We start from the raw sequence: 112464 nt of genomic DNA, 5'->3' as shown, positions 1-112464 counted from the left end.
TGATGGCGCGGCGCCAGCCGACGACGGGGCGACAGTGGCATGCCGGGAAAAATCTGCTAACAATGCACACGGCACGCGCTGCAGTGGCTACGCCATAATGCGCGGCGATATCAGAGGAGTTATTCATGACCAGCACCGCAAACGCCGCAGAAGGCGAAAAGATTCTCATCGTCGACGACGACCCGGGCCTGAGCAACCTGCTGGACCGTTTCTTCACCAGCAAGGGCTTCCGTGTCCGCAACGTGTCCAACGTCGAACAGATGGACCGCCTGCTGGCCCGTGAAGTGTTCAACCTGGTGGTCCTCGACCTGATGCTGCCGGGCGAGGACGGCCTGTCCGCGTGCCAGCGCCTGCGCGCGTCGAACAACCAGATTCCGATCATCATGCTCACCGCCAAGGGCGATGAGCTCAGCCGCATCAAGGGCCTGGAGCTGGGCGCCGACGACTACCTGGCCAAGCCGTTCAACCCCGACGAACTGGTGGCCCGGGTCAAGGCCGTGCTGCGCCGCCAGTCCCCGAGCGTGCCAGGCGCGCCGGGCAGCGAGGAAGAGACCGTCACCTTCGGCGACTACGAGTTGTCGCTGGCCACCCGCGAACTCAAGCGCGGCGAGGAAACGCACATGCTCACCACCGGTGAGTTCGCCGTGCTCAAGGCCCTGGTCATGCATGCCCGCGAGCCGCTGACCCGCGACAAGCTGATGAACCTGGCCCGCGGTCGCGAGTGGGACGCCCTGGAGCGCTCCATCGATGTGCAGATCTCGCGCCTGCGCCGGATGATCGAGCCCGACCCGTCCAAACCACGCTACATCCAGACCGTATGGGGTGTGGGCTACGTCTTCGTGCCGGACGGAAACGCCGGCAAATGAGCCTGTCGGCTGGTCAGGGTGCAGCAGGGCGACCCATGCGGGTCGCCCTGTTTTCGTCTGTGACGGCCGGCCCTTTCAGCACAGTAGTTGATCGATGAAAACCCCTCTCTGGTTCCCGCAAAGCTTCTTCGCCCGCACCCTCTGGCTGGTGCTGATCGTCGTGTTGTTCTCCAAGGCACTGACGCTCGTGTACCTGCTGATGAACGAAGACGTGCTGGTCGACCGCCAGTACAGCCACGGCGTGGCCCTGACGCTGCGCGCCTACTGGGCCGCGGATGAAGAGAGCCGTGAGCAGATCGCCGAGGCGGCCGGCCTGATCCGCGTGACCGGCGCCGGCGTGCCGGAGGGCGAGCAGCACTGGCCCTACAGCGAGATCTACCAGCGCCAGATGCAGGCCGAACTGGGTGATGACACCGAGGTGCGCCTGCGCATCCACGCGCCGCCCGCCCTGTGGGTCAATGCCCCGAGCCTGGGCCCGGGCTGGCTCAAGGTGCCGCTGTATCCGCACCCGCTGCGTGGGCAGAAGATCTGGAACGTGCTCGGTTGGTTCCTGGCTATCGGCCTGTTGTCCACGGCATCGGCCTGGATCTTCGTGCGTCAGCTCAACCAGCCGCTCAAGCGCCTGGTGTTCGCCGCCCGCCAGCTGGGCCAGGGGCGCAGCGTGCGCCTGCCGATCAGCGACACCCCGAGCGAGATGACCGAGGTGTACCGCGCGTTCAACCAGATGGCCGAGGATGTCGAGCAGGCCGGGCGTGAGCGCGAGCTGATGCTGGCCGGGGTGTCCCATGACCTGCGCACGCCGCTGACCCGGTTGCGCCTTTCGCTGTCGCTGATAGGCAACGACAGCGACCTCAGCGAGGACATGGTCCGCGACATCGAGGACATGGACGCGATCCTCGACCAGTTCCTGGCGTTCATTCGGGACGGGCGCGACGAACCGGTGGAGGAGGTCGACCTCAACGACCTGATCTACGAAGTGGTGGCGCCCTACAACCAGCACAAGGAGCAGGTGCGGCTGTGCCTGGAGCCGATCCCGCCGTTCCCGCTGCGTCGGGTATCGCTCAAGCGCATGCTGGGCAACCTGATCGGCAACGCCCTGCATCACGCTGGCAAGGGCGTCGAGGTGGCGGCCTATGTGTCGGGCGACCAGAGCGCGCCATATGTGGTGCTCAGCGTGCTGGACCGTGGCGCGGGTATCGATGAGTCGGAACTGGAGACTATCTTCAACCCGTTCATCCGTGGCGACCGGGCGCGGGGCGGCAAGGGCACCGGCCTTGGACTGGCGATCGTCAAGCGTATCGCCGCGCAGCATGGCGGCAATGTGGAATTGCGCAACCGCTCTGGCGGTGGCATTGAAGCACGGGTGAGGTTGCCGTTGGGGTTGTTGCTGCCGCGTAACGCCGTGTGACTTCCGGGGCCGCTTTGCGGCCCTTTCGCGACATCCGGCCGCTCTCAGCCCTTGCCTTTGGTCCGCGTCTGATTCGGCCCGCCGTTCTTCTCAAGGTGCTCGATGATCATCCCGGCCACGTCCTTGCCGGTCGTCACCTCGATACCCTCCAGCCCCGGCGATGAGTTCACCTCCATCACCAGCGGCCCGTGATTGGAACGCAGGATATCCACGCCCGCCACGCTCAGGCCCATGACCTTCGCCGCGCGAATCGCGGTCATGCGCTCTTCGGGGGTGATCTTGATCAGGCTGGCCACGCCACCGCGGTGCAGGTTTGAGCGAAATTCGCCCGGCTTGGCCTGGCGCTTCATCGAGGCGATCACCTTGTCGCCCACCACGAAGCAACGGATATCGGCGCCCCCGGCCTCCTTGATGTATTCCTGGACCATAATGTTCTGCTTCAGGCCCATGAACGCCTCGATCACCGACTCGGCGGCCTTGGTGGTCTCGCACAGCACCACGCCGATGCCCTGGGTGCCTTCGAGCACCTTGATCACCAGCGGCGCGCCGTTGACCATCTGGATCAGGTCGGGGATGTCGTCCGGCGAGTGGGCGAAACCGGTGATCGGCAGGCCGATACCGCGCCGAGACAGCAGCTGCAGCGAGCGCAGCTTGTCGCGGGAGCGGGCGATGGCCACCGACTCGTTGAGCGGGTACACGCCCATCATCTCGAACTGGCGCAGCACCGCGCAGCCATAGAAGGTGACCGATGCGCCAATGCGCGGGATCACCGCATCGAACCCCTCCAGCGGCTTGCCGCGATAGTGGATCTGCGGCTTGTGGCTGGCGATGTTCATATAGGCCCGGAGCGTGTCGATCACCACCACTTCGTGGCCCCGCTGGGTACCGGCCTCGACCAGGCGGCGGGTGGAATACAGACGCGGATTGCGCGACAGCACAGCGATCTTCATGCAGCACCTGTGACAGGGGAAAGGGTGGCCGGGAAGGCCGGTTTGTCCTGGACGTACTTCAGGCCTGGGTTGACCACCAACTGGCCATGGATGAGCGCCTTCGAGCCGAGCAGCAGCCGATAGCGCATGCTCTTGCGGCAGGCCAGGGTGAACTCGACTTCCCAGACCCGGTCGCCGAGCGCAAGGGCCGTACGGATCACGTAGCGGATCTGGGCCTGGCCGTTGGAGCTCTTGATGGTCTTCATGGTCACCAGTGGCGCCTCGCAACGCCGGTGGCGCAACTGCACCACCGAGCCCAGGTGCGCGGTGAAGCGCACCCATGGCTGGCCATCGCGCTCGAACGGTTCGACCTCGGTGGCGTGCAGGCTGGAGGTGCTGGCGCCGGTGTCGATCTTGGCGCGCAGGCCGGCGACGCCGAGCTCGGGCAGGGCGACCCACTCGCGCAGGCCGATCACAGTCAGGTGGTCAAATGTCTTCACGAAGCGTGCCCTGGGGATATGGAGGTGAACTGTAATGACGGCACGGATTTTTTGCATCCGTCAGTCACGGTAGTACAGTTCCGTGAAAGACAGAATTCGAGGAAAAACCATGGCACAAAAGCCTGAAGACGATGACAAGGTTCGCCTGGACAAATGGTTGTGGGCGGCGCGCTTCTATAAGACCCGCGCCCTGGCCAAGGCGGCGATCGAAAGCGGCAAGGTGCACTGCCGGGGCGAGCGCTGCAAGCCAGGCAAGGAGCCACGGGTGGGCGACGAGTTCCTGCTGCGCACCGGTTTCGACGAGCGCACCGTGGTGGTCAAGGCGCTGTCGGTGGTGCGGCGCGGGGCACCGGAGGCGCAACTGCTCTACGAGGAGACGGCTGAAAGCGTGAAGCGCCGTGAGCAGGCGGCTGAGATGCGCAAGGCTGGCGCCCTGGGCATGACCACCGACGGGCGACCGAACAAGAAGCAGCGGCGGCAGATTCATCAACTGCATGGCAGCTTCGAATGACAGGGACCGCAAAGCGGCCCCTGTGATCAATCAGGCTGCGCGAACCACGCTCATCCGTCCGACCAGCGGCAGCTTGCCGAGCCAACCGAACAGTGGCGACGTCCACCGCACCAGCGCCGCGCTGGCCGTGGCCGCCAGGGGCGTGTGGCAGCTCCAGCCCAGCGCCAGGACCGCCATCAACAAACCGCCGATGTAGTCGTCCTGCCCCCAATGGGCGCCGGCCACCAGGCGCGGCAGCATGAACAGCAAGGCCAGCGCCCAGATCACCAGGTGCTGCGCCAGGCGGCGGCTGAACAGGCTCATGAACAGCGCCCAGATCAGCAGCACCGAGGCGTGGTCACCCGGGAAGCTCTGGCTGGAGCGGTCCTTCAATTCCCACTTCGCTTCCAGGTGCGGGTAGAAGTCGCTCAGGTGCACGGCGTTGTCGAACACCATCGATGGGCTGTTGTGTTGCCAGCCCATTGCGCTGACCCACTTGGAAAACAGCGCGCGAATCACCACTAAGAGGAGTAGGGTGACCAGGAAGCCGAAAAACGCCTGGCGCACCTGGGTGGCCTTGAATACCCAGTCACCGCGAATCAGCAGCGACAACATGATCAGCCCGACCAGGATGTCGAACGGGCGTAGGCTGCCGACCGCCCAGATCGACCGCCAGATCAGGTTGTCGGCCAGTGGCGCATTGAGGCTGTGGAACAGCCACTCGTCGAAAGTCAGGCACAGGATCTGGCCAACGGGCCACAACCAGAAACACAGTAGTGCGATGGGCAACAGGGTGCAGGCTGCCAACGGTCCCCAAGACCACCTTGCTTGGAACAGTGGTCGATTATCCATAAAATACCTCGATATCCAGCGGGTTATGAGTGCTTTCTGAGCGCTCTGCGACGGACCTTTCAGTCTCCTGTAATTATTTTGTAATCATTTTTAGAAAGCCAGACAACCATGAGCGACTTGCCAGATACCGATTTCACCCAACGCTTCCTGTTCGACGACCGCGATGTGCGCGGCGAGATGGTCGCGCTGGAACGCAGCTACGCCGAGGTGTTGGCCAAGCACGACTACCCGCAGCCGGTAAAGCATCTGCTCGGTGAACTGATGGCGGCTGCCGCGCTGTTGGTCGGCACCCTGAAGTTCGACGGGTTGCTGGTACTCCAGGCGCAGTCCCAGGGCCCGGTGCCGCTGCTGGCCATCGAGTACACCAGCGAGCACGACATCCGTGGCCTGGCGCGCTACGAGGCCGATCAGATCAAGGCGGATGCCGGCCTTGCCGACCTGATGCCGGACGGTCACCTGGTGTTGACCATCATTCCGGTCAACGGCCAGCGTTACCAGGGCACTGTCGAGCTGGACGGCAAGGACCTGTCGGAGTGCTTCACCAATTACTTCGTCATGTCGCAGCAAGTGAACACCTGCATCTCCCTGGCCGCCGATGGCGCCCGCGCCCGTGGCCTGCTGGTGCAGCAGCTGCCGGCCGAGATCCACAAGGACAGCGAGGAGCGCGAGGAAAGCTGGGCCCATGTAAAGGCCCTGGCCAACACCGTGAAGGTCGAGGAACTGCTCGGCCTGGACAACGAAACCGTGCTGCACCGCCTGTACCACGAGGACGCGGTTCGCCTGTTCGATATCCAGCCGCTACGCTTCCGTTGCAGTTGCTCGCGCGAGCGTTCCGGCAACGCCCTGGTCAGCCTCGGCGAGCAGGATGCCAAGGCGCTGGTGGCCGAATGCGGCGGCCGGGTCGAGATCGATTGCCAGTTCTGCAACGAACGCTATCTCTTCGATGCAAGCGATGTGGCGCAATTGTTTGCCGGTGGCGGCACCGAGGCCCCATCAGAAACTCAGCACTGAAACGTTTCACTACAGGATAATCTCCTGTCGAATTGCGCAAAAACGCAGTTCTGACAGGAGGGGCCTACTTTTTTTGGGCGTTTCTGGCATAATCCGGCCACTTTTTTCGCTGTAGTAGTTTTTTCGAGACGACTACAAAACGTTTGGAGCACTCGGCCTCGGGCCGGATGGGGTATCTCATGACGCAAGCCAACAACACCGTGTACACCGACCTGAGCGTCGATGAGCTGGTAAAAGAAGCGCTGTCCCGCGGTGAAGGCGTGCTGGCCGATACTGGCGCGCTGGTGGTGGAAACCGGTCACCGCACCGGCCGTTCGCCGGCTGACCGTTTCATCGTCGAAGAACCTTCCACCCAGGACCAGATTGGCTGGGGCCCGATCAACCGCAAGTTCCCGGCCGACAAGTTCGATGCCCTGTGGGACCGCGTCGAGGCGTTCAACAACGCCCAGGATCACTTCGTTTCCTACGTTCACGTAGGCGCTGCGGCCGAGCACTACCTGCCGGTCAAGATGACCACCCAGACCGCCTGGCAGAACCTGTTCGGCCGTTGCCTGTTCATCAACCCCGAGCAGTACAACCCGGCTGGCCGTGGCGAATGGCAGATCCTCAACGTCGCCAACTTCGAGTGCGTGCCTGAGCGTGACGGCACCAACTCCGATGGCTGCGTGATCATCAACTTCGCCCAGAAGAAGGTGCTGATCGCCGGCATGCGTTACGCCGGTGAAATGAAGAAGGCCATGTTCTCGGTGCAGAACTTCCTGCTGCCGGCCGCCGACGTGCTGCCGATGCACTGCGCCGCCAACATCGGCGAAGCGGGTGACGTCACCCTGTTCTTCGGTCTGTCCGGCACCGGCAAGACCACCCTGTCGGCCGACGAAAGCCGTTACCTGATCGGTGACGACGAGCACGGCTGGGGCGAGGGCGTGGTGTTCAACATCGAAGGTGGTTGCTATGCCAAGTGCATCGACCTCTCCGAGAAGAACGAGCCGGTCATCTGGAAAGCCATCAAGCACGGCGCGGTACTGGAAAACGTCGTGATCGACGCCAACAAGCACGCCGACTACGCCGATGTGAGCCTGACCCAGAACAGCCGTGCCGCCTACCCGCTGGCGCACGTCGAGAAGGTCTCGGCAGAGAACCTGGGCGGCGAGCCGAACGCGGTCATCTTCCTGACCTGCGACCTGACCGGCGTACTGCCTCCGGTGTCGATCCTGAACAACGAGCAGGCGGCCTACCACTTCCTGTCCGGCTACACCGCGCTGGTCGGTTCCACCGAAATGGGTTCGGGCGGCGGCATCAAGTCGACCTTCTCCACCTGCTTCGGCGCACCGTTCTTCCCGCGTCCGGCCGGTGTATACGCCGAACTGCTGATCAAGCGCATCAAGGCGTTCGGTTCGAAGGTCTACCTGGTCAACACCGGCTGGACCGGTGGTGGCTACGGCGTCGGCAAGCGCTTCAGCATCCCGACCACCCGTGGCGTGATCGCCGCCATCCAGAGCGGCGCCCTGGTCGGTGCCGAGACCGAGCACCTGGACATCATCAACCTGGACGTGCCGAAGGCTGTTCCAGGCGTCGAGACCGAGCTGCTCAACCCGCGCAACACCTGGGCTGACAAGGCTGCCTACGACGAAGCCGCCAAGGGCCTGGCCACGCTGTTCACCGAGAACTTCAAGAAGTTCGACGTTTCCGACGCCATCAAGGCCGCTGGTCCGCAGCTGTAAGCTGCAGCCTGTTCGGAAGAAAAGCCGCCCTTCGGGGCGGCTTTTTGGTATCTGAACGGCTGATCTTGGTGCTGTGTCTACTGACGCCATCGCAGGGAAGACCGGAACCTAAAGGATTTACGCACCATTACTGAGGGTTTGTCGGATTGCTGCACCAATACAGCACGGTCAGAATCTGTTTCACTTGCAAGGCCCCCACCAGAAAGCAGATGCCTCATGACCGAATCCCCCCAACGCTCCGCCTTCTCCCATTTCCACCCCATCCTCACCCGTCCGCAGGACAACGACCACAACGGTCATCTCGCCGGCGCCACCGTGCATGCCTTCTTCGAAACCGCCATCCAGGCTTTCCTGGTCGAACAGGCCGAACTGGACCTGCGCGACGGTGAGCTGGCCGGCTTCGTCGTGAGTTCGGCGGCGGACTTCTTCGCCTTGCCGGGCTTTCCCGACGTGCTCGAGGTGGGCCTGGGGGTGATGCGCCTGGCAGGCAGCACCGTGGAGTTCCGCCTGGCGCTGTTCCGCCCGGGCGAGACCGAAGCCTGCGCGGCGGGGAGCGTGGTGCAGGTATTCGTCGAGCGGGCCTCGGGCCGTCCGGTGGCGTTGCCGGAGACGCTGCAGCTGGTCCTCGCCGGGCTGTCGCTCAATCGTTGAGGCGAATGATCCCCTCGCGCACGGCGAACAGCACCAGGCCGGGCACGTCGTGGATCTGCAGGCGGTGCATGATCTGCGAGCGATGGGCCTCGACGGTCTTGATGCTCAGGCCCAGGCCGTCGGCGATGGAGCGGGTGGTCTCGCCACGGGCGATCAGGCGCAGGATCTCCAGCTGGCGGTTGGTCAGCGGCGGTGTCTGCACCTGGCTGACGACGCGCTTGCGGCTGTGTTTCAGGGCCTGGCCGATGACCATTGGCAGCACCGCCGACGACAGGTACTGGCCGCCGCCACGCAGGGTCTGCAGGGCTTGTTCCAGCTCGCTCACCGTGGCGTTCTTGAGCAGGAAGCCATGGGCGCCCAGTTGCAGGCAGCTCATCACATGCTCGAGCTCCGAGCGTGGCGAAAACATCAGCACCCGGCTGGCAGGCGCGCGGATGAACAGCTCCTGCAGGGCCTGCTGGCTGTCCAGCTCGCCGCTCATGTCGAGCACCACGATGTCCGGCTTGAGTTTTTCCGCGAGGCTCACCGCCGTCATGGCATCGCCGGTGTCGCCCACCACGACGAAATCTTTCTTCTGTTCAAGCAGGGCACGCAGGCCGGCGCGGAAGAGCGGCGAGTGATCGGCAAGCAGGATTCGGCAGGGCATGGATAAGGGCCTGTTTCGCAAGGGAAGGGGGGCGGCAGGCCTGCTCGATCCGAAAGCGCACTGCCGCGCGGTTGCGCGATCAGTCCTTGTCTGCCGATGGGCGCGGCAGTGCCTCTTATCATAGGCGTTCGAACACCGACGGCAGTAGTGGACGCAGGGGCAGGCCCAGGGCGTGGACGCTCTCGCTGTGACCGATGATCATCAGGCCACCGGGGCGCAGGTGTGCCAAAAGGCGCTGGAGTACCTCGTTCTTGTACCGTGGCGCCAGGTTCGACAACAGGTTGCGCAACAGGATGACGTCGAAGCTGCCGAGCTGTTCGGGCAGGGGCCGGATCAGGTTGAGCGCTTCGAAACGCACCTGCTCGCGCAGGGCTGCCGAGACACGCAGTCGCCCTGCCATCTCGCCGACCCCGCACAGGCAGTGGCGGGCCAGCCAGCCTTCGGGGAAGTAGCGTGCCTGGGCGATGTCGTAGATGCCGGCAGAGGCGGTTTCCAGCAGTTGCGAGTCGAAGTCGCTCGCCAGCACCTGCCAGTCGGGATGGCGGGCGTTTTCGGCGGCGACCATGGCCAGGCTCCAGGCTTCTTCCCCGGTGGCGCAGGCGGCACTCCACAGGCGTGCCGGGTGGTCGAGTTCGGCCAGCCAGCGGGCCAGGCATTCGAAGTGGCGATGCTCGCGAAAGAAGTAGCTGTCACGGGCGACCAGCAGGCGCAGCAGGTGCTCATGTTCGTCTGCGCCTTGGGGACTGTCGAGCAAGGCGAGGTAACGCTCGAAATCCGCCAGACCCAGGGTCTTCAGGCGTTTGTGCAGGCGCGCCGCGACCAAGGCACGGCGGTCGTCGGCCAGTTGCACCCCGGTGGCCTGCACGACCCGTTGGCGAATCGACGCAAAGCTGGCTTCGCCGAGCAGTGGCGGGCGGCGGCCTGGCATCCTTCAGCCTCTCCTGGCCCGTGGCAGACAGATGGGGGCGGTAATGATCGTGCGCATTCCCTGCGTCCTGTGCTTGATCGAAACGGCGATGATAACTAGTGGCTAGTGGCCTCCATATCGGGGCAGCCCCTAATCCTCTGGCGGGTATGCAAACGAAAAGGCCCTGCCGATGAGGGCAGGGCCTTAGGTTTCAGGCGTAAGCCTGGCGATCAGTCGTGGCGCCAGTGGCGCTTGTGCTTGCGATGGCCATAGTGGTGGCCACGATCGTAGTAGCGGCGATCGTCGTAGTCGCGACGGTAGCGACGCTCGTGGCGTTCGTCTTCGTCGGCCTTGTTGCCCATGTAGTTGCCCAGTGCGCCACCGGCGCCACCACCGGCGGCCGCGCCGATGTAGCTGCCGGTGGTGCCGCCCATGGAGCGACCCACCACGTTGCCGCCTGCTGCACCCAGCGCGCCACCGATGGCGGCCTCGCCGCGCTGGCGCTTGTCGGCGCCCAGCGCACCGCCGGCCGCGCCGCCCAGGCCGGCACCGATGGCGCCGCCGGTGCTACCACCGATGGAGTTGCCCACCACGGAGCCCAGTACCCCACCCAATGCGCCGCCAATGCCGGCTTCGGTGGTGCCGCCTGCCATGGCAACGCCGCTGAGCAGACCAAAAGACAACAACAGAATCGAGGAGTACTTCTTCATCAAGAGAGCCTCAGAGGGATGACGAAGCGGAATTTGAGGCTCGCCGAGGCGGCTGGCAATCGGAATCCGACGAGTAGCACGAGTTGTACACAATTCTCTAAGTTATTGAATTGTGTATGAAACTTTTGCGAATTTCGGCTGTCTGAGCTATTTATGACGAAGCCCTGAACCATTGCGGAACAGGGCTTTTTTGTGGGCAGGTGCTCGGGATCTGCGCTTGCCCCCTAGGAGCGGCCTTGTGTCGCGAAAGGGGTGCGAAGCAGCCCCAGGATTTCAGGGTTCACGCAAAGATCGCCGGGGCCGCTGCGCGGCCCTTTCGCGACACAAGGCCGCTCCTACAGGGATCGCGCCTAGCCCAATCTTGCTCAGATGATGCGCCCGTCGTCCCGCGCCCGTTCCAGCTTGATGGCGATGAACTTCGACGTCGGCGTATGGCTGCCGTCGCCGATGCTCTCCAGCGGTACCAGCGGGTTCACTTCCGGGTAGTAGGCCGCCGCCTGGCCGGCGGGAATGTCGAACGCCAGCAGGGTGAAGCCCTGCACCCGGCGCACATGCTCATCGCCCCACAGCGACACGATGTCGACTTTCTGCCCCGGTTGGAAGCCCAGGCGGATGATGTCGGCTTCGTTGACGAACAGCACGTCGCGCTGGCCGCGCACGCCGCGGTAGCGGTCGTCCATGCCATAGATGGTGGTGTTGTACTGATCGTGCGAACGCATCGATTGCATGATCAGGTCCGGCACCTGGCCGCTGGCGCGCACGCGTTCGTCGAGCAGGCTGTCGGGCAGCAGGTTGGCCTTGAAGTTGGCACGGCCGCTGGCGGTCTTCCACTGGCGGCTGCCGGCGCTGTTGCCCAGGTAGAAGCCGCCGGGCAGGCGCAGGCGTTCATTGAAGTCGGCAAAGCCGGGAATGGTGTCGGCGATCAGGTCGCGGATGCGGTCGTAGTCGGCCACCAACCAGTGCCAGTCCACCGGTTGCTTGCCCAGGGTGGCGGCGGCGATACCGGCGACCACGGCCGGCTCCGAGCGCATCTGCCGCGACAGCGGCTTGAGCTGGCCGTTGGAGGCGTGGACCATGCTGAACGAGTCCTCCACCGTCACCGCCTGCGGGCCTTCGCCCTGCAGGTCGATATCGGTACGGCCCAGGCACGGCAGGATCAGCGCCTGCTTGCCGTGGACCAGGTGGCTGCGGTTGAGCTTGGTGCTGATGTGCACGGTCAACTCGCAATTGCGCAGCGCCTGCGCGGTGCGTTCGGTGTCCGGCGTGGCCTGGGCAAAGTTGCCGCCCAGGCCGATGAACACCTTGGCCCGGCCGTCGAGCATGGCGTGGATCGCCTCGACGGTGTTGTGGCCGTTGTGGCGCGGCACCGGGAAGCCGAAGCGCTTTTCGAGGGCGTCGAGCAGGAACACCGGCGGGCGTTCGTTGATGCCCATGGTGCGGTCGCCCTGCACGTTGCTGTGGCCGCGCACCGGGCACAGGCCGGCGCCCGGCACGCCGAGGTTGCCGCGCAGCAGCATCAGGTTGACGATTTCCTGGATGGTCGGCACCGAATGGCGGTGCTGGGTGATGCCCATGGCCCAGCACATGATCACCCGCTTGCCCTTGCAGTACATGCGCGCCGACAGTTCTATGTCGGCGAGGGTCAGGCCCGATTGCGCCTGAATCTGCTCCCACGAAGTGGCATCGACCACCGCCAGGTACTCGTCCACGCCATGGCCGTGCTCGGCGATGAAGGCGTGGTCGAAGATCGCCGGCTCGTCCTTGGCCTGGGCTTCACGCTCCCACTGCAGCAGGAACTTGGCCATGCCGCGCAGCAGCGCCATGTCGCCGCCCAGGGCCGGGCGGAAGAATGCCGTGTTGGTCGGGCGGTCAGTGTTGGTCAGCATTTCCAGCGGGTTCTGCGGATGCTGGAAGCGCTCCAGGCCACGCTCCTTGAGCGGGTTGACACAGACCACCTGGGCGCCGCGTTTGACTGCGTCACGCAGCGGGTCGAGCATGCGCGGGTGGTTGGTGCCAGGGTTCTGGCCCCAGACGAAGATCGCGTCGGCGTGCTCGAAGTCGTCGTAGGTGACCGTGCCCTTGCCCACGCCGACGCTCTGGCCCAGGGCCACGCCGCTGGCTTCGTGGCACATGTTCGAGCAGTCGGGGAAGTTGTTGGTGCCGTAGGCGCGCACGAACAGCTGGTACAGGTACGCCGCCTCGTTGCTGGCCCGGCCGGAGGTATAGAACTCCGCCTGGTCAGGGCTGGACAGGTTGTTCAGGTGCCGGGCGATCAGGGCGAAGGCCGCGTCCCAGTCGATCGGCCGGTAGCGGTCGGTGACCGGGTCGTAGACCATCGGCTCGGTCAGGCGGCCCTGGTATTCGAGCCAGTAGTCGCTCTGTTCGAGCAGCGCGCTGACGCTGTAGCGGGCGAAGAACGCCGCATCGACGCGGCGCTTGGTGGCCTCCCAGTTGACCGCCTTGGCGCCGTTCTCGCAGAACTTGACCATGCCGCTCTCGGGCGAGTCACCCCAGGCGCAGCCAGGGCAGTCGAAGCCGCCGTTCTGGTTGGTCTTGAGCAGGGCGCGGATGTTCTTCAGGGCGTTGTCGCTGCCCACCCAGGCCTTGGCCACGCTGCGCAGCGCCCCCCAACCGCCGGCGGGGCCGGGGTAGGGCTTGTAGCGAGGGGTGGAGGCGGGGGCGTTGTCTGGCAGTTTTTCGTAGGAGGTCACGGCTGTTGCTACTCCGCCGCTGGGCTGAACACCCGCGGTGCGCTGTGTTTGGGCAGATGGATGAGGTTGAGGTTGTGCTTGCGCGCCCACTGCAGGGCCAGGCCCGTGGGTGCCGAGAGGCTGACCAGGGTCTGGATGCCGGCGCGAAGGACTTTCTGTATCAGCTCCAGGCTGCAGCGGCTGGTGACGATGGCCAGGCCGCCTGCGGTGTCGATGCGTTGGCGCAGCAGGGCGCCGATCAGTTTGTCCAGGGCGTTGTGCCGGCCGATGTCTTCGCGGCACAGCAGCAACTGGCCTTCGCGGTCCATGAACAGCGCGGCGTGTACCGCGCCACAATGCTGGCCAAGGGGTTGGAAGGCATCGATGCGTTGGCGCAAGTCTTTCAACCAGTGCGCGGGCGGCAGCGGCGCGCCGGGCAGAACGTCCAGCTCGGGCAATGCCTGTTCCAGGGCTTCGACGCCGCACAGGCCGCAGCCGCTGGTGCCGGCCAGCTGACGGCGCTGGTTCTTCAGGTTCCAGAAGGCACGGCTGGAGATCTCCAGGTCGGCATACAGCGCCGAACCGCTGCCGGAGAGCTTCACGTCGTAGATTTCCTCGGTACCGGCGACGATCCCGCTGCCCACGCTGAAGCCGACGGCGAAGTCTTCAAGGTCGGTCGGGCTGACCAGCATCACCGCCTGGTTCAGGCCGTTGTAGACGATGGCCAGGGCCACTTCCTCGGCCAGCGGTGTGCTGTCGGGGGCCGTGTCGGTGAGCTGGACGTAGTCGTAGGTGTTGCTGGCGGCGGGCAGGGCAAGAGGCGTGGACGCCGCGCAGACCGGTGGCTTGCTGTTCATCGGGGCGAATACCGGCTGGCAGTTTGACCCCACAAGCCTAGGCCCCTGTGCCGATGGCGTCTAATCGCTAGCGTCTATGTCGTGATAGAGCGCGTCGATTGGTCGCAGCGGAGCGGGATGGGTGATCCTGGCCTAGACTCCTGCTTCCATGGATTCACCATCAAAGGAGCGCCACATGAGCCTGTTCAGTTTCGTGAAGGAAGCCGGCGAGAAGTTGATCGACCTGCTGACGCCGGGCAATGCCAATGCCGAGGAGCAGTTGAAGAAGCACGTCCAGGACGTGGGCCTGGGCAACCCGAACATCTCGGCCACTGTAGAGGGTGACAAGGTCATTCTCAAGGGCGAGGTTGCCAGCCAGGAGGAGAAGGAGAAGATCATCCTGGCGGCTGGCAATATCGCGGGGGTGGCTTCGGTGGATGACCAGATCACCGTGACCGGGCCCATCGCCCAGGCGGCGCGGTTCGTCGAGGTCGAGAAAGGCGATACCTTGAGTGCCATCTCCAAGCGGGTCTATGGTGACGCCAACAAGTACAACAAGATCTTCGAGGCGAACAAGCCGATGCTGAAGGACCCCAACAAGATCTATCCGGGGCAGGTACTGCGTATTCCTGATTGATCACATCTTGGGGCAAGCCCGCTCCCAAGCTGGTGGGCGCGGGCCTATAGCCCCGCCAGCAACGCCCGATAGTCCTCTACGGCGGCAAACTCCTGTGTATCCCTCGGCCCGGCCTGACTGTCAGGCTGGCGTACAGCCAGCAGGTGCCCAACACCAAATCGCCGCGCACTGCGCAGAATCGCCAAAGTGTCATCGATGAACAGGCTGCGCGCCGGTTCAAAACCGATGTCCGCCTGCAAGGCATCCCAGAACTGCGGACTTTCCTTTGGATACCCATAGTCATGCGAGCTGATCAGCCGTTCGAAATACGGCGCCAGTTCCACCCGCTCCAGTTTCAGCGACAGCGAGTCGCGGTGCGCATTGGTGATCATCACCACGCGTTTGCCCGCCTGGCGCACGGCCGCGAGAAAGGTGTCGGCATCCGGCTTGAGGGCGATGAGGTCGGCGATCTCCTGTTTCAGCTCGCGAATCGGCAGGCGCAGTTCGCGGCTCCAGAAATCCAGGCAGTACCAGTTCAGCGTGCCGGCATGCCGCTCGAACAGCGGGTGCAGCTCAAGCTCGGCCATGGCCCGGCTCACGCCATGCAGCTCGGCGTAGCGCTGGGGCAGGTGGTCCAGCCAGAAGCGGTTGTCGTAGTGCAGGTCGAGCAGGGTGCCGTCCATGTCCAGCAGGACGGTATCGATGGCGGACCAGGGAAGAACGGGCATGGGAAATTCTCGATCAGTCGGCTAGCCACGGTATAGTAACCCGTTCACGCCAAGGAGCCGCCCCATGCGCCAGAAACCCACCGTCCTCAGCCGCGAGATCGTCGCCAGCAGCCGCCTGTTCCGGGTCGAAGCCGTGCAGTTGCGCTTTTCCAACGGCACCGAGCGCACCTACGAGCGATTGGTCGGTCGTGGCAACGGTTATGGCGCGGTGATGATCGTGGCCATGCTCGATGCCGAGCACGCGGTGCTGGTCGAGGAATATTGCGGCGGCACCGATGAGTACGAGCTGTCCCTGCCCAAGGGCCTGATCGAGCCGGGCGAGGACGTGCTGGCTGCCGCCGACCGTGAGCTCAAGGAAGAGGCCGGGTTCGGCGCACGCCAGCTGGAGCACCTGACCGAGCTGTCGCTGTCGCCCGGCTACATGAGCCAGAAGATCCAGGTGGTGCTGGCCTCGGACCTGTACGAAGAACGCCTGGAGGGCGACGAGCCCGAGCCGATGCGGGTCGACAAGGTCAACCTGCGTGAGCTTTCGGCGTTGGCCATGCACCCGCAGTTCACCGAAGGTCGGGCGCTGGCGGCGTTGTACCTGGCCCGCGACCTGCTGATCCAGCGTGGGGTATTGAGCGTATGAACGATCGGCAGTTGATGCAGGACGTGGTGGCGCTCGCCCGCTTGGCCGGCGAGGCGATCCTGCCGTTCTGGCGCGCCGATGTGGCGGTGACCAGCAAGGCCGACGATTCGCCGGTGACTGCTGCCGACCTGGCGGCTCATCGGGTGATCGCGGATGGTTTGCAAGCGCTGGCACCGCAGATACCGGTGCTGTCCGAGGAAGACTGCGAGATCCCGCTGGCCACCCGCCAAGGCTGGCAGCGCTGGTGGCTGGTCGACCCGCTGGATGGCACCAAGGAGTTCATCGCCGGGAGCGAGGAGTTCACCGTCAATATCGCGTTGATCGAGAACGGTGAGGTGGTATTCGGGGTGGTGGCGATGCCGACCAATGGCCGCTGCTATTTCGGTGGCCGCGACCTGGCGGCCTGGCGTGTGGAGCGTGAGGGTGTCGCGCAGCCGATCCAGGTGCGCAACGCGCCGGCGCAGGGGGCGAAGTTCACCATCGTCGCCAGCCGCCGGCATTCCAGCCCGCAACAGGAGGCCCTGCTGGCCGGGCTGAGTGGCGCAGTGGGTGAGCTGGAACTGGCCAATATCGGCAGTTCGCTGAAGTTCTGCCTGCTGGCCGAAGGCAGCGCCGACTGTTATCCGCGCTTGGCGCCGACTTCTCAGTGGGATACCGCAGCTGCGCAGGGCGTGCTGGAAGGGGCCGGGGGCGAGGTGATCGGGCTGGATGGGTTGCCGTTCCGCTATCCACCGCGTGAGTCGCTGCTCAATCCGTTCTTCCTGGCATTGCCCCGTGCTGCTCAATGGCGTCAGGCGTTCGTCGAACTGGCGAGTGCGATCAAAGCTTGAGCTCGTCGGCGCCGCTACGCGCCCCCAGTTTTCAACGATGCAGCACGTACTGCCCGCTGAACTTCACCGCAGGCTCGTTACGCCCCTCGTTGCTCACCACCGTCTCCAGTGTCAGCCGCGCCCGCCCGCGACGCTGGTACATCGTCAGGAACCGCTCCCAGGTTTTCTCGTCCGGCGCCGGGCACTGTGCCACCGCTGTGCCGGTCACCGGCAGCGGATAACTGATCTGCCCTTCCTGGATGACGATATGCCCGTCATCGATCCCCAGCTCGCGCAGGCGCAGGTGCAGCCAGCCCCAGCCGACCAGCACCGCGCCGCAGTACAGGCTGCCGCCGAACATGGTGCTCTTGTGGTTGACGTTGGGCGCCAGCGGCAGCTTCAGGCGCAGGCAGTGCTGTTGCCAATCGAGGACTTCCATCCCCATTTCGCGGGTCAACGGAATATCACTGTGCAATACCGATTGCAGGTACTGGCTGTCGGTGCTCATGGACGGTTTTCCTCCTGGTCGTCGTGCCCTCCACCGCCGTCGAAGCTCAGGCCGTGCTTGCGCAGTTTGTCGTGCAGGGTCTTGCGCGGGATGCCGAGGGCTTCGGCGAGGCTGCGCATCGAGTTGTGCGGTTGGCCCAGTTCGGCGGCGATCAGCGAGCGTTCGAACTGCTCGACCTGTTCGCTGAGATTGCCGGTCGGCACGGCCACCTGGATGTCATGAGCCGCCGCGGGCACCTGGCCATCGAGGGCCAGTTCCAGGCCCAAGGCGAAGCGTTCGGCGGCGTTCTGCAGCTCGCGCACGTTGCCCGGCCAGTCGTGGCGCAGGAGCATGGCGCGCTGCGCCGGTTGCAGGCTGTGGGGCGGCAGGCCGTGGCGCTCGCTGGCGGCGTCGGCGAAGTGCTGGAACAGCACGAGGATGTCGTCGCCGCGCTCGCGCAACGCGGGGATGCGCAGCGGCGCGACATTGAGGCGGTAGTACAGGTCGGCGCGGAAGCGGCCCTGGTCGGCGGCCTGGCGCAGGTCTTCCTTGGTCGCGGCGATGATGCGGATATCCAGCGGGATCAGTTGGTTGCCGCCCAGGCGTTCGACCACCCGTTCCTGCAGCAGGCGCAGCAGCTTGACCTGCACGTCCAGGCTCATGCTCTCTATCTCGTCGAGGAACAGCGTGCCGCCGTTGGCGAACTCGAACTTGCCGATCCGGCGTTTCTGCGCGCCGGTGAACGCCCCGGGCTCGTGGCCGAACAGCTCGCTCTCGACCACAGACTCGGCCAGGGCGCCGGCGTTGATCGCCACGAACGGGCCGTCGCGGCGGCTCGACAGGTCGTGCAGGGCACGGGCCACCACCTCCTTGCCGGCGCCGGTCTCACCGAGGATCAACACGTCGGCGCGGGTGCCGGCGAGGGCTCCGATCTGCTCGCGCAGGCGCTGCATGCCCGGCGACTGGCCGACCAGGCGCGTGGCCAATTGCTGGCGGTCGCTCAGGGCCAGGCGCAGGCTGCGGTTATCCAGCACCAGGCGGCGCAGGGCCAGGGCGCGGCGCACGCTGTCGAGCAGGGCGTCGCTGGCGAAGGGCTTTTCGAGGAAGTCGTAGGCCCCGGCGCGCATGGCCTGCACCGCCAGCGGCACATCGCCGTGGCCGGTGATCAGCAGCACCGGCAGTTCGCTGTCGCGGGCATGCAGTTGTTCCAGCAGTTGCAGGCCATCGATGCCGGGCATGCGGATATCGCTGACCACCACTCCCGGCCAGTCTTCCTCGATGCGCCCGGCCAGACCCTGGGCGTCGGCCAGGGCCACCACCTTGAGCCCGGCCAGGTCCAGGGTCTGGCTCAGGGCCTGGCGCAGGTGCGGGTCGTCGTCGACCAGGAGCACCTGGGCGCGGCTGTCGATCAGTGTCTCGGTCATGCCGAGGTGTCCTCCGAAGATTGCAGGTTGGCGCCAGGCTTGGCCACGCGCAGTTTCAGCGTCAGCAGGGCACCGCCTTCCGGGTGGTTGCCCAGCAGCAGCTCACCGCCCAGTGCATGCATCAGGCTTTCGCAGATGGCCAGCCCCAGCCCAAGGCCCTGGGTGCGGGTCTTGGTGGTGAAGAACGGCTCCTTGGCATGCTCCAGGGCCTGGCGGCTGAAACCGGGGCCATTGTCGCGGATGTACAGGTAGACGCAGTCATCCTGGCGTTCGGCACTCAGCCACAGCCGGCGTGGGTTGGCCTTCTCGGTGAGGGCATCGAGGGCGTTGGCCAGCAGGTTGCCCAGCACCTGGCGCAGGCGTGTTTCGCCCGCTTGCACCCACAGAGTGGCTTCCGGCAGGTCGCGCACCAACTCCACGGCCATGGCCCGGCGGCGCTTGGCCAGCAGCGCGAGGGCGTCGTCCAGTGCCGGTTGCAGGGCCACGCTTTCCGGTGCGTGCTGGTCGCGGCGGGCGAAGGCGCGCAGGTGGGCGATGATCGAGGCCATGCGCCCGGTCAGCTCGCCGATCAGCTTGAGGTTGCCGCGTACGTCCTCGGTGCGCTGATGATCGAGGAGGATCTCGGCATTCTCGGCGTAGCTGCGGATGGCCGCCAGCGGCTGGTTGAGCTCGTGGCTGATACTCGCCGACATGGTGCCGAGCACCGACAGCTTGCCGGCCTGGACCAGCTCGTCCTGGGCGCGCACCAGCTCCTGCTGGGCGTTTTCGCGTTCGAGCACCGCGCTCTTGAGCCGGGTGTTGAGGCCTTCGAGGTCGGCGGTACGTTCGATCACGCGGTGCTCCAGTTCCTGGCGGGCACGGGCCTCGAAGTCGATGCGGTCGATGTAGTGGCGGCGGCGCTGCATCACCAGGCCGGCCAGGAGCATGGTCACCAGCAGCGCGCCGCCGCCGATGGCCATGACCGTCTGCACCGAGCGATCGACCAGCAGGCGCGGGGCAAGGATGCTCACCTGCCAGCCGGTTTCCTTGATGTCGCGGGTCTGGATCAGCCAGGCGGCCTGGTCGAGGGTCAGCGGCTGTGGCGCCTGGGTCGGGTAGGGCTGGATGGCGACGATGGCCTGGCGCTCGGCTGCAGTCAGCTCGCGGGTGGCGCGGAACCGCCAGTCCGGGCGCGAGGTCAGCACCACCACGCCGTTCTGGTCGGTCAGCAGCAGTTGTTCCGGGGTGCGGCCCCAGAGGGTCTCGGTGTGGTCGAGGTCGACCTTGACCACCAGCACGCCGATCACCTTGTCGCGGTCGTGCACGGCGGCGGCGAAGAAGTAGCCGCGCTTGGCCGAGGTGGTGCCCTGGCCGAAGAAGCGCCCCAGGTGGCCTTCCATCGCTTCGATGAAGTAGGGGCGGAACGAGAAGTTGCGGCCGACGAAACTGTCCTGCTTGTCCCAGTTGGAGGCGGCCAGGGTGTTGCCGCTGACATCCATCAGGTACATCACCTCGGCGCCGGTCTGCTGGGTGATGTGCTTGAGCAGGCGGTTGGCGTTGGTCACCGCCTCGAGACGAAACGGGTCGGCCAGCACGCCACGCAGCGCCGGCAGGTCACCGAGGATTTGCGGCAGGGTTTCGTAGCGGTGCAGGGTGCCCAGCAGGTTGGCGACGTAGAGGTCGAGGGTCTGGCGGTTCTGCGAAGCCAGCTCGTCCTGGTAGTAGCGCTCGGCCAGGTGGTGCAATGGCCACAGCAGCGGGGCCAGGCACAGCGCCAGCAGGGCCAGGCTGCGCCAGCGTGGGCGGCGGGGAGGCGTGGGTCTTGGGATCATTGCGATAAGGGCGCCAGTAGGGTCTGGCGCAATTATGCGCTACTTGAGGCAGTCGATGAGTGCATCGTGCCAGTGCGGTTGGCTGACCTGCCATTCGCGGGCCAGACGCGAACAGTCCAGGCGTGAGTTGAGGGGGCGTCTTGCTGGTGTCGGGTATTCGCTGGAGGGGATGGGCAGCAGTTCGGCGCAGGGCAGGCCGCGGGCCTTGAGCTGTTCGCCGATGGCCTGGGCGAAGCCGAACCAGGAGGTTTCACCCTGGGCGGTCAGGTGGTAGGTGCCCCAGGCGCCGGCCTGGCCGTTCTGCCAGCGCTCGACCAGTGCACGCGTACTGGCGGCAATGGTGGCTGCCCAGGTCGGGGCGCCGATCTGGTCGTCCACCACTTTCAGTTGAGCGCGTTCCTGAAGCAGGCGCTGCATGGTCAGCAGGAAATTGCGTCCATGATGCGAATAGACCCAGCTGGTGCGCAGGATCAGGTGCTCGCCGGCGACAGCGGTGATGGCCAGTTCACCTGCCAGCTTGCTGCGGCCATAGACACTCAGCGGGCTGGGGGTGTCGTCTTCGTCGTAGGGGGCTGACTTGCTGCCGTCGAAGACATAGTCGGTGGAGTAGTGGATTAGCGGTGCGCCGAGCCGTGCGGCTTCTTCGGCCAGCACCCGGGGTGCTTCGGCGTTGATCGTGTAGGCTTGCCGCGTCTCGCTTTCAGCCTGGTCGACCGCGGTGTAGGCGGCGGCGTTGATGATCAGCGCCGGGGCAATCTGGCGCAGTGTGGCGCGCAGTTGTTCCGGGTGAGCCAGGTCGAGCCCGTCGCGACCGACCCGCCGCACATCGCCCAGGCCGCTCAGTGCGTCCTGAAGTGCCAGTGCGACCTGGCCATGGCTGCCACAGATGAGGATCCTCATGGGAACAGTGGCGCTTCGGCAAACGATGTGGCGGCCTGGTCCTTGGCCGACAGCAATGGTTGCAGGCCGTCCAACTGCCAGTCGATGGCCAGTTGAGGGTCGTCCCAGCGAATGCTCTGCTCGGCGTCGGGGTTGTAGTAGTCGGTGGTCTTGTAGAGCACCTCGGCCGACTCGCCCAGAACCCGGAAGCCATGGGCGAAACCGGGTGGCAGCCACAGCTGGCGGTGGTTGTCGGCGGACAGCCGCACCGCTACCCACTGCCCTAGGGTCGGCGAGCTGCCGCGGATGTCCACCGCAACGTCCAGGATCTCGCCCTGCAGCACGCGGACCAGCTTGCCCTGGGCATTTTGCAACTGGTAGTGCAGGCCGCGCAGCACACCGTGACCTGAGTGGGAGTGGTTGTCCTGGACGAACGGCGTGTCGATGCCGGTTTGCAGGGCGAAGTCGCGGGCGTTGTAGCTTTCGTAGAAGAACCCTCGGCTGTCACCGAACACCTTCGGTTCGATGATCAGGACCTCCGGGAGCGCGGTGGTAATGATGTTCATGGGTACTCTTCGGCCAGCTGGCTCAGGTATTGGCCGTAGCCGGTTTTTTGTAGTTCGCAGGCCTTGGCCAGTACCTGCTCGCGGCTGATCCAGCCCTTCTGGAAAGCGATTTCTTCGAGGCAGGCCACCTTCAGCCCTTGGCGATGTTCGAGGGTCTGCACATACTGCGAGGCCTCAAGCAGGCTGTCGTGGGTGCCGGTGTCGAGCCAGGCGAAGCCACGACCAAAGCGTTCGACGCGCAGGTCGCCGCGAGCCAGGTAGGCATTGTTGATGTCGGTGATCTCCAGTTCGCCGCGGGCTGATGGACGGATGCTCTTGGCGATGTTCACCACGTCGTTGTCATAGAAGTACAGGCCGGTCACGACGTAGCTGGACTTGGGGTGCAGGGGTTTCTCCTCGATCGACAGCGCTCGGCCATCGGCGTCGAACTCAATCACGCCGAAGCGCTCCGGGTCCTTGACCCAATAGCCGAACACGGTGGCGCCCGAGGGCTGTTGCACCGCGCGCTGCAATTGTTCGCTGAAGCCCTGGCCGTGGAAGATGTTGTCACCGAGGATCAGGCACACGGCATCGTCGCCGATGAACGATTCACCGATCAGGAACGCCTGTGCCAGCCCGTCGGGTGAGGGTTGTTCGGCATAGCTGATGCGGATACCGAACTGGCTGCCGTCACCGAACAGCTGGCGGTACTGCGGCAGGTCCTGTGGCGTGGAGATCAGCAGGATGTCGCGGATGCCGGCGAGCATCAGTACCGAAATCGGGTAGTAGATCATCGGCTTGTCGTAGATTGGCAGCAGCTGCTTGGAGACGCCGAGGGTGATGGGGTGCAGGCGGGTACCGGCGCCGCCGGCCAGGACGATACCTTTGGTCATGCGATCAGATCCTTGAGGTCGGCGTTGCCCAGGCGCTGGCCCCGATAGCTGCCGTCCTGGACCTGACGGCACCACTCCAAGTTGTCCAGGTACCACTGCACGGTCTTGCGCAGGCCAGAAGCGAAGGTTTCCTGGGGCGACCAGCCGAGCTCGCGCTCGATCCTGCTGGCATCGATGGCATAGCGCAGGTCATGGCCCGGCCGATCCTGGACGTGGGTGATCAGATCGGCGTAGCGGGTCACTCCGAGCGGATGGACGGGCGCCAACTCTTCCAGCAAGCAGCACAGGGCCTGTACCACGCCGATATTGCTTTGCTCGTTGTGACCGCCGATGGCATAGGTCCGGCCGACTTCACCTGCGGTCACGACCTGGAGCAGGGCGCGCACGTGATCCTCGACATACAGCCAGTCGCGGACCTGCTGTCCATTGCCGTAGACCGCAAGCGGCTTGCCGGCCAGGGCGTTGAGGATGGTCAGCGGGATCAGTTTCTCTGGGAAGTGATATGGACCGTAGTTGTTGGAACAGTTGCTGATCACTGTCGGCAGGCCATAGGTGCGGTGCCAGGCGCGGACCAGGTGATCGGCTGCCGCCTTGCTGGCCGAGTAGGGGGAACTGGGCGCGTATGAGCTGTTTTCATTGAACAGGTCACCGGTGTCCTGCAGATCGCCGAAGACCTCGTCGGTGGAAACGTGATGGAAGCGGAATGCTCCACGGGCGGGCTCGTTCAGCGTGCTCCAGTAGCCTCGGGTGGCTTCCAGCAGGCTGTAGGTACCGACAATGTTGGTCTGGATGAAGTCCGCCGGGCCGTCGATGGAGCGGTCGACATGCGACTCCGCGGCCAGGTGCATGATGGCGTCCGGCTGGAACCTGGCAAGCACGGCGCTGACGCCGGCCTGGTCGGCGATATCGCCCTGGACGAATTCATAGCGGCTGTTGCCGGCGACTCGCAGCAGCGATTGCAAGTTGCCCGCGTAGGTCAACTTGTCGAGGTTGAGCACCTCATGATCGGTGTGATCGATCAGGTGACGAACCAGGGCCGAGCCGATGAAACCGGCGCCGCCGGTGACGAGAATGCGCATGTGCGGGTGCCTGTTTGGAAAGCGTATTGCCAGGAGCGTAGCTTGTTGGCTGGCATCGCTTGTGGCAAGTCGTGAATGCAGGACGGCCTGTCGTCTGTGCAGGGATGCCACTTGCTTATCGGCAGCCGCGATGGCGATATAGGCGACAAAAAACGAGGTTCCCGTCCATGCCCCTGAGTACCCTGATCCAGCGTTCCAGCCAGCCCGGCCCCTCCCTCGGCGAGGCCCATGCTCATGCCTTGTTGCGCTCGCATTACGATCTGCAAGGCAGCCTGCAGGCGCTAGGCAGCCAGCAGGACCTCAATTTTCGCGTGGACAGCGTTCAGGGGCGGTTTGTGCTCAAGGTCTGTCATGGCAGCTATGCGGCGATCGAACTGCAGGCGCAGCATGCGGCCCTGGCGTTTCTGCGTGGGCAAGGCGTGCCGGTGCCTATGGTGCGTCCGGCGAACACGGGTGAGCCGCTGCTGGAACTCGAGATCGATGGCCAACCATTGCGCGCCCGTCTGCTCGATTATATCGATGGTCAGCCTCTGACCCGCCTGGAACACATGCCGGCGCGGGTGATGGCCGAGCTCGGCACGCTCTGCGCCGAGGTCGACAAGGCGCTGGCCGGCTTCGACCATCCGGGGCTCGAGCGTACCCTGCAGTGGGATCCACGGCACGCCTCGGTGCTGATCGAGCACCTGTTGCCGGTGTTGCAGGATGCCCAGCGTCGCGAGCAGGTGGCAAAGGTCGCACGGTTGGCGGCCGCTCGCCTGCAACCGCTGGTCGGGCAATTGCCGGTCCAGGCCGTGCACTTGGACATCACCGACGACAACGTGGTCTGGGCCCGCGACGACCAGCGCCAATGGCAGGTGCAGGGTGTCATCGACTTCGGCGACCTGCTGCGCACTTGGCGTATCGCCGACCTGTCTGTGACCTGCGCGGCACTGCTGCACCACGCCGAGGGCGACCCGTTGCGCATCCTGCCGGCGATCAGCGCCTACCACGCGGCAAACCCGCTGCAGGAAGCGGAACTGCGTGCCCTCTGGCCGCTGGTGCTGAACCGCGCGGCGGTGCTGGTGCTTAGTACCGAGCAGCAACTGGCTGTCGATCCGGACAACCAGTACACCCGCGACAACATCGCCCATGAATGGGAGATATTCGATACTGCCTGCGCCGTACCCGCCGGGCTGATGGAGGCGGCGATCCTGCAGGCGGCGGGCCAGGTACCCGTGACGCCGGACATGAGCGGTTGCGTCGCGTTGCTGCCGAGCCTTGCCGGGCAGCCGGTCGCCCGGGTCGACCTGGGCGTGCTCAGCCCCCTCTGCGAAGCGGGCAACTGGGAGCAACCGGGCTTCGACCAGCGTATGCTCGCCGCCCAGCCGGGCCCTGCGTGCAGCCTCCATGGGCAGTACCGCCTGTCTCAAACCCATATCGATCGGCCTGAAGAGCCGGCCACCTGTGCCCTGGGCGTGGAACTGAACCTGTTGCCCGGCAGCCCGCTGCAAGCTCCCGAGGCCGGTGTCTGGCAACGCATCGGAGATGGCCGCGGTTGCCTGCGGACCGCGCACTGGAGCCTGTGGCTCGCCGGCCTGGAAGAGGCGCCGGCCGATGGCCAGGCGCTGCTCAAGGGGCAGGCGCTGGGTGCGACCTGCGGCTTCCTCAGCGTGCAGCTGTGCCTGGATGCCGATACCCGCCCACCGTTCTTTGCCATGCCGTCCCACGCTGCAGCCTGGCTGGCCTTGTGCCCGTCACCGCGCACCCTGCTGGGCTTTGACTGCGATGCCGAACCACTGGCCGACCCACAGGCCCTGCTGGCCCGACGCGATGCCAGTTTCGCCCGCTCGCAGAAGCATTACTACGCCCAGCCGCCGCACATCGAGCGCGGCTGGCGCAACTACCTGATCGACATGCAGGGCCGTTCGTACCTGGACATGCTCAACAACGTCGCGGTGCTCGGCCATGGCCATCCGCGCATGGTCGCCGAGTCGGCGCGCCAGTGGTCGCTGGTCAACACCAACTCGCGCTTCCACTACGCGGCCATTGCCGAGTTCTCCGAGCGTCTGCTGGAAGTGGCTCCGGAAGGCTTCGACCGGGTATTCCTGGTCAACAGCGGCACCGAAGCCAACGACTTGGCGATCCGCCTGGCCTGGGCCTACAGCGGCGGGCGCGACCTGCTCAGCGTGCTGGAGGCCTACCACGGCTGGTCGGTGGCCACCGACGCGATCTCCACCTCCATCGCCGACAACCCCCAGGCCCTGGAGACCCGCCCGGACTGGGTGCATCCGGTGGAGGCGCCGAACACCTTTCGTGGGCGTTACCGGGGCGCTGACAGTGCCGCCGACTACTTGCGCGATGTCGATGCCAAGCTGGCCGATCTCGACACCCGTGGCCGCCAGCTGGCCGGGATGATCTGCGAGCCGGTGTACGGCAACGCGGGGGGCATCTCGTTGCCGCCGGGCTACCTGCGCGAGGCCTATGCCAAAGTGCGCCAGCGCGGCGGGGTGTGCATCGCCGACGAGGTGCAGGTCGGCTATGGACGCCTGGGCGAGTATTTCTGGGGCTTCGAGGAGCAGGGCGTGGTACCGGACATCATCACCATGGCCAAGGGCATGGGCAACGGCCAGCCGCTGGGCGCGGTGATCACCCGCCGCGAGATCGCCGAGGCGTTGGAGGCCGAGGGCTATTTCTTCTCCTCGGCCGGGGGCAGCCCGGTCAGTTGTCGCATCGGCATGGCGGTGCTGGATGTGATGCGCGACGAAGGACTGTGGGACAACGCCCGTGACGTCGGCCGCCACTTCAAGGCACGCCTGCAGGCGTTGGTCGATAAACATCCGCTAGCCGGCGCCGCCCACGGTTCCGGGTTCTACCTGGGGCTGGAACTGGTGCGCGATCGCCAGACCCTGGAGCCGGCGACCGAGGAGACCATGATCCTGTGCGATCGCCTGCGCGACCTGGGGATCTTCATGCAACCGACCGGCGACTACCTGAACATCCTCAAGATCAAGCCGCCGATGTGCACCACGCGGGCCAGCGTGGACTACTTTGTCGACTGCGTGGAGCGGATTCTGGGTGAAGGCTTATAAAATCGATTCTTATCGATTTTCAATGGCGCCTTATGCGAAAACGGTCTCGTGGCTTGCTTTTAAAGTCGATATTTATCGGATATAAGTGTTCGCCATTGAACAGCCGGGACCGCTTTGCGGTCCTTTCGCGACGCAAGGCCGCTCCTACAGGGATAGCGTTCGACCTGTGGGATCGGCCTTGCGTCGCGAAAGGCGCGCAAAGCGGACCCCGGACCACCGACAGTTGCCATTAGAGGTCATCGATGAAAACGCTCAACTCGACCCCCCGCGCCGACGGTTTCCACATGCCCGCCGAGTGGGCCCCGCAAACCCAGGTGTGGATGGTCTGGCCGGAGCGCCCGGACAACTGGCGCCTGGGTGGCAAGCCGGCGCAGGCCGCGCACGTGACCCTGGCCAAGGCCATTGCCCGATTCGAGCCGGTCACCGTGGCGGTGTCTGCCGGCCAGTACGCGAACGCCCGTCGCCAGCTTGACCTGCCGAACATCCGCGTGGTCGAAATCAGCAACGACGACGCCTGGGTACGCGATACCGGCCCGACCTTCGTCATCAACGACCACGGCGAAGTGCGTGGCGTGGACTGGGGCTTCAACGCCTGGGGCGGCTTCGACGGTGGCCTGTACGCCCCCTGGAACCGCGACGAGGAGCTTGCCGCCAAGGTCATGGAAATGGAGCGTGTGCAGCGCTACCACACCGAGGGCTTCGTGCTCGAGGGCGGTTCGATCCATGTCGACGGCGAAGGCACCCTGATCACCACCGAGGAATGCCTGCTCAACCGCAACCGCAACCCGCACCTGAACCGCGAACAGATCGAGGAGATCCTGCGCGAGCACCTGACGGTGGAGACCATCGTCTGGCTGCCGGACGGCCTGTACAACGACGAGACCGATGGTCACGTCGACAACTTCTGCTGTTACGTCAGCCCCGGCGAAGTGTTACTGGCCTGGACCGATGATTCCAATGACCCCAACTACGCACGCTGCCACGCCGCCTACGAGGTGCTGAAAAACACCCGTGACGCCAAAGGGCGCGAGTTCGTGGTGCACAAGATGCCGATCCCTGGGCCGCTGTATGCCACCCAGGCAGAATGCGACGGCGTCGATCACGTGGTGGGCAGCCAGGAGCGCGATCCTTCGGTACGCCTGGCCGGTTCCTACGTGAACTTCCTGATCGTCAACGGCGGCATCATCGCCCCGAGCTTCGACGACCCGGCCGACGCGCAGGCCAGAGCGATCCTGGCCAAGGTCTTCCCGGATCACGAAGTGGTGATGATCCCGGGGCGTGAGCTGCTGCTTGGCGGTGGCAATATCCATTGCCTGACCCAGCAGCAGCCGGCGCCGGTAAAACGTTGACCGGCCAATGAATGAAAAACCCGTCGAGCGACGGGTTTTTTTATGCTCGCGATAGTCGGTCGGACTGTATGGCACAGCAATTGTATTGATTTTTCCTCGTGCTTCAGACGAATGGGCCTACGCCAATCTGTAACGCGTCTGAAGTAACTTAGCCGCTCACTAGGCCCGGGGAGTACGTGAGGAAATGAACGCAGCAAGTGAGTCGGCTTTGCCCGCAACGGCAGCCTGTCACCAATCGCTCAGAATCCTGGCTCAGTGGTTGAAACGTCATGGAGACAATCGGGTCAGGACGACCGACCCACGACGCCTGCTGGATGGGCGATACCCTCAAGGTCTGATCAGCGAGGAAGAGCTCGAAGCTCTGCTGGCTGTCTGGCATTGATCGGGAAGGAACCCGCCGCAGAAAAAAACGCCACCGCTTTTGCGGTGGCGTTTTCGTTTTGGGGCGCGAATGGCCTGACGGGCGCTGACGATCAGAAACTGTAGGTCCCGGTCACCACCAGGCTGCGCGGATCGCCCACCTGGATCTGCGCCGCGCTCGTGGCCGAGCTGTAGTAGGTCTTGTCGGTGATGTTGCTCAGCGCCGCGCGCACGTCCCAGTCGTGGGTGCGGTAGCCCGCCAGTGCGTCCCAGCGGCCGTAGCCCGGCAGGATCACGGTGTTCTGGTTGTCGGCGTAGCGGTCGCCGACCAGGGTCAGGCCGGTTTCGGCGTACCAGCCAAGCTCCGGTTTCCAGGTCACGAACAGGCTTGCGTTGCGCTTGGCCACGTCGTTGATGCGGTTGCCTTGCTGGCCGTTGTTGTCCTTGACGATGGTCGCGTCCTGCAGGCCGATGCCGCCGCGCACATACCAGTTGCCCACGACGTTGCCGGTGGCGGTCAGCTCGATGCCGCGCGAGCGTTGCAGGCCGCTGAGCTGGATCAGCTCCGGGTTGATCGGGTCGCGGGTACGGCGGTTGTAAAGTTCCAGTTCGTAGATCGCGAGGGTGGTGCTCAGGCGTTCGTCGAACCACTCGCTCTTGACCCCGATCTCCTTCTGCCGGGTCTGCTCCGGGTCGGTCTGGTTGGTGTTGCCGGCAGCGCCTGGGGTGATGCCGATCAGGCCGCCACCGACCGGGGAGTAGGTCTTGCTCCAGGAGGCATAGAAGGAGTGATCTTGCCAGGGCGTGTAGACCACGCCGATGCGTGGACTGAAGCTGTTGTCCTTCTGTTTTTCCGAGAGGTTGCGCAGTTTGTTGGTGGTATCCACCTCGAACTGGTCGAAGCGTACGCCTGCCAGCAGTTGCCACTGGTCGTTGAGGCGGATCTGGTCCTGCAGGTAGATCCCGGTGCTCTCGACATCGGTGTGGTTGTTGCTGGACACCCGCATGGTGCCATTGTGCTGCTGGCGGGCCGTTGCGCCCTGCAGGGGCACCGAAGGCACACCAACGCCCTGGTGCAGCAGCGAGTTGCGGCGCTGTTCGCCCATTTCCAGGCCAACCAGCAGGGTGTGCTCAAGGCCGAAGGTTTCTACATGGCCTTCCAGTTCGACGGTGTTGTACAGGTTGCGGGTGCTCAGGTCCTGTTGCCAGCGCTGGCGGTCCACCAACCCCGTGGCGGGGCGGTAGGCGGTCAGGTAGGTGTTGTCGAAGTCGCTTTCCAGGGTGAACAGGCTGAAGGTGTGGCGCAGTTGCCACTGGTCGTTCAGCTCGTAGTTCAGGCGCGAGCGCAGTGATTCGGCGCGGTCGTTGATGTAGTCGCGCTGGGTGTCGCCGTAGGTGGTCTTGCGGCTGACGTCGGCCGTGCGTCCGGTGAGCGGGTTGCCGGGGATGCCGCGATCGGGGGTGCGGTCATAGCGGCTGTATTCGTACTGCACCAGCCAGTTCAGCTCGGGGGTGATCTGCCAGCTCATGGACGGGGCGAACAGCTGGCGGTGATTGCCGTCGATGCCGTCGCGGAAGCTGTTCTTGTCCTCGTTGCCCAGGTTCAGGCGCAGGCTGAGGGTGTCGCTGGGGTCGGCGCTGAGGTCGGCGTACAGGCTGCGCAGGTCCTGGCTGCCGCCCTGGGCCTCGATGCTCGAGCGGCGGCCGTGCTCCGGCGCCTTGCTCACCCGGTTGACGATGCCGCCCTGGCTGCCACGGCCATAGAGCACCGCCGCCGGGCCCTTGAGCACCTCGACCCGCTCGATGTTGTGCAGGTCGCGGGTGTACTGGCTATCGTCGCGGATGCCGTCCAGGTAGAAGTCGTTGCTGGCGTCGAAGCCGCGGATGCGCAGGCTGTCGAAGCGGGTGTCGGCGCCGCTGCTGACGTTGGGGATACCTTCCAGCGCCTTGCCCAGGTTGCTGCTGCCATAGTCCAGCACGTTGCGGGTCTTCACCGAATCGATGGCCTGCGGCACATAGCGCGCCGGGGTCGAGGTACGGGTCGCGGTGGTCACGTCCTTGACCCGCGGATTGTCCTCTTCGCGGGTGCTGTCGGCGGTCACCGAGGTTTCCGGCAGGGTCGTGGTGGCGGCACTGGCCAGGCCGGCGCTGAACAGCAGCGACAGGCTCAGGGTCAGGGGGGAAAGGCGGCAGGGGGCAGGCATCGAAGGCGTCCAAGGGAAGGAGTGAGAAATTGGGCGCGAATGGTAATGCTTGTTATTTGCTGTTGCATCGACATTTGTAAAGGGTTGTCTTTACAAATGTTTCAAGATATTGCAATTCATTTGGGTGCATTGAGTTTGATAGGGGTGGCCGTGTGGATGTGTCAGGTGACGGGCAGCGGGAGGATGCACGGCCGTATGACGGTTTTCTAGATTTCGCCCGCTTTCCATAAAAGAGACAAATTTGCGCTGACCCAAGGCAGATATGCATGGAAATGCACCAGTCATGACCTTGTTTTTGGTTATATAAACCTGCATTTCACGTTTTTTTGACATGTATAAGCAGGCAGGGCTAGGATTCGGCCTCTACGCCTGCTGGCCATGATCTGGCCATGCGGCTGCAAGGCCCGTTGCAGACCATTGGCGGGCCTTTCGGCTTGGATCCGCATAGCGTCGAACCTACGAAGGGGCGTTGGTTCCTGGCGTTCTAATGCAGAGCGTTTTTGAATACGAAATAAGGAAAACAACATGTTGAAAACCAGGATCAGCCTGGTCGCCCTGGCGATGATCGCCGCGACCCAGGCACAGGCCAATGAGCAGGCCGAAAGCAAGGGCTTCATCGAGGACAGCCACGCCAACGTCCTGCTGCGCAACGCCTTCATCAACCGTGACAAGAAGCACGGCACCAACGACCAGTCCCAGTGGGGCCAGGGCGTCATAGCCAACTTCTCCTCCGGCTTCACCCAGGGCACCGTTGGCGTGGGTGTCGACGCCTTCGGTCTGTACGCCCTGCGCCTGGATGGCGGCAAAGGCCGTAACGGCGGTGGCGGTATCGATTTCTTCAAGCGTGAAAACACGGTCAACGAGCGTGAACGCAGCGATGCTGCCAATGACCTCGCCCGCGCCGGTGCGGCGATCAAATTCCGCGTCTCCAACACCGTGCTCAAGTACGGTGACCAGATGCCGGCCCTGCCGGTCCTGCAGTACGACGATTCGCGCCTTTTGCCAGAAAGCTTCAGCGGGACTTCGATCACCTCCAAAGAGATCAAAGGCCTGGAGCTGAACGCTGGGCGTTTCACCAGCGAAGTGCAAAAGAGCGCCCAAGGTCACGACAGTGGTCGTTTGAAGGCAATCAATGTACTGGGCGGTAGCTACAAGTTCACTGACAACTTCACCGCGTCGCTGTACACCGCCGACAACGAAGACGTGATGAAAAAGCACTACCTGGGCATGAACTACGTCTACCCGATCGCGGCAGACCAGTCCCTGACCTTGGACTTCAATGGCTATAAGTCCAAGCTCGACAAGAAGTTCATCGAAAAATGGGGCATGCGTGAGGGCGATCAGGACAACACTATCTGGAGCCTGGCGGCTACCTATGCGTACGGTCCTCACTCGGTAACCATCGCGCACCAACGCAGTACTGGCGATACCGGCTACAACTACGGCGGTTACCAGCGTGATGGCGGCTTCGGCGATGGTGGTTCGACCATTTACCTGGCCAACTCCTACTGGTCCGACTTCAACGCAGAAGACGAGCGCTCCTGGCAGATCGGCTACGGCCTGGACTTTGGCGCATTCGGCGTCCCTGGCCTGACCTACAAAGTTGCCTACGTGCGTGGTGACAACATCAACACCCACGGCAATGGTGAAGGTAAAGAGCGCGAAATCTTCAACCAGCTGCGTTACGTCGTACAAGAAGGCCCGGCCAAGGACCTGTCGGTCAAGCTGCGTAGCTCCTTCCTGCGTACTTCGCGCAACGTCGCCGACTTCTACATGGATGACGGCAACGAAGTCCGCGTATTCGTCGAGTACCCGATCAGCATCTTCTGATCCTGATCCCGCGTCACCCGCAGCCCCGGCCTATGCCGGGGCTGTTTCTTTCCGGCGCACGTTGACCGCCGCCGCCACCTCGATTTCACCCGTCTGCGGCGCGAAGCTGTCGCTGCGCGCCATCCGCCACATCCGTGCATAGAACTCGCTGTCGATCGCGCCGCTGAGCAGTTCGCCCGGCTTGAGGAAAGTGTGCAACTGCGAAAACAGGCTGATCTCGCTGGCGCTGATACGCCGCGCCAGGTGCTTGGGCTTGAGCTCAGAGGGATGGTCCAGGCCAGCGGCGGCAAGCATCTCGGCCAGGGCATGCAAGGTATTGCGGTGGAAGCTGGCGACCCGCTCGGCCTTCTCCGGCACCACCAGCGCGCGCTGGCGCAGCGGGTCCTGGGTCGCCACCCCGGTGGGGCACTTGTTGGTGTGGCAGCTCTGCGACTGGATGCAGCCGATGGCGAACATGAAGCCCCGCGCCGAGTTCACCCAGTCCGCGCCGATGGCCAGCACACTGGCGATGTCGAAGGCGCTGACCAGCTTGCCCGCCGCACCGATGCGGATGCGCTCGCGCAGGTTCAACCCCACCAGGGTGTTGTGTACGAACATCAGGCCCTCGCGCAGGGGCACGCCCATGTTGTCAGAGAACTCCCGGGGCGCCGCGCCGGTGCCGCCTTCCTTGCCGTCGACGACGATGAAGTCCGGGGTGATGCCGGTGGCCAGCATGGCCTTGGCGATGCCCATGAATTCCCACGGGTGGCCCAGGCAGAACTTGAAACCCACCGGCTTGCCGCCAGACAGCTCGCGCAGCCGGGCGACGAACTGCAGCAACTCCCGTGGCGTGCTGAAGGCACTGTGGGCGGCCGGCGAGATGCAGTCCTCGCCTTCGCGCACGCCCCGGGTGTTGGCGATCTCGGCGCTGACCTTGTGCCCCGGCAGGATCCCGCCATGGCCCGGCTTGGCGCCCTGGCTGAGCTTGATCTCGATCATCTTCACCTGAGGCGAGCGTGCCTGTTCGGCGAAGCGATCGGGGTCGAAGTGGCCGTCTTCGGTACGGCAGCCGAAATAACCGCTGCCGATTTCCCAGATCAGGTCGCCGCCGTGTTCGCGGTGGTAGGGGCTGATGCTGCCCTCACCGGTGTCATGGGCGAAGCGGCCCAGGCGCGCGCCCTTGTTCAACGCGGCGATGGCGTTGGCGCTGAGGGCGCCGAAGCTCATGGCCGAGATATTGAAGATCGACGCCGAGTACGGCTGACGGCACTGCGGGCCGCCGATGCGGATGCGGAACGAGGCCGGGTCGGGCATCGGCACTGGCAGCATCGAATGGCTGATGAACTCGAAGCCTGGTTTATAGGCGTCGTTGAGGGTGCCGAAGGCTTTCTCGGCGCTTTCGTTCTTGGCCCGGGCGTAGACCAGCGAACGCTGGGCGCGGGAGAACGGCAGCTTGTCGTCGTCGCCTTCGATCAGGTACTGGCGGATCTCCGGGCGGACGGTTTCGATCAGGTAGCGGATGTTGCCCAGGATCGGATAGTTGCGGCGCACCGCGTGGTGGCGTTGGCGCAGGTCGTTGAGGCCGACCAGGCTGAGCAGGGCGCTGATGACGGTGAAGGGCCAGAGCCCGTCGTGCTGGGCGAGGAAGGGTAGGCTGGCGAGGGTGAACAGCAGGCACAGGGTCAGGCAGGCGTAGCGGCTGGGGAGTGCGTCTTTCATGGGGCCATCGCAGACAGGGTGACCGGCCTAGGATAGGCAAAGCGCAGCAGCGGAAAACCAGGGCGATTGGTAAAACACTATTACCTGGGGGGGGCCAAAAGCTTGTCGGTTTCGGGCCCATCGCGGGGCAACTCCGCGATGAGGCCCTCGGTGTCACTGTTTGAACACCTGCTTCACCCGGCCGTCGATTTCGCCCTTGTCGCCCTGGCCCGAAGCCTTGGCCTGCGGACCGCCGCCCAGGTTCAGGTCGAGCTTGCCATCGGTATTGATGATCCCGTCCGCCGTTGCATGGATATTGAACTTGGCGCAGCTGATATTGATGGTGCCGTCGGACTTCAATTCGATCACGCTGTCGCCACAGACCAGGCGGATCTGGTCGCCGGCATCCATCACATAGTTGCCGTGCACACTGTCGCGCTTGTCGCCACCGACCAGCAGGATGTCGCGATGGCGCACCGAGCGCAGGCGGTCCTGGCCGATGGTCACGGTCTCGATCATGCCCACGGTCTTGACCCGGCTGATGCCCACCGACAACGTCTGGTTCTGCTCCACCACCGTGTCCATGTTGCGTTCGGCATGCACGTACAACTGCTCGGCGCCCTTCTTGTCCTCCATGCGGATTTCATTGAAGTTGGCCGGGCTGCCGCCCTTGCTCGAACGGCTCTTCATGCCGCTTTGCGTGGCGCTGCCGGGCAGGTCGTAGGGCACCGTCTGCTCGGCGTTGTAGACCCGCCCGGTGATGATCGGTCGGTCGGGGTCGCCTTCGAGAAAACTGACGATCACCTCCTGGCCGATCCGCGGCACCTGGATCGAGCCCCAGTTCTTGCCCGCCGTGGCTTGCGACACGCGGATCCAGCACGAGCTGTTCTCGTTGGACTGATCGTGGCGGTCCCAGTGGAAGTGCACCTTGACCCGGCCATACTGGTCGGTCCAGATCTCCTCGCCGGCAGGGCCGACCACCACGGCCGTCTGCGGGCCCTTGACGATCGGCCGCAGGGTGCTGCCCACCGGGCGGTAGCTTTGCTGGGCGTCGATGCAGCTGAGGTTGCTCTCGAACTGCGCCGCACCGCTGCCGCCACCGCTTTCCAGGCGCTCCTGGTGCACGTAGTAGCGGGCGGCGACGATCAGGTACTCGCGGTTCTGGTCCTGGCGGCTGAAGTTGCTCAGGCTGAACAGATGGCCGCTGCCCAGACCCCGGGCATTGCCGCGCAGCTCGACCCGCTCGTGCAGGCTCTGCAGCGACTCCAGGCGGGTGCGGGCGTAGTGCTCGCCGTCCTGGGTCTGCTCGTAGGCGCCGGGGTAGTCGTACAACGGGTAGTCGCCGGCCTGGTGCGGGCGCGGCATCGCCGAGCGCACGTCGATGCGCGCGCTGGGGCGCTGGAAGTCGTAGTCGTTGAGCTCCAGGGAGCCGGGCTGGACCTCCTGGGCCAGGTGCCAGTCGTTGATATGGTCGCGCTCGCGGTGCTGGCCGTCCGGCGGGTAGTAGGGCACGGTCTCGTAGCCCGGGGCCTTTTGGTGCGCGCCGTAGGCGTCGGCCAGCACCAGCACGTGGCGTTCCTGCTCATGGCGGAAGAAGTAGTAGATGCCTTCTTCCTCCATCAGCCGGCTGACGAAGTCGAAGCTGGTCTCGCGGTACTGCACGCAGTATTCGCGCTCGCGGTAGTTGCGGCTCAGGGCGTCCTCGAAGTCCGAGAAGCCCAGGTCGCGGAACACCTGCTTGATGATCTGGGGCGCGCTCAGGTGCTGGAAGATCCGGCAGTCGCTGGTGCGTGTCAGCAGCCACAGCCACGGACGCAAGGTGACGCGGTAGCTGGCGAACTGGCCCTGGTCCACCGACTGGCTGCAACGGGCGACGATGCCGTGGAAATACCGCGAGCTGCCGACGCTCTGCTGCACGCTCAGGCTCATCGGCTTGCCCAGCAACTGGTTGAGGTCGATGGCCGGGTCGTCGCTGGTCAGCTGCAGCTCGAAGTCGAACAGGCGGCCGAGTTCCTCGCTGCCGCCCATTTCGGCAAGGATCAGCTTGTCCGGCCCCAGGGGGCTGTTGATCTGCGCCAGGCGCGTGAACTGCTTGAACAGCATGGTCGGTCCTGTCAGTCGGCGGCGCCGAAGTCATAGTGCAAGTCGTTGTCACGACGGCTGATGCTGACGCTGGCCAGCGGCTTGCCCTCGAGCAGGCGGGTCAGGAACTCGCGGCTCATGTCCGGCAGCAGGCCGTTGGTGAGGATGGCGTCGATCATGCGGCCTCCGCTTTCGGTCTCGGTGCAGCGCGAGACGATCAGCTCGACCACGCCGTCGTCGTAGGCGAAGCCGACCTTGTGGGTGCCTTCCACGCGCTTGCGGATGCGCTCCAGCTGCAGGCGGGTGATGGCCTTGAGCATGGCGTCGCTGAGTGGGTAGTAGGGGATGGTCACCAGGCGGCCGAGCAGCGCCGGCGGGAAGATCTCCAGCAGCGGCTTGCGCAGCGAGGTGGCCACGGCCTCCGGGTCGGGCAGGGCCTGTGGGTCCTTGCAGATGTTGGCGATCAGCTCGGTGCCAGCGTTGGTGGTGAGCAGGATCAGGGTGTTGCGAAAATCGATCTGGCGGCCTTCTCCGTCTTCCATCACGCCCTTGTCGAACACCTGGAAGAAGATCTCGTGCACGTCGGGGTGGGCTTTCTCCACCTCGTCCAGCAGCACCACGCTGTACGGGCGACGGCGCACCGCCTCGGTCAGCACGCCGCCCTCGCCGTAGCCGACATAGCCGGGTGGGGCGCCCTTGAGGGTGGAGACGGTGTGGGCCTCCTGGAACTCGCTCATGTTGATGGTGATCAGGTTCTGCTCGCCGCCGTACATGGCCTCGGCCAGGGCCAGCGCGGTCTCGGTCTTGCCCACCCCGGAGGTGCCGGCGAGCATGAACACGCCGATGGGCTTGTTCGGGTTGTCGAGGCCGGCGCGGGAGGTCTGGATGCGCTTGGCGATCATCTTCAGCGCGTGGTCCTGGCCGATGATGCGCTTGGCCAGGTGGCTGTCGAGGTTGAGCACGGTCTCGATCTCGTTGCGCGCCATGCGGCCTACCGGGATGCCGGTCCAGTCGGCGACCACCGAGGCCACCGCCTGGTAGTCCACGGTCGGCAGGATCAGCGGGCTCTCGCCTTGCAGCTGGCTCAGACGCTGCTGCAGGTCGACGAGTTTTTCGCGCAGTTCATGGCTGCCCTGCACGTCCACTTCCTGATCGACCACGCCGACCTGTTCACGTAGTTGCGCGCGGGTGGCCAGAAGCTCGTCAACCAGGGCTTTCTCCTCCGCCCAGCGGCTTTCCAGGGCGGCCAGGCGCTCGCGCTCCTCGGCCAGCAGGCTGTCGGCCTGGGCTTGGCGCTGCTCGGTGCTGACGCCGATGGCGGCTTCCCGGGCAATGATCTGCAGTTCCACCTCCAGCGCCTCGATGCGCCGGCGGCTGTCGTCCACCTCGGCCGGCACCGCGTGCAGGCTGATGGCGACGCGGGCGCAGGCGGTGTCGAGCAGGCTCACCGACTTGTCCGGCAGCTGGCGCGCCGGAATATAGCGGTGCGACAGCTTCACGGCGGCTTCCAGCGCTTCGTCGAGGATCTGCACCTGATGGTGCTTCTCCATGGTCGAGGCCACGCCGCGCATCATCAGCAGCGCCTTGGCCTCGCTCGGCTCGTCCACCTGGACCACCTGGAAACGCCGGGTCAAGGCCGGGTCCTTCTCGATATGCTTTTTGTATTCGGCCCAGGTGGTCGCGGCCACGGTGCGCAGGCTGCCACGGGCCAGGGCCGGCTTGAGCAGATTGGCGGCATCACCGGTGCCGGCCGCGCCGCCGGCACCGACCAGGGTATGGGCTTCGTCGATGAACAGGATGATCGGCTTGGGCGAGGCCTGCACGTCTTCGATCACCTGGCGCAGGCGCTGTTCGAACTCGCCTTTCATGCTGGCACCAGCTTGCAGCAGGCCGACGTCCAGGCTGCGCAGTTCGACGTCCTTGAGTGCCGGCGGCACGTCGCCGGCGACGATGCGCAGGGCGAAGCCTTCGACCACGGCGGTCTTGCCGACGCCGGCCTCGCCGGTGAGGATCGGGTTGTTCTGGCGGCGGCGCATGAGGATGTCGACCAGCTGGCGGATCTCCTCGTCACGGCCGACGATGGGGTCGAGCTTGCCGCTGCGGGCCTGCTCGGTGAGGTCGACGGTGAAGCGCTTGAGCGCCTCCTGCTTGCCCATCGCCGCCGGGGCCACGGCGCCGCTGGCCTCGCCCGGCGCGGCGGCGCTGAAGCCGTCGCTGGCGGCCAGGTTGTTTTCCGGCGAGTCGCCGACGTACTCGTCGAAACGCTCGCTCAGCGCCTCGACCTTCAGTTTGGCGAACTCGCTGGACAGCCCCAGCAGCGCATTGCGCAGGCTCGGGGTCTTGAGGATGCCGACCAGCAGGTAGCCGGTGCGCACCTGGCTTTCGCCGAACATCAGGCTACCGTAGACCCAGCCGCGCTCGACGGCTTCCTCGACCTGGGAGGACAGGTCGGTGATCGAGGTCGAGCCCCGTGGCAGGCGGTCCAGGGCATCGGTCAGGTCGCGGGCCAGGCGCGCCGGCTCGACGTTGAACTGGCGGATGATGCGGTGCAGGTCGCTGTCCTGCAGCTGCAGCAGCTGGTGCAGCCAGTGCGCCAGCTCGACATAGGGGTTGCCCCGCAGCTTGCAGAACACCGTGGCGGCCTCGATGGCCTTGTAGGCGACGCTGTTGAGTTTGCCGAACAGCGCGGCGCGGCTGATTTCACCCATGGTCCTGACTCCTTGTGAGGGGCGCGGCGACCGGCTGGTCGGCGTAGTACCGGGCCAGCTTCAGGTCGCGTGCATCGTGCGAGGGGCGGCCGAGCCAGGTGTCGAACCCCAGGCGTTGACCGGCATTGAGTTGCAGCGCGGGCACCTGGCCCTGCGCGAGGATGAGGTTGAGGTCCCAGTCCAGTTCCTGGCCCAGGTACTCGGCGACCCAGGCCGCCAGCTCGATAAACGCCTGCCCGCCGGGGAGCAGCGCGTGGTACTGGTCGAGCGTCAGCGGGCCCAGGCACAGGCGGAACTTGTGCTGGCGGTCCCAGACGTAGCGGCCCAGGCACAGGTCGATGCCCAGGCGGTTGGCGCGCACGCCGAGCTGGCTGCGCTCGGGCAGCTCCAGCCACTGGCCGACGTACTCTTCGAGCTGCACCGGGACGCCGAAATAGCTCGACAGGATGCTGCACAGGCCGTCCGGGTAGCGGGTCTGCGCCGCCAGGTGGCCGGACCAGTGCAGCTTGGCGGTGTCGGCCAGCGGCCCCTGGTCTTGCAGTTCCGGCTGGCCGCGGCCGCTGAGGGCGGCCAGGCGCGCGGCCCAGTAGTCGTCACCGGGGCGGTCGTGGCTGACGGTCGGCCGGGCCTCGGCCCAGGCGCGGTAGAACAGGCTCAGCAAGCGGTGGTGGAAGATGTCGAGGAAGCGTTTGCTGGTCGGGTCGGCGTGGTTGCGCTGGCGTTCGCGCATGTACTCGGTCAGGTGCAGCGGCAACGGGCCGTTGGGGCCGCCGAGGCCGAAGAAGAACTGCTCCAGGCGCGCTGGCTGATCGTCGTTGGCCGTGACCGAGGCCAGCGTCGCCGGGGCGAAGCCGCAGTCCAGGCGCTGCCCCAGGCGCACCGGCTCGTCGGCCAGGCGCAGCGAATGGCCGAAGCGCGGCAGCTCGGGGTTTTCCGCCTCGAGGCGACGCAAGGCCTGGAAGAAGTCGTACTCCCAGGGCTGCGCCTGCATGGCCTGTAGCGTGTTCACAGGGTCGGCCTGCGCCCGGGCTTGGCGTTCCAGCGCATGATCTCGCCACGTTCGCTGGTGCGCAGCACGGTTTCGGTGAAACTGTTGATCGACACGTAGCGGGTCAGGAAGCGCTCGAACACCGCGCCCAGGAGGAACACGCCGGTGCCGCGGAAGGCGTTTTCGTCGAACGTCAGGGTGATCTCCAGGCCGCGGCCGAAGACGATCGGCCCGGGCATCGGCAGGCGCCGGGTGCAGGGCTTGCAACTGACCTCGCGCAGGCCGTCGATCTGCAGTTGCAGGGCACTGTCCTGCTGGTCGCCGTACAGGCGCAGCAGTTCGCGCAGGGCGGCGGCGCCCTGGCCCTGTTCGGCCAGGGACAGGTAGTTCAGCGACAGTTGGCTGATCAGGCGCCAGGCCCGGTTGTCGTGGGCATGGCTGGCCTTCGGTCGGCTGGGGCCGGCCAGGCAGCGCACGGCGGACACCGGGGCGCTGTCGGCCAGGCTGAAGTCGCTGCGGCCGTCGCCGACGTTCATGAACAGCGGCAGGTCGCGGTTGCTGCACAGCGCGCTGATGCCCAGCTGGCGCAGGTCGTGGCGGTACGGTGCCTGGTGGCCGTCGACCAGGCTGACGAAGGTCTCGCTGCCCATGTAGCTGGAGCGCGTGCCGTTGCGTCGCTGCTCGCTGGACAGCACCCGAGGCTCGCGACGGACGATGTAGTAGGCCTGGTCACGGCCGTAGCGCGACGGGTCGCGCACGGCGTAGAACGGCAAAAACGCCTGGTCCGGCCCGGTGCCGTGGCCGGCGACCTGCTGCAGCGAGTGGATCTCGAAATCAGTGGGCCGGGTGCGGTCGGCGATCACATGGTGCTCGTGGACCCGGTCGGTCAGGTGGATGCGGTCGACCCGGCGCGGGAACAGGTTGATCGCCGGGGTGCAGAACGGCACGAACTGCGCGCTGCCCACGCTGCTCTCCAGCGTGGGGTCGAAGCGCTCGAACAGGACCAGCAGCTCCAGTTCCTGGCCGTCGCAACGTTTGACCGCACGCTCCAGCCCGGCGAAATCGACGAACAGGAAACGCTGCGGCAGGGCGAAGTATTCCTGCAACAGGCGATAACCCTGGAACGCCTGGGGCACCACCGGCAACGCCGCTTCGCGATCGTCGAAGCCGCACGGCAGCAAGGCCTGCTCGACCGGGATGCGCTCGACCCAGTCAGCCCCCGGCTGGCGCACGAACACCGCGCAGGCGTTGCCCAGCAGTTGCTCGTACAGGCGATAGGGGGTTTCGTCGGCGCCGTTGAGGTACAGCGGCAGGTGCGTCAGTGGCAGGCTGTTGAACGGGATTTCCGCGCCGCTGCGCAAGGTCAGGCGCAGGCCGGCACGGGCCTTCGGCTCGCTGGCGGCCAGGCGCCCGAGCACGGCGCCGGGGTTGCCGAAGTATTCGGCGCGGGCCACCTGCAGCGGCCACAGGGTCACGTCCTGGGTGCTGCGGAATTCGCACGGCGTCTGCGAGTTGCGGCCGAGGTTGGCGCGCAGCACGCTGTCGCGGGGCAGCTGGAAGCCGGCGGCCAGCGAGCCCTCGTCGGGGTCGGTCTGCAGTTGCACCACGGTCATCGACGGGGTCGGCGCCAGGTAGTGCGGGTAGGCGATTTCCAGCAGGTTGTGGGTGAAGGTCGGGTACTCGGCGTCGAGCTTGAGCTGCACCCGCGCGGTGAGGTAGGCGAAGCCTTCCAGCAGACGCTCGACATAGGGGTCGGCGCATTCGATCCCGGACAGCGTCAGGCGCCCGGCGATCTTCGGGTATTCCTTGGCGAACTCGGCGGCACCCTCGCGGATATGCTGCAGTTCCTGGTTGTACAGTTCGAGCAGGCGCGGGTTCATGCGCGTCTCCGGCGGTCGGCGGGAGCCACGCGTACGTGCCCGGACTCCAGGTCCACGTCGGTCTGCAACAGCAGCGGCAGGGCCGCCGGCTGGGCCCACAGGTCGCCCTCGATCTCGAAGCTCAGGGCGTTGGCGTTCATCTCGCCGGGGGCGGCCTGGGCGCGCACCTTCAGGGTATGGGCGAGGATGCGCGGCTCGTAGGTGGCGATGGCCTGGTGGATGATGCGTTCGAGCGCGTTGAGGTCGATGTTCGATGCGCTGTTGCCGGCCAGGGCCGGCAGGCCGTAGTTGATAACCGAGGCGCCGGCCGGGGAATTCAGCGTGGCGCCGGTGTCGAGCAGCGAGGTGGTGTTGAGCAGCCAGGCCAGGTCGCGCAGCACCGAGGCCTTGAGCTGCTGCAGGCTGAGCACGCGCTTGTCGGGGGCTTCCTGCGGGTTGCCCGGCTCGTCGTCGGTCAGGCGATCCAGCAGCGAGGGCTGCAGGCGGTCGCGGGTGGCGATCTCGGCTACCACTGGAACATCCCTGTGAACATCTTCTGGTCCTCGAAGCCGGTGTCGCAGGACGCGCTCGGCGTGGGCGTTGAGGCTTCCAGGCCGGCCGGGGTCAGGCGCACGGCACGCGAGGTTTTCAGGCATTCGCCCTTGAGCGTCGGGTGTGGTTGCACGTGGGTCACCAGCACGATCGGCACGCCGTCGAACTGCTCGACCCGGGCCTTGCCGGCGCGGTCGGGGCTCAGGCCGCAGGGCCATGGCATGTCCAGCGCCAGGCGTTGTTCGCCGCGATCAAGCACGCACTGGCCGGCGTTCTCGGTCAGCTTCACGGCCTGCCCGCCCAGGTTCGCCTGGTTCAGCAGTTCGGCGTCGGCGCAGGCGCTCAGGGCCAGCAGCAAGGCACCGACCAGGGTCACGCGCTTCATGTCAGCTCCCAGAACCAGACCTGTTTCGACTGGTAGTTCTGATCGGAGAAGCCCTTGGTCAGGCCGCGGTTCCACAGGTCGATATGGTCGCCCGTGCGGTTTTCCTGGCTTTGCCCGGTGCGGGCGAAGCAGTCCTTGTAGAAGATGATCCCGGTCTTGGCCTTGAGCTTGTCGCGCTCCTGGGCGCTGCCGCCGATGCGCTGCGGGCGTCCCAGCTGGCGCTCCAGCCAGTTGGCCAGGGATTCGGCGCCACGGGCATGGCCATGGGCGCACTTGGGTTCGGTATAAGTCGATTTGTTGACCTTGAGGCTCATCTCGCCGTTGAGCGCGATGCTCATGCGGATGGCGCACTGGTTGTCCCACGGGCCATCGCAGGGCGAGGACACTTTCGGATAGGCATTCCACAAGTTGATGAAAGAAGGCTTGGCCATGATGTTCACCGTGGGCGGGTGAGGCGTGGGGAAGGGCCCCCGCGCCGCCGGGGGCGGCACGGGCGCGGTCGGTCAGATCTTGACGTTGGAGCGGATGTTCCAGCCGTACTTGATCGGGCCGCCTTCCTTGGTGCCGTCGGCCTTCTGCGGCTGATAGTCGACGGTGACCTTGGCGAAGTTCAGGGTCACGTTCTCGGTCAGGCGGTCGTCGCTGCCCGAGCCGCCGGTGCTCAGCGAGCTGACGATCACCTCTTCGAGGTTGATGATCAGGTACTCGACCTGGCTTTCACCGCCGGCCTTGCGCACGGTCAGCTTGACCTTGTCGATGTGCTTGCCGCTGGAGCAGTGGGCCATCAGGTTGGGGCTGGACTTGTCGATGTACTTGGTGATCGACAGGTCCTGGATGTTGACCTTGCCCGAACCGCCGCCGCTGCCCATGTGCATGTTGCCGGACTGGGACATGCCCCAGCTCCAGTTCAGCACGTCGATTTCGTCCTTGTGGGCCTTGTCGTGGGACTCGCCCTTGATGTCGCCGATCTTGATGAAAATATCTACAGCCATGATGTCCTCGGGATTTCGCGTCGGTTAGCGGTAGTAGTGGCTAATCGCGGGCAAGCCCACTCCCACTGTGGGAGCGGGCTTGCCCGCGATGATCAGGCCCCTTTGGCCGAAGGCAGCTTCGACACCAGGCGCAGCGACACGGTCAGCCCTTCGAGCTGGTAGTGCGGGCGCAGGTAGAAGCGCGAGTTGTAGTAACCCGGGTTGCCTTCGACTTCCTCGACCACCACTTCGGCAGCCGCCAGCGGGTGCTGGGCCTTGGTGGTCTCGGTGGAGTGCGCCGGGTCGCCGTCGACGTAGTTGAGGATCCAGTCCTGCAGCCAGCGCTGCATCTCGTCCTTTTCCTTGAACGAGCCGATCTTGTCGCGAACGATGCACTTCAGGTAATGGGCGAAGCGGCAGGTGGCGAACAGGTACGGCAGGCGCGCGGCCAGGTTGGCGTTGGCGGTGGCGTCCGGGTCGTCGTATTCGGCCGGCTTCTGCAGCGACTGCGCACCGATGAAGGCGGCGAAGTCGGTGTTCTTCTTGTGCAGCAGCGGCATGAAGCCGTTCTTGGCCAGCTCCGCCTCGCGGCGATCGGAGATGGCGATCTCGGTCGGGCACTTCATGTCCACGCCACCGTCGTCGGTGGGGAAGGTGTGCGCCGGCAGGCCTTCGACTTCACCACCGGATTCCACGCCGCGGATGCGCGAGCACCAGCCGTAGTACTTGAACGAGCGGTTGATGTTCACCGCCATGGCATAGGCGGCGTTGGCCCAGGTGTACTTGCTGCTGTCGGCGCCGTCGGTGTCTTCCTCGAAGGCGAACGCTTCCACCGGGTCGGTCTTGGCGCCGTAGGGCAGGCGCGCCAGGAAGCGCGGCATGGTCAGGCCAATGTAGCGCGAGTCTTCCGACTCACGCAGCGAGCGCCAGCCGGCGTATTCCGGGGTGGTGAAGATCTTGGTCAGGTCGCGCGGGTTGGACAGCTCCTGCCACGAGCCCATGCCCATCACCGTCGGCGAAGCGGCGGAGATGAACGGCGCGTGCATCGAGGCGCAGACCTTGGATACCTCGCCCAGCAGCTCGACATCGGGTGGTGACTGGTCGAAGTAGTAGTCGCCCACCAGGCAGCCGTAGGGCTCGCCACCGAACTGGCCGTATTCCTCTTCGTAGAGTTTCTTGAAGATCGGGCTCTGGTCCCAGGCGGTGCCCTTGAACTTCTTCAGGGTCTTGTGCAGGTCGTTCTTCGAGATGTTGAGCACGCGGATCTTCAGTTGCTCGTCGCTCTCGGTGTTGTTGACCAGGTAGTGCAGGCCGCGCCAGGCGCTTTCCAGCTTCTGGAAGTCGTCGTGGTGGATGATCTGGTTGACCTGGGCGGTGAGCTTGGCGTCGATGGCGGCGATGATCTGCTCGATCGAGCCGATGGCATCGTTGGACACCAGGTTGGTCTGCGCCAGGGCCTGCTCGGCCAGGGTGCGCACGGCGCTCTCGACGGCTTCCTTGGCCCGCTCGGTCTTGGGCTTGAATTCCTGCAGCAGCAGGCTGGCGAACTCGCTCGGGTCCTGGGTGGCCGCCTGCGGGGCCTGGCTGTCGCGCAACGGATCGTTCATGGTCGGTCTCCTCAGGCCTTCGGCTCGGTGTCGGCGGGTTTCGGCGCGCTGGCCAGGGCCTGGAGCAGGGCCGGGTCCTTGATGGCCTTGAGGATGATGTCCTCGGCGCCGGTCTTGCCGTCCATGTAGGTCAGCAGGTTGGCCAGCTGGGTGCGTGCCTCGAGCAGCTGGTTCAGGGCATCGACCTTGCGTGCCACGGCGGCGGGGCTGAAGTCGTCCATGCTCTCGAAGGTGATGTCCAGGCTCAGGTTGCCTTCACCGGTCAGCTCGTTGGGCACATTGAACGCCACGCGGGGCTTCATGGCCTTCAGGCGCGAGTCGAAGTTGTCGACGTCGATCTCCAGGAACTTGCGGTCGGCCACGGCCGGCAGCGGCTCGGCGGGCTTGCCGGCGAGGTCCGAGAGCACGCCCATGACGAAGGGCAGCTGGACCTTTTTCTCGGCGCCGTACAGCTCGACGTCATATTCGATCTGTACCCGCGGCGCACGGTTGCGCGCGATGAATTTCTGGGAGCTGTCTTTCGCCACGTTGTTCCTCCTGGTCGCCGGTACGGCGGCTCTGCTTGTTGCGGGCGTCGGTGTTTAGGCGGCCGGAACGACGTCAGTCGTGTTCCGGGCCACGCAGGTTCTCGAATTGCGACATGCCATCGGGGATCAGGTCGCGGACGATGGTCGCGAAGTCGGCATTGACCAGGTTCTTCGCCCGGCGCAGCAGCACCGGCAGCGGGCTGGAGGGCTCGTGGCGGGCGTAGTACTGGAGCAGGCGCTCGAGGCTCTGCAGCACGTCGTCGCGGCTGTTCACCTCGCCTGGGCGGGCTGCGGGGCGTGGCGCGGCGACGGGCTGTGGGTCGTCATTGGCGCCGGGCGTGGTCACTTCGTCCAGGCCCGCGCTGACGGGCGCCGAGCCTTCCGGGCTGTAGTCGTTCAGCACCTGCTGGACCTGACGCAGTGGCTGGCGCAGGGCGGATAGGTCGACGCCGCTGGCCGAACCGACCTGGTCGTTGACCCGGCTCTCGATGGTGTCCAGGGCTTCGCGGGCCAGCTGCAGGGCCTGGCGGCATTGCGTAAGCTGCTCGGGGTCGGCGTCGCGCAGGGCGGCGGCCAGTTCCTCGGCGCTCAACTGCTCACTGGCGAAGTGCTGCACGCCTGCCGCATGCAGGGCGGCGCGCAGGGTGACCGGGCCGAAGGCGCGCGAACGCACCAGCACGGCGTCGCGCAGCAGGGAGATGTTGGTGTCGCAGGTGAGGCCGGCCAGGGCGTTGACGCGCACGGTGGGGTCGTTGTCGTCGGCGGCATCCAGTTGCGGGTGCAGGTGCAACCAGTATTCGCCCAGCAGGTCGCGGATCAGTTCAAGGCTCGCGGCCAGGCCCGGCAAGCCGTGCAGGGCCAGGTTGGCCTGAACCAGGAAGTGGGTGATGCGCAGGTCCTTGCTGCGTTGCAGCAGGCCGGTGCAGGCCTGTTCGATGTCACGCCACTGGGGCGGCTCGGCCGGCTGCACGGCGTCGCCCATCACGCGCTCGGGGCGCCCCTGGGCATCACGTTCCAGTTGCAGGAAATCGGCATCGTATTCGAGGTCGTCGCCGCACGGGAAGTCTGCGGAAACAGCGGCGAGCAGCTGCGGTGAGTTCACCAGAAATCGATCTCCATATCGGCCCTTGGTGAGGGCTTTGTACGCGCCAAGTTGCAAATGTGAAATGGTGCACAAACTTGTCAAAGAATGCGAAGTTGATATCACTGTGATATCACTTTGGCACTCTTAAGTTGCGCATTTATGGTTTATTTCCAAATTGCTGTCAAGGTAAGCTACGCGCCGCGAAGGGTGACTGTGAACCAGTTGGCAGGTAGTCGTGTCCATTGGTCAGGTGCCATCAAAGTGCCTTGCCAATAGGGTTTAATACGACCTTTCCGGGAAGCGAATTTCGGTGTGATGCCCAATATTTACAAGGGTTTAACCGGAAAGCGGGGTTGGGCTCGCGAATCCACTCAAATGGATGTGTGAGTGTTTCATATATATGCAAGGAGGCGTGATGGCACTTTGCCTGACCATTACCAGTTATCACAAGATCACCCCTGGGCAATGCCCGGAGAAGTTGCTGGAAAACGGTGCCATCAGCGTAGGTCGTGCGGCGGATAATGACTGGGTACTGCCCGATCCGGAACGCCTTGTTTCTTCGAAACATTGTGTGATCCAGTTCAAGGACGGCCGCTATTACTTGACCGATAACAGCACCAACGGCGTGGAACTGGTGCATGCCGGTATTCGCCTGCGTCGCGGTAACAGCGAACCGTTGATGGACGGCGAAGTTATTCGAATTGGCGATTACGAGATCCAGGCGCGCATCGATGCCGGCCTGTCGATCCAGGTTGCCGGGCAGCCGCAGGCCCATAGTTTCGAAGCCTTGATGGCCAACCAGGCGGCCGCCCCGAGCGCGCCCATCGTCGGCGCGCCGGCCGCATTCCTGCAGGGGGCGTCGAGCCACGATACCCTGCCGGACCTGTTCGATTTTCTTGGCCCATCCACTGTGCCTCCGGTCAGCCTGCCGGATCATGTCCCCGCCCAGCAGCATGACTTCCGCCCGCCCACGCCAGTGGCGCCGCCGCCCCCGCCAGTGCAGGCCGCCATGCCCGCCGCGCCGGGCATGATCCCCGACGACTGGAACCTGCTCGACGAAACGCCCGCCGTTGCTCCCCAGCCTGCGCCTGTCATCGCGCCGCCGCTGCCAGAGCCGGTAGCGCAGGTGGCACCGGTCGTCACGCCTGCGCCGCCCACTGCCGTGTCGGCACCTGCGCCTGGCCCGGCTGACGCCAGCGATGCGTTGCTGCAGGCCTTCCTGCGTGGCGCGGGTATCGAGCACCTGCGCATCGATGCGGCCGATGCCGCCGCGCAGATGGAGGCGGTCGGGCGTAGCTACCGCCTGATGGTCGAAGGCCTGATCGATGTGCTGCGCGCGCGCAGCAGCCTGAAGGGCGAGTTCCGCATGCAGCAGACCACCATCGCCCCGGTGCGCAACAACCCGCTGAAATTCGCCCCCAACGCCGACGAAGCGCTGCTGTTGCTGCTGCGCGAGGGCAACCAGGCGTTCATGGCCCCGGACCAGGCGGTGCGCGACAGTTTCGACGACCTGCGCGCCCACCAGCTGGCGGTGATGGCGGGTGTCGAGGCGGCCATCAAGCACTTGCTCAAACGCTTCGAACCCGCTCGCCTGGAGCAGCGCCTGGCGCCCGCCGCCGGGCTGGCCAAGCTGTTCGGCGGCTCGCGCCAGGCCCACTGCTGGCAGCAGTTCACCGAGCTCTACAGCCAGATTTCCCGGGAAGCCGAAGACGACTTCCAGGACCTGTTCGGCCGCGAGTTCAGCCGCGCCTACGAGGCCCATAGCCAACGCATGCAACGCTCCTGAGGCCAACGCCCGGAGCACAGGAAGAACACAGAACGTCATGAGGACGAGGATGAGTGCAACGAGACTGATCGCAGCCCTGGCCATGGTGCTGCTCAGTGCCTGCAGCAAGGACAGCCCGGTCGAGCCCGCCGGTACCGACGCGGCGCTGCCGGCCACGGGTATCACCCTGTACTTCAGCGCCGCGGCCGGGCTCAACCCCGGCGCCAGCGGCACGCCCGCGCCGGTGCGGGTGCGCATCTACGAGTTGAAGAACAGCGCTGCCTTCGCCCGCGCCGACTATTTCGCATTGGCCGAACGCGCCCAGGCGACCCTGGCCGCCGACCTGATCGACCAGGACGAGGTCCTGCTCCAGCCGGGCGAGCAACTGCGCCTTGAGCGTCCGCTCGACCCGGCCACGCGCCAGGTCGGCCTGGTGGTCGGCTATCGCGAGGTTGACCAGGCCCAGTGGCGCAGCGTGCTGCCGGTGCCGCCCCGCGACTATCAGATCAGCCTCGATGTGCGCGCCGTGCGCAGCGCCGTGGCCACCCCACAACCTGAGCCTGCCCGCTAGGCAATCGGAGAACCCATGTCCTGGAACAATCGCGTGGTCTGGTCGGAAGGGATGTTCATCACCACCCAGCACTTCCAGCAACACGACCGCTACCTGGAGAACTTCGTCGATGCTCGCAGCCGGCCGCTCCACGCCGCCGCCTGGGGCTTTTCCGAGCTGTTGGTCGACCAAGGCCTGCTGGCCCAGGGCAAGCTGGCGATCCTCAGCGCCCGTGGCCTGCTGCCGGACGGTACGCCGTTCGACATCCCGCGTGACGACCTGCCGCCCGCGCCGCTGGAAATACCCGATGACCTGCGCAATGGTGTGATCTACCTGGGCCTGCCGCTCAAGCGCGCCGGTGCCCGCGATACCGTCGACGACGGTGAAGCGCCTGACGGTGCGCGCTATGTCAGCCGTATCAGTGAGGTCCGCGACGACAACGCCCCGTTCGAGAACCGCGCGCCGTTGGCCCTGGGCAGCCGCGCCCTGCGCCTGCTGCGCGCCGAGGACGGCCTGAGCGACTATGCCGCGTTGGGTGTGGTGCGCATCCGGGAAAAGCGCGCCGATCGCGCCCTGGTGCTGGATGACGGCTACATCCCGCCGCTGCTCGACGTAACCGCCAGCAACCTGCTGTCGGGGTTCCGTGGCGAGCTGCTCGGCCTTCTGCACCAGCGCGGCGAGGCCCTGGCCGGGCGCGTGGTGGCCTCGGCCAACGGCGGTGCCTCGGAGATCGCCGATTTCATGCTGCTGCAACTGGTCAACCGCGCCCAACCGCTGGTCGAGCACCTTAACCAGCTGACGCCGCTGCACCCCGAGCGGTTGTACAGCGAGCTGGTGGCCCTGGCCGGCGAGTTCGCCACCTTCACCCGCGAAGGTCGTCGCCCCGAGGCATACCCGGTGTATCAGCACGACGACCTGGCGGCCACCTTTGCCCCCGTGCTGGCCGCCCTGCGCGAGGCCCTGTCGATGCTGATCGACAGCAAGGCCGTGGCCATCCCGCTGGTCGAGAAGGCCTACGGCATCCATGTCGGCATGCTGGCCGACCGCAGCCTGCTCGACAGCGCCAGCTTCGTCCTGGTGGTGCGCGCCGATGTGCCCAGCGAGACCCTGCGCAGCCGCTTCGGCCAGCAAAGCAAGATCGGCGCGGTGGAGCACATACGCGACCTGGTCAACCTGCAGTTGCCGGGCATCGGCCTGTTGCCGCTGCCGGTGGCGCCACGGCAGATTCCGTTCCATGCCGGCTCCACCTATTTCGAGCTCGACCGAGGCAGCGAACACTGGAAGCAGCTGCAGCATTCCGGTGGTTTCGCCTTCTACGTCGCCGGCGAGTTCCCCGGCCTGAGCCTGGCCTTCTGGGCCATTCGAGGATAAGCCGCGATGCAATCGGACGATCCGTTGGCCAATGACCGTACTCAGTTCATGCCGCGCCCCGGTGGCCGTGGCCCGCAGCCGGCAACGCCAGCATCGGCGCCGCCACCGCCGCCACTGAACGTGCCGGCCGAACCACTGGCGCCGGGCCAGGCGGCGGGCCTGAACCCGCTGGAGCAGGCGGCCGGCCCGCTGCTGGCGTTGCTCACCCGCCTGCGCAACACCATCGCCCACCCGGCACCGGCCAGCCTGCGAGCGCAGCTGCTGGCCTACCTGCGCCAGTTCGAGGAGCGCGCCGAGGCCGCCGGGGTCGCGCGCAACGAGGTGCTGCTGGCGCGCTACGCCCTGTGCACCGCGCTCGACGAGGCAGTGCTCAGCACGCCGTGGGGCAGCGCCAGCGACTGGGGCAAGCAGAGCCTGCTGATCACCGTGCACAACGAGGCCTGGGGCGGCGAGAAGGTGTTCCAGCTGATGGAGCACTGCCTGCAGAGTCCGCGTGAGCGCCTGCACCTGCTGGAGCTGTTGTACCTGTGCACCAGCCTTGGTTTCGAAGGCCGCTACCGGGTGATGAACGGTGGCCGAGCCCAGCTCGAGGCCCTGCGCGAGCGCACCGCCGCGACCATCCGCAGCGCCCGTGGCGATATCGAGCGCGAGCTGTCGCCGCACTGGCGCGGCGTTACCGTGACCCGTGATCGCCTGGCGCAGTTCGTGCCGCCCTGGGTCGGCCTGGCCCTGGCCTTGGCGTTGCTGTTGCTGGTGCTGTTCGGCCTGCGCCTGAAACTGGCCGCCGACGCCGAGCCAGTGTTCCGTGGCATCCATGCCCTGGGCGAGATCCCGGTGCAGGCCATGGACCGTCCGGTGGTGCAGCCAAAACCTGTCGAGCGACCGCGCCTGGCCGGTTTCCTGGCCGAGGACATCAAGGCCGGGCGGGTCGCCGTGGAGGACGCGGTGGACCGCTCGGTGGTGACCATCCGCGGCGACGAGCTGTTCGCCTCGGCCAGCGCCAGCATCAAGGGGGACTTCGAGCCGCTGATGCTGCGCATTGCCGACGCCGTCGCCAAGGTCAAGGGCAACGTCAAAGTCACTGGCCACAGCGACAACCAGCGCATCGCCACGCTGCGCTTCCCGTCCAACTGGGCGTTGTCCCAGGCCCGTGCCGAGGAGGTGAAGAACCTGCTCGCCGCCCGCACCGGCCAGCCTGGGCGTTTCAGCGCCCAGGGCCTGAGCGACACCGAGCCGCTGGCGTCGAACGACAGCGCGCAGGGCCGGGCGAAGAATCGCCGGGTTGAAATCACCGTTCTGGCGGAGGGCGTCGAGTGAAGGCGTTTTTCAGTTTTGTCATTCGCTGGGTGGTCCCGGTGCTGGGCCTGCTCGCCCTCAGCCTGATCATCTGGTTCCTCGGTCCGCTGCTTGATGCGCTGGTGCCGGTCGCGCCGCGCCTGGTGCTGATCGTCCTGCTGTTCGCGGTGTGGATCGCCTACCGCGTGTGGCGCATCGTCCAGGCCCGGCGCCAGGCGGCCAAGGTGATGCAGAGCCTGGCTGCCGAGACCGCGCCGGATCCTGCCGGCGTTGCCACCGCCGAAGAGCTGGCGACCCTGCGCCAGCGCATGGACGAGGCCCTGGTGCTGCTGAAGAAGGCGCGCCTGGGCGGTGACGAGCGACGCAACCTGTACGAGCTGCCGTGGTACGTGATCATCGGCCCACCCGGTTCGGGCAAGACCACCGCGCTGGTCAACTCCGGCCTGCATTTCCCGCTGGCGGCGCAGTTGGGTGAGGGCGCCATCCGTGGCGTGGGCGGTACGCGCAACTGCGACTGGTGGTTCACCGACCAGGCCGTGCTGCTGGACACCGCCGGCCGCTACACCACCCAGGACAGCCATGCCCAGGTGGACAAGGCGGCCTGGCTGGGCTTCCTCGACCTGCTCAAGAGCCAGCGTTCGCGCCGGCCCATCGACGGCGCCTTCATCGCCATCAGCCTGTCCGACCTGCTGCTGGGCAGCGACGCCGAGCGCGCCGCCCACGCGGCGGCGATCCGCACCCGCATCCAGGAGTTGTACAGCCAGCTGGGCGTGCGTTTCCCGATCTACCTGATGCTGACCAAGCTCGATCTGGTGCCGGGCTTCATGGAGTTCTTCGACAACCTGAGCAAGGAAGAGCGCGCCCAGGTGTGGGGCATGACCTTCCCCCTGGATGACGGCCAGCACGGCGATGGCCCGCTGGCCCAGTTCGGCAGTGAGTTCGCCCTGCTCGAGCAGCGTCTCAACGAGCGTCTGGTGGAGCGCCTGCAACAGGAACGCGACCCGGCGCGGCGCGATCTGGTCTACGGCTTCGTCCAGCAGTTCGCTGCCTTGCGCGGCAATCTCAAGACCTTCCTCGACGGCATCTTCAAGCCCAACGCCTTCGAAGCACGCGCCCTGTTGCGCGGCGTGTACTTCACCAGTGGCACCCAGGAAGGCAGCCCCATCGACCGTCTGATCGGCAGCATGGCCCAGAGCATGGGCCTGGACCGTGCCCACCTGGCGCGGCAGAACGGCACCGGGCGCAGCTACTTCATCGAGAAGCTGTTCAGCGCCGTGGCCTTCGCCGAGCGCGGCCTGGTTGGCAGCAACCCCAAGGTCGAGCAGCGGCGCAAGTGGATCGCCCGCGGTGCCCTGGCCCTGAGCGTGGCCCTGGTGCTGGTGGTCGGCACCTTGTGGACCCTGAGCTACCGCGCCAACCAGCAATACATCGCCGAGGTCGACGGCCGCCTCAAACCACTGGGCAAGAGCGTGCAGGAACTGAGCCCGGCCCAGCGCAACGTGGTCGACGTGCTGCCCTTGCTCAACGGCGTGCGCCGCCTGGCCGAGGATCCGCCCGGCTGGGCCGAAGGCCTCGGGTTGTACCAGGGCGACATGCTCGAAGGCGAATCGGACAGCGTCTACCGCAAGCTGCTGATCGCCATCTTCGCCCCGCGCCTGGTCACCCGCATCGAGGAGCAACTGTACGCCGGCGGCCCGTCCGACTACCTCTACGAGGGGCTCAAGGCCTACCTGATGCTGGCCGACGGCGAACACTACGACGCCGAGTTCATCAAGGCCTGGGTCACCCTCGACTGGGAACGCAGCCTGCCCCGCGACCTGGCGCCGGACCTGCGCCAGGCCCTGGAGCAGCACCTGGCGGCGCTGTTCGACAAGCGACCGCCCAATGCCCGTCTCGACCAGCGCCTGATCGACGACACCCGTCGCCAGCTGCAACAGCTGCCGGTGGCCCAGCGCGTCTACGACCGGGTCAAACGCCAGAAACTGCCGACCGGGGTCGGCGACTTCCGGGTCAGCGACGCTGCCGGCCGCGATGCCGCGCTGGTGTTCCGCTTCAAGAACGGCAAGCCGTTGAGCGAGCCGCTACCGGGCATCTTCACCGTCGAGGGCTACCGCAAGGCGTTCCTTGCCGCCAGTCTGGCCCACAGCGAGACCCTGGCCGAGGAGCGCTGGGTGCTGGGCCGCGAGGCCAGCGAGTCGGGCGATGCCAAGCGCCTGGCCGACGATGTGCTGCAGCTGTACTACCAGGATTACATCCGCCATTGGGATGCGCTACTGGCGGACCTGGACTTCGTGCCGATCACCAGCGTCGGCCAGGCCGCCGATGTGCTGCGGGTACTGTCCGGGCCGACCTCGCCGATGAAGAAGCTGCTGCAGGCGGTCGCCAAGGAGACCAACCTGGCGCAGCCGACCACCCTCGACAAGGTCCAGGCCAAGGCCGAGCAGGCCGGTGTCGACCAGTTGCGCCAGCGCCTCGGCGGCCTGCTCGGCGATGCGCCGCTGCCCAGCGACAACCCGGCTGCCCGTGAGGTGGACCCGGTGACCGCGCACTTCGCCGAGCTGGCCGCGCTGGTGGAAACCGGCGAAGGACAACCTGCGGCCATCGATGGCCTGCTCACCGACCTCAATGCCCTGTACGTGCAGGTCAGCGCCATGGTCGGCGCCAGCGGCGACGCGCTGCTGGGGGAGGCCAAGAACCAGGCCCAGGCCGCCGCGCAGCGTGTCGCCCTGGGCGCCGCGCGCCAGCCCAAGGTGGTGCAGAACCTGGTGGGGTCGGTGCTCGGCTCGACCCACAACATCGTCATGGGCGGCGTGCGCAACCAGCTCAACGCCGCCTGGACCAGCGAGGTGGTGAACGTCTACCGCCAGTCCCTCAGCGGCCGTTACCCGCTGGTGGCCGGCAGCACGCGGGACGCCACCCTGGAGGACTTCGGCCTGTTCTTCGGTGTCGGCGGGGTGATGGACAACTACTTCCGCAAGTACCTGCAACCCTACGTCAACACCTCGAGCACGCCGTGGAGCTGGCAGCCGGGCGCGGCGCAGAAGCTGGGGATCAACAGCAACGTGCTGTACACCTTCCAGCGCGCGGCGAGCATTCGTGATGCGTTCTTCCGCAACAGCAACGGCGTGCAGCCGGGCGTGCGCTTCGAACTCAAGCCGGTGGCGATGGACGCGACCATCACCCAGTTCCTGCTCGACCTCGATGGCCAGCAGGTCAGCTACGACCACGGTCCGAGCCGGCCGGTGGCGTTGCAGTGGCCGAACCCCAACAGCATCGGCGTGGTGCGCCTGTCGATCTCGCCGCCGTCGGCCACCGGCCGTTCCGGCCTGACCGTGGAAGGCCCCTGGGCCTGGTTCCGCCTGCTCGACCAGTCCGACCTGGTGGCCGGCAGCTCGCCGGAACGCTTCAACCTGCGCCTGCGCGTCGATGGTGCCAGCGTGTCCTACGAGCTGCGTGCCAGCAGCGCCTTCAACCCGTTCCGCAGCCGAGTGCTCAGCGGTTTCAGCCTGCCGGAGCACCTGTGAACGACGTGGGTTTCTACGGAAAACTGGCCAGCCGCGGCGACTTCGTCAGCCGCGGTTTGCCACACAGCTTCATCCAGCCCTGGGACCAGTGGCTGGCGGCGGGGATGCAGGCCAGCCAGCAGGCGCTGGGCGAGCGTTGGCTCGAGGCCTACCTGGTCAGCCCGTTGTGGCGTTTCGCCCTGGCGCCGGGATTGTGCGGGCCCGAGGCGGTCATCGGCGTGCTGATGCCGAGCATCGACCGGGTCGGGCGGTATTTTCCGCTGACCGTGGCCCAGGTGCTGGAGCGGGGGCAGCCGTTGGCGCCTGTGGTTGCCGGGGCCGAGGAGTGGTTCGAGGCGGTCGAGGAGGCATTGCTGGCGACGCTTGAGCCGAGTGCTGCCTTTGAAGAGTTCGAGGCTGTTTTGCAGCCTTTTCGCGGCGCGAGTCCGCTCCTACAGGGACCTCAAGTGACTGTCGGTGGGTTGCAGCGCTTGGATGCGACCACGCCGCAGGGGCGTGCGCTGGCATTGGCCGAATGCGCCTGCGAGGGCATGAGCCTGTGGTGGGGCAGGGGCTCCGAACGTATCGCCCCGGGGTTGATGCGCTGCGCGGGCCTGCCCCGCAGCGAGGACTTCGCCGGGTTTCTCTTGGGTAGCGAGGCGCGCAGCGAATGACCGACCTGCAGTACACCGCGGCCAGCTACAGCCATGTCGGCATGGTGCGCAAGATCAACGAGGATGCCTGCCTGGAGTTGACCTGGGCAGGCCTGTGGGCAGTGGCCGACGGCATGGGCGGCCATGCGGCGGGCGACTATGTCAGCAGCCTGGCCATGGACAGCCTGCGCAGCCTGCCGAGGCTCGACTCGCTCGACGACTTCAGCGGCGAGGTGCGCGACGGCCTGGCCTGGGTCAACGGCATGGTGCGCGAGGAAACCGTGCGCCGTGGCGTGGCGATGATGGGCAGCACCGTGGTGGTGCTGGCGGCGCGTGGCGACCAGGCCATCGGCCTGTGGGCTGGCGACAGTCGTCTGTACCGCCTGCGCGATGGCCGCATCGAGCGCCTCAGCCATGACCACAGCTACGTCCAGGAGCTGCAGGACAGCGGCCTGCTCAGCGAGGCCGAGGCTCGGGTGCATCCGCGCGGCAACATCGTCACCCGCGCCATCGGCGTCGAGGATGACCTCGACCTGCAGGCCGTGGCCCTGCAGGTACGGCCTGGCGACACCTACCTGCTGTGCAGCGATGGCCTGAACAAGACCGCCGAGGACCACGAGATCGCCGAAGTGCTCGGCCACGCCGACCCCTACGAGGTGGTCCGCAGCCTGGTGCACCTGGGGCTGACCCGGGGCGCGCCGGACAACATCACCGCAGTGGTCGTCAAGGTGAACTGAAGACATCATGGACATGCAGATCCCCGGATTCGATATCGAGCGCGAGCTTGGCCAAGGCGCCATGGCCAGCGTGTACCTCGCCACCCAGCGTTCCCTGGAGCGCAAGGTGGCGCTGAAGATCATGGCGGCGAGCCTGGCCGCCGACCCGACCTTCTGCGAGCGCTTCCTGCGCGAAGGACGCACCCTGGCGCGGCTGGCGCACCCGAACATCGCCACCATCCACGACATCGGCAATGTCGGCGAGCTGTACTACATGGCCATGGAGTACCTGCCCGACGGCACGCTCAAGGAGCGCATCGCCGACGGCCTGACGCCCGAGCAGGGTCTCGCCTACGTGCGCCAGATCGCCCAGGCGCTGGGTTATGCCCATGCCCAGGGCCTGGTGCACCGCGACGTCAAGCCGGCCAACATCCTGTTCCGCGCCGATGGTACCGCGGTGCTGTCGGACTTCGGCATCGCCAAGTCGTTGGATGACCGTACCCAGTTCACCCAGGCTGGCTTCGCCGTCGGCACGCCGAGCTACATGAGCCCGGAGCAGGCGCGCGGCATGGAGATCGACGGCCGCGCCGACCTGTATGCGCTGGGCGTGGTGCTGTACGAAATTCTGGTCGGCAAGCTGCCGTACAGTGGCACCGACGCGCTGTCCACGGCGCTGGCGCACCTGACCGAGCCGCTGCCGGAACTGCCCATCGAGCACGGCCGCTACCAGGACATCCTGCGTGGCCTGCTGGCCAAGGACCCCAACGAGCGCTTCGCCGACGCGGCGGCGCTGCTGGCCGCGCTGGATCGCCTGACGGTCCAGGCGCCGGTCGAGGACAACGACAGCACATTGGTGCGCCCGCTGCCGATCTCGCCGCCGGCCACCACCCCGCAACCGGTGTCCATCGACATTCCGCAGGCCCTTCCCGTGGCCGAGCCTGTCCGGCGGCCCGAGCCCAAGCCTGCTCCCGCCGTGAAGTCCGGATCGAACAAACCGGCCAAGGCCGTGCTGGCGGTGGCGATCGCGGCGGCGCTGGGATTGGGTGGCGGGTTCTTCTGGCTGCTCGGCGGCAGTGACGCGCCCGCGCCAGAAACACCGGTGGCGCAGACGCCCGCCGACAGCGTGGCCCCCGCCGAACCCAAGATCACGTCTGTTGCCGCCTCGGACGATGGCCGCCCACTGCTGATGCCCGGCAAGAAGACCTTGTTCCAGCGTGTGCTGACCAAGCCCGACGCCCAGCTGGTGGCCCAGCCCGGCGATACCTCGGGTGAGAAACTGCCGGCCTTCTCCGTGCTCTACGTCTACCAGCGCAAGGATGTCGGCGGCCAGGCCTGGATCCAGGTCGGCGCCGCCAGCGACGGCCAGCGCGATGGCTGGCTGCCGGCCGCGCAGACCAGCGACTGGAAACAGAGCCTGGTGCTCAAGTTCACCGAGCGCTCGGGCCGTTCACCGGTGATGTTCATGCGCCAGGTGGACGATGTGCAGCACCTGCTCGACGACACCGCCCAGGCCCGCGACAGCCTGCTCAAGGCGCAGAACCACCCCGACCAGGTGCCGCAGGTGATGGCGCTGGAGCCGGCGGCCAGCGCCGTGCCGCAGAACCAGTTCTACCTGATGCCGATCTTCGACTACCGCGAAAGCTTCGACGCCAGCGGCCAGCCGGTGCAACTGCTCAACATCGCCTCCATCGACCCCGGCGCCAGTGCCCGCGACAGCGCGCCCAAGGCGGCCGGCGTGGCGGCGGTCGGTGACAACAGCTTCCGTACCGGCATCGTCCTGGTGGTGGACACCTCGGTGTCCATGCAGCCCTATATCGACCGCGTACGCCAGGTGGTCAGCGAGCTGCAGCAGCAACTGGCGGCCCGGGGCGAGCTGGACAGCGTCAGCTTCGGCCTGGTGGGCTTTCGCAACAACGTCAAGCGCACCCCGGGCCTCGAGTACCTGAGCAAGACGCTGGTCAGCCTGGAAGAGGGCCGGGATCCGGCGCGCTTTCTCAAGGCCGCCTCGCAGGTCAAGGCCACCAGCGTTTCCAGCCATTCGTTCAACGAAGATGCCTTCGCCGGGGTGATGCAGGCCGTCGAGGGCATGGACTGGTCCGGCTACGGCGGGCGCCTCATCCTGCTGGTCAGCGATGCCGGCGCACTGCGCAAGAACGACCCGTTCAGCAGCACCCAGATGAACGAGGCCGAGGTGCGCCAGGCTGCGCTGAGCAAGCAGATCAAGATCTACGCCCTGCACCTGCGCACCCCGGCCGGGGTGAAGAACCACGGCGCGGCCGAAAGCCAGTACCGCGTGCTCACCGCCGACAGCAACCCGCAGATTGGCGACCTCTACGTCGGCGTGCCGGGGGGCGAGGTCGGCGTGTTCGGCGAGCGGGTGCGCGAGATCGGCTCGACCTTCGCCGAGCTGGTGCACCAGGTCCGTAACCAGCAACCTCAACCGGTGCCGCTGCTGACCTCGGCCTCGGGGCTGGCGGCCAAGTCCCAGGCCATCGGCTATGCCATGCACATGGACTTCCTCGGCCGCCAGGGCGCGAGCCAGGCGCCGCAGCTGGTCAGTGCCTGGACCGCCGACCGCGACCTGACCAACCCGACGCTGCCCACCCTGCAGGTGTGCGTGATGCTGACCAAGCTGCAGCTCAACGACCTGCAGCAGTCGCTCAAGCTGATCGTCGATGCCGCGCGCAAGACCCGCAGCTCGCCGGGCGACTTCTTCAACGAGATCGCCAGCGCCAGCGCCTACATGAGCCGCGACCCTGGCGCCCTGCGCAAGGGCGCCAACCTGGCCCAGGGCGGGGTGCTCGGCGAATACCTCGATGGCCTGCCGTACCGCAGCAAGTCCCTGAGCATGACCCAGGACCTGTGGCTGTCGCTGTCGGTGGCCGAGCAGGAGGACTTCATCGACGAGCTGGACTCGAAGATCCGCCTGTACGAGACCTTCCACAACGACATGGCCAACTGGGTGCGCTTCGGCAACGCCGAGCCGGGTGACGCCCTGTACCGTGTCCCGCTGTCGACGCTGCCGTGATGATCCGCCTGGACGGGGTGCGCAAGACGCGCGGACAGGATGCCCAGCGCTACAGCCTGCAAGTCGACCGGCTGCACCTGGCCGTCGGCGAGCGGGTGGCGCTGGTCGGCCCCAGCGGCTGCGGCAAGAGCACCCTGCTCGACCTGCTGGCGCTGGTGCTGGCGCCGGATGCAGCAGAGGCTTTCGTCCTCGGTGGCGAGGATGTCGCCGGGCTATGGCGCGGCCGTCAGCTTGATCGCCTGGCCAGCTGGCGCAGCCGTCACCTTGGCTACGTGCTGCAGGCGGGAGGGCTGCTGGGTTTTCTCGATGTGCGCGACAACATCCGCCTGCCACGACAGTTGCTGGGGCTCGGCGATGACGGCAGCGTCGAGCGCCTGGCCGAAGCGCTGGATGTGCACGACCAGTTGGGCAAGAAACCTGCCGCCCTGTCCCTCGGCCAGCGTCAGCGGGTCAGCTGCGCCCGCGCCCTGGCCCATGCCCCGACGCTGCTGCTGGCCGATGAACCGACCGCCGCGCTGGACCCGGTCAACGCCGAGCGGGTGATGCAGTTGTTGCTGCGCGAGGCCGAGGCGCGCCAGGTGACCTGCGTGGTCGCCACTCACGACGAGGCCCTGGCCCGCCAGGCCGGACTGACGGTGCTGCGCATGGCTTGCCGGCGCGAGGCCGACGGCGGCGTCACGGCAACGCTGGAGCGGGCCGCCTGATGCGCCCGCTGCTGATCGCCGGGCTGGCCTGGCAGGACTACCGCAACGATGCGCGGCTATCGGCGTGTGGCGTGTTGGCGCTGGTGGCGGTCATCGCGCCGCTGCTGGTGCTGTTCGGCCTTAAGTTCGGCCTGGTCGGCAGCCTGACCGAGCGCCTGCAGCGCGACCCGGGCGTGCGCGAGATCATTCCCCTGGGCGGCGGGCGCTTTCGCGCCGAGTTCCTCGACGAACTGGCACAGCGTCCGGGAGTGGCCTTCGCCATCCCGCGCACCCGACAGATCGCCGCCACCGCCGAACTGCTGTTGCCCGCCCACGGGCGTGGCCTGACGGTTGAGATGCTGCCTACCGCCGAGGGCGATCCCTTGCTGGCCCAGGTCGCTCCCCCATCGGGGCTGCAACAGGTGGTGCTGAGCTTTACCGCCGCGGAAAAGCTCGGTGCCAGGGCCGGGGACGAGCTGCAGGCCAGCTTCAGCCGCCAGCAGGCCGGGCAGATGCAATGGCGGCAGACGCGCCTGCAGGTCATCAGCGTGTTGCCCCTGGCCGCGTTCGAGCGCGATGGTCTTTTCGCATCGTTGCAGTTGCTCGAAGCCGTCGAGGACTACCGCGATGGCCGCGCGGTGCCGGCACTGGAGTGGCAAGGCGAGGCGCAAGGCCCTCTGGCGCAGCGGGTATACCCGGCGTTTCGCCTGTATGCCCGCGAGCTGGCCGATGTCGAGCCGCTGCGCCAGTTCTTCGCCGAGCGCAAGCTGCTGGTCTCGACCCAGGCCGCACAGATCGCCCAGGTGCAATCGCTCAGCCGCAACCTCGACCTGGTGTTCTGGATCATCGCCAGCCTGGCCGTGGCCGGCGCCGTGGCGGCCATCGCCGCGGGCGCGGTGGCGGCGGTGGAGCGCAAGCAGCGCGAGCTGGCGGTGCTGCGCCTGCTGGGCTTCGGCACCGCCGCGCTGCTGTTGTTCGTGGTGCTCCAGGCGCTCTACAGCGGCCTTTTGGCCGCCGCCGTGGCGGGACTGTTGTACCTGCTGGCCGAACACGGCCTGAACCGGCTTTTCATGCAGGTGCCCGGCGAGTTCGCCAGCCACCTGCTGCCCATGCACTACCTCGTTGCGTTGTGTGCCGTGCTGCTGGCCAGCACTGCCGCCGCCGCCCTGGGCGGCTGGCGGGTAGCGCGCATCGAGGCTTGCCAAGGAATACGTGATGTCTGATCGCCGTCTCGGGGCTGCCGCCCTGATCCTCACCGCGCTGAGCCTGGGGGCCTGCTCCCCGGCCGATGGCGACGACAAGGCCCAGCCGGCCGTGCAGTCCCAGGCCGCGGCCGACAGCAAGTTCGACAACCCCAAGCCGTTGCCGGGCGATGTCAGCCTGCCGCTGCCCTGTGGCGGCGAGCTGGTGCTGCGCAGCGTCTATGTGCTGGCCCAGGGCAGCCTCGACGACCGCGAGGTCAACCTCGGCTACCCGTTCAGCGAAGGCGAGGCCGGCTACAAGCAGTCGTTCATTTCCGGTTACCGGCGCGACTTCATCAACGGTCAGTTCAGCCTGCAGGACCTGGCGCCGCAGTGGCAGAAGGCGGTCGCCCCGAGCCTGCCAAAGGTCGAGAAAGGCAGCCCGCTCACGCCGATGATGTACTTCATCGGCAAGTACGAAGTGACCGCCCGCCAATACGCCCAGGTGATGGCCCAGGCGCCGTCGCTGGCCGGCGGCGACGCGGCGCCGGCCTGCGAGGCGAACAACGACGCGGCAGGGCGACTGCCCAAGGTCAAGCTGTCGCGCTTCGAGGCCGAACGTTTCGCCGCCGTCTACAGCGCCTGGCTGATGAAGCACCATCGCGACCTGCTGCCGGTCAGTGGCCGTGGCAGCAAGGCCGAGGACGGTGGCACCGGTTTCGTGCGCCTGCCCACCGAAGTCGAGTGGGAGTTCGCCGCCCGTGGCGGTTCGGCGGTCAGCCGCCAGGAGCTGGAAGGGCGGTTGTTCCCGCGCAAGGTCGAAGGCGCCGACAGTGACGGGCCGCTGGCCGACTTCGCGGTGTTCAACCAGGTCGCCGGCGGCACCGGGCAGGCGGCGCGGCTGATGCCGATCGGTACCAAGCAGCCCAACCCGCTGGGCTTGTTCGACGTGATCGGCAACGCTGCCGAGATGGTCCAGGAGTCGTTCCAACTGGTCAACGCCGGGCGCCTGCAGGGCGCCTACGGTGGCTTCGTGGTCAAGGGCGGCAACTACCTCGAGGGCGAGGGCACACTGTTCACCGGGATGCGCCGCGAGTATCCGCTGTTCGGCGCCGACGGCACCGAGCAGCGCAACGAGACCACCGGCTTTCGCGTAGCCATCGGGGCCCTGTCGGCCCCGCGCTCACGCTACCAGGAACTGTTCGAGCAGTGGCAGAAGGAAGGCCGTCTGGCCGGCCTGACCGACGACATCGACGCCGCCCAGGACCCGACCAAGCGCCTGGACAGCATCATCGCCGCCGCCACCGACCCGCGCCAGCAGGCCGAGCTCGGCCTGGTCAACGAAGAGCTCAAGCGCAACGTCTCGCTGATCGCCCGCCAGCGTGAAGAGGCCGCCGGCAACCTGATCCAGTCCGCCGCCCTGGTGGCCGAGACCGTCAACAACTACAACATCCGCCTGACCAACCTGCAGGCCACCCAGGCCAAGGCCGAGGCCTCGGGCGACCAGACCAGCGCGCGCATGTACGGCGCCGCCATCGCCAATGGCCGCGCCGCCCTCGACGGCGCCGTGGCGATCTACATCGACAACCTGGCCAGTGGCACGCGCTACACCGACGCGGTGATCCAGGCGCAGTTCCAGCGGGTCAAGGAAGAACTCAATCGCAAGCCGGTCCTGGGCAACAGCCTGGTGACCCGCGCCACCCTGTTCGTCCGCCACGTCGGGGAGTACCGCCAGAGCCGGCGGGCCGATCCGGCGACGATCCTCAAGGAGCTGCTGGCATCGGCCGCCCCGCGACCCTAAGGACAGCTTCGACAGAAAGGACTCCCGGGTGGCACGAAGCCTCCGGATACCGAGAAACCCAAGAAGAGAAACCAGACCATGTTCACCCGCAAACCCCTGATCACTGCATCCCAGGCCCGTACCGCGCTGCTGCTGGCAGCCGGTTTCAGCACCGTGCTGTTGAGCGGTTGCGCCAGCTCGCCCGTGTCCAAGGTCGGCGCCACGACCAAGGTCGAGTACTACCCCAACTGCTACGAGCCGGTGCAGCACCTGCGCTCCACCGACGGTGACATGACCCGCTCGGTCGCCACCGGCGCGCTGCTCGGCGCGGTCGGCGGCGCCCTGACCGGCGCCCTGGTCGACAAGGAAAACCGTGGCCGCAATGCCGCCATCGGTGCCGCCGGTGGCGCCCTGGTCGGCGGCGCGGCCGGTTACTACACCGAGCGTCAGAAGCAGATCAGCGACGACAAGCAGCGTATCGCCTCGTACGCCACCGATATCGACAAGAGCGCCGCCGACCTGGACCGCACCACCGCCTACGCCAAGTCGTCGCAGTCCTGCTACCAGCGTGAGTTCGCCAGCCTGATCCAGAACCGCAAGGCCGGCCGCATCAACGACACCGAGGGTCGCAAGCGCCTGGCCGAGATCGTTGCCGGCCTGCAGGAGTCGAACAACCTGCTGACCACCGTCAACGGCCGCCTGGGTGAGAACCTGAACAACTACACCCAGGCCTACGAGCAGGACCTCAAGCAGGTCGGCGTCGCGCGCACCGACGTGGTCGCCGTGGCCCAGCCGCCGAAAGTGGCGACCACCGGCAAGAAGAAGGACGTGAAGAAGGTCCAGCCGGCCAAGACCAACACCAAGGTGCCACAGGAAGCGGTGGCCACCGAGAAGACCCTGCAGAACGCCAACGGCAAGAAAGCCGAGGCCCAGCAGGTGGCCAAGGCGGGTACCGACCAGGTCAACGCCATGTGCCGCAACCCGGACATGGGTGACTGGGCGCCGGTGCCGTGCCCGAACGTGTGATGCCTTGAGCGCCTGTGGGATCGGGTGAACCTGTTCCCACAGGTGTGCTGCTATCTGTGTAAGGAAACCACCCCGTGACAGATCTTCTGGTCAACTCCCTGGCCAACAACTCCCAGTTCCTGGCACGCCAGCGCATCCAGGCGCGGATCAACCTGCCGCAGATGTTCGCCGCCATCGACGCCGACCCGCGTATCGTCGGTGCCGGTGTGGTGTACATCGACGCCGAATACAACATTGTCACCCTGCGTGAGTTTCAGCCGATCTGCAGCATCCGCCCCAAGCGCGTGATCCTGCGCGAGATCAAGAAGTACCAGACACCTGACCAGTACACCCAGCAGCTGCAGCACAATCCGCGCGAGTCGCGGGTGGTCAAGGAGGCGGTCAACACGACCCTTTCCTGCGCGGGCGCTGTGATCGGCTGGTTCGTGGTGTTCAGTGGCACCATTGCCGCACCTTTTTCCGGCGGTACCAGCCTGGTACTGACCTATATCGGTGGCGCCGCCGCCACCGCCAGCAGCATCCAGTGCGGCATTGGTGTAATGCGCACGGTGCGTGAAGTGACCAACCCAGCGGCCAACGATGCCCTCGATGAGAACCAGTGGTACCAGGCCGCCTCGATGGTGCTCGATGGCGTCTCGTTGCTGGGGGTCGGCGCGTCGGGCCTGAGTACGTTGAAGTACCTGCAAGTACACAAGGCCGCCACGGGGCGGAGCTGGCTGGAGTTGTCCAAGAGCCTCAGCCGCCAGCAGCGCAAGGCGCTGACCGACGAGTTGCTGTCGATCAAGCACCCGAGCCTGACCGCCAAGCAGATCAAGTTGCAGCAGGCGGCAGGGACCATGACCAAGCGCTACACCCCGACCGAGATCAGCCACGCCACGCAGACCCTGATGCGCGACTCGCTCGGCGCCACCTTCGGGTTGGCCGGGAGTGCAACGGTGCAGAGCATCGCCGTAGGGCTATACGAAGAGATCGAGTGATGATGAAGCCTGCGCAATTCCAGACTTTCATGCGCCGTTACTTCCCGACGTTCTTGCTGGGGTTTTTCATTTGCCTCCTGTCGGCGGCGTTGTCAGCAACGCTGTGGATCGACAGTCACTGGCGCAATCACCCGGATAACCCCTTGTTCACCATGATGTCCAGCGCTGTGCTGGTCTTGCTGCTGTGTTCCGGGCATTTCGCGATGGTCCGCGGCTTCACATGGGCAGCATGGGTGGTGCTCCCTGTACCCACAGTGGCCTTGCTGATGGCGTTGAGCTTGCTCGGTAGCGGTGTGAATGCTGTGTTGCTGGCAATCTTGCTGGCGCTGCCATTGCTCGCGCTGCTGGTTTTCAACAGCCAGCGGCATCGGGAAATGCGCCGGCGGTTGGTGGAACTGCGCAAGGTGCGGCGTTAGCGCAATGACGCTCAAGCCTTTTCTGAAGCGTTACTTCGGTGTATTCATCGGCGCCTACTTCTCGTCGATCATTGCCGTGTCCTGGACCTTTGCATTGGTGTGGAGCACTTATTGCCGAAGCTGCTCAAAGGACGGGTTACTTCCCTGGAGTCTGCTGGCGATATTGGCAGTTTTCATGCTGGGACACGGCGCCGTGGTTCGCGGGCGGGCCTGGGATGCATGGCGCTTGCGACCTATGGATATCGCCCCAACCTGTTCATCTACGCCAGTAGCCTGGTCACTGCGCTGGTAACCTTGCTATTGCTCAATAGTCGCAGGTACCGGGAAACGCGCACTTGCCTGGCAGAGTATCGGGAGAAGCGACGTAAGGAGCGCCTGGCGCGCCGCTGACTCCGGATACCCCTCCTGGGCAACAAGAGCCTCAGGCAGTCGAGTTAATCTTGTTGTTTAAGCTTCTCATCATTGGCTTTTTTCAAAGAGTCGGCCTTGTTGGCCATCACATTCAAGCCCGTTGTCAAAATGGTGTAGCGCTCGACGGAGGATGCATACGACAGCAGGGCATACGTCAGCTGGTGCTCGATTGCGATCTTGATATTGTCGAAGGACTGCGCGTCAGGTTTGGACTTGCGAATGGCAATGGCGAGTTTTTGAAGGGTGTCGCTCAGCGTGTCGGCTGCTGACTGAAAATCGGTCAACGGTACGGCAAGTTCAGGTGATTCTGCTTTCAAGGTGTCTACTATCTTGTCCGCTTTATCGCGGATGCTGCGAAACTCAGCGAGAGAAACAGAGGAGTCTTGTGCAATTTCCTCGATTGCGTCATTCAGTTCTTTGTTGGTTGATTCCAGTTTGAGTCCCATGTCGTGTTACTCCTTTGAGGATATGAAGAACCGCCATAGGAACGCTAAACCGGCAGTGGCACCGGCACCACTGGTAAAAATGATAGGTAGGGCTACAACTGCTGGACCAGAGCCTTCAACTGTTCTTGCCGTTCAGCCTGGTTGACCCGCGCCCCGGGATTGAGCGTCGACCACTGCGGATGTGCTCGCGCCTTGCGCAGTGCCTCGGGCAGCTTGCCCTCGCGCCAGCCTTTGTCGTCCGCGGGCGTCAGGCGAATGCTGTCCTGCGCTGCGTGCCCTCGCCCTTCCAGGGCCGTGACCAACTGCTGCTGACGCAACGCCAGCAGGCGCAGCACGGCGTCATCCACCGTCAATTCGCGCTGGCCCTTGAGCTTGCCCATCAGGCGCGAACCGTAGTTGCGCGCGGTCTGCAAGGCGCCGCCGGCGATGGCGCCGGCGAGCGCGGCGGCGCCCAGGGTCAGGCCGCCCACCAGCAGGTCCACGCCCGCGCCCGCTGCGGCACCGGCCGCCACGCCGCTGCCCAGGCGCACACCGAGCAACTTCAGGGTTTCCGGGTTGAACAGGTCGTCGCCCCAGCGGCCGTCGAGCAGCGGCAGGTCACCGGCATTGGCATCCTCGCGGCGGAACGCATACAGCTTGAGCAGCGCCTCGACACAGCGCTGTTCGCGCTGGCGCACATCCTGGCGCAGGGCTTCGATGGCCCGTGCCTCGGCGGCAGGCTCCGCCTCGACGCTGCGTCGGCAGGCGGCGCAATCGAGCAGCAGCTCGGCGACCAGGCGTTTGCCGCTGTGCCGGCGGGCCTGGCGCTGGGCCTGCTGGTCGTCGATCAGCCGTTGCAGCGCGGGGCGGGCATCTTCCAGCAGCAGTGCCAGGCTTTCGTAGAGGCGGCGCTCGCCGTCCTCGGGCGGGGCCACGCTGTCGAAGCGCACCAGCGCATGCAGGCCCAGGCGCGCCAGGGCCTCGCGCCACTCCGGCTCGCGGTGCTGGCTGCTGGCGACGAAGTTGAGCACCGGCAGCAGCGGCTTGCCGCAACCGGCCAGTACTTCCAGTTCGTCGCGGTACTTGGCCAGCACCGGTTCGCGGGCGTCGATCACGTAGAGGCCGGCGTTGCTCGCCAGCAACTGGCGCAGCACCTTGGCTTCCTGTTCGAAACGCTGGCGCGCCTCGCTGCCCTGGAGGAAACGCTCCAGGCGGGCGGGGCCGTCCAGGCGCTCGCCCGGACGCTCGAGGCGCTCCAGGTAGTCGAGCAGGGCGATGGCGTCTTCCAGGCCTGGGGTGTCGTACAGCTCCAGCAACGGCTCGCCGTCCACCGACAGGCGTGCACCTTCCACATGGCGGGTGGTGCTGGGGCGGTGCGAGACCTCGCCGAAGCCGACGTCGCGGGTCAGGGTGCGCAGCAGCGAGGTCTTGCCGACGTTGGTGTGGCCGACCACGGCCAGTTTCAGCGGCTCAGTCATGGCCATGCTCCAGCCAGGTCACGGGCGAGGTGTCGGCGTGGGCCAGGCCCAGACGGTCGAGGGCTTCGTGCCAGTCGCCCAGGCGTGCCGCGTCCAGGGCCTGGCCCGGTTGTGCCTGCAGCAGCCAGATCCGGGTGGCGCCGGCATTGCGCGCCAGCTCGGCGAGCAACGCCAGGCTGCCGCGATCCGGCGAGCGGCGCGGGTCGCAGGCGATGGCCAGGCGCGCCGGAGGGAAGCGGCTCAGTTGCTCGAGCAGCTTGTTGCGCGATTCGCGGCTGTCGAGCACGCCGGCGTGGGTGACCGACCGGGGCAGGGCGGGAGGCCATGGGCGCTGGTCGTCCAGCTCCAGGCCGACCAGCAAGGCGCCGCTGCTGCCGCTCTCCAGCTGGCCGGCTTCGAAGCGCGGCAGGGTGTCGGGGGCAGGGTCCTGCACGTCAATGCGTTCGCTGCGCGGCATCAGCGCTTCGCGCAGCTGGGCGTAGCCGGGCAGGTCGAGGTCCAGCGTCAGGCGCTCGCGACCCTGGCGCCAGCGCCACAGGCACAATGCGGCCAGCGCCAGGCGCGGCAGCAGGCCGTAGACCAGCACCACGCCGAGCAGCCAACTGGCCCAGGCCTGGCGCGCCAGGTCGAGCGCGGGCAGGGTGGCGCCGCTGGCGCGGATCATGGTTTCGTCCGGCACGGCGAAGCCGAGCAGCGAGGGCAGGGCGCCAAGGGCCTGGGTCAGGGTGATGAAAGGTTGCGCGGCGAGCAGCGTGGTTTCCCAGACGAACCCGTAGCGCCGGGTCGCCAGCAGGGCCAGGAGCATGCCCAGCGCGGCGAGCATCGCCAGCAGCCACAGGCCATGCACCAGCAGGCCGAGCAACCAGCGGTTCAGGCGCTGGCGCTGCAGCAGCACCAGCAACGCCGGGGCCAACTGCGCGGCCTTGGCGTCGCGGGCCAGGCGCTCGCTCAGCCACAGCCAGAGGCGGCCCAGCGTCGCGCCCTGCTCGCCGGCAAAAAAGAAGCCCACGGCCCAGCCGAGCAGTAGCAGAAGGTTGAGCCCGAGCAGGCTGCCCAGGGCCCAGAACACGTTCACTGGCCGCTGGCCGTCGCCCAGGGCCGCCAGCCCCAGGCCGGCGCCGCTGAACACGGCCAGGAGCATCAGCGCCAGCAGCGCCAGGCGCGCGCCCTGCTTCCAGTGGCGCAGTGCCGTGTCCATGCCGTCGCGCCCGGCCAGCCACAAGGCGCGGGCCTCGATGCGCGTAGCCAGGTCGCCGCCTTGCTGGCGGGCGCGACGGTTGGCTTCCTGGTCCTCCAGGGGACCGGCATGTTCCTCGCGCAGGCGTATCGCTTCGGTTAGCCAGCGCTTGTCGAGTGGAGTCGGTGCCGTCACAAGCTCTTCCATTGCACAGGTCAGTGCGCAAGCATAACCCACGTGCCCGGTGCTATCCTCGCCGGCATGAACACATCACTCCCCCTCAGCCTGATCGCGGCGCTCGCCGAGAACCGTGTGATCGGCATCGACAACTCCATGCCCTGGCACCTGCCGGGGGATTTCAAGTACTTCAAGGCCACCACCCTGGGCAAGCCGATCATCATGGGGCGCAAGACCTGGGATTCACTGGGGCGGCCACTGCCGGGGCGGTTGAATATCGTCGTCAGCCGTCAGCCGGGCCTGCAACTGGCCGGGGCCGAGGTGTTCGCTTCGCTGGAAGAGGCCCTGCTGCGTGCCGAGCAGTGGGCGCGGGAGCAGGGCGTCGGCGAGCTGATGCTGATCGGTGGCGCGCAGCTGTATGGGCAGGCGCTGGACAAAGGGCTGGTGAGCCGGATGTACCTGACCCGAGTGGAGCTGTCGCCCGAGGGTGATGCCTGGTTCCCAGAGTTCGATCGCGGACAGTGGCAACTGAGCGCGAGTGAGCCGCAACCTGCCGAAGGACACGGGCCGGTTTATCACTTCGAAGTCTGGGACAAGGTCTGAATACCTGGGGCTGCGCAGCAGCCCCAGCGATCTATCAGGAATGACTCAACTCAGCATGCTCATCCCCGCTCAGCACCTGCTGATCAGTCTGCTTGAGCAACTGGCTGGTAACCACCCCTGCGGTCATCGAACCATTCACGTTCAACGCCGTACGCCCCATGTCGATCAGCGGCTCCACCGAGATCAGCAAGGCTACCAGTTCCACCGGCAAGCCCATGGCCGGCAGCACGATCAGCGCGGCGAAGGTTGCGCCGCCACCCACGCCGGCCACGCCGGCCGAGCTCAGGGTGACGATGGCCACCAGGGTGGCGATCCATAGCGGGTCAAAGGTGTCGATGCCCACCGCTGGAGCCACCATCACTGCGAGCATGGCAGGGTAGAGCCCAGCGCAGCCGTTTTGGCCGATGGTCGCGCCGAACGAGGCGCTGAAACTGGCGATCGACTGTGGCACGCCCAGGCGCTGCGTCTGCGCCTCGATGTTCAGCGGAATGCTGGCGGCGCTGGAGCGGCTGGTGAAGGCGAAGGTCAGCACCGGCCACACCTTGCGCAGGAAGCGCAGCGGACTGACGCCGGTCAGCGCCAGGATCACCCCGTGGACCACGAACATCAGGCCCAGGCCGAGGTATGACACCACCACGAAGCTGCCCAGCTTGAGGATGTCCTCGAGGTTGGAGCTGGCCACCACCTTGGTCATCAAGGCCAGCACGCCATAGGGGGTGAGTTTCATCACCAGGCGTACCAGGCGCATCACCCAGGCCTGCAGCACGTCGATGGCAGACAGGGCGCGCTCGCCCTTGTCCTTGTCGTCCTTGATCAGCTGCAGCGCGGCCAGGCCCAGGAACACGGCGAAGATCACCACGCTGATGATCGAGGTTGGCTTGGCCCGGGCCAGGTCGCCCACCGGGTTTGTCGGGATGAACGACAGCAGCAGTTGCGGGATGTTGAGGTCGGCGACCTTGCCCGCGTAGTCGTTGTGGATGGCCTGCAGGCGGGCGCTTTCCTGGGCGCCGGCCACCAGCCCCTCGGCGGTCAGGCCGAACAGGTTGGTCAGGGCAATGCCGATCAGCGCCGCGATGGCGGTGGTCAGCAGCAGGGTGCCGATGCTCAGCACGCTGATCCGGCCCAGGCTCGAGGCGTTGTGCAGGCGCGCCACGGCGCTGAGGATGGAGGCGAAGATCAGCGGCATGACGATCATTTGCAGCAAGCCGACATAGCCGTTGCCGACCAGGTCGAGCCAACCGAGGGTGGCCTTGAGCACCGGGTGGCCGGCGCCGTAGATCGTGTGCAGGACCAGGCCGAACACCACGCCCAGCACCAGGCCCAACAGCACTTTCTTGGCCAGGCTCCAGTCGGTGCGGCGGGTTTGCGCCAGGCCCAGCAGCAGGGCCAGGAACGCCAGCAGGTTAAGAGACAGCGGCAGGTTCATTGAAGCTCCAGGAAAAGGCGGAAGAGGCATCGCCTCTGTGAGCGATTACGAACGGAAATGCTAACAGCCTGAAAACAAACGAATTTATACCTAAAGGTAATTTGCATAGTCGCTTATGGAATAACGGCTGGTCGCTTTTGGCGATGAACATGACGTTTGCAGTTGTCTCGGGGTCGCTCACGCGTGCCTGTTTGTCACAGTTCGGGACTAGGGTTGAGCGGCCACGTCTTTGGGAGAACCGCACATGATGTCTGCTCCGAGAATCCTTGCCGGCAGCCTGGCCCTGTTGCTGAGCGCCAGCAGCTGGGCGGCCACCGAGCTCAAGCACTGGCCGGCCGAGGCCGCGCAGAAGCTCGACGCGATGATTGCCGCCAACGCCAACAAGGGTAACTACGCGGTGTTCGACATGGACAACACCAGCTACCGCTTCGACCTCGAGGAAGCGCTGTTGCCGTTCATGGAAAACAAGGGCCTGCTGACCCGCGACAAGCTCGACCCCTCGCTCAAGCTGATCCCGTTCAAGGACACCGCCGAGCACAAGGAGAGCCTGTTCAGCTACTACTACCGCCTATGCGAGCTCGACGACATGGTCTGCTACCCCTGGGTAGCCCAGGTGTTCTCGGGCTTCACCCTCAAGGAGCTGAAGCGGCAGGTCGATGAGCTGATGGCCTCGGGCAAGCCGATCCCCAGTACCTATTTCGAGGGGGATCAGGTCAAGACCATCGAGGTGCAGCCGCCCAAGGTATTCACCGGCCAGGCCGAGCTGTACAACAAGCTGATGGAGAACGGCATCGAGGTTTATGTCATTTCCGCGGCCTCCGAAGAGCTGGTGCGCATGGTCGCCTCCGATCCCAAGTACGGCTACAACGTCAAGCCGCAGAACGTGATCGGCGTGAGTCTGCTGCTCAAGGACCGCGCCAGTGGCCAGCTGACCACGGCGCGCAAGCAGATTACCGCCGGGCACTACGATCCCAAGGCCAATGAAGGCCTGGAGCTGACGCCTTACCTGTGGACCCCGGCCACCTGGATGGCCGGCAAGCAGGCGGCAATCCTCACCTACATCGATGAGTGGAAGAAACCGGTGCTGGTGGGCGGCGACACCCCAACCAGCGATGGCTACATGCAGTTCCACGGTGTGGATGTGAGCAAGGGCGGCATCCACCTGTGGATAAACCGCAAGGCCAAGTACATGGATCAGTTGAACGGCATGATCGCCAAGAACGCGGCGGCCCAGGCCAGGGAAGGGCTGCCGGTGACGGCGGACAAGAACTGGGTGATCGTGACGCCGGAGCAGATCCAGTAGCCGACGCTGCTCCCGCCGGGGCTCGGCGGAATAAAAAACCGGCGCTCAGGGCGCCGGTTCTTTTACCTTCAGAGCCTCACAGCCCGTCGAGCATCGCCTTGTTGCGCACAGCGCCCTTGTCGGCGCTGGTCGCCAGCAGGGCGTAGGCCTTCAGTGCGGTGGTCACCTTGCGTGGGCGCACTTCGGCCGGCTTCCAGCCTTTCTTGTCCTGCTCGACACGACGCTCGGCCAGCTCTTCATCGCTGACCAGCAGGTTGATCGAACGGTTCGGGATGTCGATCAGCACCTTGTCGCCATCGCGCACCAGGCCGATGGCGCCGCCTGCGGCGGCTTCCGGCGAGGCGTGGCCGATGGACAGGCCCGAGGTCCCGCCGGAGAAGCGGCCATCGGTGAGCAGCGCGCACGCCTTACCCAGGCCCTTGGACTTCAGGTACGAGGTCGGGTAGAGCATCTCCTGCATGCCCGGGCCGCCTTTCGGGCCTTCGTAGCGGATGATGACGATGTCGCCAGCCTTCACTTCGTCGGCGAGGATGCCGCGTACCGCGCTGTCCTGGCTCTCGAAGATCTTCGCGGTGCCTTCGAACACGTGGATCGACTCATCGACACCGGCGGTCTTCACCACACAGCCGTCCAGGGCGATGTTGCCATACAGCACGGCCAGGCCGCCCTCTTGCGAGTAGGCGTGCTCGATGCTGCGGATGCAGCCGTTTTCGCGGTCGTCGTCCAGGGTTTCCCAGCGGGTCGACTGGCTGAACGCGGTTTGCGTCGGGATGCCGGCCGGGCCTGCCTTGAAGAAGGTGTGCACGGTTTCGTCATCGGTCTGGGTAATGTCCCACTTGGCGATGGCCTCTTCCATGCTTGGGCTGTGCACGGTCGGCAGGTCGGTGTGCAGCAGGCCGCCACGGGCCAGCGAGCCGAGGATGCTGAAAATGCCGCCGGCGCGGTGCACGTCTTCCATGTGGTACTTCTGGATGTTCGGCGCCACCTTGCACAGCTGCGGTACCTTGCGCGACAGGCGATCGATGTCGCGCAGGTCGAAGTCCACCTCGGCCTCCTGCGCTGCGGCCAGCAGGTGCAGGATGGTGTTGGTCGAGCCGCCCATGGCGATGTCGAGCATCATGGCGTTTTCGAACGCCTTGAAGTTGGCGATGCTGCGTGGCAGTACCGACGCATCGTTCTCGCCGTAGTAGCGTTTGCACAGCTCGACGATGGTGCGCCCGGCGGTGAGGAACAGCTGCTCGCGGTCCGAGTGGGTGGCCAGGGTCGAACCGTTGCCCGGCAAGGCCAGACCCAGGGCCTCGGTCAGGCAGTTCATCGAGTTGGCGGTGAACATGCCGGAGCACGAACCGCAGGTCGGGCAGGCGCTACGCTCGTACTCGGCGACTTTCTCGTCGCTGGCGGTGGAGTCGGCGGCGATCACCATGGCGTCGACCAGGTCCAGGCCGTGGCTGGCCAGCTTGGTCTTGCCGGCTTCCATCGGGCCGCCGGAGACGAAGATCACCGGGATGTTCAGGCGCAGGGCGGCCATCAGCATGCCGGGGGTGATCTTGTCGCAGTTGGAGATGCAGACGATGGCGTCGGCGCAGTGGGCGTTGACCATGTACTCGACCGCGTCGGCGATGATCTCGCGGCTGGGCAGCGAGTAGAGCATGCCGTCATGGCCCATGGCGATGCCGTCGTCCACGGCGATGGTGTTGAACTCTTTCGCCACGCCACCGGCGCGTTCGATCTCGCGGGCGACCAGTTGGCCCAAGTCCTTCAGGTGCACATGACCCGGGACGAACTGGGTGAACGAGTTGGCGATGGCGATGATCGGTTTCTTGAAGTCTTCGTCCTTCATCCCGGTGGCGCGCCACAGGGCACGGGCACCGGCCATGTTGCGGCCTTGGGTGGAAGTCTTGGAACGATAATCAGGCATGGAGCGCTCCTGGCGGCTAAATCACGTCACGTAAATAGGGAGTGAGCTTCTCTTGTCCTGAAACGCCGAAGGCCGGTTGCCGCTGGCAAGGATGGGGGCCGAAGACCTCGCGGGATCGCCGCAGGCTCGACCAGAGCTCATAAACCCGCCGGGGATGTCTGGCGATGAATGGCTCGATTCTACACCGCCACGCCCGCTAGGGAATGGCGTTGTGATAATTGGCTGTCCCCAGCCCGCAAGGTAAAGGCCTTGGCGTGGTCCGGGCGGGTTTGGGTAGACTTGCGCGCTTCCTGTTCCACTGGCCAAAAGGATTTGCAATGCCAGCGCCAAGTCGCTCCTTATTGTTCTACGTCTTCATCGGCCTGATCCAGGGCCTGGTGCTGCTCACCACCGTGAAGGGGCAAGGCGAGCTGCTTGGCTTCAACCTGTCGGTAGCCCTGTGCGCCGCGGTGGTCGTGGCCGGCGTGAACCTGCAACTGCTCGGCAGCGCGGTGCGCCAGCGTGGCACCGGCTGGCTGGTGTTGGGCCTGACCCTGCTGATCAGCGGGATCAGTGCCGGGGTCCTGGGTAGCGAGCGTATGGGCTGGCTGCAGCAGACCTGGTTCCTGGCCGCCGTCGTGCTGGGCTACATAGGCACCGCGTTCATTCTTGCCTGGCCGACCCGCGAAGGGGTGGCGCCGCGCTATGAGGACCTGTTCCGGCATGCCTGGAACAACGTGTTCATCCTGTTCCTGGCGCAAATGCTGACTGGCCTGTTCTGGCAGTTGCTGTGGTTGTGCGCGTTGCTGTTCGGCATGCTTGGCATACCGCAGGTCACGGATGTGGTGGAGTCTGCGGTGTTTCTCTGGCTGGTACTGCCGGTGGTGTTCTCCCTGGGGATGCGCATGGGGCGGGAGAACGAAAAGATCATCGGCCTGCTGCGCGGCATCCTGTTGACGCTGTGCCGCTTCCTGTTGCCGCTCAGCGCGCTGATCGCCGTGCTGTTCACCCTGACGTTGCCGCTATCCGGCCTGCAGCCTGTGTGGGACACCGGTTACTCGACCAGCCTCCTGCTGGTGCTGGCAGGCATCAACCTGTTCCTGGTCAACGGGGTGTTCCAGGACGGCCGACAACCCAGCGTCTACCCTGCGCCGCTCAAGCGCCTGGTGGAGGCCAGCCTGGTGTGCCTGCCGGTGCTGGTGGGCCTGGCGGCCTACGCAAGTTGGCTACGCATCGATCAGTACGGTTTGACACCCTCACGGATCATGGCGGTGTTGCTGGTGGGCGTGATGCTGGTACATGGCTTGGCGGCGGTCTGGGCGGTGGTGGCTTCGCGCCAGGGCTGGCTGAACAGTCTGCGCGTGAGCAATCCGTGGATCGCTCTGCTCAGCGCGGTGCTGATAGTGCTGTTCTATACACCGTTGCTCGACCCGCAGGTGATGAGTGCGAAGAGTCAGGTCGGGCGCCTGCTCGGTGGGCGCACGCCGATTACCGAGTTCGATGCCGGGACCTTGTACCGCGACCTCGGTCAGCCTGGGCGTGCCGCCTTCGAGCAACTGGAGAAGCGGCTGGAAACGGATGAGCTGTTCGATGCGGGCCGCCGCGAGCAATTGCTGGGGATGATGGCGCAGGTGCGTCGGCCGGAAGTGGTCGAAACGCAGGGTCCGACGTTCGAGTGGCTGGGGCCGGTGCAGTCCACCAGCGAGTCACTGGCCGATTCGACGCTTGCTCAAAGCCAGTGCGGTGGCAAGGGATGCTACTTGTGGGCGGTCGATCTGGATGGTGATGGGCACAATGAAGTGTTGATGATCCCCCGGCACACCTACGCATCGAGTGTGTTCGTGTTCACCTGGGAGGAGCGCGAGTGGCGTGAAGTCGGCAGCCTGAGCGGCAGGATGGAAAACCTCGAGGGCCTGGCCAAAGGCATTCGCGAGGGCGCGGTGAAACTGGTGGCGCCGCGTTACAAGACGCTCAGCATCGATGGCCAGGAACTGGTGCCGGACTTCAGGCGGTAGCGGTTGGCGCGCATGGGCGTGAGCGTCTGAGGGAGCCGGGGCCGCAGAGCGGCCCCGGAACAAGCACCACTTAGCTGTTGGGCAGCAACCTGCAGGTGATGCTCTTGATGTAGCGGGTCTCGGCGATCGCCGGGTGCACCGGGTGGTCCGGGCCCTGGCCGCCGCGCTCGAGCATTTGCAGGTTGCGGTCCAGGTGGCGGGCGCTGGTCAGCAGGATGTTGTTCAGGTCGTCCTCTGGCAGGTGCATCGAGCACGAGGCGCTGACCAGGATGCCGTCCTTGGTGAGCATGCGCATGGCCTGTTCGTTGAGGCGGCGGTAGGCGGCCTCGCCGTTCTTCAGGTCCTTCTTGCGCTTGATGAAGGCGGGCGGGTCGGCAATGATCACGTCGAAACGCTCTTCGGCGGCCTTCAGCTCGCGCAGGGCCTCGAATACGTCACCTTCGATGCAGGTCAGTTTTTCGCTGATGCCGTTCAGCGCGGCGTTACGCTCAACGCCATCGAGTGCAAAGCCGGAAGCGTCCACGCAGAACACTTCGCTGGCGCCGAACGCACCGGCCTGCACGCCCCAGCCACCGATATAGCTGAACAGGTCGAGCACACGCTTGCCCTTGACATAGGGGGCCAGGCGGGCGCGGTTCATGCGGTGGTCGTAGAACCAGCCGGTCTTCTGGCCTTCGCGTACCGGAGCCTCGAACTTCACGCCGTTCTCTTCCAGCGCGACCCAGTCCGGCACTTCGCCGTAGACGGTTTCGACATAGCGGCCTAGGCCTTCGGCGTCACGGGCGGCGGAGTCGTTCTTGAAGAGGATGCCGCTCGGCTTCAGCACCTGGACCAGGGCGGCGATGACGTCGTCCTTGTGCGCTTCCATGGTGGCCGAGGCCAGCTGTACCACGAGGATGTCGAAGAAGCGGTCGACCACCAGGCCCGGCAGCAGGTCGGAGTCGCCGTAGACCAGGCGGTAGCACGGCTTGTCGAACAGGCGCTCGCGCAGCGACAGGGCGACGTTCAGGCGGTGCACCAGCAGCGACTTGTCCAGCGGCAGCTTGATGTCGCGCGACAGCAGACGGGCGCAGATCAGGTTGTTCGGGCTCATCGCCACCACGCCCAGGGGCTTGCCGTTGGCGGCTTCGAGGATGGCCTGCTGGCCGGCCTTCAGGCCCTGCAGCGGGGTCGCGGCGACGTCGACTTCATTGCTGTAAACCCACAGGTGGCCGGCGCGCAGGCGGCGGTCGGCATTGGCTTTGAGGCGAAGGCTGGGCAGGGACATGACGTCGCTCCGGGAAAAAAGAGCGGGAGTATACCGTGTTGGCCTCAGGTTCGCTGATGGGTTCGACCAAGTGCTCCGCGCCCATGGCTAAAGAAATTTTGGGATCCAACGATCCACTGATAGTTACCCTGCCGGCGTACAGGGTTAGAATCCCCCGTCCCCAGCGAGAATGCACGAATGTCCCAGGAACTTACCGCCGAACAGATCCAGCAAGCCCTGCAGGGCATCACCATCCCGCCGCAGCCGCAGATCATGGTCGACCTGCAGTTCGAGCAGTACATGCCCGACCCGGACCTCGAGACCATCGCCAAGCTGATCAGCCAGGACCCGGGCCTTTCCGGCGCCTTGCTGAAACTGGTCAACTCGGCGCAGTTCGGCCTGGCGAACAAGATCGGTTCGATCCAGCGCGCCGTGAACCTGCTGGGCAGCCGTTCGATCATCAACCTGATCAACGCCCAGTCGATCAGGGGTGAAATGACCGACGAGACCATCGTCACCCTCAACCCGTTCTGGGACACCGCCCAGGACGTGGCCATGACCTGCCTGACCCTGGCCAAGCGCACCGGCATCCAGGCGGTGGACGAGGCCTACACCCTGGGCCTGTTCCACGACTGCGGCGTGCCGCTGATGCACAAGCGTTTCCCCAACTACATGGAAGTGCTGGAGGAGTCCTACGCCAAGACCAATGACGAGGTCCGCGTGGTGGACACCGAGAACCGCGTGTTCAACACCAACCACTCGGTGGTCGGCTATTTCACCGCCAAGTCCTGGCGCCTGCCGGAGCACATCAGCGCCGCCATCGCCAACCACCACAACGCCCTGGCGGTGTTCCGCGACGAATCCTCGCGCAATACCCAGACCCAGCTGAAGAACCTGCTGGCGGTGCTGAAGATGTCCGAGCACATTTGCGCCTCCTACCGCGTGCTGGGCAACCAGAGCGTCGATCACGAGTGGAACATGGTTGGCCCGCTGGTGCTGGATTACATCGGCCTGACCGAATACGACTTCGAGCAGCTCAAGCAGAACATCCGCGAAATGGGCGGGCACTGAGTCATGCCGGAACTGCCAGAGGTCGAGACGACGCGGCGCGGCATCGCGCCCTACCTGGAGGGGCAGCGGGTCAGCCGCGTGGTGGTGCGCGACCGGCGCCTGCGCTGGCCGATCCCGGAAGACCTCGACGTGCGCCTGTCGGGACAGCGTATCGTCAGCGTCGAGCGGCGCGCCAAGTACCTGCTGATCAACGCTGAGGTCGGCACCTTGATCAGCCACCTGGGTATGTCGGGCAACCTGCGCCTGGTCGAACTGGGCTTGCCGGCGGCCAAGCACGAGCATGTGGATATTGAGCTCGAGTCGGGGCTGATGCTGCGCTATACCGACCCGCGCCGTTTCGGGGCCATGCTCTGGAGCGTCGATCCGCTCAACCATGAACTGCTGATTCGCCTGGGGCCGGAGCCGCTGACCGAGCTGTTCGACGGCGAGCGGCTGTTCCAGCTGTCCCGGGGGCGCTCGATGGCGGTCAAGCCGTTCATCATGGACAACGCCGTGGTGGTGGGCGTGGGCAACATCTACGCCACCGAAGCACTGTTCGCCGCCGGGATCGACCCGCGCCGCGAGGCAGGCGGGATCTCCCGGGCGCGCTACCTGAAGCTGGCGATCGAGATCAAGCGGGTGCTGGCGGCGGCCATCGAGCAGGGCGGGACCACCTTGCGCGACTTCATCGGAGGCGATGGGCAGCCGGGGTACTTCCAGCAGGAACTGTTCGTCTATGGACGCGGTGGTCAGCCGTGCAAGGTGTGTGGTACCGAGTTGCGTGAAGTGAAGCTGGGGCAGCGGGCGAGCGTGTTCTGCCCGAAATGCCAGCGTTGATGCCGCAGCCTTGTTGGCTCGCTCTCGTGGGAGCGGGCTTGCCCCGCGACAGGGCCGGATCAGTCGACTATCGCCGCCTGCCCTACACCCCTGGGGTCACTGGCCGCCTCCACGGTCCCGCCAGCCTTGTCCCAGTACAGCACCTGCTGATTCCCGTATTGGCGCCCGACATCCTTCAGCCGATATCCACGCTCCTCAAGCTCGGCCTTCTGCTGAGCGCTGAACGTACCCGGCTCATGCTCCACCACATCCGGCAGGTACTGATGGTGATAGCGCGGCGTCGCCGGCCACTCGGCCACCGGCCGTCCTTCGAGGAACCCCATCACCGACAGCAGCACCATGCTCGGAATCCGGCTGCCGCCCGGCGTGCCGAAGCTGGCGAACTGGCTGGGGCTTTCGATGAAGGTCGGGCTCATGCTCGACAAGGGCCGCTTGCCCGCCGCCACTGCGTTGGCCAGGCTGCCGGCCAGCCCATAGCTGTTGCTGCCGGTGGGGTCGGCGGCGAAGTCGTCCATCTCGTTGTTCAGTACCACGCCGGTGCCGGGCACGCTGAACGCCGCGCCGAATGGCAGGTTGACCGACAGCGTGGCGGACACGGCATTGCCGTCGGCGTCGATCACCGTGAAGTGGGTGGTGTGGTCGCCTTCGCGCCAGGCCGGTGAAGGGGGCAGGGCGCTGCTGGGGGTGGCCTGGCGCACGTCGATGCTGTCGGCCAGGCCGGTCAGGTACTGGCGCGCCAGCAGGCGGTTGATGGGGTTGGCCACGTAGTCCGGGTCGCCCAGCCGACCACGGTCGCGGTAGGCGCGGCGCAGCACTTCGATCACATAGTGGCTGCGCTGTACCGGTTCGGCGCTCTGCCAGGGCAGACGCTGGAGCATGGCCAGGCTCTGGGCCAGGGCCACGCCACCGGCCGAGGGCGGTGGACTGCTGATCAGCTCGCGCTGGTCGGCCAGTGGATAACGCAGCGGCTCGCGCCAGGCGGTGTGGTAGCCGGCGAGGTCATCGAGGGTCCAGACACCGCCGGCCTGGCGCACGCCGTCGACCAGGCGGTGGGCCGTCGGGCCACGGTAGAAGCCGTCGCGGCCGTGCTCGGCCATGGCCTGCAGGGTCGAGGCCAGTTCCGGTTGGCGAATCACCGTGCCGAGCGCCGGTACGTCGTTGCCGGCGAGGAACAACCGGGCGCTTTCGGCATTGTCGCGCAGGGCGCTCAGGCGCATGGTCGCGCGGTCGCGGTAAATGCGGTCGACGGCAAAGCCCTGGTTGGCCAGGCGGATGGCCGGGGCCAGGCTGTCCTTGAGTGGCAGCTTGCCGTGGGTCGCGGCCAGGTCGGCCAGTGCCTGGGGCAAGCCTGGGATGGCAGCGGCCAATGGGCCGTTGATCGACAATCCTGGTTGGACCTTGCCATCCTTCAGGTACATGTCGGCCCGGGCGGCGGCCGGGGCGCGCTCGCGGGCGTCGAGGAAGGCATAGCGTGGGCTGTCAGCGCTCTCGCGCAGCAGGAAGAACCCGCCGCCGCCAAGGCCGGAGCCGTAAGGTTCGACAACGGCCAGCGTGGCGCCGATGGCCACCGCGGCATCGAAGGCATTGCCGCCCTGCTGCAGGATCTGCCTTGCCGCGGCGGTGGCTTCACCGTGCGGGCTGGCGATCGCCGCCTGGCCTGGCCCGGCGGCCAGGGCGCCAGGGGCCAGCAGCGCCAGGAGGGCGCCGAGGGCTGCGTGGCGAAGCGCGGCGACGAACGGCATCAGGCCTTGCCGGTGATCCGGCGGTACTTGGCCATCAGTTCGTCTTCGGTTTCCGGGTGGGCTTCATCCAGGGGGATGCAGTCCACCGGACAGACTTGCTGGCACTGGGGCTCGTCATAGTGGCCGACACACTGGGTGCACAGGTTCGGGTCGATCACGTAGATCTCTTCGCCTTGCGAGATGGCGGCGTTCGGGCACTCGGGTTCGCAGACGTCGCAGTTGATGCAATCGTCGGTGATGATCAGGGACATGGGGACTCCGGCCGGGGCGTTGGGCCCGGGCATGGTTCAAAGCGATGGGCACAATTGTGCCGGATTCGCGCCCGCAGTGCACGCGGGCGCGACATCGTGACCGCGCGGCTTACTTGCGGAAGCGCTCGGTCAGCGCGTCGGCAACGGCAGGGTGCACGAACTTGCTGATATCACCGCCCAACGCGGCGATTTCCCGAACCAATGTCGAGGAAATGAACGAATAGCGCTCGGAAGGCGTGAGGAATAGGCTCTCGACGTCCGGCGCCAGCTGGCGGTTCATGTTGGCCAGTTGGAACTCGTACTCGAAGTCGGATACCGCGCGCAGGCCGCGCAGGAACACGTTGGCGTTCTGCTCCTTGGCGAAATGCGCCAGCAGCGAGGAAAAGCCGATGACTTCGACATTGGGCAGGTGCTTGGTGACCTCGCGGGCCAGCGCTACCCGTTGCTCCAAGGGGAACAGGGGGTTTTTCTTGGGGCTGGCCGCCACGGCGATGATCACATGGTCGAACAGGCGCGAGGCGCGCTCGACCAAGTCGCCATGGCCTTTGGTAATGGGGTCGAAAGTACCCGGGTACAACACTCGGTTCATCGCGTCATCCTGGCTGGAGTGCGTTGGGGAGTCGGATGGTAGCGCAGCGACTGCGCCCGGCCAAGTCGCGTGGCCGGTCGATGGCACTATAGACAGCATGGCTATTGGCTGTCATGCGCTGGGTGCCAGGCGGCCAGCCAGCGCTTCGCTAAGCAGGGCGGTCAGGGCGTAGACCGAAAGCTGCGGGTTGGCGCCGATGCTGGTGGGGAACAGCGAACCGTCGTGGACCGACAGGTTTTCCAGCTGGTGATGCCGGCCCAGGCTGTCGCACACCGTCTGGCGCGGATCCTCGCCCAGGGCGCAGCCGCCCATGACGTGGGCGCTGCCCAGGCGCATGCGAAACAGTTCCAGGGGCAGGCTGTCGATCAACGCCTTGGCCTGTTCCGGGTTATCGACATACCGGGCATCGCCATGCACCGGCAGCACCCGGCGGGCACCGGCGGCGAACTGGATCTTCGCCATGCTGTGCCAGGCCCGGCGCAGCCCGTCGTGAAGGTAGTCGGTGACCGGGTAGTCGAGCACCGGCGAGCCATCGCCACGCAACTCCACCTGGCCGCCGGGGCTGTCCGGGTGGAAACCATCGCGCAGCAGCGCCAGCATCACGTGGGTATGGGGCAGCTCGGCCATGCGCAGGGCATTGTCCTGGCCATGGCCACCGAGCAGGGTGCTGGCCAGGGCCGGGTGCAGCGGCGGGACTTCGAGCTTGTAGCCGACCGGGCCGGCGACGCCGTCCTGCCATTGGAACTGGTCGCTGTAGATCGACTGCGGCGCGCCGTAGTACGGGTCGATCTTCGCCTCGAACTGCGCGGCGCTGAAGTTGACCAGGTGCAGGAAGGTGCGTTTGCCCAGGCGCTGGTGGGGGTCGGGCGCTTCGGAGCGCAGCAGCAGCGCTGGGCTGTTGATGCCGCCCCCGGCCAGTACGTAATGCCGGGCGCGCACCCGCACCTGGCGCCCCGTGGGCTGGATCCCCTGGGCGTCCAGGGCCTGGCATTGCAGGTGGTCGATGCGTTGGCCATCGTGGCTGAAGCGCTCGGCGCGGGCCAGGTAGAGCAGTTCGCCGCCTTGCTCGAGAGTGGCCGGAATGCTGGTGACCAGCATCGACTGCTTGGCGTTGACCGGGCAGCCCATGCCGCAGTAACCCAGGTTCCAGCAACCGCGCACGTTGCGCGGGATCACCGCCCAGCGCAGGCCGAGCGCCTCGCAGCCGCGACGCAGCACATCGTTGTTGGCATTGGGCGGCATCATCCAGGGGCTGATGCCCAGGTGCTGCTCCATGCGTTCGAACCAGGGTTTCAGGCTGTCGCTGTCCAGGCCCTTGACCCCATGTTCACGGGCCCAGTGCTCCAGGGTCTGCGGCGGCGTGCGGAAACTCGAGGTCCAGTTGACCAGGGTGGTGCCGCCCACCGCCCGGCCCTGCAGGATGGTAATGGCGCCGTCCTTGCTCAGGCGGCCCAGGCCCTCCTGGTAGAGATCGGCATAGGCTTCGTGCTCCAGCAGGTGGAAGTCGCTGCTGGTTCTCAGCGGGCCTTCCTCGATCAGCAGTACCTTCAGGCCGGCCGCGCTCAGCCGTTCGGCGCTTGTGGCGCCGCCCGCGCCGCTGCCGATCACGGCGACGTCGGCTTCCAGGCTCAGGTCCTGCTCCAGGCGCGAGCCATCGTGGGTGATCCAGCCTCGTTCAAGGCCTTGGCGAAACGGGTCGGGGACGGGCATTTGGCGATGCTCTTGTCAGTGGGTCAGATCTTCGGCGGCCCTGGGTAGCCGCAAGCCGCCCAGGCCTCGGGGCGCTCATACCAGGCCATGAGCAGCAGTTGCAGCAGCGAGGCATGGCCCTGGCGCAGCAGGTTCAGCGAACTGTCCCGCCAGCGTTCGAGAAAGCGCTCCAGCTCGCTATCCGTGGCGCTTTCCCAGCCGCCCCAGATACCGGTCAGCGGTCCTCGGGTCAGGGGCAGGGTGAGCACGTCGAACAGTTGCCGGGTCAGCTTGAGCATGGCGGGCGACAGCGCTGCCAGCTTGTGGTCGAGGCTGTGCAGCACCCATTCGGTGGAAGCCTGGGTACCCGCCAGCACGACGGGTATCAGGGCCTGCAGCAGAGGCAGGTCGTCATCGCGCAGGACCTGATAACCGGGCGAGGCCGCCTGTGGCGCACAGCCGGCCAGGCTGGTGGCACCCAGAAACAGGCTGGCGCCGAAGCTGAACTTGAGCAGGTCGCGGCGATGCACAGGCGTCGGCGCTCAGCGGATGAACAGCTTGTAGACCAGGCGCTGCAAAGCTTTGCCATAGGGCGGGTAGATCGTCCTGGCGGCATTGATGCGCTGCTTGGCCAGCACGGCCTTGGCCTTGCTGAAGGTCAGGAAACCGTCGTGGCCATGGTAGTGACCCATGCCGGACGGGCCCACGCCGCCGAACGGCAGGTCGTCCTGGGCCACGTGCAGCAGGGTGTCGTTGAGGCAGACGCCGCCGGAGTGGGTGTCGCGCAGTACCCGTGCCTGTTCGCCCTTGTCGTAGCCGAAATAGTAGAGCGCCAGGGGCCGGGGACGCTGGTTGATGTAGGCCAGGGCGTCGTCCAGGCGGTCGTAGGGCACCAGGGGCAGCAACGGGCCGAAGATCTCGTCCTGCATTACCTGCATGCCGTCGTTCACCTGCAACAACAGGTGTGGCGGCAGATGGCGGCCCTGGCGGGGCTCGTCGGGGTAGAGGTCGATCACCTGGGCGCCTTGCTCGCGGGCATCGTCGAGCAGGCGGTCGAGGCGAGCGAGCTGGCGCTCGTTGATGATCGCGCTGTAGTCGGGGTTGTCGCTCAGGCGCGGATAGAAGCGATGCACGGCGCGCCGGTAAGCCTCGGCGAAGGCGTCCAGGCGCTCGCGGGGCACCAGCACATAGTCGGGGGCGACGCAGGTCTGGCCGGCATTGAGGGTCTTGCCGAAGGCGATGCGTTCGGCGGCGGTGTCCAGCGGCACGTCGGCCGAGACGATGGCCGGCGACTTGCCGCCCAGCTCAAGGGTCACTGGGGTGAGGTTCTGCGCGGCGGCCAGCATCACATGACGGCCGACGCTGGTGGCCCCGGTGAACAGCAGGTGGTCGAACGGCAGGCGGGCAAAGGCCTGGCCGACTTCCACCTCGCCCAGTACTACACTGACCAGGTCATTGGGGAACACCCGTTCGAGCAGGTCCTTGATGGCCTGTCCGCTGGCGGGCGTGGATTCGCTGAGCTTGAGCATCACCCGGTTGCCGGCGGCCAGGGCGCCGGTCAACGGGCCGATGGCAAGGAACAGCGGGTAGTTCCACGGCACGATGATCCCCACCACTCCCAGTGGCTGGTACTCCACCCGCGCGCTGGCGGGCTGGAAGGCCAGGCCGACCTTGCGCCGCGAGGCGCGCATCCAGCGCCCCAGCTGTTTTTCCGCATCGCGCAGGCCGAGCACCGACGGCATCAGCTCGGCGATCAGGGTCTCGTCGCGGCTGCGGCCGCTGAAGTCGGCGTCGATGGTCGCAATCAGCGTCTCCTGCTCGGCCAGCAGCGCCTCGCGCAGGCTTTTCAGCCACTGCCGACGCTGCGCGGCGGCGGGCATCGGGTTAGCGGCGAAGGCCCGACGCAGGACGTCGAACGTCGCTTGCAGGTCGAGGTCGGATTGCACAGGAGGGAGAACGGCAGGCGAGGTCATGGCGGCTCCGGGGTGATAAGTGAATAGAGCATATACTCTAATTGGTACGATGGTGCACTATTTTTCACCTGGCCGGCGGTGCACCCGACCTGCGGGAAGCCGTAAGATGGGCTCGATCAATCAAGCTGGAGACTGGAGCTGAGCATGGCCCCGCGCATGAAGACCCGAGAGCGCATCGTGCAGAGCAGCCTGGAGCTGTTCAACCAGCAGGGCGAGCGTTGCGTCAGCACCAACCACATTGCCGCGCACATGGAGATCTCGCCCGGCAACCTGTACTACCACTTCCCCAACAAGCAGGCGATCATCGCCGTGCTGTTCAACCAGTACGAAGAGCTGGTCGACAGTTTCCTGCGCCCGCCCCAGGGCCGCATTGCCACCGTCGAGGACAAGCGCTTCTACCTCAAGGCGTTGCTGGCGGCGATGTGGAACTACCGTTTCCTGCACCGCGACCTGGAGCACCTGCTCGACAGCGACCCGGAACTGGCGGCCCGTTATCGGCGCTTCTCGCGGCGCTGCCTGCTGCAGGGGCAGGCGATCTACCGGGGCTTCGTCGAGGCAGGCATCCTGAGCATGGACGGCCCGCAGATCGAGTCGCTGACCATCAACGCCTGGATCGTGCTGACCTCCTGGGTGCGTTTTCTCAGCACCACCCGCGAGCATTGCGCACACCTGGGTGAAGAAGCGTTCATGCGCGGCGTCTATCAGGTGGTGGTGCTGGAACTGGGGTATGTCACTCCAGACTCGCGTGCCGCGGTGCAGGCGTTGTGCGATGAGTTCCACGTTCCGTTCAACCAGGCCCTGGAGCAGTGACCCGGGGTCTTCGAGCCATTCATCAGGAGATTGTCATGCCCCTTGCGCAACTGATCACCCCGCAACAGCTGGCCGAACGCCTGGAAGCACCCGGCCTGGTGATCCTCGATTGCCGCTTTGCCCTGGAAGATGTCGACTACGGCCAACGCAGCTATGCCGAGGGGCATATCGCCGGGGCGCATTTCGCCGACCTCGAGCGTGACCTGAGCGGGCCGGTGGTCAAGGGCCGCACGGGGCGTCACCCGCTGCCCGATCCGCAGCGGCTGGTGGAGCGCCTGCGCGAGTGGGGCGTGGACAACGACAGCCAGGTGGTGCTCTACGACGATGGCCCCGGTGCCTTTGCCGCCCGCGCCTGGTGGCTGCTGGCCTGGCTGGGCAAGCGCGAGGCGGTGTTCATCCTCGATGGCGGCCTCAAGGCCTGGCACGCCGCCCACCTGCCGTTGAGCCTCGACCCGCCCGCGCGTCGCGAGGGGACGTTCAGTGGCGAGCCGGACATGAAGCTGCTGATCGACGCCACACACCTGGGCAAGCGCCTGGACGATCCGACGCTGACCCTGATCGATGCCCGCGGGTTGCCGCGTTTTCGTGGCGAGGTGGAGCCGATCGACCCGGTGGCCGGGCACATTCCGGGCGCCCAGTGCGCGGCGTTCACCGACAACCTTGGCGCCGACGGGCGTTTCCTGCCGGCCGACACGCTGAAGCAGCGTTTTGCCGAAAAGCTGGCCGGCCGTTCGCCGCAGGACCTGGTGGCCTATTGCGGCTCTGGCGTGACCGCCTGCCACAACCTGTTTGCCCTGGCGCTGGCGGGATATCCCCTGGGGCGGCTGTACGCCGGGTCGTGGAGTGAGTGGATCAACGATCCGCAGCGCGGCGTGGCCACTGGCGACTAATCCATGACGTGGGAGCGGGCTTGCCCTCAGCCATGTTCCTGGATGAGGGCTAGCGCCCGTCCATCAGCCATTGCGGAATCCGCCGTTCCAGGTAATACCCCGGATTGCGCAGGCTGCCCTCGACGAACCCGACATGGCCACCGCGATTGTGCAGTTCGAACTGCGTCAGTGGCGCCAGTTCGTCGACAGTCGGCAGGCTGTGACCGAACACGAACGGATCATCGCTGGCATGGATGATCAGCGTCGGCGTGCGGTTTTCCCCCAGGTAATAGCGGCTGGACGCCCGGCGGTAGTAGTCATGGGCATCGCTGAAGCCATTGAGTGGCGCGGTCACCTTGCCATCGAAGTCCCAGAAGGTGCGCAGGTTGCGCAATGGGCCAAGGCGCTCGAGGGTTGCCAATCCTTCATGGTGACCTTGGTTGCGAAAGTGCCGCTGCTTGTCCTTCACGTACGCCATCATCGCGCGCATGAAATGCGCCTGGTAGATCTTCGAAAATCCCAGGCCGATGCGGTCGGCGCACTGGTCCAGGCGAAACGGTACCGACACCGCCACCGCCGCTTCCAGTTGGCTGGACGAGCCACTTTCTCCCAGGTACTTGAGCAGCACATTGCCGCCCAGCGAATAGCCCACGGCATACAGCGGCGCCAGCGGCCGCTGCGCCCGCAGGTGGCGGATGGTCTCGGCCAGGTCTTCGCTGGCCCCGGAGTGGTAGCTGCGCGCCAGCAGGTTGGGCTCGCCCGAGCAGCCGCGCCAGTTCACCGCGACGCTGGCCCAGCCACGCCCCTGCAAGGCAAGTTGCAGGCCTTTGACGTAGGGCGAATTGGACGATCCGGTGAGGCCATGGAGCACCAGCACCAACGGCGCGTCGGGTTGGTGCGGTCCGTGCCAGTCGAGGTCGAGGAAGTCGCCGTCGGCCAGCCACAGGCGCTCGCGGTTGCGCGGCAGGTCCGGGAGCTTGCGCCAGAGAGGCCCCCACAGTGTCTGCAGGTGGGGGTTGGACAGGCCGATGGCCGGACGAAAGGTGGCGGTGAGGCTGGGCATGCTGGGCGACTCGTGGTGTGCCTGCCTAGAGTGCCATGAAACACCGCCACTGTACCTGCGCTATTGGTCGGTGTCCGCTCGTTGCCACAACGCGTAGTGCACCTGGCCGGTCTTCTTCTCGCGGTGCAGGCGCCAGTTGCCCGGCATCGGCAGCGAGGAGGGCACGGCTTCGCTTTCGGTATAGATCCACGCCTGCTCGCGCAGCCACTGGCCCTGCTCCAGCAGGTTGCAGGTGTTGGCCAGCAGGTCCTGGTGGAACGGCGGGTCGAGGAACACCACATCGAACTGCTGTTTGGCCGGGCCTTGCAGGTAGCGCAGGGCGTCGGTCTGCAGGATCTGCCCGCGCGGGCAGCGCAGCAGCTCGAGGTTGTTCTTGAGATTGACGATGGCCGCCGGGTTGCTGTCCAGCGCCACGGCGTTTTCGGCGCCGCGAGACAAGGCCTCCAGCACCAGCGCGCCGCTGCCGGTGAAGGCGTCGAGCACCAGGGCGCCTTCGATATGCGGCGCCAGCCAGTTGAACAGGGTCTCGCGCACGCGGTCAGGCGTCGGCCGCAGGCCTTCGCCTTCCGGCACGGCCAGACGGCGGCTGCGCCACTCGCCGGCGATGATGCGCAGCTGGCCGGGGCCCTTGCTGGCGCCCGGTGCCGGGCGCGCTGGGGTGTTGGGTCTTGCCATTAGTGCTCCGGTACGCCGAGCGGCTGCTCGGCGGGTTTGTCAGTGGGGGCCGGCAGGGGCTGCTGGGCCACCTTCGGGCCGACGGTGACGATCACCAGCTTGTCCGCCGCCAGATGCTTGTTCATGGCGGCCTTGACCTGCTCGACGGTCAGCGCCTGGGACTGCTGCATGAAGTCTTCCAGCCAGCTCAGCGGCAGGTTGTAGAAGCCGATCGCGCCCAGCTGGCCGACGATGCTGGCATTGCTGGCGTTGGACAGCGGGAAGCTGCCGGCCAGTTCGCGCTTGGCATCGTCCAGCTCCTGCTGGGTCGGGCCGCTCTTGAGGTAGTCGGCAAGGATATCCCGGACCAGCTTGAGCGTGCCCTCGCTGAGCTCGGCACGGGTCTGCAGGTTGATCATGAACGGGCCGCGCACCTGCATCGGGCTGAACACCGAGTACACGCCGTAGGTCAGGCCGCGTTTTTCACGCACTTCGCTCATCAGGCGGGTACCGAAGGCGCCGCCGCCGAGGATCTGGTTGCCCAGCGACAGGGCCGGCCAGTCCGGATCGTTACGGTCGATGCCCAGCTCGGCCAGCATCAGGTGGGTCTGCTTGGACGGGAAGTCGATATGGGTCGCGCCCGGCTTGGGCTCGACCGGTTGCTCGGGCTTGGCCAGGGCCGGGCCCTTGGGCAGGCCGGCGGAGACCTGGGCGGCAATGGCTTCGGCTTCGCCGCGGCTGAGATCGCCGACCAGGGCGATCACCGCGTTGCCGGCCGCGTAGGCCTTGGCGTGGAAGCCGCGCAGCTGTTCCAGGGTAATGCCCGGGATGGTTTCGGCGGTGCCGTCGCTGGGGCTGGCGTAGGGGTGTTTACCGTAGAGGTTGGCGAACAGGGTCTTGCCGGCGATCTTGCCCGGGTTCTGCTTTTCGTATTCGAAACCGGCCAGCAGCTGGTTCTTGATGCGCTTGAGGGCGTCCTCGGGGAAGGTCGGCTGGCCCACCACCTCGGTGAACAGCTTCAGCGCCGGCTCGCGCTTGTCGCTGGCGCTGAGACTGCGCAGCGACGCCACGGCCATGTCGCGGTACGAACCATTGCCGAAGTCGGCGCCCAGGCCTTCGAAGCCTTCGGCGATGGCGGTGACGTCCTTGCCGGCCACGCCCTCGTTGAGCATGGCGTTGGTCAGGGTGGCCAGGCCCGGGGTGCCGCCGTCCTGACTGCTGCCGGCGGCGAAGGTCACGCGCAGGTCGAACATCGGCAGCTCGCGGGCCTCGACGAACAGCACGCGGGCGCCTTCGGCAGTGGACCAGTGCTGGATGTTCAGCTGGCGCCGGCTGGGGGCCTTGCCGTCCAGTTCGGCCAGCGATTGCAGGGTGTTGGCCGGGCGGGCCGCGGTGTCTGCCTTGCCTTGGCTGTAGGACTGGGCCGGGCGCGCCAGCAGCGCGGCGATGGCCACCACCAGCACGATGATCGCCAGGCCGAACAGGGTGTAGCGCGGTGCGCTGCGATCACTCATGGGCGGACTCCTCGGGCAGTACATGGGCAACGCTCAGGCGTTCGCGGGTGAAATAGGTGCGGGCGGCGGCCTGGATGTCCTCCGGGGTCACGCGCTTGAGGTCGTCGAGCTCGCTGTCGATCAGCTTCCAGGACAGGCCGACGGTCTCCAGCTGGCCGATGGTGGTGGCCTGGCTGCTGATGGAGTCGCGGTCGTAGACCAGGCCGGCGATCACCTGGGCACGCACGCGTTCGAGTTCCTCGGCGGTCGGTGGCGTGGACTTGAGTTCGTCGAGCAACTGCCAGATGCCTTTTTCCACTTCGGCCAGGGTCTTGTGCTTCTGCACGTTGGGCGTGGCCGAGATCATGAACAGGCTGTCGCCGCGGGTGAAGGCGTTGTAGCTGGACGAGGCGCCGGCCACCAGTTCCTGACCGCGCTCCAGGCGCGCCGGCATGCGGGCGCTGTAGCCGCCGTCGAGCAGGGCCGAGATCAGGCGCAAGGCGTTGACGCTGCGCGGGTCCTTGGCCGTGGCCAGGGCGGGCACGTTGAAGCCGTAGACCAGGCTGGGCAGTTGCGTGCGCAGGTGCAGGGTGAGCTGGCGCAGGCCTGGCTCGGCCAGTTCCAGCGGCAGCTTGCTTGGTGGCACGGCGCGCTTGGGGATCGGGCCGAAGTACTTCTGCGCGAGGGCCTTCACCTCGTCGGGCTTGACGTCGCCGACCACCACCAGGGTGGCGTTGTTCGGCGCGTACCAGGACTCATACCAGTGGCGCAGTTCCTCGACCTTCATGCGTTCGAGGTCGGCCATCCAGCCGATGGTCGGGGTGTGGTAGCCGCTTGCCGGGTACGCCATGGCGCGGAACAGCTCGAAGGCCTTGGCGTTGGGCTGGTCGTCGGTGCGCAGGCGGCGCTCTTCCTTGATCACCTCGATCTCGCGGCTGAATTCGTCGGCCGGCAGGCGCAGGCTGGCCAGGCGGTCGGCTTCCAGCTCGAAGGCCACCTGCAGGCGGTCACGGGCCAGCACCTGGTAGTAGGCGGTGTAGTCGTCGCTGGTGAAGGCGTTCTCCTCGGCGCCGAGATCGCGCAGGATGCGCGAGGCCTCGCCGGGGGCGAGCTTGGCGCTGCCCTTGAACATCATGTGCTCCAGGGCGTGGGACAGGCCTGTCTGGCCCGGCGTCTCGTAGCTGGAGCCGACCTTGTACCAGATCTGCGAAACCACCACCGGCGCACGGTGGTCCTCGCGTACGACCACCTTCAGGCCGTTGTCGAGGATGAATTCGTGGGTGGGTTGCACATCGGCGGCGAAGGCCGCCAGCGGCAGGCACAGCGTGCCGAGCAACAGGCCAGCGGCGCGGCGGGCTAGAGCATTCATACGGTGTTCAACCTGTTCGGCGGCCCGCTTGGGTTTAGCGTCGGCGGGCCAGGAGGTGCTAGGATACTGATCCGGTTGCCTGGCGACCATGCCTGTCGCCGTTCTGGCCCACAGGCCCATACGACAAAACGTTGCGCATGAACCCGCTGGCTTCACAGTAGTCTGTTCTGCGTGACTCAAGAATTCCCGGTGCGCCACTGCTGGCGCATCGCTACCCTGAGATAGCCGTCTTCCATGTTTGGTTCCAACGACGACAAAAAAGCGCCGGCCGCGGCTGGCGAGAAGAAAGGCCTGTTCAGCTGGTTCCGCAAGAAGCCGGAGCAACCTGTCGCCGAACAGCCGCAAGTCCCCCAACCGCCCGTCGAGGCGCCGGTGGTACAGCAACCTCCCGCCGAGCAGCCTGCTCCGCTGGCCGAGGCACCCCAGCCTGCGCCAGTCAGCGTGCCGGCCGAGCCTGAACCGGTTGCTCCGCAGGTGGTGCAACCCGCCCAGGTGCTTGAACCCGCCCAGCCCGTGCCGGTGGACGTCGCGGTCGAGCCTGCCCTGGTGGTCGAGGCTGAGCCTGTTGTTCAGGCACACGCGCCGCAGGCTCCTGTGACTGAGGGCTTGCCCGCGAATGTGGCGGACCTGCCGACGGCCGTGGTTGAGCCAGCGCCACCTGCTCCCGTGAGCAACCTGGTGCTGCCGGTCGCGGAAGAGCCGGTTGCATTGGTGCCGGACCTCGAACCCAAGGCGCCGCCGGTCATCCCCGAGCGCCCGGCCCCTGAGGTGGTGGTGCCCGAGCCCGCCCCGGTGGTGGTTGTCCCTGTGGTCGAGCCTGAACCAGAAGAGCCTGTCGCGCCGGCTGCCGTCGAACCTGCGCCAGTTGCCGCCGAGCCTGCCAAACAGGGCTTCTTCGCCCGCCTCAAGCAGGGCCTGTCGAAGACCAGCGCCAGCATCGGCGAGGGCATGGCCAGCCTGTTCCTGGGCAAGAAGGTCATCGACGACGACCTGCTCGACGAGATCGAGACCCGCCTGCTGACCGCCGACGTCGGCGTCGAGGCCACCTCGGCCATTGTCCAGAACCTGACGCAAAAGGTCGCCCGCAAGCAGCTGGCCGACGCCGACGCCCTGTACAAGTCGCTGCAGGACGAACTGGCCGCCTTGCTGCGTCCGGTCGAGCAGCCGCTTAAGATCGAGGCGCAGAGCAAGCCCTACGTGATCCTGGTGGTCGGCGTGAACGGCGCCGGCAAGACCACCACCATCGGCAAGCTGGCCAAGAAGCTGCAGTTGGAAGGCAAGAAGGTCATGCTGGCCGCCGGCGACACCTTCCGCGCCGCGGCGGTGGAGCAGTTGCAGGTCTGGGGCGAGCGCAACCAGATCCCGGTCATCGCCCAGCACACCGGCGCCGACTCGGCCTCGGTGATCTTCGACGCGGTGCAGGCCGCCAAGGCCCGTGGCGTCGATGTGCTGATCGCCGACACCGCCGGTCGCCTGCACACCAAGGACAACCTGATGGAAGAGCTGAAGAAGGTCCGTCGGGTGATCGGCAAGCTCGACGCCGAGGCGCCCCACGAGGTGCTGCTGGTGCTCGACGCCGGTACCGGGCAGAACGCCATCAGCCAGGCCAAGTACTTCAACCAGAGCGTCGAGCTGACCGGCCTGGCCCTGACCAAGCTGGACGGCACCGCCAAGGGCGGCGTCATCTTCGCCCTGGCCAAGCAGTTCAACATCCCGATCCGCTTCATCGGTGTGGGCGAGGGTATCGACGACCTGCGCACCTTCGAGGCCGAACCCTTCGTCAAGGCGCTGTTCGCCGAGCGGGAACCTTCATGATCCGATTCGAACAGGTAGCCAAGCGCTATCCCAACGGCCATGTCGGCCTGCACGAACTGAGCTTCCGGGCGCGTCGTGGCGAGTTCCTGTTCGTCACCGGCCACTCCGGCGCCGGAAAGAGCACCTTGCTGCGCCTGTTGCTGGCCATGGAGCGTCCGACCAGCGGCAAGCTGCTGCTGGCCGGTCAGGACCTGGGCCAGATCAGCAATGCGCAGATTCCGTTCCTGCGCCGGCAGATCGGCGTGGTGTTCCAGAACCACCAGCTGCTGTTCGACCGCACGGTGTTCAACAACATCGCCCTGCCGCTGCAGATCCTCGGGCTGTCCAAGGCCGAGATCGCCAAGCGCGTGGATTCGGCGCTGGAGCGCGTGTCGCTGAGCGACAAAGGCGAGCTGTTCCCGGCCGACCTGTCCACCGGCCAACAGCAGCGCGTGGGCATTGCCCGCGCCATCGTCCACCAGCCGGCCCTGCTGCTGGCGGACGAACCTACCGGTAACCTCGACCCGCGCCTGGCCGCTGAGATCATGGGCGTGTTCGAGGACATCAACCGCCTGGGTACCACGGTATTGATCGCCAGTCACGACCTGGCGCTGATCGCGCGCATGCGCCACCGCATGCTGACGCTGCAACGCGGCCGCTTGATCGGCGATGGGGAGGCCGGGCAATGAGCACCACACGTACACCAAAGGTTTCCGAGCGCGTGGCGCCGAAAGCCGCCGACCCGCAACCGGCGAAGAAGAAGCGCGGCGACCACGACGATGACGGCCCGGACTTCAGCACCCTGCTGCACGCCTGGCTGGAAAGCCACCGCGCCAGCCTGGCCGACAGCCTGCGCCGGCTGGGCAAGCAGCCGATCGGCAGTTTCTTCACCTGCCTGGTGATGGCTGTGGCGCTGAGCATGCCCATGGGCCTGTCGCTGCTGCTGAAGAACGTCGAGAAACTCGGCGGTTCCTGGCAGCGCGCGGCGCAGATTTCGTTGTATCTCAAGCTCGATGCCAGCAGCCGTGATGGCGAGGCCTTGCGTGACGAGATCAAGGGCATGCCGGGCGTCGCCGAGGCCCAGTACGTCAGTCGCGAGCAGGCGTTGGAAGAGTTCCAGCAGCAGTCAGGCCTGGGCGAGGCGCTGCGCGAGTTGCCGGACAATCCATTGCCCGGCGTGGTGGTGGTGACCCCGACCGAGGTCGACAAGCCGGCCCTGGAAGCCTTGCGTCAGCGTCTGTCCGAGCTGCCGCGGGTGGAAGCGGCGCAGCTGGACCTGGTGTGGGTCGAGCGCCTGGCGGCGATTCTCAAGCTGGGTGACCGGTTCGTCTTCGGCCTGGCGGTGATGCTGATTTCCGCTCTGCTGTTAGTAATCGGTAACACAATTCGTCTACATATCGAAAACCGCCGGGTCGAGATCGAAGTGATCAAGCTCGTCGGCGGCACCGACAGCTACGTACGCCGGCCTTTCCTGTACATGGGCGCCCTGTACGGCCTGGGGGCGGGCGTGCTGGCCTGGGGCATCCTGGCGTTCGGCCTGAACTGGCTGAACGACGCGGTGGTCGGGCTGTCCGGGCTGTATGGCAGTGATTTCGCCCTGGGTGGCGTACCGGCCTCGGATGGCCTTTCACTCTTGATCGGGGCGGTGCTGTTAGGGTATATCGGTGCATGGATCGCCGTCGCTCGTCACTTGAACGAGCTGGCACCGCGATAAATGTTTCATGGCCAGTATTGACAAATTTTTCATCTTGGAACTTGTACAACGGTTCCTTGTCTATGCTGGCAGTGCCCACAAGGCACGAGTCTGTAAGCCGGAGGTACTTGAATGACCACATCGTTGCAACCTGCCTATGCCCTGGTTCCCGGTGCAAACCTGGAAGCCTATGTGCACACGGTCAACAGCATCCCCTTGCTGTCGCCGGAGCAGGAGCGTGATCTGGCCGAGCGTCTCTACTACGAGCAGGATCTCGAGGCCGCTCGGCAAATGGTGATGGCCCACCTGCGTTTCGTCGTACACATCGCCCGTAGTTATGCAGGCTACGGGCTGGCCCAGGCCGACCTGATCCAGGAAGGCAACGTCGGCCTGATGAAGGCGGTAAAGCGTTTCAACCCGGAAATGGGCGTGCGTCTGGTGTCCTTCGCGGTGCACTGGATCAAGGCCGAGATCCACGAGTTCATCCTGCGCAACTGGCGCATCGTCAAGGTGGCCACCACCAAGGCCCAGCGCAAGCTGTTCTTCAACCTGCGCAGCCAGAAGAAGCGCCTGGCCTGGTTGAACAACGACGAAGTGCATCGCGTGGCCGAAAGCCTTGGCGTCGAGCCCCGTGAAGTACGTGAGATGGAAAGCCGCCTGAGCGGCCAGGACATGGCCTTCGACCCGGCGGCCGAAGCCGACGACGACAGCGCCTTCCAGTCGCCCGCGCATTACCTGGAAGACCACCGCTACGACCCGGCCGTGCAGCTGGAGGACGCCGATTGGAGCGACAACTCCACCAGCAACCTGCATGAAGCGCTGCAAGGCCTGGACGATCGCAGCCGCGATATCCTCTATCAGCGCTGGCTGGCCGAGGAAAAGGCCACGCTGCATGAGCTGGCGGAGAAATACAGCGTTTCGGCCGAGCGTATTCGCCAGCTGGAGAAGAACGCGATGAACAAGGTCAAGGCACTGATCGCGATCTGATCGGCGCCTGGCTGGAGTGAAAAAGCCGCTGTTCTCGCAAGAGACAGCGGCTTTTTCGTGTGTTGTGGAGCGTGCGAGCGGGCCTCAAAGCCTGCGCGAAGTATCCAGTTGCATCAGGTAGCTCGGCCCACCCAGCTGGCTCATCTGCCGGCGAATCCACCCTGCACGGCTCGCCACATAGGCGCTCGGCCGGCTGGCACTCCATTTGATCGGGCTCGGCAGCACCGCGGCGAGCTGTGCGGCCTGTTGTCGCGTCAGGCGGCTGGCGTCCACGCCGAAGTGGTAGCGTGCCGCGGCCTGGGCACCGAACACGCCCTTGCCCCATTCGGCGCTGTTCAGATAGACCTCGAGAATCCGTTCCTTCGACCAGAACAGCTCGATCAGTGCGGTGAACCAGGCCTCCAGCCCCTTGCGCAGCCAGCTGCGTCCGGACCACAGGAACAGGTTCTTGGCCACCTGCTGGGTCAGCGTGCTGGCGCCACGCACCTTGCCGCCACGCTCGTTGTAGGCCAGCGCCGCCTGGATCGCCGGGATGTCGAAGCCCCAGTGGCTGGCGAACTTCTGGTCCTCGCCGGCGATGACCGCGACCTTGAGCTCGTCGGAGATGTCCTCCCAGGGCGTCCAGTCGCGTTGCAGGTCGATGGGCTCGCCGCTGAACCACGACTCCACCTTGCGCTCGACCATCAGCGCGGTGCCGGGCGGTGGAACCCAGCGCAGCACCAGGACGACGGCGATGCTGCCGGCTGCGAACCACAGCAGGGCGCGGGAAAGTCGGCGGAGGAGGGATGACAGCATGGTGATGGCTTGGCCGGACCGTTGGAACGGGCCATTATACAGACCCCTTCCGAGGAGTCGTCCCATGCTACGCAGCTTCCTGATGCTCGCCGCGTTCTTCGGCTTTACCGGTGTCGCCCTCGGCGCCTTCGCCGCCCATGGCCTGAAGAGCCGTCTCAGCGCCGACTACCTGGCGATCTTTCATACCGGTGTGACCTACCAGTTGGTGCATGCCCTGGCGATCCTCGCGGTGGCGGTGCTGTCGGCGCAGCTGCCGGGGCGCCTGGTCGGCTGGGCCGGCGGTCTGTTCGCCGTGGGTATCGTGCTGTTCTCCGGTAGCCTTTATGTACTGACCCTGAGCGGCCTGGGCAAGCTCGGCATGATCACTCCGCTGGGCGGCCTGTGCTTGCTCGCCGGCTGGCTGTGCCTGGGCCTGGCCGCCTGGCGCCTGGGCTGACCGAACGGTCCACAATCGCGACTAATGGCGCGCATCGCCCTTGGGTTGCGGGGTGGATCGGGGCTAGAATGCGGGCCCCAAAGAACAATGGTGGCCGTGCGCATGCGCATTCAATTGAACGGTGAACCTTACGAACTGCCCGAGGGCGAGAGCGTCGCGGCGCTGCTGGGCCGGCTGGAGCTGGCCGGTCGCCGGGTGGCGGTGGAACTGAACCTGGACATCGTGCCGCGCAGCCAGCACGAGAGCACGCGATTGAGCGAAGGCGACCAGGTCGAAGTGGTTCATGCCATCGGCGGTGGTTGAGCGCGTCCCGCCGATTCATCCGGCCGATTCATCCAAAGCCCCGTAACCTTTCCAGAGGAACATCGATGAGCAACGTTCGCAGCGACAAGCCTTTCGTCCTGGCCGGGCGCACTTTCCAGTCGCGCCTGCTGGTCGGCACCGGCAAGTACCGTGACATGGAAGAAACCCGCCTGGCCACCGAGGCCTCGGGTGCCGAGATCGTCACCGTGGCCGTGCGTCGCACCAACCTCGGCCAGAACGCGGGCGAACCGAACCTGCTCGATGTGCTGTCGCCCGACAAGTACACCATCCTGCCGAACACCGCGGGCTGCTTCGATGCGGTCGAGGCGGTGCGCACCTGCCGCCTGGCCCGTGAGCTGCTCGACGGCCACAAGTCCCACGAGGAGCGGACGCTGGTGAAGCTGGAAGTGCTGGCCGACCAGAAGACCCTGTTCCCCAATGTGATCGAAACCCTCAAGGCCGCCGAAGTGCTGGTCAAGGACGGCTTCGACGTGATGGTCTACACCAGCGATGACCCGATCATCGCCCGCCAGCTGGCCGAAGCCGGCTGCATCGCCGTCATGCCGCTGGCCGGCCTGATCGGCACCGGCCTGGGTATCTGCAACCCCTACAACCTGCAAATCATCCTCGAGGAATCCAAGGTGCCGGTGCTGGTCGATGCTGGCGTGGGTACCGCTTCCGACGCCACCATCGCCATGGAGATGGGTTGCGAGGCGGTGCTGATGAACTCGGCCATCGCCCACGCCCAGCAGCCGGTGCTGATGGCCGAGGCCATGAAGCACGCCATCCTTGCCGGCCGCATGGCGTATCTCGCCGGGCGCATGCCGAAGAAACTCTATGCCAGCGCGTCCTCGCCGCTGGAAGGTCTGATCAAGTAAGAGCCCCAGATGACTGAATCGCAAGAAACGCCGATCACCGAAGACGGCGAAGCCCGCCCGCACCGCCGCATCAAGAGTTTCGTGATGCGTGCCGGGCGCATGACCGAAGGCCAGCAACGCGGCCTGGAGCAGGGCGGTCCGCTGTTCATCCTGCCGTTGACCGACAGCCCGGTGGACTACGACCAGGTGTTCGGCCGTTCGGCACCGCGCACCCTGGAGATCGGCTTCGGCATGGGGCACTCGCTGCTGGAGATGGCAGCCGCCTCGCCGGAGCTGGACTTCATCGGCGTCGAAGTGCACCGTCCGGGTGTCGGCGCGCTGCTCAACGGCGTGCTGACCCAGGGCCTGAAGAACCTGCGGGTGTACGACTGTGATGCCATCGAAGTGCTCAACCGCTGCGTGGCCGACAACAGCCTCGACCGCCTGATGCTGTTCTTCCCGGATCCGTGGCACAAGGCCCGTCACCACAAGCGCCGGATCGTCCAGCTGGAGTTCGCCGAGCTGGTGCGCCGCAAGCTCAAGCCCGGTGGCGTATTCCACATGGCGACCGACTGGGAGCCCTATGCCGAGTACATGCTGGAAGTGATGAGCGCAGCGCCCGGCTATCGCAACCAGGCGGCTGATGGCGCCTACGTGCCGCGCCCGGAAGAGCGTCCGATCACCAAGTTCGAGCGCCGCGGTGAGCGCCTTGGGCATGGGGTATGGGACCTGAAGTTCGAGAAGGTGAGCTGAGCCGGATTCGTTCGGCGCTGTCCTTCAAGCCTGCGAGATTGCAGGTACAAAAAAACCGCCTTGAGAAGGGCGGTTTTTTTATGCAGGCCTCGGGTTACGAAGCCTAGCCCACGAACACCACTGGAGACAGTCACAACTGGATCTTAGGATGGCCTCGAATACAGGACGCGTTTGCTGAATACGCTGAGCCGCGTCTGGACGCTGGTTCGGATCCTGATCGTTTTCAGAACCGCCAGGGACTTCCTGCGCGATCACTTTGACGATGCCCGCTAAGGGTTAGTCGGGTGAGAAGCCGTCCTGGCTCGCCAGGGCGGCTTTTAGCAAGCAGTCAGCCCCGCCGATCAGCGACGACCCCAATCAATACCAGCACCACCAGCAGCACCGGTGCCAGCGCATAGTTGTTGAACTGCCCCAGCCCCTTCACGATCCACGGCGTCGCATAGATCAGTGCCGCGCCGCTGCCGATCATCACCAGCAGCGCCATGAACGGCACCCGCAGGGCGCCGGCCAGACCACCCAGGCGGCCTTCCACCCAACCCTTGATATCGGTGCCGAACAGCACCAGCAGGCAGCCCACCAGGGCCAGCGAGATTTCCGACAGGTTGCTGCGGCTCCAGCGGGAAACGGTCGAGAGCAGGTCAAGTACCAGGTCCATGGGTCATCCTTAATTCAAGAAGTACTGCAGCAGGTCGTTGAGGAACAGCTGGCCGCGCGGCGTGGCTGCCAGCCGATCCGGTTCGACCCGCAAAAGGCCTTTTTGTTCGGCTTCTCGGCGGGCTTCGGCCAACTGCGCCAGGGGCAGGCCGGTGCGCAGGCTGAACAGTTCGGCTTCCACCCCGTCGGTGAGGCGCAGGGCGTTCATCAGGAACTCGAAGGGTAGCTCATCGGCCGGCAACAGCTTCTCGCCGGCCTTGAACGGCTTGGCCGGGTTCAGGTAGTCCTTGGGCAGGCGGGTCTTCCAGGTGCGCAGGATGCGTCCGTCGGGGAACGACAGTTTGCCATGGGCGCCGGCACCGATGCCGATGAAGTCGCCGAAGCGCCAGTAGTTCAGGTTGTGCCGCGCGGCACGGTCGGCCTGGGCGTAGGCCGAGACTTCGTACTGGCGGTAACCGTGCTCGGCCATCAGCGCCTGGCCGGCTTCCTGGATATCCCAGAGGATGTCGTCCTCGGGCAGCTCGGGCGGCTGGTTCCAGAACACCGTGTTCGGCTCTACCGTCAACTGGTACCAGGACAGGTGCGTCGGCGCCAGTTCGATGGCCTGACGCAGGTCGCCCAGGGCGTCGTCGAGCGACTGGTCCGGCAAGCCGTGCATCAGGTCCATGTTGAAGTTGTCGAAGCCTGCCGCACGGGCCATGTCGGCGGCGCGTACCGCTTCGGCACCATTGTGGATGCGCCCGAGCTTCTCGAGCTTGGCAGGCTGGAAACTCTGCACGCCGATGGACAGGCGGTTGATGCCGGTCTGCCGGTAGGCCTTGAACTTCTCCTGCTCGAAGGTGCCTGGGTTGGCCTCGAGGGTGATCTCGATGTCCGGGGCGAACGGGATGCGTTGCTCGACTCCGCGCAGCAGGCGCCCCAGCGCATCAGCGCTGAACAGGCTGGGGGTACCGCCGCCGAAGAAGATCGTGCTGATGGAACGACCCTGGACGGCAGGCAGCTCCTGGTCGAGGTCGGCCAGCAGGGCGTCGATGTATTCGGTCTCTGGTAGCGTGGGGCCGGCCTGGTGCGAGTTGAAGTCGCAGTACGGGCATTTGCGCACGCACCAGGGAATATGGATGTACAGCGACAGCGGCGGGAGCTCGGGAAGGATCAGGCCCGCCGGTTGCACGAACAGCTTTTCGGTCATGCCAGGCCCAGACGTTGACGCAGCAGGGCCATGGCGCGGGCGCGGTGGCTGAGCTGGTTCTTGTCGACCGGAGCGAGGTCGGCGCTGGAGCAGTTGCGCTCCGGGACCCAGAACAGCGGGTCATAGCCGAAGCCATGCTCGCCGCTGGCCTCGAACAGGATGCTACCGTGCCACAGGCCTTCGCAGAGGATCGGCAGCGGATCATCGGCATGCCGTACCAGCGCCAGGACGCAGACGAACTGCGCGCCGCGCTGCTCTTCAGGCACGTCCTTGAGCGCTTCGAGCAGCTTGGCGTTGTTTGCCGCGTCGCCCTTGCCGTCGGCGTAGCGCGCCGAGTAGATGCCCGGCGCGCCGCCGAGGAAGTCCACCGCCAGGCCCGAGTCGTCGGCCAGGGCCGGCAGGCCGGAGATGCGTGCGGCGTTGCGCGCCTTGAGGATGGCGTTCTCGACGAACGACAGGCCGGTCTCTTCAGGCTCCACCTGGCTGAATTCGCCGATCGAACGCAGGTGCACGGACTCTCCGAGCATGGCCTGCAGTTCCTTTAGCTTGCCGGCGTTGTGGCTGGCCAATACGAGTTGCGTAAGATTCATCATTTGCCTGGAAAGACTTCCTGATTGAAGCTGAGTTTATGGCTGACGCCGCCAGTTTCGACGTTGATGTCGAAGGTTACGGTCTCGGGCTGTTGGATTTCGAATTGGGCGAGGTAATAGATCGCGTCCTGTTCCTTGATCTGCTTGAACGAGAGCGGGCTGCTGCGTCCTGTCAGGTCTTTCACTGTACCGCTGACCACTGCAATTGAGGGCTTGTCGGCCTTGAGCACGGTAATGTTGAGCACGCCCTGATTTTTGCTGCGGATCAAACCCGTGGCTTGGGCTGTCGCAGGTTGCAGCATGCTCGAGGTGAAGGCGCTGTAGTGGACCGTCACGTCGCCGAACACTTCCTTGCGCTTCGGCTTGGCGGCATCGGCAGCCAGTACCGGCAAGGCCAGGCACAGGCTGATCAGAAACAGTGCTAGTCGACGCATGATCCCATTCCTCCGTTCGCGAGGGTCAGACCGCGAGCTGATGCTCCTGCAGGCCCGGGCTGCTGACCCGATAGATACCGATCTCTCCTAGAAGATTAGGCCAAAGCCGCCCGCCCAACCCGTTACGGTGTAGACGGTCGACGGCCAGGCGGTCGAGGACCTTGGCATGACGCTCGTGGCACAGGTTCTCGAAGTCCTCGAAGGTGCAGAAGTGGATGTTCGGCGTGTTGTACCAGGTATACGGCATGAAGTCCGAAACCGGCATGCGGCCCTTGGTCGCCAGGTACCAGCGGCAGCGCCAGTGGCCGAAGTTGGGGAAGGTGATGATGCACTGGCGGCCCACCCGCAGCATCTCGTCGAGGATCCGGTCGGGATACTCCACGGCCTGCAGGGCCTGGGTCATGACCACCACGTCGAAGCTGTTGCTGGCGAAGTTGCCCAGGCCCTTGTCCAGGTCCTGCTCGATGACGTTGACGCCCTTGGCCACGCAGGCGGCGATGTTGTCGGCGTCGATCTCCAGGCCATAGCCGGTGACGTTCTTGCGCTCGCGCAAGGAGGCCAGCAGTTCGCCGTTGCCGCAGCCCAGGTCGAGGACCCGGCTGCCGGCGGGGATCCAGTCTTGGATGATTTCCAGGTCGGCTCTCATGCGGTCCTCAGAGGGCGATGCGGTTCATGTAGTTCGCGAAACCCTGCATGTAGCGGGGCGTCGGGATGAGGAAGGCGTCGTGGCCGTAGGGCGAGTCGATGTCCAGGTAGCAGACGTTCTTGCGCGCGGCCATCAGGGCGTCGACGATCTCCCGCGAGCGTGCTGGCGAGAAGCGCCAGTCGGTGGTGAACGACATGATGCAGTAATCCGCCGTGACGTGGGCCAGGGTCGCGGCCAGGTCGCCGCCATGGGCCGCGGCCGGGTCGAAGTAGTCCAGCGCCTTGGTCATCAGCAGGTAGGTGTTGGCATCGAAGCGGCCGGAGAACTCCTCGCCCTGGTAGCGCAGGTAGCTCTCGACCTGGAACTCGACGCTGTGGAAGTCGTAGTTGAGCTTGTCGCTCTTGAGCTCACGGCCGAATTTCTCGCCCATCGAGTCGTCGGACAGGTAGGTGATGTGGCCGACCATGCGCGCCAGCATCAGGCCGCGCTTGGGAATCACGCCCTGGTCCTGGAACGAGCCGCCGTGGAACTCGGGGTCGGTGAGGATGGCTTGGCGCGCCACCTCGTTGAAGGCAATGTTCTGCGCCGACAGCTTGGGCGCCGAGGCGATGTCCACGCAATGGCGCACGCGGTCCGGGTAGGTGATGGTCCACTGCAGGGCCTGCATGCCGCCGAGGCTGCCGCCAACGATGGCGGCCCAGGTCTGTACACCTAAGCGGTCGGCCAGGCGCGCTTGGCTGTGCACCCAGTCCTCCACGGTCAGTACCGGGAAGTCGGCGCCATAGGGCTTGCCGGTGGCCGGGTTGATGCTGCTGGGGCCGGTGCTGCCATTGCAGCCGCCCAGGTTGTTCAGGCTGACCACGAAGAAGCGGTTGGTGTCGATCGGCTTGCCGGGGCCGATGCAGCTGTCCCACCAGCCCGGCTTGCGGTCGGTGGCGGCATGGTAGCCGGCGGCATGGTGATGGCCTGACAACGCATGGCAGATCAGCACGGCATTGCTGGCGGCGGCGTTGAGGGTGCCATAGGTTTCGTAGATGAGCTCGTACGAGGCCAGGGAGCGGCCACAAGCCAGGGCCAGCGGTTCATCGAACCGGGCAATCTGTGGTGTTACCAGACCGACGGAATCTTCGGGAAGGACAGTGGACATCGACCCTGCTCACGCTTGACGGAGGCGTAAGTCTAAAGAGCGCTACCCCCAGCGGCAAGCAAAGGCTTGCCGCTGGATGCAGTGTGGGTCAGATCATCCGCCACAGTTCTTGCGGCATGCCAGCGTAGGCCGCCAGCTGGGGCATCAGGAACGACTGGATCACCTGGATGGCGATGAAGGCGAAGATCGGCGAAATGTCCATGCCACCGAGGTTCGGCACCAGGCGACGGAACGGCGCCAGTACCGGCTCGCTGATCTGGTAGGCCAGCTCGGCGGCCGGGTTGTGGCTGTTCGGCGCGACCCACGAGACGATGACCATGACGATCATCGCCACCCAGAAGATTTTCAGGAACAGCGAGGTGATGCCCAGGATCGACCACATCAGCAGGTGCAGGATATCGCCGAAGGTGCCGTAGGTGACCATCAGCACAAAGGCCATCAGCAACGCCTGGATCAGGATCGACAGCAGCAGCGAGGAGGTGTCCAGGCCGGCGATGCTTGGGATCACCCGGCGCAGTGGCTTGAGCAGCGGCTGGGTGGCGCGTACGGCGAACTGGCTCAGCGGGTTGTAGAAGTCGGCCTTGACCAGTTGCAGCACGAAGCGCAGCAGGACGATCACCAGGTACAGGCTGACCAGTGTTTGCACCACGAAGATCGCGGCGCCGGACAATGCATTCATCAATGGCTCCTTATTTGCCCAGTTGTTCGGCCAGTTCGGCGGAACGTTTCGCCGCGGCCTGAAGTGCCTGCTCGACGATCGCCTCGAAACCGCTGGCCTGGAACGACTTGATCGCCGCTTCCGTGGTACCGGCCGGCGAGGTCACACGGCGGCGCAGCTCGGCGGCGTCGACATCGCTGGCAACCGCCATGCGGGCGGCGCCCAGGGCGGTCTGCAGGGTGAGTTGCGAGGCGGTTTCGCGCGGCAGGCCGAGTTTCTCGCCGGCGGCGGTCATTGCTTCGATCAGCAGGAAGAAATAGGCCGGGCCGCTGCCGGAGACGGCGGTGACGGCATCCAGCTGTTGTTCTTCGTCCAGCCACAAGGCGGTGCCGACAGCCGACAACAGCTGTTCGGCCTGCTGGCGCTGCTCGGTGGACACCTCTCCGGTGGCGTACAGGCCGCTGACGCCCTGGCGCAGCAGCGCCGGGGTGTTGGGCATGCAGCGCACCACCGGGATCGCGCCCAGCCAGGCCTGAAGGCTGGCGCAGGTGATGCCGGCGGCGATGGACACCACCAGCTGACCGGACTTGAGGTTTGGCTTCAGCGTTTCGCAGACGGCCTTCATGACCTGCGGTTTGACCGCCAGCACGATCACGTCGACGCCCTCGATGGCCTGGGCGTTGCTTTCGAAGGCTTCGATGCCGTGCTCGGCCTGGATCCGCGCGCGGGTCTCGGCACCCGGGTCGCTGGCACGGATCTGCGCGGCGTCCAGGCCCTGGGCACGCAGGCCGCCGATCAGGCTGGCGGCCATGTTGCCGGCGCCGATAAAGGCAATACGAGTCTTGCTCATGTCAGGTCCTTGAGGGAAAGAGTGAGTTAAGCATGGATTCAGGGCTGTCCGTAGTCGCGGGCGCCGAACAGGGCGGTGCCGATGCGGACCCAGGTCGCCCCTTGGGCGATGGCGGCTTCCAGGTCGTGGCTCATGCCCATCGACAGGGTGTCCAGGCCGAGGCCCAATTGCGCCTGGAGCTGGCGCAGGATGGCAAAGGCGGCCTCCTGCTCGGTGCGGTCCTCGGTCGGCTCCGGAATCGCCATCAGGCCGCGCAGGCGCAGGCCGGGCAGGGCGTTCACCGCTTGGGCCAGGGCCGGCAACTCGGCAGGCGCGCAACCGGACTTGCTGTCCTCGCCGCTGACGTTGACCTGCAGGCAGACGTTCAGCGGCGCCAGGCCGGCAGGGCGCTGCTCGGAGAGGCGTTGGGCGATCTTCAGGCGGTCCACGGAATGTACCCAGTCGAAATGCTCGGCGATGGCCTTGGTCTTGTTCGATTGGATGGGGCCGATGAAGTGCCAGATCAAGGGCAGGTCGGAAAGTACCTGTTGTTTTGTCAGGGCTTCCTGAAGGTAGTTCTCGCCCACATCGCGCAACCCGGCGGCGTAGGCCTCGCGAATTGCGCTGGCGGGCTTGGTCTTGCTCACCGCCAGCAGCTGGATGCTGGCCGGGTCGCGTCCGGCGGCCCTGGCCGCGCTGTCGATGCGGGTGGCAATGGCGTCAATGTTGTCTGCTAGGGTGGACATGGTTCGTCGCCGACGGCTTTGGGGTCTGCGGCATTCTACCTGCTTGATCGCCATTGGGGAGTCTCATGGATGTGACCGACCTGTTGCGCAGGGCCCTGGCTGCCGCTGCCAGCGACCTGCACCTGGCCGCGGGCGAGCGGCCGCTGCTGCGCGTGGATGGGGTGTTGCAGCGCCTGGACCTGCCGGTGCTGACGGCAGGAGCGCTGGAAGACGGGATGGCTGCCGTGCTTGATGACGAGCAGTGGCGACAGTGGGCTGCCGGCGAAGAGTTGGACCTGGCGGTGAGTCTGGATGGGCTGGGGCGCTTTCGGCTGAACCTGTTCCGCCAGCGCAATGGCCCGAGTGCCAGCGTGCGTTTGATCCCCGCGAGCGTGCCCTGTCTGGAGGTGCTTGAACTGGTAGATGTATTTCAAATCATCTCCCGGTACCGGGATGGCTTGATCCTGGTGGGTGGGGCCACCGGCAGCGGCAAGTCGAGCACCCTGGCGGCGCTGATCGATCGGCTCAACCGCGAATACGCATTGCATATCGTCACGCTCGAGGACCCGATCGAGTTCATCCACGCCAGCCAGCGCAGCCTGGTCAACCAGCGTGAGGTCGGCCTGCATAGCCGTGACTTTGCCCAGGCCCTGCGCAGCGCCCTGCGTCAGGACCCGGACGTGATCATGATCGGTGAGCTGCGCGATCTGCACAGCATTCGCCTGGCGATGCGCGCCGCGGAGACCGGGCACCTGGTGCTGGCCACCGTGCATACGCGATCGGCGGTGAACAGTATCGACCGGCTGGTGGAGGTGTTCGCGCCGGAGGAAAAGCCGCTGGTGCGCAGCATGCTGGCCGACTCCCTGCGGCTGGTGGTCGCGCAGGTGCTGGTTCGGCGTTCAGGCGGCGGTCGGGTCGCGGCGCGGGAGGTGCTGGTGGCGACGCCGGCGGTGCGCAACCTGATCCGCGAGGGGCGTCTGGCGCAGATTCATTCGCTGATGCAGGCTGGTGCGGCTGTGGGGATGTGCACGATGGAGGGGGCGCTGCAGGCGCTGGAAGCGCGGGGGATTATCGACAGGGCCTCAAACTGATCGCGGGGCAAGTCGCGCCGGCGCACCGCGATCGGCGTTTCAGCGTTTGGCCAGGCTCAGCGCCTGTTGCTGCTTGGGCAGCACGCGCTTGGCCACCACGTAGTGCTTCTGCCAGTAAGGTTTCTCCAGGCTGTCGATGCTCACCCGCTTGCCGGTGCGCGGCGCGTGGATGAAGCGGTCGTTGCCCAGGTAGATGGCGACGTGGTTGACCCGACGGCTCTTGATGTTGAAGAAGATCAGGTCGCCTGGCTTGAGGTCGCCCTTGGCCACCTTGACGCCCTGGCCTTGGGCCATGGCGTTGGAGGTGCGCGGCAGGTCGACATCCGCCACATCGTTGAACGCATACTTGACCAGGCCGCTGCAGTCGAAGCCCTTCTTCGGGCTGCTGCCGCCCCAGCGATAGGGCGTGCCGAGCACGTTTACCGCACGGCTGAGCACTTCGCTGCTCTGCTTCGGCGACATTGCCACCGCCTGCATGCCCACGGCGTGCTGCTTGGCGGCGTTGGCCGGTCGGGCGCGCAGGCCGGTGGTGCTGCGGTGCTGGATCGGGGTGCGTTTCACCGTGGCGTCGGCGTTGGTCGTGTAACCGGTGAATCCGCTGGGAAGACGTTGCTCACGGTTGGTGGCGTGGGCGGCCAGGGGTAATAAAAGGCAGAGGGTCAGCCATGTCTTGAAGAAAGGTGGCATAGATGAAGCTCTTATAAGTGTTGGCGCGCAACTTTATAACAGCTTTTTGATCAAATTCTGATCCGTTGGTCGCTCAGCCACGTACCATATGTCGGGTCAAAACGAAAAAGTCACATTTTTCGTTAGAAAATTTTCGGCTATCCCACGAGGGCTTCGAATGAATGGTTATCAACAGGGTGCTCCCTCGCACGACACCCACAGCAAGGTCCTCGGCTATCTGCTGTGGATCTTCGGCTTCACCGGCTCGCACCGTTTCTACTACGGCAAGCCGATCACCGGGACGATCTGGTTCTTCACCCTCGGGCTGCTGGGTATCGGCTGGCTGATCGACCTGTTCCTGATCCCGTCGATGGACCGCGAGGCCGACATGCGCTTCGAGTCGGGCGGGGTGGATTACAACCTGGCGTGGATCCTGCTGACCTTCCTCGGCATCTTCGGCGTGCACCGGCTCTACCAGGGCAAGTGGATCAGTGCCTTGATCTACCTGTTCACCGGCGGTCTGTTCCTGCTGGGCGTGCTGTATGACTTCTGGACGCTCAACAGCCAGATCTCCCAGGTCAACGCCGAGCGTCGCCGGGTATGAAAAAAGGCCTTGTCGCTGAGTGCGGCAAGGCCTTTTTCGTTACTGGCGCCGCTGTTGCAGCAGCAGGTTGCTGAAGCCTGCCCCGGCCAGTTGCTTCTGTGCCACGGTCAGCTGTTCACGGTTGCTGAACGGGCCGACCATCACACGGTACCAGGTCTCTTCCTTGACCGTGCCCGACTCCACCTTGACTGCCTGGCCAAGCAGGATGATCTGCGCACGGACCTTGTCGGCATCCGCCTGCTTGCGGAACGAACCGGCCTGCAGGAAGAACTGGGTGGTGGCCGCTGGCTTGATCACCGGTGGCGCTGGTGGTGGTGTCTGCCCCAGCAGCGCGGCCTGGGCGCGGGCGGTGTCGATCTTCGCCGCTTCCGCCGGCGTGACCGGCGTGCTCGGCACGGGCGGCTGCGCCGGTACCGGCGGGGTCTTCTCCGGCACGGCCTCGGGTGGCACGATCACTTCCGACTCCGGCAGCAGGGTGTAGAAGTCGTACTTCGGCTTCACCGGCTGCTGTGGTGTCGGCGTGGTGGCCTTGCTCGCTTCGGCGACCTTCTCCGGCTTGTGTTGCTCGGGCTTGGTGCGCTTGATGTCGTCACCGCCGGGCTCGAGCTTCATCAGGAAGACGATGAAGGCGCCGACCGTCAGGCCGACCGCCAGCCACACCCAGCCCGGGATCGGCTGCTTGCTGGCCGGCGGCTGGGAGCGGCTGGCGCCGCGCTTGGGTGCGGGTTTCTTCTTTGCAGCCAACTTACATGCGCTCCAGGGTTTCCAGGCCGAGCAGTTCCAGGCCCTGCTTGAGGGTGCGGCCGGTCAGGGCGGCCAGGCGCAGGCGGCTCTGCTGCTGTTCGGCGGTTTCGGCGGAGAGGATCGGGCAATTCTCGTAGAAGCTGGAGAACAGGCCGGCGAGGTCGTACAGGTAGCTGCACAGCACGTGCGGCGTGCCTTTTTCGGCGACGTTGTTGAGGATCTCGCCAAATTGCGCCAGGCGCGCGGCCAGGTCCTGCTCGTGCGCTGCCTGCAGGACGATGCTGCCGTCGACTTCGTCAAAGCCCTTGCCGAGCTTGCGGAACACACCGGCCACGCGGGTGTAGGCGTACAGCAGGTACGGCGCGGTGTTGCCTTCGAAGTTGAGCATCAGTTCGAAGTTGAAGCTGTAGTCGCTGGTGCGGTGCTTGGACAGGTCGGCGTACTTGACCGCGCCGATGCCGACCACCTCGCCGATGTGGCGCAGTTCGTCCTCGGCCAGCGACGGGTTCTTCTCCTTGACCAGCGCGTAGGCGCGGTCCTTGGCCTCGGTGAGCAGGTCGATCAGCTTGACGGTGCCGCCATCACGGGTCTTGAACGGGCGGCCATCGGCGCCGTTCATGGTGCCGAAGCCCATGTGCTCCATCTTCATCGGGTGGCCGACGAAACCGGCGCGGCGAGCCACTTCGAACACCTGGTTGAAGTGCAGGGCCTGGCGCTGGTCGACGAAGTACAGGGCGCGGTCGGCGTTCAGCGTGTTGCTGCGGTAGCGCACGGCTGCCAGGTCGGTGGTGGCGTACAGGTAGCCGCCGTCGGCCTTCTGCACGATCACCGGCAGCGGCTCGCCCTCGGCGTTCTTGAACTCCTCGAGGAACACGCACTGGGCGCCCTGGTCCTCGACCAGCAGGCCCTTGGCCTTGAGGTCGGCGACCACGTTGGCCAGGTCGGCGTTGTAGGCGCTCTCACCCATGACGTCGGCCATGGTCAGCTTGACGTTGAGCAGCTCGTAGGTCTTCTGGCAGTGCGACAGCGAGATGTCCTTGAAGCGCGTCCACAGGGCCATGCACTCAGGGTCGCCGGCCTGCAGCTTGACCACCAGGCCGCGGGCGCGGGTGGCGAACGCCTCGGACTCGTCGAAGCGCTTCTTGGCGGCGCGGTAGAAGTTCTCCAGGTCCGACAGCTCGTCGCTGGTGATCGGGTTTTCTTCCAGGTAGGCCAGCAGCATGCCGAACTGGGTGCCCCAGTCGCCCACGTGGTTCTGGCGGATGACGTCATCGCCGAGGAATTCCAGCACGCGCGCGACGCTGTCGCCGATGATGGTCGAGCGCAGGTGGCCGACGTGCATTTCCTTGGCCAGGTTCGGCGCCGACATGTCGATCACCACCTTCTCGGCCGGGCCGGCCTTGCGCACGCCCAGGTGCTCATCAGCCAGGGCGGCGTCGAGGCGGCTGGCCAGGGCCTCGGTGTTCTGGAAGAAATTCAGGAAGCCGGGGCCGGCGATCTCGACCTTGGTGATGTCGGGGCTGGCCGGCAGGCTGGCGATGAGTTTTTCGGCCAGGTCGCGGGGCTTCATGCCGGCTGGCTTGGCCAGCATCATGGCGATGTTGCTGGCGAAGTCGCCGTGGGTCTTGTCCCGGGCGTTTTCCACCTGGATCGCCGGCGTCAGCCCTTCAGGCAGCACACCGTCGGTGACGAGTTGGGTGAGGGCTTGCTGGATCAGCTGGCGAATGGTGTCTTTCATGGGATTCTCTTTTCGACCGCAAGCGCGGTGAGCGCTTCGATGCGCAGGTGGAAAAACTGGGCATTATCCGTTGCCGGGGACGGGTTGCCAACCTTTTGGGACACAAGCCATTGTCGGCGCGGGGGGGGGGGGGGGGGGCGGGGCGGGCCCCCGCCCCCCCCCCCCCCCCCCCCCCCCCCCCCCCCCCCCCCCCGGGGGCCCCCCCCCCCCCCCCCCCCCCCCCCCCCCCCCCCCACCCCGCCGGCACCCCCCCCCCCCAAACCCCCACC

Annotated in this window: 102 protein-coding genes; 44 read left to right on the top strand and 58 right to left on the bottom strand. The window is 65.9% G+C overall.

The annotated features are described in order from the left end of the window. Positions 1–125: 125 nt before the first annotated feature. Both ompR and ACVWZ5_RS14540 read left to right on the top strand, forming a co-directional pair. Positions 126–866: an osmolarity response regulator transcription factor OmpR gene (gene ompR, locus ACVWZ5_RS14545; RefSeq protein ID WP_343580494.1), complete on the top strand. Its 741-nt coding sequence runs from the start codon at positions 126–128 to the stop codon at positions 864–866. A gap of 94 nt (positions 867–960) precedes the next feature. Next, positions 961–2274 carry an ATP-binding protein gene (locus ACVWZ5_RS14540; protein ID WP_062575537.1) on the top strand — a complete coding sequence of 438 codons (1314 nt, stop codon included), beginning with the start codon at positions 961–963 and terminating at the stop codon, positions 2272–2274. Between the two features lie 44 nt (positions 2275–2318). On the opposite strand, the gene rimK is transcribed toward ACVWZ5_RS14540, so the two are convergent. Together rimK and rimB are read right to left on the bottom strand one after the other, a co-directional pair. Further along, positions 2319–3224, bottom strand: coding sequence for a 30S ribosomal protein S6--L-glutamate ligase (gene rimK, locus ACVWZ5_RS14535; RefSeq protein ID WP_084942096.1), 906 nt, complete (start codon positions 3222–3224; stop codon positions 2319–2321). Next, positions 3221–3703, bottom strand: a complete 483-nt coding sequence (rimB, locus tag ACVWZ5_RS14530; protein ID WP_028689207.1) for a retropepsin-like aspartic endopeptidase RimB — start codon at positions 3701–3703, stop codon at positions 3221–3223. The genes rimK and rimB overlap by 4 nt, the downstream gene beginning before the upstream one ends. A gap of 109 nt (positions 3704–3812) precedes the next feature. On the opposite strand from rimB, the gene ACVWZ5_RS14525 reads away from it, so the two are divergent. Beyond that, positions 3813–4214 carry an RNA-binding S4 domain-containing protein gene (locus tag ACVWZ5_RS14525; RefSeq protein ID WP_062575534.1) on the top strand — a complete coding sequence of 134 codons (402 nt, stop codon included), beginning with the start codon at positions 3813–3815 and terminating at the stop codon, positions 4212–4214. A 30-nt stretch (positions 4215–4244) separates the two neighbouring features. Here the strand turns inward: ACVWZ5_RS14525 and ACVWZ5_RS14520 are convergent, their stop codons facing one another. Continuing rightward, on the bottom strand, positions 4245–5045 hold the full coding sequence (locus ACVWZ5_RS14520; RefSeq protein ID WP_084942095.1) for a phosphatase PAP2 family protein: 801 nt from the start codon (positions 5043–5045) through the stop codon (positions 4245–4247). A 108-nt stretch (positions 5046–5153) separates the two neighbouring features. On the opposite strand from ACVWZ5_RS14520, the gene hslO reads away from it, so the two are divergent. The 3 genes from hslO to ACVWZ5_RS14505 all read left to right on the top strand — a co-directional run bounded on the left by hslO (position 5154) and on the right by ACVWZ5_RS14505 (position 8428). Next, positions 5154–6056, top strand: a complete 903-nt coding sequence (gene hslO / locus ACVWZ5_RS14515) for an Hsp33 family molecular chaperone HslO (RefSeq protein WP_062575532.1) — start codon at positions 5154–5156, stop codon at positions 6054–6056. A 179-nt stretch (positions 6057–6235) separates the two neighbouring features. Next, positions 6236–7777: a phosphoenolpyruvate carboxykinase gene (locus ACVWZ5_RS14510; protein ID WP_050703331.1), complete on the top strand. Its 1542-nt coding sequence runs from the start codon at positions 6236–6238 to the stop codon at positions 7775–7777. Positions 7778–7993: 216 nt separating this feature from the next. Next, entirely contained in the window at positions 7994–8428 is a 435-nt protein-coding gene (locus tag ACVWZ5_RS14505) for an acyl-CoA thioesterase (RefSeq protein WP_062575531.1), read from the top strand. Here the strand turns inward: ACVWZ5_RS14505 and ACVWZ5_RS14500 are convergent. The 5 genes from ACVWZ5_RS14500 to fdhD form a co-directional block, all read right to left on the bottom strand. Beyond that, entirely contained in the window at positions 8418–9074 is a 657-nt protein-coding gene (locus ACVWZ5_RS14500; RefSeq protein ID WP_050703335.1) for a LuxR C-terminal-related transcriptional regulator, read from the bottom strand. The genes ACVWZ5_RS14505 and ACVWZ5_RS14500 overlap by 11 nt on opposite strands. A 118-nt stretch (positions 9075–9192) precedes the next feature. Continuing rightward, complete coding sequence (locus ACVWZ5_RS14495; RefSeq protein ID WP_062575530.1) at positions 9193–10002, bottom strand: CheR family methyltransferase; 810 nt, start codon at positions 10000–10002, stop codon at positions 9193–9195. A 209-nt stretch (positions 10003–10211) separates the two neighbouring features. Further along, entirely contained in the window at positions 10212–10691 is a 480-nt protein-coding gene (locus ACVWZ5_RS14490) for a glycine zipper domain-containing protein (protein ID WP_028689199.1), read from the bottom strand. Between the two features lie 365 nt (positions 10692–11056). Beyond that, the gene (locus ACVWZ5_RS14485) at positions 11057–13402 is read right to left on the bottom strand and encodes an FdhF/YdeP family oxidoreductase (RefSeq protein ID WP_084942093.1); all 2346 of its coding nucleotides are present in this window, start codon (positions 13400–13402) and stop codon (positions 11057–11059) included. Positions 13403–13410: 8 nt separating this feature from the next. Further along, positions 13411–14238 (bottom strand): formate dehydrogenase accessory sulfurtransferase FdhD, encoded by an 828-nt coding sequence (fdhD, locus tag ACVWZ5_RS14480; protein ID WP_457340700.1) that lies wholly within the window; start codon positions 14236–14238, stop codon positions 13411–13413. A 175-nt stretch (positions 14239–14413) separates the two neighbouring features. Here fdhD and lysM point away from each other — a divergent pair, with 175 nt between their 5' ends. Continuing rightward, positions 14414–14854 carry a peptidoglycan-binding protein LysM gene (lysM, locus tag ACVWZ5_RS14475; protein WP_062575527.1) on the top strand — a complete coding sequence of 147 codons (441 nt, stop codon included), beginning with the start codon at positions 14414–14416 and terminating at the stop codon, positions 14852–14854. A gap of 44 nt (positions 14855–14898) precedes the next feature. On the opposite strand, the gene yrfG is transcribed toward lysM, so the two are convergent. Then, on the bottom strand, positions 14899–15561 hold the full coding sequence (gene yrfG, locus ACVWZ5_RS14470; RefSeq protein ID WP_062575526.1) for a GMP/IMP nucleotidase: 663 nt from the start codon (positions 15559–15561) through the stop codon (positions 14899–14901). A gap of 64 nt (positions 15562–15625) precedes the next feature. Here yrfG and nudE point away from each other — a divergent pair, with 64 nt between their 5' ends. Further along, the gene (gene nudE, locus ACVWZ5_RS14465) at positions 15626–16192 is read left to right on the top strand and encodes an ADP compounds hydrolase NudE (protein ID WP_050703344.1); all 567 of its coding nucleotides are present in this window, start codon (positions 15626–15628) and stop codon (positions 16190–16192) included. Next, positions 16189–17022: a 3'(2'),5'-bisphosphate nucleotidase CysQ gene (gene cysQ / locus ACVWZ5_RS14460; RefSeq protein WP_062575525.1), complete on the top strand. Its 834-nt coding sequence runs from the start codon at positions 16189–16191 to the stop codon at positions 17020–17022. The genes nudE and cysQ overlap by 4 nt, the downstream gene beginning before the upstream one ends. 31 nt (positions 17023–17053) lie before the next feature. Here the strand turns inward: cysQ and ACVWZ5_RS14455 are convergent, their stop codons facing one another. Genes ACVWZ5_RS14455 through rfbB form a run of 7 tightly spaced genes read right to left on the bottom strand, consistent with a single transcriptional unit; the run spans position 17054 to position 24119 of the window. Further along, positions 17054–17509 (bottom strand): thioesterase domain-containing protein, encoded by a 456-nt coding sequence (locus ACVWZ5_RS14455; RefSeq protein ID WP_062575524.1) that lies wholly within the window; start codon positions 17507–17509, stop codon positions 17054–17056. Continuing rightward, complete coding sequence (locus ACVWZ5_RS14450; RefSeq protein WP_062575523.1) at positions 17506–18912, bottom strand: sigma-54-dependent transcriptional regulator; 1407 nt, start codon at positions 18910–18912, stop codon at positions 17506–17508. Before ACVWZ5_RS14450 ends, ACVWZ5_RS14455 begins: the two co-directional genes overlap by 4 nt. Beyond that, positions 18909–20723 carry a sensor histidine kinase gene (locus tag ACVWZ5_RS14445; RefSeq protein WP_062362721.1) on the bottom strand — a complete coding sequence of 605 codons (1815 nt, stop codon included), beginning with the start codon at positions 20721–20723 and terminating at the stop codon, positions 18909–18911. The genes ACVWZ5_RS14450 and ACVWZ5_RS14445 overlap by 4 nt, the downstream gene beginning before the upstream one ends. A 39-nt stretch (positions 20724–20762) precedes the next feature. Next, a complete protein-coding gene (gene rfbD / locus ACVWZ5_RS14440) occupies positions 20763–21623 on the bottom strand; it encodes a dTDP-4-dehydrorhamnose reductase (RefSeq protein ID WP_062575522.1) in 861 nt (286 codons plus the stop codon). Further along, positions 21620–22168 (bottom strand): dTDP-4-dehydrorhamnose 3,5-epimerase, encoded by a 549-nt coding sequence (rfbC, locus tag ACVWZ5_RS14435; RefSeq protein WP_062575521.1) that lies wholly within the window; start codon positions 22166–22168, stop codon positions 21620–21622. Before rfbC ends, rfbD begins: the two co-directional genes overlap by 4 nt. Next, positions 22165–23040: a glucose-1-phosphate thymidylyltransferase RfbA gene (gene rfbA, locus ACVWZ5_RS14430; protein ID WP_062575520.1), complete on the bottom strand. Its 876-nt coding sequence runs from the start codon at positions 23038–23040 to the stop codon at positions 22165–22167. Before rfbA ends, rfbC begins: the two co-directional genes overlap by 4 nt. After that, positions 23037–24119, bottom strand: a complete 1083-nt coding sequence (gene rfbB, locus ACVWZ5_RS14425) for a dTDP-glucose 4,6-dehydratase (RefSeq protein WP_084942091.1) — start codon at positions 24117–24119, stop codon at positions 23037–23039. Before rfbB ends, rfbA begins: the two co-directional genes overlap by 4 nt. A 167-nt stretch (positions 24120–24286) precedes the next feature. Between rfbB and ACVWZ5_RS14420 the strand changes: the two genes are divergently transcribed. Beyond that, positions 24287–27187 carry an aminotransferase gene (locus ACVWZ5_RS14420; RefSeq protein ID WP_457340699.1) on the top strand — a complete coding sequence of 967 codons (2901 nt, stop codon included), beginning with the start codon at positions 24287–24289 and terminating at the stop codon, positions 27185–27187. A gap of 242 nt (positions 27188–27429) precedes the next feature. Then, entirely contained in the window at positions 27430–28536 is a 1107-nt protein-coding gene (gene aguA / locus ACVWZ5_RS14415) for an agmatine deiminase (RefSeq protein ID WP_457340698.1), read from the top strand. A 473-nt stretch (positions 28537–29009) separates the two neighbouring features. Here aguA and ACVWZ5_RS14410 read toward each other — a convergent pair whose 3' ends face one another. After that, positions 29010–31100, bottom strand: a complete 2091-nt coding sequence (locus ACVWZ5_RS14410) for a TonB-dependent receptor (protein ID WP_457340697.1) — start codon at positions 31098–31100, stop codon at positions 29010–29012. Positions 31101–31625: 525 nt separating this feature from the next. Between ACVWZ5_RS14410 and ACVWZ5_RS14405 the strand changes: the two genes are divergently transcribed. Next, complete coding sequence (locus ACVWZ5_RS14405) at positions 31626–32930, top strand: OprD family porin (protein WP_062575515.1); 1305 nt, start codon at positions 31626–31628, stop codon at positions 32928–32930. A gap of 30 nt (positions 32931–32960) precedes the next feature. On the opposite strand, the gene ACVWZ5_RS14400 is transcribed toward ACVWZ5_RS14405, so the two are convergent. The 12 genes from ACVWZ5_RS14400 to tssA all read right to left on the bottom strand — a co-directional run bounded on the left by ACVWZ5_RS14400 (position 32961) and on the right by tssA (position 47388). Further along, on the bottom strand, positions 32961–34628 hold the full coding sequence (locus ACVWZ5_RS14400; protein WP_186599602.1) for an FMN-binding glutamate synthase family protein: 1668 nt from the start codon (positions 34626–34628) through the stop codon (positions 32961–32963). A gap of 153 nt (positions 34629–34781) precedes the next feature. Beyond that, positions 34782–36710 (bottom strand): type VI secretion system Vgr family protein, encoded by a 1929-nt coding sequence (locus ACVWZ5_RS14395; RefSeq protein ID WP_084942087.1) that lies wholly within the window; start codon positions 36708–36710, stop codon positions 34782–34784. An 11-nt stretch (positions 36711–36721) separates the two neighbouring features. Continuing rightward, positions 36722–39397, bottom strand: a complete 2676-nt coding sequence (gene tssH / locus ACVWZ5_RS14390; protein WP_062575512.1) for a type VI secretion system ATPase TssH — start codon at positions 39395–39397, stop codon at positions 36722–36724. Further along, a complete protein-coding gene (gene tssG, locus ACVWZ5_RS14385) occupies positions 39390–40439 on the bottom strand; it encodes a type VI secretion system baseplate subunit TssG (RefSeq protein ID WP_084942114.1) in 1050 nt (349 codons plus the stop codon). Before tssG ends, tssH begins: the two co-directional genes overlap by 8 nt. After that, positions 40403–42265, bottom strand: a complete 1863-nt coding sequence (gene tssF / locus ACVWZ5_RS14380; protein ID WP_062575510.1) for a type VI secretion system baseplate subunit TssF — start codon at positions 42263–42265, stop codon at positions 40403–40405. Before tssF ends, tssG begins: the two co-directional genes overlap by 37 nt. Beyond that, entirely contained in the window at positions 42262–42777 is a 516-nt protein-coding gene (gene tssE, locus ACVWZ5_RS14375) for a type VI secretion system baseplate subunit TssE (RefSeq protein ID WP_028689176.1), read from the bottom strand. Before tssE ends, tssF begins: the two co-directional genes overlap by 4 nt. Then, entirely contained in the window at positions 42771–43181 is a 411-nt protein-coding gene (locus tag ACVWZ5_RS14370; RefSeq protein WP_062575509.1) for a hypothetical protein, read from the bottom strand. The genes tssE and ACVWZ5_RS14370 overlap by 7 nt, the downstream gene beginning before the upstream one ends. Beyond that, entirely contained in the window at positions 43178–43612 is a 435-nt protein-coding gene (locus tag ACVWZ5_RS14365; RefSeq protein ID WP_028689174.1) for a type VI secretion system amidase effector protein Tae4, read from the bottom strand. The genes ACVWZ5_RS14370 and ACVWZ5_RS14365 overlap by 4 nt, the downstream gene beginning before the upstream one ends. Before the next feature lie 72 nt (positions 43613–43684). After that, entirely contained in the window at positions 43685–44173 is a 489-nt protein-coding gene (locus tag ACVWZ5_RS14360; protein WP_028689173.1) for an Hcp family type VI secretion system effector, read from the bottom strand. Positions 44174–44265: 92 nt separating this feature from the next. After that, a complete protein-coding gene (tssC, locus tag ACVWZ5_RS14355) occupies positions 44266–45759 on the bottom strand; it encodes a type VI secretion system contractile sheath large subunit (protein ID WP_062575508.1) in 1494 nt (497 codons plus the stop codon). 11 nt (positions 45760–45770) lie between these two features. Next, on the bottom strand, positions 45771–46286 hold the full coding sequence (gene tssB, locus ACVWZ5_RS14350; RefSeq protein ID WP_023632506.1) for a type VI secretion system contractile sheath small subunit: 516 nt from the start codon (positions 46284–46286) through the stop codon (positions 45771–45773). A gap of 73 nt (positions 46287–46359) precedes the next feature. Then, the gene (gene tssA / locus ACVWZ5_RS14345) at positions 46360–47388 is read right to left on the bottom strand and encodes a type VI secretion system protein TssA (protein WP_457340696.1); all 1029 of its coding nucleotides are present in this window, start codon (positions 47386–47388) and stop codon (positions 46360–46362) included. Positions 47389–47785: 397 nt separating this feature from the next. Between tssA and tagH the strand changes: the two genes are divergently transcribed. The 15 genes from tagH (at position 47786) to ACVWZ5_RS14270 (ending at position 66607) form a co-directional block, all read left to right on the top strand. Then, positions 47786–49156, top strand: a complete 1371-nt coding sequence (gene tagH / locus ACVWZ5_RS14340) for a type VI secretion system-associated FHA domain protein TagH (RefSeq protein WP_062575506.1) — start codon at positions 47786–47788, stop codon at positions 49154–49156. Positions 49157–49205: 49 nt separating this feature from the next. Next, a complete protein-coding gene (tssJ, locus tag ACVWZ5_RS14335) occupies positions 49206–49706 on the top strand; it encodes a type VI secretion system lipoprotein TssJ (RefSeq protein WP_062575505.1) in 501 nt (166 codons plus the stop codon). 15 nt (positions 49707–49721) lie between these two features. Continuing rightward, a complete protein-coding gene (tssK, locus tag ACVWZ5_RS14330) occupies positions 49722–51056 on the top strand; it encodes a type VI secretion system baseplate subunit TssK (RefSeq protein WP_457340695.1) in 1335 nt (444 codons plus the stop codon). Positions 51057–51062: 6 nt separating this feature from the next. Beyond that, positions 51063–52373, top strand: coding sequence for a DotU family type VI secretion system protein (locus tag ACVWZ5_RS14325; RefSeq protein WP_062575504.1), 1311 nt, complete (start codon positions 51063–51065; stop codon positions 52371–52373). Next, positions 52370–55876 carry a type VI secretion system membrane subunit TssM gene (gene tssM / locus ACVWZ5_RS14320; protein ID WP_280088543.1) on the top strand — a complete coding sequence of 1169 codons (3507 nt, stop codon included), beginning with the start codon at positions 52370–52372 and terminating at the stop codon, positions 55874–55876. The genes ACVWZ5_RS14325 and tssM overlap by 4 nt, the downstream gene beginning before the upstream one ends. Then, on the top strand, positions 55873–56529 hold the full coding sequence (gene tagF, locus ACVWZ5_RS14315; protein WP_062575502.1) for a type VI secretion system-associated protein TagF: 657 nt from the start codon (positions 55873–55875) through the stop codon (positions 56527–56529). The genes tssM and tagF overlap by 4 nt, the downstream gene beginning before the upstream one ends. After that, complete coding sequence (locus tag ACVWZ5_RS14310; RefSeq protein ID WP_028689164.1) at positions 56526–57245, top strand: PP2C family protein-serine/threonine phosphatase; 720 nt, start codon at positions 56526–56528, stop codon at positions 57243–57245. Before tagF ends, ACVWZ5_RS14310 begins: the two co-directional genes overlap by 4 nt. A gap of 7 nt (positions 57246–57252) precedes the next feature. Further along, positions 57253–60252: a protein kinase domain-containing protein gene (locus ACVWZ5_RS14305; protein WP_457340694.1), complete on the top strand. Its 3000-nt coding sequence runs from the start codon at positions 57253–57255 to the stop codon at positions 60250–60252. Next, positions 60252–60956 (top strand): ABC transporter ATP-binding protein, encoded by a 705-nt coding sequence (locus ACVWZ5_RS14300; RefSeq protein WP_062575500.1) that lies wholly within the window; start codon positions 60252–60254, stop codon positions 60954–60956. The genes ACVWZ5_RS14305 and ACVWZ5_RS14300 overlap by 1 nt, the downstream gene beginning before the upstream one ends. Continuing rightward, positions 60956–62158, top strand: a complete 1203-nt coding sequence (locus tag ACVWZ5_RS14295; RefSeq protein ID WP_062575499.1) for an FtsX-like permease family protein — start codon at positions 60956–60958, stop codon at positions 62156–62158. Before ACVWZ5_RS14300 ends, ACVWZ5_RS14295 begins: the two co-directional genes overlap by 1 nt. Beyond that, positions 62151–63917, top strand: a complete 1767-nt coding sequence (locus tag ACVWZ5_RS14290; RefSeq protein WP_081100357.1) for a formylglycine-generating enzyme family protein — start codon at positions 62151–62153, stop codon at positions 63915–63917. Before ACVWZ5_RS14295 ends, ACVWZ5_RS14290 begins: the two co-directional genes overlap by 8 nt. A gap of 78 nt (positions 63918–63995) precedes the next feature. Next, positions 63996–64922 (top strand): type VI secretion system-associated lipoprotein TagQ, encoded by a 927-nt coding sequence (gene tagQ / locus ACVWZ5_RS14285; RefSeq protein ID WP_062575498.1) that lies wholly within the window; start codon positions 63996–63998, stop codon positions 64920–64922. Positions 64923–64996: 74 nt separating this feature from the next. Beyond that, positions 64997–65899: an NAD synthetase gene (locus ACVWZ5_RS14280; RefSeq protein ID WP_051555624.1), complete on the top strand. Its 903-nt coding sequence runs from the start codon at positions 64997–64999 to the stop codon at positions 65897–65899. Beyond that, positions 65899–66315, top strand: a complete 417-nt coding sequence (locus ACVWZ5_RS14275) for a hypothetical protein (RefSeq protein ID WP_051555623.1) — start codon at positions 65899–65901, stop codon at positions 66313–66315. Before ACVWZ5_RS14280 ends, ACVWZ5_RS14275 begins: the two co-directional genes overlap by 1 nt. 4 nt (positions 66316–66319) lie before the next feature. After that, complete coding sequence (locus ACVWZ5_RS14270; RefSeq protein ID WP_155721694.1) at positions 66320–66607, top strand: hypothetical protein; 288 nt, start codon at positions 66320–66322, stop codon at positions 66605–66607. Between the two features lie 142 nt (positions 66608–66749). Here the strand turns inward: ACVWZ5_RS14270 and ACVWZ5_RS14265 are convergent, their stop codons facing one another. The 3 genes from ACVWZ5_RS14265 to ACVWZ5_RS14255 all read right to left on the bottom strand — a co-directional run bounded on the left by ACVWZ5_RS14265 (position 66750) and on the right by ACVWZ5_RS14255 (position 70013). Continuing rightward, positions 66750–67172, bottom strand: a complete 423-nt coding sequence (locus ACVWZ5_RS14265; protein WP_062575497.1) for a hypothetical protein — start codon at positions 67170–67172, stop codon at positions 66750–66752. Between the two features lie 92 nt (positions 67173–67264). After that, positions 67265–68629, bottom strand: a complete 1365-nt coding sequence (locus ACVWZ5_RS14260) for a GTPase/DUF3482 domain-containing protein (RefSeq protein ID WP_084942080.1) — start codon at positions 68627–68629, stop codon at positions 67265–67267. After that, positions 68622–70013 (bottom strand): DUF2868 domain-containing protein, encoded by a 1392-nt coding sequence (locus ACVWZ5_RS14255; RefSeq protein WP_096049156.1) that lies wholly within the window; start codon positions 70011–70013, stop codon positions 68622–68624. The genes ACVWZ5_RS14260 and ACVWZ5_RS14255 overlap by 8 nt, the downstream gene beginning before the upstream one ends. Before the next feature lie 54 nt (positions 70014–70067). On the opposite strand from ACVWZ5_RS14255, the gene ACVWZ5_RS14250 reads away from it, so the two are divergent. Next, complete coding sequence (locus ACVWZ5_RS14250) at positions 70068–70586, top strand: dihydrofolate reductase (RefSeq protein WP_062575494.1); 519 nt, start codon at positions 70068–70070, stop codon at positions 70584–70586. 34 nt (positions 70587–70620) lie between these two features. Here ACVWZ5_RS14250 and ACVWZ5_RS14245 read toward each other — a convergent pair whose 3' ends face one another. Continuing rightward, positions 70621–72012 (bottom strand): L-cystine transporter, encoded by a 1392-nt coding sequence (locus ACVWZ5_RS14245; RefSeq protein ID WP_062575493.1) that lies wholly within the window; start codon positions 72010–72012, stop codon positions 70621–70623. 247 nt (positions 72013–72259) lie between these two features. Between ACVWZ5_RS14245 and ACVWZ5_RS14240 the strand changes: the two genes are divergently transcribed. Further along, complete coding sequence (locus tag ACVWZ5_RS14240) at positions 72260–73315, top strand: HAD family hydrolase (RefSeq protein WP_202884228.1); 1056 nt, start codon at positions 72260–72262, stop codon at positions 73313–73315. 76 nt (positions 73316–73391) lie between these two features. Here ACVWZ5_RS14240 and ilvD read toward each other — a convergent pair whose 3' ends face one another. Further along, entirely contained in the window at positions 73392–75233 is a 1842-nt protein-coding gene (gene ilvD / locus ACVWZ5_RS14235) for a dihydroxy-acid dehydratase (RefSeq protein ID WP_457340693.1), read from the bottom strand. A 317-nt stretch (positions 75234–75550) separates the two neighbouring features. On the opposite strand from ilvD, the gene ACVWZ5_RS14230 reads away from it, so the two are divergent. After that, positions 75551–77227: a DUF4153 domain-containing protein gene (locus ACVWZ5_RS14230; RefSeq protein WP_062575491.1), complete on the top strand. Its 1677-nt coding sequence runs from the start codon at positions 75551–75553 to the stop codon at positions 77225–77227. Between the two features lie 70 nt (positions 77228–77297). On the opposite strand, the gene ACVWZ5_RS14225 is transcribed toward ACVWZ5_RS14230, so the two are convergent. Continuing rightward, the gene (locus tag ACVWZ5_RS14225) at positions 77298–78494 is read right to left on the bottom strand and encodes a class I SAM-dependent rRNA methyltransferase (protein ID WP_062362795.1); all 1197 of its coding nucleotides are present in this window, start codon (positions 78492–78494) and stop codon (positions 77298–77300) included. Positions 78495–78725: 231 nt separating this feature from the next. Here ACVWZ5_RS14225 and ACVWZ5_RS14220 point away from each other — a divergent pair, with 231 nt between their 5' ends. Next, entirely contained in the window at positions 78726–79544 is an 819-nt protein-coding gene (locus ACVWZ5_RS14220) for an HDOD domain-containing protein (RefSeq protein WP_172402408.1), read from the top strand. Positions 79545–79547: 3 nt separating this feature from the next. Further along, entirely contained in the window at positions 79548–80360 is an 813-nt protein-coding gene (gene mutM, locus ACVWZ5_RS14215) for a bifunctional DNA-formamidopyrimidine glycosylase/DNA-(apurinic or apyrimidinic site) lyase (RefSeq protein WP_062575490.1), read from the top strand. A gap of 59 nt (positions 80361–80419) precedes the next feature. Here the strand turns inward: mutM and ggt are convergent, their stop codons facing one another. The 6 genes from ggt to ACVWZ5_RS14185 form a co-directional block, all read right to left on the bottom strand. Continuing rightward, on the bottom strand, positions 80420–82102 hold the full coding sequence (gene ggt, locus ACVWZ5_RS14210) for a gamma-glutamyltransferase (protein WP_457340692.1): 1683 nt from the start codon (positions 82100–82102) through the stop codon (positions 80420–80422). Next, positions 82102–82353 carry a YfhL family 4Fe-4S dicluster ferredoxin gene (locus tag ACVWZ5_RS14205; RefSeq protein WP_011531711.1) on the bottom strand — a complete coding sequence of 84 codons (252 nt, stop codon included), beginning with the start codon at positions 82351–82353 and terminating at the stop codon, positions 82102–82104. Before ACVWZ5_RS14205 ends, ggt begins: the two co-directional genes overlap by 1 nt. Positions 82354–82462: 109 nt before the next feature. After that, positions 82463–82942: a pantetheine-phosphate adenylyltransferase gene (coaD, locus tag ACVWZ5_RS14200; protein ID WP_028689146.1), complete on the bottom strand. Its 480-nt coding sequence runs from the start codon at positions 82940–82942 to the stop codon at positions 82463–82465. A 111-nt stretch (positions 82943–83053) separates the two neighbouring features. After that, positions 83054–84652, bottom strand: a complete 1599-nt coding sequence (locus tag ACVWZ5_RS14195) for a GMC family oxidoreductase (RefSeq protein WP_084942075.1) — start codon at positions 84650–84652, stop codon at positions 83054–83056. A 23-nt stretch (positions 84653–84675) separates the two neighbouring features. Next, positions 84676–85161 carry a hypothetical protein gene (locus ACVWZ5_RS14190; protein WP_062575488.1) on the bottom strand — a complete coding sequence of 162 codons (486 nt, stop codon included), beginning with the start codon at positions 85159–85161 and terminating at the stop codon, positions 84676–84678. Between the two features lie 12 nt (positions 85162–85173). Further along, positions 85174–86604, bottom strand: a complete 1431-nt coding sequence (locus ACVWZ5_RS14185) for a coniferyl aldehyde dehydrogenase (RefSeq protein ID WP_062575487.1) — start codon at positions 86602–86604, stop codon at positions 85174–85176. Positions 86605–86748: 144 nt separating this feature from the next. Between ACVWZ5_RS14185 and ACVWZ5_RS14180 the strand changes: the two genes are divergently transcribed. Both ACVWZ5_RS14180 and ACVWZ5_RS14175 read left to right on the top strand, forming a co-directional pair. Beyond that, positions 86749–87414, top strand: a complete 666-nt coding sequence (locus ACVWZ5_RS14180) for a TetR/AcrR family transcriptional regulator (RefSeq protein WP_028689142.1) — start codon at positions 86749–86751, stop codon at positions 87412–87414. A 35-nt stretch (positions 87415–87449) separates the two neighbouring features. After that, on the top strand, positions 87450–88304 hold the full coding sequence (locus ACVWZ5_RS14175) for a sulfurtransferase (RefSeq protein WP_084942074.1): 855 nt from the start codon (positions 87450–87452) through the stop codon (positions 88302–88304). Between the two features lie 49 nt (positions 88305–88353). Here the strand turns inward: ACVWZ5_RS14175 and ACVWZ5_RS14170 are convergent, their stop codons facing one another. From ACVWZ5_RS14170 to ACVWZ5_RS14155, 4 genes are read right to left on the bottom strand one after another with little or no spacing between them, the layout of a single operon-like run. Beyond that, positions 88354–89346: a hydrolase gene (locus ACVWZ5_RS14170; RefSeq protein ID WP_084942073.1), complete on the bottom strand. Its 993-nt coding sequence runs from the start codon at positions 89344–89346 to the stop codon at positions 88354–88356. A gap of 60 nt (positions 89347–89406) precedes the next feature. After that, entirely contained in the window at positions 89407–90021 is a 615-nt protein-coding gene (rsmD, locus tag ACVWZ5_RS14165) for a 16S rRNA (guanine(966)-N(2))-methyltransferase RsmD (protein ID WP_084942072.1), read from the bottom strand. Then, on the bottom strand, positions 90021–91514 hold the full coding sequence (locus ACVWZ5_RS14160) for a M16 family metallopeptidase (protein WP_280070856.1): 1494 nt from the start codon (positions 91512–91514) through the stop codon (positions 90021–90023). The genes rsmD and ACVWZ5_RS14160 overlap by 1 nt, the downstream gene beginning before the upstream one ends. After that, positions 91507–92862, bottom strand: a complete 1356-nt coding sequence (locus tag ACVWZ5_RS14155) for a M16 family metallopeptidase (RefSeq protein ID WP_280070855.1) — start codon at positions 92860–92862, stop codon at positions 91507–91509. Before ACVWZ5_RS14155 ends, ACVWZ5_RS14160 begins: the two co-directional genes overlap by 8 nt. A 234-nt stretch (positions 92863–93096) precedes the next feature. Here ACVWZ5_RS14155 and ftsY point away from each other — a divergent pair, with 234 nt between their 5' ends. From ftsY to rpoH, 4 genes are all read left to right on the top strand, one after another. After that, positions 93097–94677 carry a signal recognition particle-docking protein FtsY gene (gene ftsY / locus ACVWZ5_RS14150; protein ID WP_084942070.1) on the top strand — a complete coding sequence of 527 codons (1581 nt, stop codon included), beginning with the start codon at positions 93097–93099 and terminating at the stop codon, positions 94675–94677. Beyond that, entirely contained in the window at positions 94674–95345 is a 672-nt protein-coding gene (gene ftsE, locus ACVWZ5_RS14145; RefSeq protein WP_011531723.1) for a cell division ATP-binding protein FtsE, read from the top strand. The genes ftsY and ftsE overlap by 4 nt, the downstream gene beginning before the upstream one ends. Next, on the top strand, positions 95342–96370 hold the full coding sequence (ftsX, locus tag ACVWZ5_RS14140; protein WP_028689135.1) for a permease-like cell division protein FtsX: 1029 nt from the start codon (positions 95342–95344) through the stop codon (positions 96368–96370). The genes ftsE and ftsX overlap by 4 nt, the downstream gene beginning before the upstream one ends. 111 nt (positions 96371–96481) lie before the next feature. Next, a complete protein-coding gene (rpoH, locus tag ACVWZ5_RS14135; RefSeq protein ID WP_062575481.1) occupies positions 96482–97336 on the top strand; it encodes an RNA polymerase sigma factor RpoH in 855 nt (284 codons plus the stop codon). A gap of 84 nt (positions 97337–97420) precedes the next feature. Here the strand turns inward: rpoH and mtgA are convergent, their stop codons facing one another. Then, positions 97421–98131 carry a monofunctional biosynthetic peptidoglycan transglycosylase gene (gene mtgA / locus ACVWZ5_RS14130; RefSeq protein ID WP_062575480.1) on the bottom strand — a complete coding sequence of 237 codons (711 nt, stop codon included), beginning with the start codon at positions 98129–98131 and terminating at the stop codon, positions 97421–97423. Positions 98132–98195: 64 nt separating this feature from the next. Here mtgA and ACVWZ5_RS14125 point away from each other — a divergent pair, with 64 nt between their 5' ends. The 4 genes from ACVWZ5_RS14125 (at position 98196) to trmB (ending at position 100480) form a co-directional block, all read left to right on the top strand. Then, positions 98196–98567 (top strand): DUF423 domain-containing protein, encoded by a 372-nt coding sequence (locus tag ACVWZ5_RS14125; RefSeq protein ID WP_062575479.1) that lies wholly within the window; start codon positions 98196–98198, stop codon positions 98565–98567. A 102-nt stretch (positions 98568–98669) separates the two neighbouring features. Beyond that, positions 98670–98870 carry a sulfur carrier protein ThiS gene (gene thiS / locus ACVWZ5_RS14120; protein WP_050707401.1) on the top strand — a complete coding sequence of 67 codons (201 nt, stop codon included), beginning with the start codon at positions 98670–98672 and terminating at the stop codon, positions 98868–98870. Positions 98871–98935: 65 nt separating this feature from the next. Then, positions 98936–99748, top strand: a complete 813-nt coding sequence (locus ACVWZ5_RS14115) for a thiazole synthase (protein ID WP_028689130.1) — start codon at positions 98936–98938, stop codon at positions 99746–99748. A gap of 9 nt (positions 99749–99757) precedes the next feature. Further along, positions 99758–100480 carry a tRNA (guanosine(46)-N7)-methyltransferase TrmB gene (gene trmB / locus ACVWZ5_RS14110; RefSeq protein WP_028689129.1) on the top strand — a complete coding sequence of 241 codons (723 nt, stop codon included), beginning with the start codon at positions 99758–99760 and terminating at the stop codon, positions 100478–100480. Positions 100481–100808: 328 nt separating this feature from the next. Here trmB and ACVWZ5_RS14105 read toward each other — a convergent pair whose 3' ends face one another. The 9 genes from ACVWZ5_RS14105 to ACVWZ5_RS14065 all read right to left on the bottom strand — a co-directional run bounded on the left by ACVWZ5_RS14105 (position 100809) and on the right by ACVWZ5_RS14065 (position 107373). Then, on the bottom strand, positions 100809–101135 hold the full coding sequence (locus ACVWZ5_RS14105) for a DUF3392 family protein (protein WP_011531731.1): 327 nt from the start codon (positions 101133–101135) through the stop codon (positions 100809–100811). Positions 101136–101144: 9 nt separating this feature from the next. Then, complete coding sequence (gene hemW / locus ACVWZ5_RS14100) at positions 101145–102323, bottom strand: radical SAM family heme chaperone HemW (RefSeq protein WP_280070854.1); 1179 nt, start codon at positions 102321–102323, stop codon at positions 101145–101147. Then, positions 102320–102916, bottom strand: a complete 597-nt coding sequence (rdgB, locus tag ACVWZ5_RS14095) for an RdgB/HAM1 family non-canonical purine NTP pyrophosphatase (RefSeq protein ID WP_028689127.1) — start codon at positions 102914–102916, stop codon at positions 102320–102322. Before rdgB ends, hemW begins: the two co-directional genes overlap by 4 nt. Continuing rightward, positions 102913–103347, bottom strand: coding sequence for a DUF4426 domain-containing protein (locus tag ACVWZ5_RS14090; RefSeq protein ID WP_084942067.1), 435 nt, complete (start codon positions 103345–103347; stop codon positions 102913–102915). Before ACVWZ5_RS14090 ends, rdgB begins: the two co-directional genes overlap by 4 nt. Positions 103348–103372: 25 nt before the next feature. Beyond that, positions 103373–103993: a methionine biosynthesis protein MetW gene (metW, locus tag ACVWZ5_RS14085; protein ID WP_011531735.1), complete on the bottom strand. Its 621-nt coding sequence runs from the start codon at positions 103991–103993 to the stop codon at positions 103373–103375. 7 nt (positions 103994–104000) lie between these two features. Further along, positions 104001–105140: a homoserine O-succinyltransferase MetX gene (metX, locus tag ACVWZ5_RS14080; protein WP_062575477.1), complete on the bottom strand. Its 1140-nt coding sequence runs from the start codon at positions 105138–105140 to the stop codon at positions 104001–104003. 88 nt (positions 105141–105228) lie between these two features. After that, positions 105229–105819, bottom strand: coding sequence for a YggT family protein (locus ACVWZ5_RS14075; RefSeq protein ID WP_028689124.1), 591 nt, complete (start codon positions 105817–105819; stop codon positions 105229–105231). 10 nt (positions 105820–105829) lie between these two features. Continuing rightward, complete coding sequence (proC, locus tag ACVWZ5_RS14070) at positions 105830–106648, bottom strand: pyrroline-5-carboxylate reductase (RefSeq protein WP_062575476.1); 819 nt, start codon at positions 106646–106648, stop codon at positions 105830–105832. A gap of 38 nt (positions 106649–106686) precedes the next feature. Next, entirely contained in the window at positions 106687–107373 is a 687-nt protein-coding gene (locus ACVWZ5_RS14065; protein WP_062575475.1) for a YggS family pyridoxal phosphate-dependent enzyme, read from the bottom strand. 65 nt (positions 107374–107438) lie between these two features. Between ACVWZ5_RS14065 and ACVWZ5_RS14060 the strand changes: the two genes are divergently transcribed. Beyond that, the gene (locus ACVWZ5_RS14060) at positions 107439–108443 is read left to right on the top strand and encodes a type IV pilus twitching motility protein PilT (protein ID WP_084942066.1); all 1005 of its coding nucleotides are present in this window, start codon (positions 107439–107441) and stop codon (positions 108441–108443) included. 39 nt (positions 108444–108482) lie between these two features. On the opposite strand, the gene ACVWZ5_RS14055 is transcribed toward ACVWZ5_RS14060, so the two are convergent. Further along, positions 108483–109130, bottom strand: a complete 648-nt coding sequence (locus ACVWZ5_RS14055; protein WP_062575473.1) for a C40 family peptidase — start codon at positions 109128–109130, stop codon at positions 108483–108485. Positions 109131–109287: 157 nt separating this feature from the next. Between ACVWZ5_RS14055 and ACVWZ5_RS14050 the strand changes: the two genes are divergently transcribed. Continuing rightward, positions 109288–109713 carry an NINE protein gene (locus tag ACVWZ5_RS14050; RefSeq protein WP_023630210.1) on the top strand — a complete coding sequence of 142 codons (426 nt, stop codon included), beginning with the start codon at positions 109288–109290 and terminating at the stop codon, positions 109711–109713. Between the two features lie 39 nt (positions 109714–109752). On the opposite strand, the gene ACVWZ5_RS14045 is transcribed toward ACVWZ5_RS14050, so the two are convergent. Both ACVWZ5_RS14045 and argS read right to left on the bottom strand, forming a co-directional pair. Continuing rightward, the gene (locus ACVWZ5_RS14045) at positions 109753–110457 is read right to left on the bottom strand and encodes an SPOR domain-containing protein (RefSeq protein WP_062575472.1); all 705 of its coding nucleotides are present in this window, start codon (positions 110455–110457) and stop codon (positions 109753–109755) included. Between the two features lies 1 nt (position 110458). After that, entirely contained in the window at positions 110459–112195 is a 1737-nt protein-coding gene (argS, locus tag ACVWZ5_RS14040) for an arginine--tRNA ligase (RefSeq protein ID WP_084942064.1), read from the bottom strand. Positions 112196–112464 lie beyond the last annotated feature (269 nt).

This window comes from Pseudomonas sp. TE6283, from assembly GCF_054060555.1.
This window is presented reverse-complemented; position numbering and strand designations above follow the sequence as displayed.

Coding starts and splice junctions, on each gene's coding strand:
- ompR (WP_343580494.1), top strand. CDS start 126: ATGACCAGCACCGCAAACGCCGCAGAAGGCGAAAAGATTCTCATCGTC.
- ACVWZ5_RS14540 (WP_062575537.1), top strand. CDS start 961: ATGAAAACCCCTCTCTGGTTCCCGCAAAGCTTCTTCGCCCGCACCCTC.
- rimK (WP_084942096.1), bottom strand. CDS start 3,224: ATGAAGATCGCTGTGCTGTCGCGCAATCCGCGTCTGTATTCCACCCGC.
- ACVWZ5_RS14525 (WP_062575534.1), top strand. CDS start 3,813: ATGGCACAAAAGCCTGAAGACGATGACAAGGTTCGCCTGGACAAATGG.
- ACVWZ5_RS14520 (WP_084942095.1), bottom strand. CDS start 5,045: ATGGATAATCGACCACTGTTCCAAGCAAGGTGGTCTTGGGGACCGTTG.
- hslO (WP_062575532.1), top strand. CDS start 5,154: ATGAGCGACTTGCCAGATACCGATTTCACCCAACGCTTCCTGTTCGAC.
- ACVWZ5_RS14510 (WP_050703331.1), top strand. CDS start 6,236: ATGACGCAAGCCAACAACACCGTGTACACCGACCTGAGCGTCGATGAG.
- ACVWZ5_RS14505 (WP_062575531.1), top strand. CDS start 7,994: ATGACCGAATCCCCCCAACGCTCCGCCTTCTCCCATTTCCACCCCATC.
- ACVWZ5_RS14500 (WP_050703335.1), bottom strand. CDS start 9,074: ATGCCCTGCCGAATCCTGCTTGCCGATCACTCGCCGCTCTTCCGCGCC.
- ACVWZ5_RS14495 (WP_062575530.1), bottom strand. CDS start 10,002: ATGCCAGGCCGCCGCCCGCCACTGCTCGGCGAAGCCAGCTTTGCGTCG.
- ACVWZ5_RS14490 (WP_028689199.1), bottom strand. CDS start 10,691: ATGAAGAAGTACTCCTCGATTCTGTTGTTGTCTTTTGGTCTGCTCAGC.
- fdhD (WP_457340700.1), bottom strand. CDS start 14,238: ATGAACAGCAAGCCACCGGTCTGCGCGGCGTCCACGCCTCTTGCCCTG.
- lysM (WP_062575527.1), top strand. CDS start 14,414: ATGAGCCTGTTCAGTTTCGTGAAGGAAGCCGGCGAGAAGTTGATCGAC.
- yrfG (WP_062575526.1), bottom strand. CDS start 15,561: ATGCCCGTTCTTCCCTGGTCCGCCATCGATACCGTCCTGCTGGACATG.
- nudE (WP_050703344.1), top strand. CDS start 15,626: ATGCGCCAGAAACCCACCGTCCTCAGCCGCGAGATCGTCGCCAGCAGC.
- cysQ (WP_062575525.1), top strand. CDS start 16,189: ATGAACGATCGGCAGTTGATGCAGGACGTGGTGGCGCTCGCCCGCTTG.
- ACVWZ5_RS14455 (WP_062575524.1), bottom strand. CDS start 17,509: ATGAGCACCGACAGCCAGTACCTGCAATCGGTATTGCACAGTGATATT.
- ACVWZ5_RS14450 (WP_062575523.1), bottom strand. CDS start 18,912: ATGACCGAGACACTGATCGACAGCCGCGCCCAGGTGCTCCTGGTCGAC.
- ACVWZ5_RS14445 (WP_062362721.1), bottom strand. CDS start 20,723: ATGATCCCAAGACCCACGCCTCCCCGCCGCCCACGCTGGCGCAGCCTG.
- rfbD (WP_062575522.1), bottom strand. CDS start 21,623: ATGAGGATCCTCATCTGTGGCAGCCATGGCCAGGTCGCACTGGCACTT.
- rfbC (WP_062575521.1), bottom strand. CDS start 22,168: ATGAACATCATTACCACCGCGCTCCCGGAGGTCCTGATCATCGAACCG.
- rfbA (WP_062575520.1), bottom strand. CDS start 23,040: ATGACCAAAGGTATCGTCCTGGCCGGCGGCGCCGGTACCCGCCTGCAC.
- rfbB (WP_084942091.1), bottom strand. CDS start 24,119: ATGCGCATTCTCGTCACCGGCGGCGCCGGTTTCATCGGCTCGGCCCTG.
- ACVWZ5_RS14420 (WP_457340699.1), top strand. CDS start 24,287: ATGCCCCTGAGTACCCTGATCCAGCGTTCCAGCCAGCCCGGCCCCTCC.
- aguA (WP_457340698.1), top strand. CDS start 27,430: ATGAAAACGCTCAACTCGACCCCCCGCGCCGACGGTTTCCACATGCCC.
- ACVWZ5_RS14410 (WP_457340697.1), bottom strand. CDS start 31,100: ATGCCTGCCCCCTGCCGCCTTTCCCCCCTGACCCTGAGCCTGTCGCTG.
- ACVWZ5_RS14405 (WP_062575515.1), top strand. CDS start 31,626: ATGTTGAAAACCAGGATCAGCCTGGTCGCCCTGGCGATGATCGCCGCG.
- ACVWZ5_RS14400 (WP_186599602.1), bottom strand. CDS start 34,628: ATGAAAGACGCACTCCCCAGCCGCTACGCCTGCCTGACCCTGTGCCTG.
- ACVWZ5_RS14395 (WP_084942087.1), bottom strand. CDS start 36,710: ATGCTGTTCAAGCAGTTCACGCGCCTGGCGCAGATCAACAGCCCCCTG.
- tssH (WP_062575512.1), bottom strand. CDS start 39,397: ATGGGTGAAATCAGCCGCGCCGCGCTGTTCGGCAAACTCAACAGCGTC.
- tssF (WP_062575510.1), bottom strand. CDS start 42,265: ATGAACCCGCGCCTGCTCGAACTGTACAACCAGGAACTGCAGCATATC.
- ACVWZ5_RS14370 (WP_062575509.1), bottom strand. CDS start 43,181: ATGAAGCGCGTGACCCTGGTCGGTGCCTTGCTGCTGGCCCTGAGCGCC.
- ACVWZ5_RS14365 (WP_028689174.1), bottom strand. CDS start 43,612: ATGGCCAAGCCTTCTTTCATCAACTTGTGGAATGCCTATCCGAAAGTG.
- ACVWZ5_RS14360 (WP_028689173.1), bottom strand. CDS start 44,173: ATGGCTGTAGATATTTTCATCAAGATCGGCGACATCAAGGGCGAGTCC.
- tssC (WP_062575508.1), bottom strand. CDS start 45,759: ATGAACGATCCGTTGCGCGACAGCCAGGCCCCGCAGGCGGCCACCCAG.
- tagH (WP_062575506.1), top strand. CDS start 47,786: ATGGCACTTTGCCTGACCATTACCAGTTATCACAAGATCACCCCTGGG.
- tssJ (WP_062575505.1), top strand. CDS start 49,206: ATGAGTGCAACGAGACTGATCGCAGCCCTGGCCATGGTGCTGCTCAGT.
- tssK (WP_457340695.1), top strand. CDS start 49,722: ATGTCCTGGAACAATCGCGTGGTCTGGTCGGAAGGGATGTTCATCACC.
- ACVWZ5_RS14325 (WP_062575504.1), top strand. CDS start 51,063: ATGCAATCGGACGATCCGTTGGCCAATGACCGTACTCAGTTCATGCCG.
- ACVWZ5_RS14310 (WP_028689164.1), top strand. CDS start 56,526: ATGACCGACCTGCAGTACACCGCGGCCAGCTACAGCCATGTCGGCATG.
- ACVWZ5_RS14305 (WP_457340694.1), top strand. CDS start 57,253: ATGGACATGCAGATCCCCGGATTCGATATCGAGCGCGAGCTTGGCCAA.
- ACVWZ5_RS14300 (WP_062575500.1), top strand. CDS start 60,252: ATGATCCGCCTGGACGGGGTGCGCAAGACGCGCGGACAGGATGCCCAG.
- ACVWZ5_RS14295 (WP_062575499.1), top strand. CDS start 60,956: ATGCGCCCGCTGCTGATCGCCGGGCTGGCCTGGCAGGACTACCGCAAC.
- ACVWZ5_RS14290 (WP_081100357.1), top strand. CDS start 62,151: ATGTCTGATCGCCGTCTCGGGGCTGCCGCCCTGATCCTCACCGCGCTG.
- tagQ (WP_062575498.1), top strand. CDS start 63,996: ATGTTCACCCGCAAACCCCTGATCACTGCATCCCAGGCCCGTACCGCG.
- ACVWZ5_RS14275 (WP_051555623.1), top strand. CDS start 65,899: ATGATGAAGCCTGCGCAATTCCAGACTTTCATGCGCCGTTACTTCCCG.
- ACVWZ5_RS14270 (WP_155721694.1), top strand. CDS start 66,320: ATGACGCTCAAGCCTTTTCTGAAGCGTTACTTCGGTGTATTCATCGGC.
- ACVWZ5_RS14265 (WP_062575497.1), bottom strand. CDS start 67,172: ATGGGACTCAAACTGGAATCAACCAACAAAGAACTGAATGACGCAATC.
- ACVWZ5_RS14260 (WP_084942080.1), bottom strand. CDS start 68,629: ATGACTGAGCCGCTGAAACTGGCCGTGGTCGGCCACACCAACGTCGGC.
- ACVWZ5_RS14255 (WP_096049156.1), bottom strand. CDS start 70,013: ATGGAAGAGCTTGTGACGGCACCGACTCCACTCGACAAGCGCTGGCTA.
- ACVWZ5_RS14250 (WP_062575494.1), top strand. CDS start 70,068: ATGAACACATCACTCCCCCTCAGCCTGATCGCGGCGCTCGCCGAGAAC.
- ACVWZ5_RS14245 (WP_062575493.1), bottom strand. CDS start 72,012: ATGAACCTGCCGCTGTCTCTTAACCTGCTGGCGTTCCTGGCCCTGCTG.
- ACVWZ5_RS14240 (WP_202884228.1), top strand. CDS start 72,260: ATGTCTGCTCCGAGAATCCTTGCCGGCAGCCTGGCCCTGTTGCTGAGC.
- ilvD (WP_457340693.1), bottom strand. CDS start 75,233: ATGCCTGATTATCGTTCCAAGACTTCCACCCAAGGCCGCAACATGGCC.
- ACVWZ5_RS14230 (WP_062575491.1), top strand. CDS start 75,551: ATGCCAGCGCCAAGTCGCTCCTTATTGTTCTACGTCTTCATCGGCCTG.
- ACVWZ5_RS14225 (WP_062362795.1), bottom strand. CDS start 78,494: ATGTCCCTGCCCAGCCTTCGCCTCAAAGCCAATGCCGACCGCCGCCTG.
- mutM (WP_062575490.1), top strand. CDS start 79,548: ATGCCGGAACTGCCAGAGGTCGAGACGACGCGGCGCGGCATCGCGCCC.
- ggt (WP_457340692.1), bottom strand. CDS start 82,102: ATGCCGTTCGTCGCCGCGCTTCGCCACGCAGCCCTCGGCGCCCTCCTG.
- ACVWZ5_RS14205 (WP_011531711.1), bottom strand. CDS start 82,353: ATGTCCCTGATCATCACCGACGATTGCATCAACTGCGACGTCTGCGAA.
- coaD (WP_028689146.1), bottom strand. CDS start 82,942: ATGAACCGAGTGTTGTACCCGGGTACTTTCGACCCCATTACCAAAGGC.
- ACVWZ5_RS14195 (WP_084942075.1), bottom strand. CDS start 84,652: ATGCCCGTCCCCGACCCGTTTCGCCAAGGCCTTGAACGAGGCTGGATC.
- ACVWZ5_RS14185 (WP_062575487.1), bottom strand. CDS start 86,604: ATGACCTCGCCTGCCGTTCTCCCTCCTGTGCAATCCGACCTCGACCTG.
- ACVWZ5_RS14180 (WP_028689142.1), top strand. CDS start 86,749: ATGGCCCCGCGCATGAAGACCCGAGAGCGCATCGTGCAGAGCAGCCTG.
- ACVWZ5_RS14175 (WP_084942074.1), top strand. CDS start 87,450: ATGCCCCTTGCGCAACTGATCACCCCGCAACAGCTGGCCGAACGCCTG.
- ACVWZ5_RS14170 (WP_084942073.1), bottom strand. CDS start 89,346: ATGCCCAGCCTCACCGCCACCTTTCGTCCGGCCATCGGCCTGTCCAAC.
- rsmD (WP_084942072.1), bottom strand. CDS start 90,021: ATGGCAAGACCCAACACCCCAGCGCGCCCGGCACCGGGCGCCAGCAAG.
- ACVWZ5_RS14160 (WP_280070856.1), bottom strand. CDS start 91,514: ATGAGTGATCGCAGCGCACCGCGCTACACCCTGTTCGGCCTGGCGATC.
- ACVWZ5_RS14155 (WP_280070855.1), bottom strand. CDS start 92,862: ATGAATGCTCTAGCCCGCCGCGCCGCTGGCCTGTTGCTCGGCACGCTG.
- ftsY (WP_084942070.1), top strand. CDS start 93,097: ATGTTTGGTTCCAACGACGACAAAAAAGCGCCGGCCGCGGCTGGCGAG.
- ftsE (WP_011531723.1), top strand. CDS start 94,674: ATGATCCGATTCGAACAGGTAGCCAAGCGCTATCCCAACGGCCATGTC.
- ftsX (WP_028689135.1), top strand. CDS start 95,342: ATGAGCACCACACGTACACCAAAGGTTTCCGAGCGCGTGGCGCCGAAA.
- rpoH (WP_062575481.1), top strand. CDS start 96,482: ATGACCACATCGTTGCAACCTGCCTATGCCCTGGTTCCCGGTGCAAAC.
- mtgA (WP_062575480.1), bottom strand. CDS start 98,131: ATGCTGTCATCCCTCCTCCGCCGACTTTCCCGCGCCCTGCTGTGGTTC.
- ACVWZ5_RS14125 (WP_062575479.1), top strand. CDS start 98,196: ATGCTACGCAGCTTCCTGATGCTCGCCGCGTTCTTCGGCTTTACCGGT.
- thiS (WP_050707401.1), top strand. CDS start 98,670: ATGCGCATTCAATTGAACGGTGAACCTTACGAACTGCCCGAGGGCGAG.
- ACVWZ5_RS14115 (WP_028689130.1), top strand. CDS start 98,936: ATGAGCAACGTTCGCAGCGACAAGCCTTTCGTCCTGGCCGGGCGCACT.
- trmB (WP_028689129.1), top strand. CDS start 99,758: ATGACTGAATCGCAAGAAACGCCGATCACCGAAGACGGCGAAGCCCGC.
- ACVWZ5_RS14105 (WP_011531731.1), bottom strand. CDS start 101,135: ATGGACCTGGTACTTGACCTGCTCTCGACCGTTTCCCGCTGGAGCCGC.
- hemW (WP_280070854.1), bottom strand. CDS start 102,323: ATGACCGAAAAGCTGTTCGTGCAACCGGCGGGCCTGATCCTTCCCGAG.
- rdgB (WP_028689127.1), bottom strand. CDS start 102,916: ATGATGAATCTTACGCAACTCGTATTGGCCAGCCACAACGCCGGCAAG.
- ACVWZ5_RS14090 (WP_084942067.1), bottom strand. CDS start 103,347: ATGCGTCGACTAGCACTGTTTCTGATCAGCCTGTGCCTGGCCTTGCCG.
- metW (WP_011531735.1), bottom strand. CDS start 103,993: ATGAGAGCCGACCTGGAAATCATCCAAGACTGGATCCCCGCCGGCAGC.
- metX (WP_062575477.1), bottom strand. CDS start 105,140: ATGTCCACTGTCCTTCCCGAAGATTCCGTCGGTCTGGTAACACCACAG.
- ACVWZ5_RS14075 (WP_028689124.1), bottom strand. CDS start 105,819: ATGAATGCATTGTCCGGCGCCGCGATCTTCGTGGTGCAAACACTGGTC.
- proC (WP_062575476.1), bottom strand. CDS start 106,648: ATGAGCAAGACTCGTATTGCCTTTATCGGCGCCGGCAACATGGCCGCC.
- ACVWZ5_RS14065 (WP_062575475.1), bottom strand. CDS start 107,373: ATGTCCACCCTAGCAGACAACATTGACGCCATTGCCACCCGCATCGAC.
- ACVWZ5_RS14060 (WP_084942066.1), top strand. CDS start 107,439: ATGGATGTGACCGACCTGTTGCGCAGGGCCCTGGCTGCCGCTGCCAGC.
- ACVWZ5_RS14055 (WP_062575473.1), bottom strand. CDS start 109,130: ATGCCACCTTTCTTCAAGACATGGCTGACCCTCTGCCTTTTATTACCC.
- ACVWZ5_RS14050 (WP_023630210.1), top strand. CDS start 109,288: ATGAATGGTTATCAACAGGGTGCTCCCTCGCACGACACCCACAGCAAG.
- argS (WP_084942064.1), bottom strand. CDS start 112,195: ATGAAAGACACCATTCGCCAGCTGATCCAGCAAGCCCTCACCCAACTC.